The organism is Peptoniphilus olsenii, assembly GCF_040545475.1.
GTDB lineage: Bacteria > Bacillota > Clostridia > Tissierellales > Peptoniphilaceae > Peptoniphilus_A > Peptoniphilus_A olsenii.
This window is the reverse complement of sequence record NZ_JBEPMA010000002.1, coordinates 171,966-274,407: the sequence shown is the minus strand read 5'-3', so window position 1 is coordinate 274,407 and position 102,442 is coordinate 171,966. Positions and strand designations below refer to the sequence as shown.

Here is a 102,442-nt window from a genome sequence, read left to right as displayed (position 1 = left end):
TCCTCCTGGTTGTTTTATTTTTTGCTTAAAAACATTGTACCAGTTTTGGTTTCAAATGACCTATTCTTTTTACACAATTATATGGACTTTATCAAATTTTTAGTGATATTATTAATAAACAAATTTGTCTTTATTTAGAAAAGGTGAATATTATTGGAAGAAAAAAATATTTTAGGAACAGAAAACATATCAAAACTTTTGATGAAATTTGCAGTGCCAAGTATTTTGGCAATGATTATTTCAGCATTTTATAATATAGTAGATCAAATCTTTATAGGAAATTCTGTTGGAATTCTTGGAAATGCTGCTACAAATGTAGCTTTCCCACTTACTACGATATGTATCGCCATTGCTCTTACTTGTGGAATAGGTGCAGCAGCAAATTTTAATATATCACTAGGTGAAGAGAACTATGAACGTGCCAAACATTATATTAGAAATGGAATTACTTTAGCCATAACACTTTCTGTACTACTGACAATTATCACAAGAATATTTATGAAACCACTTTTGATTTCTTTTGGAGCAACGGAAGAATTAATGGAGTATGCAATTGAATATATATCTATTACATCAATTGGATTTATATTTCTAATATTTGTAAATGTAGGCTCCACCCTTATTAGAGCAGATGGCTCACCTAAATATTCAATGTATGCAATGGTTGTAGGTGCAATTACGAATATAATTCTAGATCCAATTTTTATTTTTAAATTTGATATGGGAATGAGTGGTGCTGCACTTGCAACGGTTATTAGTCAGGTAATATCATCTCTAATGGTTATTTATTATTTTAAAAATAGATTCAAATCAGTAAACCTTAAAAATCAATTTTTTGAACTCAACACAGATTATGCTATAAATATTATAAAACTAGGTTCAGCAAGTGGTTTTAATCAAGTGGCAATACTTGTTGTGCAAGTAGTGATGAATAATTTTTATAGATATTATGGAAGTCTTTCAGAATATGGTGCAAATATTCCATTGGCGGCAGTGGGTATTGTGATGAAAGTCAATATGATATTTTTCTCAATTCATATTGGACTATCCCAAGGATTACAGCCAATTGCGTCATTTAACTATGGTGCAAAAAAATATAACAGAGTGATAGCTGTATATTTAGATGCAATAAAAAAAGCATTAATTGTATCAGTAATTTCATTCTTGATATTCCAAATATTTCCACGACAAATCTTGCAACTATTTGGAGGAGGAAGTGAACTGTATTATGATTTTGGAGTTAAATTTTTTAGAATATTCTTATTCTTCGTTTTCATAATTGGAATTCAGCCCGTGACTATGGGATTTTTGACATCAATAGGACTTGCTAAAAAAGGAATACTCATTGCACTTTTAAGACAAGTTATATTACTTATTCCTTTCGCATATATATTTTCACATTTTTTTGGATTAGAAGGGCTTTTATATTCCGCTCCGGCAGCAGATTTTATAACTGCAATAATCACAATTATCGTGGGGTATAGAGTTATAAAAAGTCTTAAAAAGAATATCAAGAATAGTTAAATAAATGTATCTGCATTATTTTATGATTTTATCAAAGATGGAGTCTTTGTAAAAGTAAATAGACTTTTCATGACTAAAAAATGTATCTAAAGTATTTAAAATGAATAATTGAAATACTTTAGATGGTATAAAACAAGACATTGGATAAAATGCTATTAATAGTACAGTACTATTAATAGATAATTTCCGTTTATTAGATAAATATTAAATTAATTAGGTGATGTTGCAGAATAGATGATTCTACTCTGTACATCACCTTTTTTATCAAGTGTTTACGTTTAGCTGTTTTGTTTTTTGGTTTTAAAATATTCTTTAGATAAATTTAGCCCTTTTCTCTTAAAAATGGGTGCACTTAATAAAGCTATACTTTTGAAAAAATTTTTCTTAAGCAGCTTTGTATTTTATGATTTCTAAATTATTTTTTATTATTTTTGTTTCTAATTTATTTAGGTTCAATGCTATGGCTAAAAGGTTTATTTCGATTTTCCTTTATGTTTAAATCTTTTATATGATAAAGCATCTTTAATTTTAGAGAATGCTCCTTCTGCTTAGATTGTCCTATTTATTCTTTCTTCTATCCCTTCTGGTGATGTTATATTTTTCAAGGATATTTCTCTATAGTATTGGACTGTTTCTGAAATATATATTCCTTCTTTTGATACTTCATTAAAAATGATGGTTACTGCTTCCAAGACTTCTTCTGAGGTCAAATTATCGTTAAGTCCTAATTGTTTTATGGCTTTTACTCTTAGCTTTTCTTGAAATTTTTCTATATTACCTCTCCATACAAAGCTATACCTATTAGCATAAGATTCTAGCTTTGTTCCATCTATGTAGATACTGGATAAATCTATTTGATTTTCTTCTATTAGAATCTGCACCATTTGATTAAGTATATTTGGTGTTAATTCTACGATTTTCTGACTAAACCTGTTTATTGTGCTATGGTCTGGTGGTTTTTGTGTATCGAGTAAGTACTTAATCCTTAAATCTTATACTAAATCTTTTTTTATTAAATAAATCAATATAAATATACTTACAAAGGCTAAAGCGTAGCCAAATAATATATATAAAATAAATAAATATCTGCTTTTATCATTTTCAAGATGAAGTATGGTCAACAGAGTAGGAACAAAACATAAAAAACTAATATAAGTATAAATAAGAAGTATAACCTTTATAAAAGTAATATTTAATTCAATATCAAAAAAAATATCCCCAACCTATTGTCAAAAAAATAATAAAGCTATGAATTAGAATTCTATAAAATATATTGGACTTTGAAGGATATTGCCACATAATCAAATTCAAAGACTTTTGCACATATTACACCTCCAGAAAATTAAATGAAAATTATGTAAAACTATTTATTAATAATTATAAAATATATAAATCAATAAAAGTTATGACTAATATTGTAAAAACAAATGTAATGTATTAACTTAAAGTAACTAAATAGTGTTTTTCAAGATGCTTTTGATTAAAATATCATTTTCATGTCAATTAGATGTAATATATCTTGAAAAACATTTTTTTATCTATTAAAATGTAATCGTAGAAGAAATACATAGAGGAGGATTTTATGAAAGCGTTAATTGTAGATTATATGTCAGAATTAATTGACAAAGGATTAGAAGAAAGAGGCATTGAATATGATAAAGTTATGCTTCCTACTTCAGAAAAGTTAGCTGAAATTATTGAACCTTATGATATTTTAATCATGAGAGTTGACCCATTCATCAACAAAGAAGTTCTTGATGCTGCTAAAAATTTAAAAGCAATTTTTGTTGGTTCAACTGGAACTAACCACATTGACCTTGAATATGCAAAAGAAAAAGGAATTCCTGTTAAAAACTCACCAGGACAAAACGCAAACGCAGTAGCTGAACTTGTTTTCGCTAAAATGCTTGACCTATACAGAAACTCTGTTCAAGCACAAAATGAAGTTAAAGGTGGAATCTGGAACAAATACAGATGGATTGGTAGAGAACTTAGAAATAAAACTCTAGGAATCTGTGGTTTTGGAGCAATTGGAAGAAGAGTTGCAGAAATAGCACATGTATTCCATATGGATGTTCTTGCTTATGACCCATTCCTTACACCAGCTGATATTAAAGTTGACTATGTAGAACTTGTTGACTTTGACAAAATTGTTAAAGAATCTGACATTATCACTCTACACATGCCACTAACACCAGATACTAAAGATCTTTTCTCTTCAAAAGAATTTGAAGAAATGAAAGACGGAGCTTGCATTATAAATGCTGCTCGTGGTGGAATTGTAAACGAAGAAGCTCTTTACGAATATATCAAAAATGGTAAATTAGGTGGAGCTAACCTTGATACACTTTCTAATGAACTAGGAAGCGGTGGATTAGATACTCAAGATGTTCCTGTAGATAACCCTCTATTCGAACTTGATAGAGTTTATGTAACTCCACACATTGGTGGTTCAACTCACGATGCTCAAGACGATATAGGAAATGTTGTTCTTAACAACTTAGATGAAATTTTTGGAAAATAATTTATTTTTCTTTGAGGCTGCCTTTTAGGTAGCCTTTTTTAATTTCTTTAATGTAATAATTATTTAGGGTATAATATATACTATATGTTTTACTTAGGAGGATTTAGATGGAAAAATATTACACTCCCATAATTTTATTTATTGTGTTCACGGCAATTGTTATTGGATACGATTACATTGAAAGAAAGAAAAGAGAAAGGGAAATTTATTTACATATAAAAGAAAATTTTGGCAAAGTTCACTCTGAAAAATTTAAGGGGCCAATTGATGGAATTTACAATAGACTTGGTGGTAATTTAACTGATATTACTTATAATGATTTAAATTTAGATGAGATAATTAAAGAGATGAACCACTGTGCATCTCAAATGGGTATAGAATATTTTTATTATAGAATTAGAAATTTAATTCTAAATTCTAGTATCTTACAAGAGATGCAAAATAAGCGAAATATGTATAAAGATAAAGAAAAAGACATTAGAAATATACAGTTTGCTCTTTCTAATGTGGGATATTTCAAAGAAAATGTATTAGGACTTATCGAAGAAGATGTAGAAATAGAAAAAGGACTAGAGATTGCTACTAAGATTTTCTCTTTTACTTTATTGTATATAATCGTGGCTATAATATTTCTTAAAAATAAGGCTGCAATAGTGTCACTTTTATTAATTGCAACTAATGTATATATCTATAAAGAATTTAATAAAAAAACTTTGGGGAAATTAAATGCGTTGATAAAGATAAAAAATATTATTTTTGTCGCTGACAAGTTGACCAAATCAAATGATGTAATTTTTGGAGAGGAATTATCTGAGCTAAGAAGTATTTTAAAAGAAATTAAACCCCTAAAAAGTACTCTAAGATCTTTTGGATATTTTACTGGGAATCCTCAGCTTGACTTTGCGGAAACTTATAAAAATATATTGTTCTTGTCTGAAGCTAGAAAATATTCAAATTCTCAAAAGTATTTTAAAATTTATAAAGAAGATATTAAAAAACTCTATTATCTATTAGGAAAGATTGATGCCGAAATTGCAATAATTTCTATTTCAAAAGCTTATGATACTAAAGATGCGATCTTTTCAGATAATATAAGGGGTATAGATTTATATAATCCACTTCTTAAAAGTGCAGTGCCAAATGATTTGAACTTAAATAAATCAATTCTTCTAACAGGTTCAAATGCTTCTGGTAAATCGACTTATTTAAGAACTTGTGGAATCAATGCAGTGTTTGCACTTAGTTTTGGTATTTTTTTTGGAGAAAGTCTCGAAATAGAACCTGTAATAATTACTTCAGCTATTGATATTTCTGATTCTATAACTAAGAACTTGTCATACTTTATGGCTGAATCGAAAGCTATTGGTGAAATGATTAAAAATGACGAGAAAAAACTTATACTATTAGATGAAATATTTAGAGGGACAAATACTATTGACAGAATTTCTGCAGCTACTGCTACATTGGAATTTCTTTCTAAAAATAATTATGTGATTGCTGCAACACATGATATTGAACTAACTGTACTTTTAGAAGATGATTTTAAAAATATGCATTTTGAAGAGCATATTATAGATGGAGATATAAACTTTGATTATATTTTAAAAGAGGGACCGGCAAGGACAAGAAATGCTATAGCTATATTAGAGAATTTAAGATATCCAAATACAATTACAAAAAAAGCACGAGATATCGCTATTACTATGGAGGAAAAATGAAAATTTACTTTACTAGGCATGGTGAAACTAAGTGGAATAAGCTAGGTATCATTCAAGGACAACTTGACTCTCCACTTACAGAAGATGGAATACAAATGGCAAAAGATTTACATGCGATGAGTAAAGATATTCACTTTGACAAAGTTTATTCATCTGATTTAGGTAGAGCCTATGATACTTGTAAATTAATTTGCCCAGACCAAGAAATAATAAAAACTAAACTCTTGCGTGAGATTGATGTGGGCAATTGGTCAGGTAAGACATTAGCACAAGTTCAAGAAGAATTTAGGGATTTGCACAAAATGTATTTTGAAACGCCCTCATCTTATAAAAGAGATGATGGAGAGTCTATTTATGATTTAGAAAATAGAGTTAAAAAATTTTTTGAGGAGGCAATTTATCCAGAAAAGAAAGATACCATCTTGGTGGTAACTCACGGAGTAACTATAGTTAGCATGTTTAATATTATGGAGAATGTATCTGTTGACAATTTTTGGACTAATAGAGTTAGGCGAAATGGATTTTTTAATATTGCTAGTTATAAAAATGGTAAGTTTACTATTTTACAAAAAGCACCAAAAAATCCTGTGGACAGTATTTGAGGTGATATTATGAATTATGATTTAATAATAGTGGGTGCAGGGCCTGCTGGTCTTTCAGCTGCAATTTATGCTGGTAGAGCTCTTTTAAAAACTCTTTTGATAGAAGAATTTACATTTGGAGGTAGAATTAACGATACAGCCGAAGTTATAAATTATCCTGGTTTTGTTGAAAGTTCTGGTAGAGAAATTGTGGATGAATTTAGAAAGCATGCTGCTTCATTTGATACCAATGATTTTACTTATGGCACTGTTAAAAGCATCAAAAAAGATGGAGATATCTTTAAAGTAACTACAAAAAGAAGAAAAGTGTATTATTCCAAAGCGATTATTATTGCAACAGGAACTTCGTCAAAAGTAATTGATGTACCAGGAGAACGTGAGTTAACAGGAAGTGGAGTTAGTTACTGTGCTACTTGCGATGCTGATTATTTTATAAATAAAGATATTCATATTTTGGGTTCGGGTGATTTAGCTCTAGAAGAGGCAGATTATCTATCTAATTTTACTAATTCTATCACCATGATAATAATGCATGATGTAGATGTATTTGACGGAAATGCTAGAGAAGTCCAAAAGATAAAATTAAACCCGAAAGTGTCTTTTATATGGAATTCCAAGCTAAGTAAAATTAATGGAGATGGCAAGGTAGAAAGTTTGGAATTATATAATTTAAAAGATAATACCTACAGCACACATTCATCTGATGGAGTTTTTATATTTGCAGGAATGAGTCCTAATACAGATTTGGTTAAAGATATCGTAGAATTAGATGAAGATGGATTTATAAAAACGGACGACACTATGCGCACATCTGTTGCGGGAATTTTTGCAGCAGGTGATGTTAGAAACAAAGCTCTTAGACAAATTGTTACTGCGGCAAATGATGGCGCTACTGCAACTGTATTTGCTGAAAGATATATTAGAAATAGAGGTAGTGTATGAGAGTTTATCCAAGAGGAACAGTAGTATACAAAAAAGATAAGTGCTACAATGGTATAAATGTAATTTCTACAGCCAAAGATGGGGCATTAATAACTAAAATGGATGGTACTGAAATTTATAGATATACTGTAAATCCCATGCCCGCAAAATTATTAAAAAATGGAAATATTATGAGTATTTCTTCTTTCAGATCTTCAGATTTTGGAGTAAGTGATGGTATAAACTTATTAGAATTTAATAAAAATGGGGAAGTTGTATTTGATTTTGATGGTTTTAAATACATGAGTGATAGAGGATATTCACCAAAGTGGATGGCGAAAGCTCATTCTGATTTCCAGAGAGAGGGAAATTCTGTAGGATATTTTTATCCAAACGAGAAAGATGTTGAAAATCCAAATACTCTTTTATTGGTTCATGATGAAATAGTTAAATCAGATATATCTGACAAAGACTTACTAGATGATGTAATTCTTGAAATTGATTACGAAGGCAATATATTGTGGAAATTTTCTTTTAGTGAGCATTTTGATGAACTTGGTTTTTCGGAAGAAGCAAAGAATGTAATATATAGAAATCCAAATCTTAGAATCACAGAAAAACCCAAGGGTAATTTTTTAGATGTAACTTCAATTTCTACTATTGGAGAAAATAAATGGTATGAACAAGGCGATACTAGATTTCACCCAGATAATATTTTATTTACTGCAAGAGCTGCAAATATTATAGGAATAATTGACAAGAAAAAATCTAGAATTTGCTACAAACTGGGGCCAAGTTTTTCAGATTTTCACAATATTGGTCCTGTTGTAGGCTCCACATTTGCAAGTATTATACCTAAAGGACTTTTAGGGGAGGGGAATTTATTAATTTTTGACAATGGTGGCAGCTGTGGATATGGACCACCAACGCTTACTTCACCAACGGGACTTTTGCCCTTTGTGAGAAACTATTCTAGAATTTTAGAAATAAATCCCATTACTTTAAGTGAAATATGGAGTGTCGATCCAAGAGATTTTGGTTATTCAATTCCATTAAATGGATATAAATTTTATTCGCCCTATGGAGGTAATTTGCAAAGACTTCCCAATGGAAACACTTTAATAACTCTTGCTACAGAAGGTATGGCAATTGAAATAACTAGAGAAAAAGAAGTGGTCTGGGAGTGGACTTGCCCTTATAGGACAGACACCGAGAATATGCTAAGGAATAATTTGATTTATAGAGTTTACAGATATCCATATCAATATATTGGAGTGGATGAGAAAGAAAATGATATAGAAGAGATAGAGGACATGTCTTATTATAGATTAAAAGGTGCAGGAGAGTTTAAAGCAATAGAACCAACAAATGTTAGAAACTCTGTTTTATCAAAAGACATTGACCCGCTTTCTCAAGAGTCAGAATCACCGACAGATTTAGCAGAAAACAAAGAGATGATTAGGAAAAATCAAAGTATCATTAAAAACATTTATAGTAAAAACTTCAAAGAAATTATTTCGCAAAAAGAATTATCAATATGTATTTTTGGAGCAGCAAGATGTACTCACTGTATGCCGCTGATGGAAGTAATTGAAGCGATGCTTAAAAATGAATTTAAAAATATTTCTGCATATTATATGGATGTCGATAAAAATAAAAAATTCGCAGAGGACAATAAAATTTATCAATTGCCTTTAACCGTATTTTTCAAAAATGGAGATGAGGTTTATTCTTTCTATGGAGAAAAGCCATATGATTGGATTGCGGAAAATATAGAAACATATCTATTGGAAATTTAAAAATAAAGCTATGATTATCTCCAAGTGAGATTTTCATAGCCTTTTTTTATAATATCTGAATTTATCAAGAATCTATTTTTCACAAGCTCTAACATATATCTGTCGTCCTTAAAAGAATCGGAATAAGCACGAGAATTTTCGTAATCAATCTCATATTTATTTAAGATTAGATATTCTTTAATATTATTTACTTTAACTTTTCTTTTATTATTTTCACTCTCTACTCTAAATTCATGGTCCAAGTTTGTGCCGATAATGTGGTCGAAATCATAAATTTCTCCAACATATTTTAGATAATTTGTAGCAGAGGCAGAGCATAAAATTTTAATTGCATTTTTATCATGTTTTGCGAATTCATTTTTTCCATCTACATAAAAGTGATTTGGATATAGATAATTCAAAACAAAGTCCCTCAAATCATTTTCTGATAAGTATTTTAAGACAGATACCATAGAATTTTTTACATATTTGAAATCTCTTTTAGTAAGATAATCAAAAGAACCACTTAAAGCTTTTATAGGAATTTGTAGATAACTTATTCTTCTTTTTTGAAGGGCATATTTCCACAATAGAATGATGGATTCGCTGTCAATTAAAGTTTTGTCAAAATCATAAAGTATAACTTGTTTTTTCATTTCATCTCTCCAGTAAATAATAGTTTCTTAGTGATTATATCAAAGATTGATGATATAAAAAAGGAAGAGGTTTGATTTTTATAATAGTATCAAATACTTTAGATATTAAAAATATAAAATTAAAACTAAAAAAGGAACTAGATAATTTAGTCCCTTTTAGAATTATTTGTTAATTTCTGCATCACCATTTGATTCAGTTTGAGGTTTTTCATAACCAACTGAATTTTCATTGTCGTCAATTGTTGCAATAAAAGTTTTGCCTGGGTTTAAGAAAAACTCGCCGCCATCTTTTAATGTAAATTTTGTTTTTGCAGTTTCATCTTCCTTGGTCCATTTAATTTCAACTAATTTTCCATGAGTCATTAAATATCCATTGCCTTCTCCAACATTATAAATTGTAAGTGTACCATTTGCCCCTGTAACTTTGGAATTAGCCAACAGAATTATTATATTGGAAGGATTATATTCAAGTTTAGTGTTTTCATCAATAATTTTTTCGCCATTTCTAAGTATTGTATAATCATCGGTTTCTGGTTGATAATTTATTTCTTCGATATAAGTTTTGAAAAAATTTAAAGTGAGCTTTGGACATTCAATAGATTCTATGGAATTTATTTTTTCTTTATCTTCACTTTGGTCAAACTGACAGAAAGAATTATTTGAATTTAGTGAAAAACCTCTTTTTTCAGCTCCATTTTTCAAATCATTAAAAGTAGTGTATCCATCATGAGGTCTTTTTTTATTGACATCTTTGTTTCTAAAATAATTTATGCCTTCTAGTGCAATTCCATCTAAATCATCTACGCCAATTTTTGGGATTTCTGCATACCCTTCAGGGCTGCCTCCCCAATGAGCATATATCGCATCATATTCTTTGGCGACTCTCACAAAATATGATCTAGCAGATCTAACGGGGCCTATGTTGGCATCTGGAAGTTTGGATTTAAATAGTCCTAAATATCTTGTAAATTCACCTTCTGCTTTAAATTCATATAGAATATCTGTGTCATTTATTCCTGCTTGTGGTTGGGCATCTGGGTGATTATCAAGCATTACAGCGAAAATTCTATTTTCATTTAACTCTTCTTTTGGTATTTCTTCTCCAGTCAAACTTGCATAGATTTTTTTCTCTTCTTTTTCTGATTTTTGCTCAGCTAAATTAGTATCATTTCCCTTCTGTGAGTCTATACAAGCTACTAAAAGTGAAGAGATTGTTATGAATATAATTGATATGTATAAAAAACTTTTTTTAAACTTCATAGTATCCTCCTTGTAAATTATTGTAAAGTTTAATTAACTACCACTATTTAGTTTAATATTTACAAAAATAAAAATCAATCATATTTAAATTTTTATATAAAAATTGTTTACATAAAACAAACTAGTGTTTTTTTATCCTCTGTGATAAAATTAGCTAATATAATACTATTAAATATTATTTATTTATATATGGTGATATAATGAGAACTATTTTACATGTTGATATAGATGCTTTTTATGCCTCTGTAGAAGAAATAGATGATCCTTCAATTAAAGGAAAACCTGTCGTAGTGGGCGGCAAGAGTGATCATGGTATAGTCACTACTGCAAATTATGAGGCAAGAAAATATAATATACATTCGGCTATGCCTATGTTTATGGCAAAAAATTTATGTGACAATTTAATTATAAAACCTATGAGAAGGCCAAGATATCTTGAAAAATCTAAAGAGGTTTTTGATATTTTAAAAACTTATTCTTCAAAAATAGAGAAAGTTTCTATAGATGAAAGTTATCTTGATATCACTGGTTTGGGTTATAATAATGATATTATTTATAAGCTTCAACAGGAAGTCTTCGATAAGACAAAACTTACTGTAAGTATAGGACTTAGTTATAATAAGTTTTTGGCAAAGCTTGCCAGCGATTGGAACAAACCTTGCGGAATAAAAATTATTACTAAAGACAATATTCCAGATATATTATTGCCCTTGGATATAAATAAAGTTCACGGCATTGGCAGAAAATCTGAAAATAAACTCAAGAGTTTAGGTATAAATAAGGTAAGTGATTTATATGAATTACCCGAAAGTTTTCTCACAGAACTTTTCAAAAAGAAGGGAGAGGAAATATACGACAGAATAAGGGGGATTGATAATAGAGAAGTAGAAACCAATGTGACTAGGAAAAGTTTAGGTACAGAGACCACTTTTGAAATTACAAGCTCTCGTGATATTTTGAAGAATTATTTAAAAGATTTTTCTGAAGAAATTTCTGAGGATTTGATTTATAAAGAAATATCAGGCTATACTTTAACTCTAAAATTAAAAAATGAAAATTTTAAGACAAAGACCAGATCAAAAACTTATTTAAGTCCAATTTACGATGCTTGTGATATATACAATAAGGGTATTGAGATATTTGATGAAACTTATACTGGTGAAAAAATTAGGTTAATAGGACTTACAGTTTCTAAGTTTGAAAATATAAATATCAGACAGCTTAATTTTTTAAAATAGGAGTAAATGTATGAATAGGGAAGAATTAATTGAAAGAATAGAAAAAGACGACTATGCAGTTGCAAATAATTTTAAAGTGCATAGCTATAATGGTGATAATTTAGTCATTGAAATGACACCAGCAGCTCAGCATATTAATGCTATAGGTGTTGTACATGGAGGGGCTCTATATTCGCTTATGGATAGTGCCAGTGGATTTTTGTTAGTACTAAAAGATAAAATATCAGTAACCCTGGACTCGAGTATTAATTTCATTTCTGCCTCAAAAGAAGGAGAAAAACTTTATACAAAAACAGAAATTTTGCATTCGGGAAGGACTACGAATATTATAGATGTGAAAGTCTATAATGAAGATGAAAAATTTATTGCTCATGGAACTTTTACTATGTTTAACAAAGGCGATAAATTGAGAAAATTGAAAGATTAATTTTAAATAAATTATTATTATAAATTTATAATATAAAAAAATAAAAAACGAATTTGTGCCTTATATTTTCAAATAGAAGTACAGGACAAATTCGATTTTTTTTATTCTCTACCAATTGTGTAATATGTTAAGCTGACTAATAAGCCGCCTATAATATTTCCAATAGTGACAGGTATTAAATTATTTGAGATACTCATAATATTAATTGATGGATTAAAAATCTTTGCAAGAGTAAAGCAAGTCATGTTAGCTACACTATGTTCAAAGCCCAATGCAACAAAAGGAAAAATACACCAAAATATCATGATAAGTTTTGCAATATCTTGAATATTTCTGTTACAAATCAATACTGCTAAACAAACTAAAATATTGCACATAATACCTTTAAATAATAATGTTATAAAATCTTGATTTATTTTGGCTTCTGCCATTGATATTATAATAGATTGCAAGTCGCTATTGATGTTGGTACTAGAATAAAGAATTGAGATGACAAAAGCACCCAATAAATTTCCTACATAGGAAAAAATGAATACTTTAAGCAGCGAATTTACATCAATTCTTTTATTAAAGCCGGCCATGCTCATTACAAGGACATTACCAGTAAACAGCTCTCCTCCTGCAAATATCACATAAGATAATGCAAGGGAGAATACAAAACCATTTACAAATTTTACAATAGGAAAACTAATATCTTTAAAAATCAAAATTGACTGCGCCATGATAAGTATTCCCATTCCAATAAAAAAGCCGGCAAGAGCAGCAGCAACTAAATATCTAAAGATAGACTTTTCTAGCAAATTCTTTTTAGTTACACTCGCACATGTCAGCTTTTCAATAATTTCTTTATACATATAACACCTCTTTAATAATTCCTCCTCAATTATACATGAGAAAGCATATTATTAAAAGTCAAAAAGCGGTGTCAGGGTCATTTTCTATATTTAACTTATCGCTATCAATTGCAGTAATTATAATTTGTATCACTGGCATCAAAAGATTAAAATATAAGAAAGGGAGGTATGCTGTTGTGCTAACACCAAGAACTTGTGTCATGTAAGCACCACATGTATTCCAAGGAATCATTGCAGAAGTAACTGTCCCTCCAGATTCCAAAGAAGAAGAAAGAAGCTTTGGATGTATTCCTCTACTTTTATATTCTTGTTTAAACATTCTACCTGGAACTACAATTGAGATATATTGTTCGGGCATTGTTGCATTTGATACAAAACAAGTTACGATGGTAGTGGCAACAATACCGACTTTTGATTTTATTTTGTGGACAATTTTTTCTACAATGGCTTCTAGTATTCCAGTGCTTTCTGCTATTCCTCCAAACATCATGGCAATAAGCGTAAGTGAAATAGAAGACATCATGTTGTTTAAACCGCCAGTAGTTAGAAGCTCATCAATTGCAGAAATACCGGTGTTGGAATCATAACCTTCTAAAGCAGCGTGTAGAATTTCACCAAAATTTGACTGTTGAAAAATAGGAGACAAAATAGCTGCTGCAATAATCCCAAGACTTATACCTGGAATTGCAGGAGTTCTTTTAGCAATTGATAATATAACTATTAACGGTGGCAATAAAAGTAATGGGGAAATATAAAAATTATCTTGCAAACCTGTCATAATTTCAGCTACTTTAGTTAAATCGCTAGACTGTGCTTTAAATTTATAAGAATAATAGCCAAAAATTACAAGTGTAATAGCATAAGCAATAATTGTAGGTTTTGCCATAGATTTTACATGAGTAAATACATCAGTGCCCGCCATAGCAGGTGCTAGATTTGTCGTATCAGAAAGAGGGCTCATTTTGTCACCAAAGTATGCACCAGATAATACTGCTCCAGCAGTTATAGGGGCTGGTATACCAAGCCCTTTTGCAATACCCATAAGTGCAATACCCATTGTTCCTGCTGTTCCCCAAGATGTTCCAGTAGCAATAGATGTTATTGATGTTATAATTACAGTCGCCACTAAAAATATAGAAGGTTTAATAATCATAAGGCCATAATAAATCATTGTAGGTACTACTCCGGAAAGTATCCATACACCAACAAGTACACCTATAATTGCAAGAATTATTATAGATTGCATGGCTTGTGATATACCTCCAATCATGGACTTTTCTATAAAACTCCATGAATACCCAATTTTAAGAGCCATAAGTGCAGCGGCAACAACGCCAATTAACATAGGAATATGTGGATCTTGTTCAAAAACTATTATCGAAATAAACATTACAGCAATTAAGACAATAAATACAATTAATGCCTCAATAAAATTTGCTTTTCTAACTTTTTTTTGTTCAACTTTTTTCTTCTCATTAACATTCATCTTCATCATCTCTTTAAAAATATAATTAACCAATTATACCATTAAAATAAAAAATATAAAAGAGTACAATAAATTACTATGTCAGTATGATATAATAAAAAAAGCTGGAGGTTGTATATGAATTTAGAAAAAAGTATTAGAAGTATTTACGATTATCCCCAAGAGGGAATAGTATTTAGAGATATCACAACTTTATTAAAAGATTCGGATGCATTTAGTGAAGCAATTGATGAGATGGCTGCAGAAATAAATGAGAATGTAGATAAAATAATTGGTGTGGAGGCACGTGGTTTTATATTTGGTTCTGCTCTTGCGTATAAATTAAATAAAGGATTTGTTCCAGTGAGAAAGCCTGGGAAACTACCATCTGATAAAATTTCAGAAAGCTATGATTTAGAGTATGGCAGTGACTCTGTCGAAATGCACACTGACGCAATAAACAAAGGTGAAAGAGTAGTAATAGTTGATGATTTGCTCGCCACAGGTGGAACTGCAAAAGCGTGTGTTGGACTAATTGAAAAACTAGGTGGAAAAGTAGATTCACTTGTGTTTTTAATAGAACTTGTTGACTTAAAAGGTCGAAAAATGCTCGATGGAATTGATGTGAAAAGTATAATAAAATATTAAAAACTCTTTAGAGGCCTAAAGAGTTTTTAAATCTTATATAAGTTAAATTATGAACGGAATATTTTTAATTATAATATAAATATAATTTTAAATAGATTTAAGCATTAGCTATTTATGTGAAATTTTTCACCACATTTTTTGCAAGTAATCAATAATTTGCCCTTGCCACGAGGTGCTTTCATAGCGAGATTGCATTTTGGGCAAGTGAAGTATTTATATTCCTTCCTGTTCTTGAAAGCATTTTTAGAAAAATTAAACTTTTTTAATAAAGGATTTATAGTGTCTAGAAACTTTTTATTCTCAGCACTGCGACTCACTATATCTTTTGATAATAATCTATAATAACTATATATTAAAAGAATAATAGCTACAGTTGACAAAATACTATTTTTGACAAAAATATTGACAATAAGTAGCACTAGAATAAGTGCATATATGAAAGTATTCAAGGAATCGTGACCATTTCTGCCAATCATAAAATTCCTAATTTTATCTTTAAAATTCAAGATATCATCCCATTTCTAAAATATATTACTATTATAACAGAAATAAAAAAAATGAGAAGAAATTATGGATTATAAAAATTAAATTAAATTATTTTGGTATGACTGTATTTGTGAAATAAATGATTAAATTTAATTAAAGCAATTAGTAGCATTTAAAAAATAATTGGGTATAATATACTATACTTGTTTTATATTATTTAAAATTTGTAAAAAAATAAAGCCCTAAATGGACTTTATAAATGGTGCGGGAAAGAGGACTTGAACCCCCACTCCAATGGAACTAGATCCTAAGTCTAGCGCGTCTGCCAATTCCGCCACTCCCGCATGAAGTTTAACAACAAGATATATTATATAGTTTTATTTATTTATTGTCAATAGATTTTTTACAATTTTTTTAAAATATATATATTTTGTAAAGAGAGTTTAAATTCAGTTATCTCTTTTTACAACTTTTAAAGTATAACAAATATTTTTAAATTGTTCAAGTATTTTTTTATAAAAATGCTATAATATTTATCTATTTGGAGTATAATATACTTTCGGAGGAAATATGAAAAAGAGCTTTAAAATATTTATTTTTATGATTTTATTTTTTATACTATCAGTATATATTGCAGGGGTATATCTATTTAGTGATAGATTTATGCCAAAAACCTATATCAATGGCATTGATTTTGGTTTGACAAAAATTTCGGAACTTGAAAAAAATTATGAGGAACTTTCTAAGGACTTAAAAGTTTTTATTAAAGCTAAAGATGTAAAAGAGGACGAATATATTTCTTCAACAGATATTAAATATGATGATAGGCTCATTGATGTTGATGATATTCATCAAATACCTTTTTATTGGCCTATTGCATCTTTAATAGAAAAAGATTTTGATTTAAAACATTCTGTTGATTTAGATGATAATCTATTAGATCTTAAAATTCAAAATTTAAAAGCCGTTAAAAATGGCAATGTCTATCCAGAGGATGCAAAAGTAGTTTTTGAAAATGGCAACTTCAAAATAGTAGATGAAATTGAAGGCAATATTGTAAGAGTTGATTTATTAAAAAAAGCTATTATCGATACATTCTCTAAAGGTGAGGATACTGTTGATTTAGCAGAACAGGAATTATATTTGAGCCCCAATATAACTTCTGATAGTGACTATTTAAAAAATCAGTTAAAATCTTATGAAGATGTTTATGACAGAAAAATTGTTTATAATTTTGAAGATAGAAAAGAAGAAATTACTGGTCAAAAAATGATTGCTTTATTTTCTAAATCAGAAAATGGAACTTTGGTGCCAGATGATGAAAAAATAGATAGTTTTGTAAAAACACTTGCTGGCAAATATGACACATTTAAGGGTACTCGTGAGTTTAATGCTACTGATATAGGAAAAGTTCGTGTAAATGGTGGTATATATGGCTGGTTAACTGATATTGAAAAGACTAAGGAAGAGCTTGCAAATATTTTAGCAACAGGTGAGGATAAAGAACTCACTCCCGTCTACAAGTTGACAGCAAATAGCAGAGCAGAAAATGATTTGGGAAATTCTTATATTGAAGTAGATTTAGCTAGACAAATGCTTTGGTTTTATAAAGATGGCCAGATGATTTTAAAAACAAATATTGTCACTGGAAATCCCAACAGAGGTAATTCTACGCCAACAGGAACTGACAAAATATGGTCTCGTGAGAAAGATAGATATTTAACAGGTGAGAATTATCGTTCAAAGGTTAGCTATTGGCTTCCAATAAACTGGCGAGGAATTGGTCTTCATGATGCTACATGGAGGAGTAGTTTTGGTGGATCTAATTATAGAACCAATGGTTCTCATGGTTGTATAAATATTCCGCCAAAAGATATGCCACGACTTTTTGAAAATACTTTTAATGGAATGCCAGTAGTTGTATATGATTCTAGTACTCAAAAAATTAGTTAGACTTGTAATATTTTTGACAAATGGTATAATTAAATTAAGTTAATAAAATATTTATTAAATCTTCAGGGTAGGGTGCAATTCCCAACCGGCGGTAAAGTCCGCGAGCGCAAGCTGAATTGGTGAAACTCCAATACCGACAGTAAAGTCTGGATGATAGAATGATTTAATCTTTGACCCCGAAGATTCGGGGTTTTTTATTGCCCCAATTGGAGGTAAAATGAATAAAGTAAATACAAAATCTTTTTGTAGTTCGAGAGAAATCACTAAAGTATCAATGCTTGCGGTAATAGCATTTATACTTATGTATTTTCAAGTGCCACTTACTTTTGTAGCGCCGAGTTTTATGGAGCTTGACATATCTGATTTGCCAGTTCTTGTCGGGGCATTCACATTGGGGCCAGTTTATGGAATTTTGATTGCTGGTCTAAAAAATGTATTGGCTTTAATTTTTAAGGGAACAATGACAGCAGGTATAGGAGAGCTTTCTAATTTTATTATTTCTGCAACCTTTGCATCTACTTCTAGTTTAATTTATAAGAGACATAGAACTTATAAAGGGGCTATATATGCACTGACTGTAGGGGTAATATCTATGACAACTGTAGCAATGCTTTCAAATTATTTTGTTGTATTTCCACTATACTCAAAAGTTATGCCTATGCAAGTAATCATTGATATGGGAAATGCTATTACACCTAGGATTCATGATTTATTATCAATGATGTTATATTCTGTATTGCCTTTTAATTTGATTAAAGGTTTTACAACATCGGCTGTTATGATGTTAGTATATAAAAAAGTAAGTCCGCTTTTTAAAAATTAATTAAAATATTATTATTTTAGGTGAATTGTCTACGGATAATTCACCTTTTTTAAATTTCAAAAGGAGCAAATTATGAAATTATTATGTGCAGGTCCAACTTCAATTGATAAAAGAGTTTTAAGTAGAATGGGAGAGTCACTCACTAATCCCGACTTAGATATACAATATGAAATTTTTCATAGAAATATGGAAAAAAAGATTTCAACATTATTAAATACAGAAGCTACTTCATTCGCTATGCTCGGAGAAGCTATGCTTGGGCTTGAAGCTGCTGTTTTAAATCTAGTAGAAAAGGGAGATAGAGTGCTTGTTATTTATAATGGAATATTTGGTGAAGGTTTTGCAGATTTTGTAAAATATTGTGGTGGGGAAGTTGTCATGTATAAAGATGACTTTAGAAGAGGAATTGACGTAAAGAAACTAGAAAATTTTCTAAAAAATGATAATGAATTTAAAGTAGCTACTATGGTTCATTGTGAAACACCTTCTGGAATAACAAATGATATAAAAGGTATATGTAATTTGTTAAAAAAATATAATATACTCACTATTGTGGATACAGTATCAGGCATGGGTGGTGAAGAATTTAACTTTGATGAATACAATGTAGATATTGCACTTGGTGGTTCGCAAAAATGTATTTCAGCACCAACTGGCTTGACACTTATAACAATTTCAAAAGAAGCTAAGATAGCTATTGCAGATAGGAAAACTCCCGTTTCTAGTTACTATATGAATTTTGAAAATTATTATAAATATGATACGAGTTCGGGTTTTGCATTTCCATATACTATGAACGAAAATTTGGTTTATGCATTAGATGAAGCATTGGATATATTATTATCAAAAGATTTTGTAAGAGAGCACAGTCAATATGCACATGCAACTCGTAATGCCTTTGTTAGTGCGGGGTTTTCTTTGTATCCCAAAGATTCGTATTCAAATACAGTTACCGCTGTGATTTGTCCTGAAAATCACACAAGTAGCGAAATATTTGACGCTCTTAAAAACAAAGGAATAATTATATCCAAAGGAGCAGGTGAACTGACAAATAAAATTTTCAGAATAGGGCATATGGGAAATAATATTTCATATGATAATTTTATAGAACTATTTGAAAAGCTTGATGAAGTTTTTGATGAGCTTGGTATAGTGACTAAAAAATCTCTTTTGGAAGAGTTTAAAAAATACTTAAAAGAATTTTAGTTTAATAATAAGAATTATATATTTATTTTTGTAAGAGGGAATTAGAATGAAGCATTATTTAGAGCAATTATTCTAAACCCTCTTTTTTTATTAAAAACATTAATTTTAAGGAAAGAAATTTATTTTTTAAAATTAAAAAAGGTCTTGATAATTATAAAAAGTTAATATATAATATGATTGTACTAAGGAAGTAATACAACAACACAATGTTACAACATTATAAATTGGAGGTGCTATATGGATTTTGACAATAGTAGGCCTATTTACATTCAATTATTAGAAGATTTTAAAATTAAAATTTCAGGTAATGAGTGGAAGGCGGGACAAAAAATAGACACAGTTAGAAATCTAGCCCAGTCTTATGGTGTAAATCCCAATACTGTCCAAAGGGCCTTGCAGGAACTTGAGCGTGAAGGATTGGCACGATCAAATAGAACGGCAGGCAGATTTGTTACTGATGATGAAGTTTTAATAAAAAAACTTGCTAATTCAGCTTTTTATAAAGCTTGTGATGGCTTGATTGATGTGGCAAATCAACTTGAAATTAAAAAGGAAGATTCTATTAATATGTTAAAAAATTATTGGAAAGAGGGGGAGACTAATGAATAGATTAGAAATAAATAATCTCAATATGAGTTACAAACATAAAGTATTAGACAATTTAAACTTGAGTCTTGAATCTGGTCAAATTGTCGGATTGGTAGGAGAAAATGGTACAGGGGACAGTGATATAATGATGACAGATACAATAAATCCATTAAAATCAAAGTTTAAAGGCTTCCACAAAACTTTTAAACAAGACGATTTAGGATTAAGTCTGTCATCTTTTTTATTAAATTAACAAAAAAGAAAAGAAAACATAAGTAATAAGGATTGAAGAGAATATGATAATATTTAGAGTTTTTTTTAAAATCATATTGTTTCCTATTAGTATAGCGTTAAGTATCATCACTCTATTTTTAACGTTTGTATTAGGACTCAGCACAATATTTTTTAAACTGATTTCATTTATTGCTATTATGGGATTTTTGGGATCTGTTTATCATGGAGAAAAAGCACTTGCTATAGAGGCAATTATACTAGCATATCTTTTCAGTCCTTATGGTTTACCAGTGCTAGGATATTTTATTATAGAAGTGATAGAAGGAGTGAATGAAAGAATAAAAGCAATTTAAATATAAAAATAAATAGATTAAAACGATGAAAAAGAGATAGCAAAATCAAAGCTATCTCTTTTTATATGAAAAGAAAGGGGGCTATGATGAAAGAAATAGTTAAATTTGAATACTATTATGGCAATGAAGCAGAACAATATTCATTTTTTAGGATTCCCAAAACTTTATTTACCGACTTAAATTTTAAAAAACTATCTGTAGAAGCAAAAATTCTTTATGGAATTCTACTCGATAGAATGAGCTTGTCAATTAAGAATAAATGGTTAGATGAAGAAAACAAGGTATACATCATCTATACCATAGAAGAAATTATGGAAGTATTAAACTGGGGGAGAAATAAGTCGGTTAAAGTAATGAAAGAAATTGAAGAAATAGGATTATTAGAAAAAAAGAGGTTAGGACTTGGAAAACCAAATTTACTCTATGTAAAGAACTTTATTTACACAGAAAATAATAAAACTACAGAAGTTTCAAAAGCAAACCTCAAGAAGTTTAAAAAACAAACTTCAGGAAGTTTAGAAAACAAACCTCAAGAAGTTTCAAAAGAGGACTCTAATAATACTAATATTAATAATACTGAAACTAATAATACTGATTTTAATAATACCACCCCCATATCCCCCTTAGAAAAGCTAGGAGAAAAATCAAAAAAAACTTTGGAGGAGGAAGAATTAAAAGAAACTATAAAAAAGAATATATCTTATGAAACCTTTGAAAAAGTAAGAATAGAAGAAAAGAAGCAAGTAGATGTAATGATAAATGTACTTGTAAAAGCCTTAACTAGCTTTACAAACATTAAAATAGGAGGGAGGCATATATCCAATGAAAATTTTAAAGAAAGATTTCTAAGTCTTAACTATAAACACATAGACTATGTTTTGAAATACCTAAGAGAAAATGCTCCAAAGGATATTAGAAACATTAATGCTTATCTACTGACTCTCTTATACAATGCAGATGAAAATATTAGAAACATAGAAGTCATAAAGAGAGAAGATCAGAAAAGAGAAAATTATGACTATAGTAATGATGAGGATATCTGGAGAGAAATTTTAAATACTTGATAGGAGATGAGTATATGGAATTAATAAAAGAAATCCTAGAACAGAAAATAAAAAATGCAGAAACAAATAGTCCATCAAATGATGAAGAAAATAGGAGTTATATAGATCAAGAAACAGGATTAAAATATTGTGCAAAATGTAAAACACCAATTGAAAAAGAAATAGACTTCTTTGGAGAAATAAAAAAAGTTGGTATTTTATGTCAATGTAAAAAAGAAAGACAAAAATTAGAGGAAGAAAAAAGAAAAGAAAATAAAAGGCTTTTAAAAATTGAACACTTAAAAAAAGAGTGTTTTTCTGATCCTATCTTATTAAATTGGAATTTTAAAAATATGGACAAAGATAGTGAGCATGAAAAAGTAGCAAAAAACTATGTGGAAAAATTTGATGAAATATATGAAAATAATATAGGATTAATTCTCACAGGGAATGTGGGATGTGGAAAAACATATCTTGCAAGTGCTATAGCAAATGCTTTACTAGAAAAAGAAATATCAGTCAAAATGACAAATTTTTCAGTAATTTTAAATGATATGACTAACTTTGAGATTGATAAGAGTAAGTATATAGATAACCTAAATCATAAGAAACTATTAATTATTGATGATTTTGGAATGGAAAGAGATACTGATTTTGCAGCTGAGCATATCTTTAACATAATAGATAGTAGATATAGAAGTTGGAAACCTCTAATTATAACAACAAACTTAAATATATCAGCTTTAACTAATCCTGAAACTATAAAAGATAAAAGAATTTACTCAAGGATACTTGAAATATGCAGTCCCATTATATTTACAGGAGAAAATAGAAGAATAGAAAAAATGAAGGAGAAATCAAAATTAGCCTATGAAATATTAAAAAAAGAATGAAAGTAGGTGAGTGAATGCAAAATGATGATATAAATAGCAGAACAATAGCCATAGTAAAAAAAGCGGGGATAGTTACAGCCAAGCAAGTTATAAATTTGATGAAGAAAATATTAGAAATAAATAAACATAAAGCGCAGACAGAACATTCAAGACCCTTAGAAAAATTTAAAAAAGTAAAAGTAAAAGACCTTGTAAAAAAAGGTAAAGTAGAAACCTTAGAATTAAATGACATAGACTTAAAAGCATTGAAAAAAGAATTAAAAAGATATGGGGTTAAATTTTCCATAAAGAAAGATTTAGAAAATGGAAACAACATTATCTTTTTTCAAGCAAAAGATATAAAAGTAATGGAACAAGCTTTTAAAAAGACAGTCCAGAAATTTACTAAAGATAAGTCAAGAAAAAGAAAATCTTTAATAGAAAGGCTTAATAACTTCAAGGATAAAGTCAAAGATACTATTGACAGAGATAAGGTTAAACATAAACATCAGGAACAAAGTTTATAATAAAAGCACTTGGATATATAATATATATGATGAGAAGGTATGAATAGTTTTATTGTTGAATACTATGAAAAAGAAGATGGGATTCATCCAGTAGAAGAATTTCTCTTATCTATAGATAAAAAATGAGAGCAGAAGCATTAGGAAAGAAACTAAAAAAATACCTTTGAAAGTAAAATATAAGTATAATGGTGGTTTAAAATGACACATAAAAGAATATGTCCCATATGTAACTCAAAGATGAAGCAACAGTTTATAGGTCTATTACATTGCAAGTGTGGTATAAGCTATCATAAAGATCTAGGATATTTTAAAAGAAATGAAAATATGATGTTTGTCTTGGAAAGAAAAAAGATAGGTAAAAAAATAAAACAAGTTCCAGTAATAAGATATAAAAAAGATAAATAAAATACTAATGGGTAGAGAAATCTACTCTTTTTTATGGAGAGGAAGTGATTAATTCGAAAATACTAAATGAAATAATAAAAGATATAAAAAATGTTTTTAAGATAAGAGATAAGAAGAAATTTGTATTAGAAAATCTTCCTTACCTCTTATTTTTTTATATAGGAAATATCTTTGCAAGCCATGTCAACTCTTATATAGGAGGAGATATAATAGATAGAATTATAGTAGCTTTTAGTCAAATAGATACTTTAAACTATATTCCATCATTAAAAATAAAAAACCTGATACCTGGTCTAATTCTATCAGTAGTTATTAAGTTAATCCTTATACAGAAAAAGAAAAAAGCAAAAAAGTTTAGAGAGGGCAGAGAATATGGATCGGCAAGATGGGGAAATGAAAAAGATATTGAGCCATACATTGACAAGAAGTTTGAAAACAATGTGCTACTAACTCAAACTGAAAGACTTACCATGAACAATAGACCTAAAAATCCAAAATATGCTAGGAATAAAAATGTATTGGTAATTGGAGGTTCTGGTAGTGGTAAAACAAGGTTCTTTGTAAAGCCAAATCTCATGCAAATGCACTCTTCATATGTAGTGACCGATCCAAAAGGAACATTAGTCCTAGAATGTGGGAAAATGTTGGAAAGAAATGGATATGAGATAAAAATACTAAACACAATAAACTTTAAAAAATCCATGAGATATAATCCATTTGCATACTTGAAAAGTGAAAAAGATATTTTGAAATTAGTACAAACAATAATCGCAAATACCAAGGGAGAAGGAGAAAAATCAACTGAGGATTTTTGGGTGAAAGCTGAAAAACTCTATTACACAGCACTTATAGGATATATCTGGTATGAAGCTCCTAAAGAAGAACAGAACTTTACAACTCTACTTGCTATGATAGATGCAAGTGAAGTAAGAGAAGAAGATGAAAATTTTAAAAATGCAGTAGACTATATGTTTGAAGCATTAGAAAAAGAAAAGCCAAACCATTTCGCAGTAAAACAATATAAGAAATACAAACTTGCAGCAGGAAAAACTGCCAAATCAATCCTTATATCCTGTGGAGCAAGGCTTGCTCCATTTGATATTCAGGAACTTAGGGACTTAATGAAAGAAGATGAACTGGAACTTGATACACTTGGAGAAAAGAAAACAGCTTTATTCGTAATAATATCGGATACAGATGATACATTTAACTTTGTAGTATCAATAATGTACTCACAATTATTTAATCTATTATGTGATAAAGCAGATGATGAATATGGCGGAAGACTTCCTGTTCATGTGAGATGCCTACTTGATGAATTCGCAAATATCGGCTTAATTCCTAAATTTGAAAAGCTGATAGCAACTATTAGAAGTAGAGAAATATCAGCTTGTATAATATTACAAGCACAATCACAACTAAAAAGTATCTATAAAGATAATGCAGATACCATAGTTGGCAATTGTGATTCTACATTATTTTTAGGAGGCAAAGAAAGAACAACATTAAAAGAATTATCTGAAAGCCTAGGCAAAGAAACCATAGACCTATATAACACATCAGAAACAAGATCAAATCAAAAGAGCTTTGGTTTAAATTATCAAAAAACCGGTAAGGAACTTATGAGTCAAGATGAAATAACTGTAATGGATGGTGGTAAGTGTATATACCAACTAAGAGGAGTAAGACCTTTCTTATCTTATAAATTTGATATTACAAAGCATAAGAATTACAAGTTATTGGAAGATTATGATAAGAGAAATATATTTGACATAGAGAAATACCTACAGAGAAAAGATGAGGTTAAGTTAAAAGAGAGTATGGTAGTTGAAATATTAGATGAATAAATTTAAAATTAAATAAGAAGTAAGATAGCTATTTAGGAAAGATTAAAAGAAAATACTTGACAAAAAATATTTTATAACATATAATAATGCCAACAGTACCCGACACGCCTCTTAACAATGCGGACCAAGTCGGGTCATTTGATTTTAGGAGAAAAAATGAAAAAAATTCATCAAGAACCGATTAGTATAGAAAATCAAGTAAAAAACTTAATAGACTTAGGACTTTTAGTAGAAGATAAAACTTATGCTGAGAAAATTCTTGGAAGAATATCCTATTACAGGCTGATTAAAGCTTATAGTATCACATTAAAAAAAGATGGAAGATATATATCAGGAATGAGTTTTGAAGATATTGTAAGTTTATATAAATTTGATAGAGAACTTAGACAACTCATATTTGGAACAATAGAACATATTGAAGTTTCTTTAAGAGCAGTTATCACAAACTATTTTTCTTTAAAATATGGGAACTTTTCATATAAAGATATGAATAATTTTGAGAAACAAAAGGAACAAGAAAGGGTACTAGAAGAATTAACAAGGGAAGTTAAAAGAAATAGACGCTCACCATTTATAAAAAACTTTAAAGACAATTATGAAGGTGGAGAAATTCCGCTATATGCAGTGATAGAAGTAGCAAGTTTTGGAACTTTATCTAAAATGTATAAAAATATGAAAAATGAAGATAAAAGTAAAATTGCAAAAGTCTTTCATACAGACTACCATTACTTTGAATCTTGGATAGAAAATTTTGCCTATATAAGAAATATATGTGCCCATTATGGCAGGCTATATGGAGCAAAGCTTACAAAATCACCAAAGCTATATAAAGAATATTTAAAAAAGAATATTTCAAACAACACAATATTTGCTACATTAGTAAATCTTAAAATAGTTTCTGAAGAAGAAAATTACAAAAAATTTTATCATGATTTAACGGAACTAATAGCAAGATATGAAAATATTGAACTAAGGCATGTTGGCTTTATAGAAAACTGGAAAGAATTACTAAAACCATAAAATTAAATAGAGAAATTTACACCGAAAAAAAACATTTCGGTGTTTTTTTATGCCCAAAGGAGGAAGAATGAAATATATACGAGATGAGCCGAAAAAATAAGATACAGAGAAAAATGAAATATTAATGAATTAGAAGTAGAAGCGATAGAGAAAACTATCGCTTTTTTTATGGAATAAAGGAGATAGAACAAATGGAAAGAGAAATGCTAAATATTAATGGAAATCTAGTAGGAGAAATAAAAACAACTGCAATAGATACAAAGGAAGGAGAAAAAGAAGTAGCTAACTTCACAATAGTTAGAAAGAACAAAGAAGAAGGAAAGGTTAAAAAAGAATATATCTACTGTAATCTCTACGGAGAAAAGGCAAAAAGTGTGAAGGAATTTAAAAGTGGAGAATACATCCATATTTTTGGATATTTTAAGGAAACAAAAAAAGAAGACAAGACATTTAAAAATTTTATAGTAAAGCACATAAATAAAATTGAAAAAGAAGAAAAAGAGGAGGAAATATAAATGGAATTTTTTACACAAGCAGTAAATGTATTAAAAATATTAGTTACAGCAATTGGTGCAGGGCTTGGAGCATGGGGTGTTATCAACCTGATGGAAGGTTATGGGAATGACAACCCTGGTGCTAAATCTCAAGGTATTAAGCAGCTTATGGCTGGAGGGGGAATTGTACTCATAGGTTTAAAACTAATACCGCTATTAGCAAACGTGTTAAAATAAAATGTTTAATATAGTAGATAAGATCAAAGAGTTTTTTTCGGAGATACTTATTGATATGATCAAGGAAAATTTAAGCGGAATGCTCCTTGATATAAATGACAAAGTATCAACGATAGCAAATGAGGTAGGAAAGACTCCGAGTGGATGGAACTCGGAGGTTTTTCACTTCATAAAGTCTATTTCAGAAAATGTAATACTTCCCATAGCAGGTCTTATCATAACGGCTGTACTATGTATTGAATTAATTCAAATGGTAATGAACAAAAATAATATGCATGACACAGATACCTTTGATTTTTTTAAATATATGATAAAAATGTGGATAGCAGTATGGCTTGTATCTCATGCTTTTGACTTTTCTATGGCAGTATTTGATGTGGCACAGAATTTAATAGGAAAGGCAGCAGGTGTGGCAAATGCTAGTGCAAAAGTTTCTCCAGGTGATATAGCTAATATGGTAGATAGCCTAAAAGGAGAGTCAATAGGAAAATTAATGACTATAGTACTAGAGACATCAATTGTAAAGATGATAATTCAAGGGATATCAATACTCATTACAGTTATTCTATACGGCAGGATGATAGAAATATATATTTATACTTCAGTTTGCGCCATACCTTTTGCCACAATGGGCAATAAAGAATGGGGAAGTATTGGAACAAACTATATAAGAGGGCTCTTCGCACTTGGCTTGCAAGGTTTATTCCTACTTATATGCGTAGGAATTTATGCCGTACTTGTTAAGACTTTAAATATATCAGACATACACAAAAGTATTTTTGAATTACTAGGATACACCTTAATACTTGGTATAACTATGATGAAATCAGGAAGTATTGCAAAATCAATTTTAAATGCTCATTAATAAAAAAGGAGAAGATGATGAAAATTAGAAGAAAAAAGGACAAAAAAATCAATCTAAAAACACTTGGAACAATAGGACTCCCAATACTTTTAATAGGGGGATATATTACAAGAGAAATACAAAATAGAATGATTATAAGAAAAATATCGGAAGTTTTAGATAATAGAGAAGAAACGAATGAAAAAGTCTTAGAAATAGCAGTGAATATGGGAAAATCATTAGAAGATCTGAACAGAGAAGACATATATGGCTTTTACTTAGAGGGTTTAGAATAATGGCTTATGTAAATGTCCCAAAGGACTTAACGAAAGTAAAAACAAAGGTAGCTCTAAATCTAACAAAAAGACAATTAATTGGATTTACAATTGCAGGTCTAATAGGCTTTCCAGTATATTTAATGGTAAAAAAAGTGCTGCCTAATGACCTATCTATGTTAATTATGATAGGTGTGTCTTTTCCTATAATATTTGCAACTCTTTATGAAAAGGACGGGATCTATTTTGAAAAATATTTAAAGTATATTATAGATAAGAAAAGACAGACAAGTATAAGGATATACAAGACAGAATGTATTTATGATATAAAGAAACAAAGAAAGGAAAGGAGTAAATGAATCAAATACAGAAAAAACAACAGAAAAAATTAAATCAAGAAAAAAGAAATTTAAAAAAACAAAAAGAAGATTTAAAAAGCATTAGTATAAGTCAAAAAAAGATGAAAAAAGCAAATATTTCTAAAGAAAAAGGAAAGCCCAAAAAGAAGCTTTCCTTTTTTGGTGGGAAGAAGAAAAAGAGCGTTCAGGAAACAATCCCTTATTTAAGAATGTTGAGAAATGGGATTTGCCAAGTTGAGAAGAACAAATTTAATAAAATGATACGTTTTTTAGATATTAACTACCAGCTTTCAACAGAAGAAGATAAGGAAAGTATATTTAATGAATTTTCAAGTTTTTTAAACTATTTTGATCCAAGTGTTGATATAGAACTTTCATATATTAATCGCATAGGAAAAAATGAAGAAGTAGAAAAAAACATCAATGTTCCGGATAGAAACGATTCATATAATGAAATACGAAAAGAGTACAGGGAAATGCTAAAAAATCAGAGTCAAAAAGGAAATAATGGACTTACTAAATATATGTATATCACCTTTAGCTTACAAGCACAAGATTTAAAAGAGGCAACTACAAGACTTGAAAGAATGGAAATGGATATATTAAATAACTTTAAGCAGATGGGAGTAAAAGCTTATGTATTAAGTGGATATGAAAGGTTAAAGGTTATTCACGATATCTTAAATCCAAATAAGAATTTTGTTTTTTCATTTGAAGACCTAAAATATAGTGGACTATCTACTAAGGATTATATAGTACCAGCATCATTTAACTTTTCATCTCACAATCAATTTAAAATTGGAGAATACTTTGGAGAAGTAAACTTTCTACAAATTCTAGCACCTGAATTATCAGATAGATTATTATCAGAATTTTTAGGGGTTGAAGAAAATATGATTGTAACATTTCATATAAATTCCATTGATCAAACAGAAGCTATAAAGATGATTAAAAGAAAAATAACGGACTTGGATAAAATGAAAATTGAAGAAAATAAGAAGGCTATAAGATCAGGATATGATATTGATATTCTTCCAAGCGATTTAATTACCTATGGTAATGATGCTAAGAAACTATTGGTAGAACTTCAAAATCATAATGAGAGAATGTTTGTAATAACTATTTTGTTTACAAATATGGAAAAAAGTAGAAAGAAATTGAGTAATATAATCTTTCAACTAAATTCAATAGCAGGTAGGCATAATTGTGTATTGAAAAACCTTAACTATAGACAGGAACAAGGACTAATTTCCTCCCTGCCACTTGGAAAAAATGAAATCGAAATAAAAAGAGGACTTACAACTAGCTCTACAGCAGTCTTTATTCCTTTTACAACAGAAGAGTTGTGCTTAGAAGGAGAGAGCTTATACTACGGATTAAATGCTTTAAGTCGTAACATCATTATGACGGATAGAAAGCTTTTAAAGAATCCAAACGGTTTAATACTTGGAACGCCTGGTAGCGGTAAATCTTTTTCAGCTAAAAGAGAAATTACCAATGCTTTTTTAATCACACAAGATGACATCATTATCTGTGATCCTGAAGGTGAGTATGGAAATTTAACTAAGGCATTAGGTGGAGAAGTTATAAAAATATCGCCAACAAGTAAGGATTATATAAACCCGTTGGATATAAATGTAGACTATGCCGATGAAGACAATCCCTTATCTTTAAAGTCTGACTTTATTCTTTCACTGTTTGAACTTGTAGTAGGAAAGGAAGGATTAAGTGCAGAAGAAACTTCAGTAATTGATAGATGTCTTCCAATATTATATAAGGATTACTTCGACAATCCCATTCCTGAAAATATGCCAATTTTAGAAGATTTATATAATTTACTTTTAAAACAAGAAGAAAATGTAGGGAAAAAATTAGCGGTAGAAATGGAAATTTATGTCAAAGGTAGTCTTAATGTATTTAACCATAGGACTAATGTAGATACAGGAAATAGAATTCTTTGTTATGACATTAAGGAATTAGGAAAGCAACTTAGAAAAATAGGTATGTTAATTGTTCAAGATCAAGTGTGGAATAGAGTAACTATTAATAGAAATAAGAAGGAAACCAGATATTACTGTGACGAATTCCATTTGCTTTTAAGAGAAGAACAAACAGCCTCATATTCCATAGAAATTTGGAAGAGATTTAGAAAATGGGGAGGTATTCCAACAGGTTTAACTCAAAATGTAAAGGACCTTTTAGCCAGTCCTGAAATAGAAAATATATTTGATAACACAGATTTTATCTTAATGCTTAATCAAGCTAGTGGTGATAGGGAAATTTTAGCTAACAAGTTAAATATATCTCTTTATCAGTTATCCTACGTAACAAATTCCAATGAGGGAGAGGGATTACTATTCTACGGAAACACAATAGTACCTTTTGTAGATAGATTCCCTAAAGATACAAAATTGTATAAGTTAATGACAACTAAACCAGAAGAATTAAAGGAAGGGATAGAAATTGATAGACAGAGAGAAGTTAAAAACTAACTATATTATTAATTTAGATGCAATTTCTGCTCTAAAGGAATTTCCAGATAAAATATTTGATTGCTGTATTACATCTCCTCCATATTATGGACTTAGAGATTATAAAGCAGAAGGACAAATTGGAAGAGAAGAAAGTCCGGAGGAATATTTAAATAAATTAATTGAAGTCTTTAGAGAAGTAAAAAGAGTATTAAAAAAAGAAGGAACACTTTGGGTAGTTATTGGAGATTCTTATGCAGGTACAAGAAGCAAAAAAGAATATAAAGATCCTAAAAACATAGAAGGAAGAAGTGGTCAAAAAGAGTCTATTACAGAAAAACTCAGTGGCTACAAGGCAAAAGACTTAATGGGGATACCTTGGCAACTAGCTTTAAAATTAAGAGAGGACGGTTGGTATTTACGAAGCGATATTATTTGGCATAAGGAAAATGCCATGCCTGAGTCTTGTAGAGATAGACCATCAAGGTCCTATGAACATATCTTTCTACTATCAAAAGCAAGAAAGTATTTCTATGACTTTGACGCTATGAAAGAACCAATAAAAGAAATAAGCAAGAAAAGATATATGAGGGCAAGAGGAAAGAATAATAAGTATTTACAAGAAGGCACAGGAGCTAAAAGACAGAGCATAAATGAAGCAAGAGAGTATGGAGAATATATAGGAGATAATGTCCCTAAGTTTAGAAACAATAGAGATATTTGGACTATTAACACCAGTGCGTTTAAAGGAAAACACTATGCGGTATTTCCACCAAAACTGGTAGAACTTTGTATAAAAGCAGGATGTCCTAAAAAAGGCTTAATTCTTGATCCTTTTATGGGTTCAGGAACTGTTGGAATGGTAGCTATTAGGATGGACAGAGAATATATTGGAATTGACATAAACAAAGACTACTGTCAAATAGCTAAAGAAAGGATAGAGAAAAATATGAAATAGGAGGTATATATGAAAAAGAAAGGGAAAGTAAACCCAAGAGATGTACCAAAGACCAAACTTATATCAGAAAAGAAAGAAGAAAGCAATGAAAAATTCAGTAGTACAGAGAGAACATCAGATTTTTCAAAAAAAGAAATTAATAAAGTAAAAAGCAGGAATAACATAGACAATAATGATGAAAACTCTAAGTATTATTCATCTCATTTGCAAGAAAATAGTCAGGATTTACTCAGCGAAAAAGATAAGTCAAATAGAGGAAGAAGACAAAGAAAAAACCATGAGGAAAAATTTTCAGAAACTTTCTATCATAATGAATATCAGCCAGAATATTCGCAACAGCAGCATAGAAAAATGGAAGAAAATGAGGAAAGTAGATATGGTGAATATCACGGGCAAGAAACAGAATACAGGCTAAGTAACTTTAAAGGAGATTTTAATGATAGACCAAATTCAACTAGCTCTAATATAAAAAGTAGCACTTCTCCCCAAAAAAATTACAAGAGGAATAGTAATTTAAAATGGAAGAAAAACGTTGAGAGTGAAAGTTTTAATGGCGTGCAAGAGAAAAAAATAAGGAGATTTAGAAAAGAAGATAAGAATTTTAATAGAGAGGTAAGTTCAACATATGATCCATTATCACAGGACTCAGATAATGATGGTGTCATAGATCGCTATGACATTAACTTTAGTGATAGCAATGTATCCTATAGGGATACAAGAGATGACTATAAGTATTCACCATCTTCTGATGTGCAAAGAAAAAAATGGGATGGTTATTCTATTCTTGGTAAGAAAGGGAAAGAAAGCTTTCAAAAAAACACCTTTAAAAAACTTTACCAATCTCAAAGTCAGTTTAAGGACAAAGGAGAAAAAGCAGAATTAAAATCTTTAAATGGGAAGTTTAAAAGAAAAGACCTATCATATAAGGCAAATGAAGAAGATAAAAAAATAATTCAAGACCTGAATACTAATAAAAAACAAAATAGCAAATATTTCAAAGGCAAAGTTAGAAATTTAGAAGAAAAAAATATGCTAATGGGTAGGGTTTCTAGTGGGAAATTTAGACAGGATAGCCTATCTGAAGGATTTAAAAGTGAATCTGAAAAAAATAAAGATAAATATAATATAAATAAAAAGAATCAAGAAAAAATAGGCACGAAAAAAGAAATCTTCAAACAGGAAAAAAACGTAATAAAAAATGAGAATCTTGAAGCAGATGAACTTGATTTAAATCATAGTGGAATTTCTAATAAAAACAAGGGAAAGAAAAGACAAATAAAAGACGCTTTTGATAATACTATAAAGAAAAGCAACTTTGATCCAAAGAAAGAATACACCAGGACAAAAAAAGAAGTACAGGATTCTAAAAATGTATCTGAAAAAAATAAGGTAGATACAAAAAATAAAACTAAATTCCATTCTAAAAAAGATAACAAAAGTGAAAAAGATAAGTTTTATAAAAAGGAAGATAAAATATCAAAACTATATGAGAAAAAGAATAAAAAGGAAAAAGAGTTAATTAAGGATAAGAAAAAGTCAAAAAAAGCGGGTTTAGAAAAACCTATTACTTTTGCGAGTGCTATGACGGCAAACTATCTATATAGTGGGAAAGATGATAATGCAGGCGTTAACGCTGCTTATAAGCTTAGTAGAACTACCGAAGTTGTAGGTAGAGAAATTAGCCATTTTAGAAGAAAAAAACCTTTAAAAACTCAAAGAAAAATAAAATCTTTAGAAGGAAAAATTTATAAGAAAGAAAGTAAACTCCTCTTTCAAAGAAATTTTGAAGAATTGAAGAAGACTAAAGCTTATCAAAACTCTAATAAATTGAATCGATTTTTTATGAAAAAGAAGTTTCAGAGAGATTTTAGGAAGAAACACGGGGAAGGTTTAGTAAATAGAATAAAGAAATCTTTCGCTAATATTGGAAAGAAAACATTGGAAGTTTTAAAAAACAAAGGATATAAGCAAATTTTAATTGCCCTTTGTATTTTAGGACTTTTTTTTATGCTATTTCAAGGAATTAGCAATGTTGGCAGTCTTACTTCAGGATTAACAAGTAATGTTATAGCTACAAGCTATCTATCAAAAGAAGAAGTTTTAATGGATATTAATAATGAATTTACAAGTTATGAATATGCCTTACAAGATGAAATAGATAGTATTAAAGAAAACTATCCAAATTATGATGAATATCATATAAAAGGAGATTCTGTTGGTCATGATCTACACGAGCTTTTTAGCTATTTAACAGCAAGATATGGAGAGATTAAGTCGGTTGAAGAGATACAAAAGGAATTAAAAAAACTATTTAATCAAATGTATGAGAAAAAATATACTTCAAAGTCTATTACAAAATATGACAGTGAAGGAAATCCATATACCTATAGAATTCTAACATTAACTATAAAAAAGAAAAGTATTGATGAAATAGCAAGAGAAGAATTTGCAAACTATGAAACAAATATGGCTCATTATTTAGCTTTACTTGATAGTCAGGGAAATATGAGTGGATATTTTGGATCAAGCTATGGGAACTTGGGAGAGATTATAGACAATCCAAACTTTGGAAATCCCGGTCTTGCTTTTGATTCTGAAACTGCCAAAGCCTTATTTAATGAAGCAGAAAAACATATAGGCAAAAGATATGTGTTTGGAGCAAGTGGACCATCTAACTTTGACTGTTCAGGTTTTGTATGTTGGTCATTTACCAAGTCTGGTGTAAAGAGAATGCCAAGAACTACAGCTTGGCTTATTTATAAAAATTATTGTAATCCAATATCTCCAAGCGAGGCAAAACCTGGGGATATTATTTTCTTTAAAGGCACATATAATTCTGGTACGCCAATTTCTCACGTAGGAATATATGCCGGAAATGGAATGATGCTCCATGCAGGAGATCCTATCCAATATACCAGTATAAACTCAAGGTATTGGAAAAATCACTTCTATTCCTTTGGTAGACCAAAATAAGGGGGGAGTAAAAATCTATGAATAAAAAATTAATCAGAAACATAGAAAAACAGAAGAATTTAAGAAAGAAAAAAGAAGAAATTGAAATAGAACTTCAGTTATTAGCAGAGGAACAAGAAGAAATAGAAAATTTAGAGGTCATCAAGGAATTTCGAAGTAGAAAAATATCTCTTGATGAATTTTTATTTATTGTTAGAAAAAATAAGGAAGAAGAAAATAGAGAAAGACAAGAACTTAAAAGAAAAGATACAAATGAAAGTGAGGAAAATTTATGAAAAAAATAACCAGTGGGATTTTAGCTGTAATGATGCTACTTGTAAGTCTAGTGAATATAGTTGCTGTAAGTCCTGTATATGCAAAAACAGATGATAAGGTGGAGTGGACGGAAGATGATTTTATGTATTCCTCTGAGGGAAATATAATTGCCTTTAGTGATAAAGGCTTAGAAAAGAAAGAGAAGACAAATATTCTAGTATTTCCTGAAGGAACGAAATATATAAATGGAAATTATTCTTTAAGTCATTCAAACGATGAACTTAGATATAAAAGAGAATTTGGACGTGGCAAACATTGGGATAAAGTAATTATTCCTGATTCTGTTAAGCATTTAGGTTATGCTGCCTTTTACGAAGCAAGTATAGACGAGGTAAAACTATCAAATAGTCTAACTTATCTTGGTGGTTTAGCATTTTTCAATTGTGGACTTAGAGAAGTGACTTTACCTGATACTTTGGTAAATATTGAACATAATGCTTTTGAAAGAAATAACCTCCAAGAAATAACTATACCGAAGTCTGTGAAGACAATTGAACAGTATGCTTTTTCAAGAAATAAATTGCATACTATAAAAGTTTTAGGCAATCCAAATATTAACAGTAAGGGAGTATTCCATAATCAAGAAGTTGAATATAGACCAAAACAAAATCCGTTTTACGAAAATCATTTTGGTTTCAACGGAAATCAAGGATTTAAATCTATTCCTAATGGATTAAGTTATGAAAATGGAGAGTTTGTCTTTGATAAGAATGTAGATAGTGTTGAACTTGAATTTGATTATAATAATGATATGTATCAAGGAAAGATGACAATTTACAATCCAAATAAGTATTCCATTGATACTCAAACAGATCTAACAGGACAAGATATTGATGAAAAGGACAGTAAGATTGATGATTTAACTAAAAACATTAAGGATTTAGAAAATCAGATCAAAGATTTAAATGATAAGAAACAAGAAGACCAATCAAAGATAGATGAATTAAAAGAAAAATTAGAATCTTGCAAAGATAATGGAGAGAAACTAAAACAAGAAAAGGCTAAGTTAGAAGAAGAGCTTAGAGATAAAGACAATAAGATTGCTCAATTGAATAAAGAAATTGAGGAACTTAAAAATTCTAACAATGATGAACTAATAGCAGAAATTACTCAGCTTAAAGATGAATTAAAAAGATTACAAGATGAAAATGCAAAACTAAAAGAAGATTATTCATCTACAAAATGGGAGTTAGAATCTGAAAAAGAAAAGACCGACAAAAACGATAATAAAATCAAAGAAATGCAAGAAAAGCTTGAGTCTTTAGAAGGGAAACTTGCAAAGAAGACTAAAGAAATTGAAGATAAAGATAATAGAATTAAGGACTTAGAAAAAGCTCTTGATGAAAAAGATACTAAGATAAAAGACCTCGAGTCTAAAAAGAAAGAAACAGAAAATTCTAAGTCAGAATGTTGTAAGAAAATTGAAGAGCTTCAAAAGGCTATTGATAGTTTAAAAGAATCTTCTGAAAATACGAAAAAAGAATTAGAAGAGAAGATTAAAGGGTTAGAAGAAAAACAAAAAGCTTCTGAAGAAGAAATTAAAAAGCTAAAAGAAGAATTAGATAAGAAAATTGAAGAAGCAAAGAAGTTAATCGAGGAAGCAAATAAAAAATCGAAAGAAGAACTTGAAAAACAAAATAAAGATGAAAAAGATAAAAATCTAAATCAAGACTTATCTAAAAAATTAGATGAACTTCTAAAACTCCAAAAAGAAAACAAAGAAAAGAAAGAAGATAAGAAATCTCAAGATAAGAAGTGGGATGAACTTTTGAAAGCTGATGACAAGAACATTCTAAATCAATTTGATCTTAACAAGATGAAAGAGCAAGATAAACAATTGGACAAAAAACAAGTTAAAGATGAAAAAGAATTTGCAGTTTTTCAAGTAGACAAAAACTTTTATAATATTATAAAAGATGGAAAGAAAACTACTGTGTATATGGATGTAAAAGCATATATTAAGGATAATCGCATTATGCTACCTGTTAGATATGCATCCTATACTCTTGGGTTTAATGTAGAATATGATGATAGTAAGAGAGAGGCAATCTTTTCAAATAAAGAAAATACAGCCTTACCTAAAAAAACTCTAAGATTAAATATAGATACTGGTGTTATGAAAGATAGTCAAGGAAACATTTATCATTCTGACACTAAACCTGTAATTATAAATGGAAGAATTCACGCATCTATTTCCAATATAGCTAAAGCTTTTAATGCAAGCTGTGGGGATATAAGAGATGAAAAAGATCAAAGTATAGAATGGGATAATAGCAGAAAGGCAGTTTATGTCTTTAAGAATATAAAGTAAGAAAAGGAGATAACTATGAAGAAAAAAAGATTAGGGGTAGCCTTAGTGCTACTCCTTTTACTATTAAGTATGCCAAGCATATCCATAGCTAAGAGCAATGATAATGAAATAAAAAATCAGTCAAATGATATTTATTTGCCAGAAAAAAGTAAAGAATTAGAAAGCTTATTTGATGAAGATGTATATGAACCATCTAATGAGAGTCAAAAAATTCCTTATCAGGAAGTGCCGAAAATACAAGAAAATAACATAAAAAATGAGCAAGTAGATAAAAAAGAAAAGCCATCTAAACTTGTTAAAGGTGGCAATACTAAAGCAATTAATCCATTAGCTACAAAAGAAAATAAGGCAAGAGGAACAGTTATAGAAAATGTAGATAAAAATGGACAGGATATTACACCGAAAGTAGAAAATCAAACATCAAGAGATGAAAAAAAGGAAAATCCAATAGATGTTAGACAATTTTTAACCTTTCAAACAAAGAGTGGAAAAACTATGCACCTCATTGTAGATCATTCGGAAAATCAAGAAAATGTACAATTACTAACAGAAGTTGGAGAACAAGATCTACTAAATATGATTGAAGGAGAAAGTGAAGTAAAGCCAAAAGAAGAAGTAGTGAAAAAAGAAGAACCGGTGGAGGAAAAACCGAAGAAAGAGGAGAAAGAAGAAAAGAAATCAGGGGTAGGACTTTATTTATTTATGGGTTTAATTATTGTTGGTGTAATGGGTGCAGGATATTACTTCAAAATCTATAAAAAAAATGAAGAGGAAAGTTTTGAAGAGGAGCAAGATTATAATGAATTAGAAGATGATTATGAATCTGAAGGGGAGGATTATGATCTTGAAGATAAGGAAGATACAGAAATTATTCCAGATGAAGATGAATTTTAATCTTCTCAATGATTTAAGCAGTAGATTAAGGACAACAATAAACTTAATTATCGTGTAAATTTATAAAAAAAGTACAATTAGAATTCTGGAACTTTAATAAAAAACGATGAACAAAACGACAGCACAAACTTAATATATAAGTAAAGCTAAGTTGAAATGATTGATTGTATAATTAAGAATTTGATATAGATAAAATCATAAGTTTAATGAGAATGCTAAAAACGGATCAAGCTTTTTTATACAGATGGAATTCTTATTCGAAGAAAAATCTTTATGTTAGAGACATAAAGTTTGAAGATGTAATATATAATGGAATAAATATTATAGAAAAAATAAAAAATCAGTAGAGCTATAAAAAGATGAGGGATTGAAAATTTAATCTCTCATTTTTTTATTAAAAAATTAAAGGAGGAAAAATGAAATTAGTAATCGCAGAAAAACCAAGTGTTGCAGCATCAATAGCAAAAGTTATAGGAGCAAAAAATAGAAATAATGGATATTATGAGGGGAATGAATACATTGTTTCATGGTGTGTTGGGCATTTAGTACAAATGGCAAATCCTGATGTGTATGATGAAAGATATAAGAAGTGGAGAATTGAAGATTTACCTATTATCCCAAAAGAATACAAGTATGAGGTAACGAAGACAACTAAAAAACAGTTTAATATTCTTAAAAGACTAATGAATAGTAATGAAGTTGACACCATTATTAATGCTTGTGATGCTGGTAGAGAAGGAGAAGCTATCTTTAGACTTGTATATATGATGGCAAATTGTAAGAAGAAAATGAAACGTCTTTGGATTTCCTCAATGGAAGACTCTTCCATAAAAGAAGGATTTAGCAACTTAAAAGATGGAAGTAATTATGATAATCTTTTTGATTCAGCTAAGGCTCGTGCCATAGCTGATTGGCTTGTTGGAATGAACATAAGTAGACTTTACTCCTGTCTATATAATGAAAATTATAGTGTAGGCAGAGTACAAACACCAACTTTATCAATGATTGTGAATAGAGATGATGAGATAAATAGTTTTAAAAAAGAAAAATATTATACAGTGGAGATTTCCATGAATGGATTTACACTGTCGACAGATAGAATTGATGACAAGATAGTGGCAGAGCAGCTTAAAAATTTAATCGGAGAAAAAATTGAAATAACCGATGTAATTAAAAAAGAGAAGATTACAAAGCCTAATCTGCCCTTTGATCTAACAACACTTCAAAGAGAATGTAATAAGTATTTTGGATACAGTGCAAAACAAACCCTAGATTATGCCCAAAGCCTGTATGAAAAGAAGTATATTACCTATCCACGAACAGATTCAAGATATTTGACAGTAGACATGATAGAAAGCACTGTAAATAATATTATAGGGAAAAATGATTTTGACACAGAAAGAATTAAGGTAGTTTTTAATTCTGAAAAAGTTACAGATCATCATGCAATAATTCCAACGATAAGTTCATTAAATAAGGATATTTCAAATCTCCCGGAAAGTGAAGCCAAAGTATATAGACTTATAACAAATAAACTCTATGCAAGTTTTGGATATCCTCTTGTAGAAAATACAACAAAGATAGTGGCTGAATTTGACGGGTTTGAATTTATAAACACTTATAAAATAATTGCTGAAGAAGGATTTACAAAATATTTAGAAGAATATAAATCAAAGAAGAAAGAAGATATACAACTTCCTGATGTAAAAATAGGAGATTTTTTATATATTGAAAATAAAGATATAAAAGAGAAGTATACAAATCCACCTAAACACTTCACTGAAGACACACTCTTAAAAGCAATGGAAATAGCTGGGAATGATGAATTAGTTAAGGATGTTGAAGTTGAGAGAAAAGGACTTGGTACTCCTGCTACAAGAGCGGGAATAATAGAAAATTTGATATACAAAGGTTATATAAAAAGAGAAAAGAAAAATCTAATATCAACTAGAAAGGGATTAAACCTAGTTACTATAGTTATAGATGAGTTTAAATCTCCAAAGACAACAGCAAAATGGGAAATGAGATTAAGTGATATAGCAAAGGGTAAGGAAAATAAAGAGAATTTTTTAAAAGAAATTGAAGAAGAAATAAAAAATACTATAGGTAAATATTATAAGTAAATTAATTATAAAAAATTGAATACGGTTATAGGAATGAAGAAAAGAGTGATTTATGAAAGAAATAGGGTATAATATAAGTGATAAAAGAGTAGGCATTAGGAAATTTACTGATTTGACATAACTATAAATATATGTTATACTCTTATCAGATAAAGATGGTGTCCCGCTACCGTTAAAGGTGGAACATTAAAGAAGGTGTCTCACTACCTATATCCCAAAGGTGAAGCATTAAAGCAAACAGAGAGGATAAAACCTCTCTGTTTTTTTAGGAGAAAACAATGGTAGAAGTTATAAAATATGGATTTTATACTGTAAACTCTGATTACCTTGAATATCTAAATAAAGTAGATTCAGAAGTATATTATAATCCATCGTATAGAAACAGTATAAAACCATTTGTTGGAATTATTGTTGGTATAGAAAATTATAATTATTTTATTCCAATTTCTTCTGCAAAGGAAAAACACAAAAAATGGAAGAATGTTTCTGATGAGCATTTTTTAATTTATGAAGTGATCGATAATAGTATTACTATAGATGGAGATATTTACAAATATTATTCTGATAAAGAAAAATGCACATAATATCTATATTGGATATTAAGAAAATGATTCCTGTACCGGCTGATTGTTATGAAAGAATTGAATTTAATGAGCTTGAGGATATCAGATATAAAGACTTATTTCAAAAAGAATATGCTTTTTGTTTAAAGGTAAAAACAAAGGTCTTGATAAAGGTAGAAAAAATATACCAAAAGCAAAAGAAAACAGGAATTATAAGAAGAGCAAATTGTAATTTTTCAGAGATAGAAAAAGCAATGTTGGACTGGAAGCAATAGGATAAAGGCAGTTAAAGCGATTAGAAAAGAAAAAAATTCTAATCGTTTTTTTAATGCAATAAAAAGATAGCGTAAATGACATTTTAAAGTTATCTTTTGCTTACAGAAATTAAAAAAATAGAAAGAAATAAAGTTTAATAAATAAAGGTATAAAATATAGTACATTTTTATCACTATAAAGAGGAGGGATAAAATGCCAAGATATGATATAGTAGATTTAAGCAGATCAATCTATCTTGTAAAAGAAGAATTTAAGAAAGATATAAAAAAATATGAGGAATATTTAAAAGTATCAGGCAATAACTATAAGTATCCATATATACATCAAATATCTATATACAATATGGATCCAAAAGCAACAGCCTGTGCAGAATTTGATTATTGGAAAAGTATAGGTAGAAGCGTTAAAAGAGGCGAAAAAGGAATACCACTTTTAGATATAGATAGTGGAAGGATAAAATATATCTTCGACATAAGGCAAACAGTAAGTATTAATCATAATATTTCTGAGGTAAAGTTATGGAAATATGATAGCAAAAAGCATTTAGACTTGCTAGATGAACTGATAGATAAGTTTAAAGAAAAAGATAGTAAGCTTCTATTAAGCCAAGAAGATAAAATTGATGCCTTAGTAGAAAGTAATGTTAGAGGAAAATTCAATAAAATTTTAGAAAGTCTATCTGATGAAAGTTTAAAAAGCATTCAAAAGGTAGACCTTTTTAATTTGTTAAAAGAATCCGTAAAAATTTCCATAAGCGAGAGAATGGAGGTCTCATATCAGCTAAAAGAAGAAAACTTATCTTTACTGTCTAAAATATCAAGTTCGGACATAGACAAAGTATTAAGTATAGGTGCTAATATAAGTAAAAATATCTTACTTGATTTGGGAAGTGAAATAAAAAGATTAGAAATTTTAGAGAAAATTCAAGAAAGAAAAGATTTGGAGCAGACAAAAGAGCTTAAGGAGCGTTATAATAAATTAAGTTCTGATATAAACGGTGAAATAAATTTTAAAGGAGGCTTGGAAGATGAAAGAGAAATTAACATTGGCAGGCAAGGAATACCTCATGGAGGAGGGGATTTACACACCAATCGTCAAGGAGAATTCCTTCGAGAGACAGGGAGGGACATACAAGATGGAAGAATTGGAGGAAGGCATGGAAGTCCTAATACCCAATATGGCAATTCCCAAGGAAATAGATTTAAAGAAACTCAACAGATGGGGAAGGATGAGATTGAACTTTCTCAAGGAGAACAAAGAAGAGGATTATCAGATAATGTATTTGCAAGGGACATTGATGGATCATCTTCTATCAAAGGAAAAAGAGATAGAGGACTTTATCACGAGGGAAGAAGTCAAAATGATGGAAACTTGGGGTCTGACAGAAGAACTGAAAGAAGAGGACTATCTGAAATATCTGAGATTGAAGAAGAACATGGATATGACCCTGCAAGAAATAGGGGAAAGGGAGATAATCTTAATCTAAAAAATGAGGAAGTAGAGTCTACTTCCTTTTTTTCTGCTAAAAATCAGGGAGAGCAAATATCCTTCTCAAATCCAATAAGTCAAAGAGAAATAGATACATTTTTAATTCATGGAGGAAATCATGAAGATGGAAGATTAGCAGTAATAGCAGAATTTTCTAAGGGTAAATCTTTAGAAGAACAGGCAAACTTTTTGAAAGAAATATATAGGGGAGCCAATGGTCTTGAAATTGAAGGAAGAAAGATATCTGCATGGTTTGGAAAGGAAGGAGCAATTTTTAAAGATGGAGATGAGGCAAGATATAGAAAAGGGCAAATAGTTTCTTGGAAACATTTAGCTAATAATATTAATGATTTATTAAATAGAGGAGAATTTGCTAGCAACGTGGAGGTTATAGAAAGTGCCACATATGAAAGAGAAAAAATAGCAGAAAAATTATTGTATTTAAAGAGAGATCTTTCTGATGAAACTGAGGACAGATATTTAGCGATTCTTAATGATATAAAAGGAAGAGGCTTCCCAGATGAAAAAGAAAATCTCGGGAAAAAACTTGAAGATAAAAATTTTATAAATAAACTCAGAAAAGAATACGAGGTATTTTTAGAAGAATATAAGATTAATCCTGATATTTTAAGATTTCATCATTATAAATTATCTAGAATCTATAATGATATCAATGATTTAGAAATAGAAAGAAAATTATATAGGTCAAATTTAAAGGATATTGCACCTATTCAGAGTTTTATAACACAAGATGAAATAGATGAAAGCCTAAAAAGAGGAAGCGGGTTTTCTGATGGAAAGAAAAGAATATATGAATTTTTTACTGAAAAGCATGATTTAAAAGAACAAGCAGATTTCTTGAAAAATGAATATGGCGTAGGTGGAAGTTCTCATGCACTATCTGCTGCAAGAGAAAGTGGTGAGTGGCACGATGCGAAGGGAATAAAATATAATAAAGGTAATGCAAAAGAAATACTACTATCTTGGTCTAATGTTGCAAGAAGAATTAATGACCTTATTAAAAAGAATAGATATATAGATGAGGAAAGTTTTGAAGAAAATAGGGAGAAAAAAACAGATCAGGAAATAAATAAAACAGAAAAAGAAAGCCAGGAGTATATAAATTATCAAGATGATTTGCCTCCAACTGATAATGATGTATATATAGAAAGAACAAATAATAGTTCTATATATTATTATCAAGGACAGTCCGTAGCAAGTATAGGTGATGATGGAAAACTTATCATTTATGATGAATTTATACCAAACTTTTTAAAAGAAGAAATATATTCCATAGCCTTTGAAAAACAATTAGATATACCCTTAGACCAGTTAGACGATGGAATTATTCTTGAGGGAATATATGACACTTTTTATATTAAAGAAAAGGAAGAAATAGAAGGAAGAGAATATTACCTTTTAGAAAGTCAAAGTCGATATGATGATATTCCAAATATTATAATTAATTCTAACAAAGAAGTTATAGATGATGATATAGTAAATGGTTTTGAAGAATTTAAGGAATTTTATACTAATAAAAATAAAGAGAATATAGGTTTTGATTTAGATAGCCATATAAAAGATGATTATTGGATAATTGAGTTTAATGAGGGTTCAAGTCTAATAGAAAAAGATTATGCAGGACAAAGGCTGACTAAAGAATTATTAGATGAAATAAGGGAAATAGATGAAAAGATAAGACTTCATAATAAGACCTTAGGAGAAGATGAATATGGGCAGATGACTGATAAGTGGGAGGGGTATTCCAAATTCTATTTTAACCATATAGTAGATGGGAAAATAGTTGATCACTATAAGATAGACATAGGTGATGGAAATGAGATCAACCAAAGAGACTTTGAATTTCTTTATGAACAAATAGGAAAAAGTCAGATAGAACTTAATCAAACTATAGAAGAAAATAAGATAGATGAAAAAATAATTTCAATAAATCAAATTGAAGATAGAATTTTTGATGTATTAGTTAAGGATAAAGTTTTAGAAAATGAAATTATCAAGGCAAGAGAAAACTTAGGAAATAATACCTTAGCAAGTTTTAACTCTGTATTCCAAAGAGAATATGCAAAAATCATGAGAGAAGTTGCCGATAAGCAAGGAAATCTTCCAGATGATATGAAGTCAATAGATAAGGTTAAAGAATTAAGTCTTAGAACCCAAAATAGATATAGACAGTATTTATATAATTCACTTGAAAACAATATAGAAGATGATAAGGAGATACTCTCTATAAAAGTGGGAGATATAGTTAGAACAGAGGATAATAAATATTTAAAAATAAAAGATATTTCCAGTGGATATGATAATAACCATAATCCAATAACATATTATTCATATGATGCCTATTTTGATAAGGACTTAAAACTATTTTCACATTCCTTTAAAGGAAGCGATTTAAAAGCTTTAGAAGTATTAAGAAATGAAGTAGAAGAAAAATTAACAAAAGAGATTGTAGAAGATAAATTAGCAGTAAAAGTAGGATATTATTATGCTTTAGTAGATAAAGAGAAAACAAAGGATATAGAACTAGAAGAAACAGGAATTAGAGTTTATCCAAGAAAGGAAAACTCACAAGGAAAGATCTACAATTTATATAAAGGGAAATCTTTTGAGGATAGCAGAAAAATAGACAGTTTGTTTGATGAAATTACTGTCAAAATGAAAGAAGTAAACCTTACAAATTTAAATGATGTATTAGAATTGGAAAGAGAAGGATTATTTGAAATTGCTGATGATAAAGTTACAAAATTTGAGAAAGGCTATGATATAGATGTTCAAAGTTTTAATCAGCAATTTCCGGATTATTATAATGATATATATGTTTTTAATAAAAATCTTGAAATCAGTGGTGCATATCAAAATTTAGCACATATAAATGAAGAAAATAAAATTACTTTTAATATAAATTTATCGCAAGAAGAAAAATCAAAAATTGAAGAAATAAGAGATAAAAAAGAAGTTCTTTCCAAGTTAATAGATAAGGATATCAAAGAAAAAAGAGAATACTATTTTGATCCTCAAAATGAAGAATACTTACTACTATCAAAGAAAATAGAAGAAGGACTATTAAAAATCCCAGATAGTATTAAGGAGACAATCGATGGAAAAGAAGGCTTTGATGTAGAGCTAATCTTAGATATAAAAGAAAAAACTCTAAGACAAAATTTACGATACAATGGATATATTTTAAATTCTAATCAAGCTATAAAATATAAAAGTTATAAGGACATATTAAGTAACTTACCTTATTTACTTGATGACAAACATAGAGAAGTACTTTTAAATGGATATTTAAATCAGCAAATAGAAAATGATAGAACAAGGCAAGAAGAAAATCCATTTAAAGAAGGTATGAGTATTAGATACAAAGGAAAAGAATACACTATAATCGCCATTAACGATGCTACAAGTCCTAAAACTATAGAATTAGAAGATAGCACAGGACTAATGAATGGTTTTATTACCGGAAACGAAATAATTCTTTTTAATGACTACAAAGATCTTGATTTGGAAGTTATAAAAAAAGAGGAATTAATTCCGTTAGAAATAGAAGATTATAGTCTTTTAGGATTACCAGTTCAATTTAGAAATAAGGAATATTTAATTAAAGAAAATGAATTTAATGAAGCTGGAATGGGTAGATTAGCTTTAAGTACAATAGATAAGAGTGGTATTACTGAAGTAATATATAGTAGAGAAAGACCAGTTTCTAATATTTTTGTAAGAAAGGAAGATTTAGAAGAATATAAATCTAGTGAAAAAGATATATTAAGTAAAAAACAATCTATCGATAAAGAGGAACTAGTAGAACAAATTAGATTTGAAGATATTGACAATAATAACGAAGAAAAAGTTAAAAAAGACAATTCAGGGCTTTTACATAAAAGCCTTGATGTAATAAATAATAAATCTTCTCTTGTTGCTGATCAGTTTATAGTAAGAGTTGATAATGAAAAGGAAGAATTTTTAGTATATAGTTCGTCTAATCCAAAAAATTATAGGGAATTTACTCTACCTTTTTCTTACCTCAAAGGAATCGACAAAATTGACGGAGATGGTAATTCATTGAAATTAACCACTCATAGAAAAGAAACTATTGATAAGAAGTTAGAAGAATATAAGGAATGGAAAGAAAATAATAATTTAATAAGGACTGATAGAGAAAATATAGAAGGGATTTCTGAAGTTTCTTTAGAAAACTATAAAATTATTAATGAAGAAGAAAACCTACCACCTTCACAGAGATTAAAAAACAACATTGAAGCTATAAATGTCTTAAAGGCTTTAGAAAAAGAAAATAGAAGTGCAAGAAAAGATGAACAGGAAATTTTGGCAAAATATATTGGCTGGGGAGGACTTTCCGATGTATTTGATGAAGAAAAGGAAGGTCAATGGCTTGATGCAAGAAATTTTTTAAAAGAAAATCTAACTGGGGAAGAATATAATAGGGCAAGAGGATCAACCCTAACAGCTTTTTATACGCCGAAAGTAGTTATAGACGCTATCTATGAAAATCTTTCTAATCTTGGCTTTGAAAAAGGAAATATATTAGAACCAAGTGCTGGGACAGGGAGATTTATAGGAAATCTACCTGAAGAAATGAAAGAGTCAAACTTTTATGGAGTTGAATTAGATAGCATTAGTGGACAAATTGCCAAAGAACTTTACCCTAATTCCAATATACAAATAAAAGGATTTGAAGAAACCAATTTTTCTAATAACCTATTTGATGTAGCCATAGGAAATATTCCTTTTGGAGAATTTAAAGTAGCAGATCGTGAGTATGAAAGAAATAACTTTCTAATTCACGATTATTTTTTTGCTAAAACTTTAGATAAGGTTAGGGATGGAGGCATAATTGCTTTTATAACATCTTCAGGAACAATGGATAAAAAAAGTGAAGATGTTAGAAGATATATATCGGAAAGAGCAGAGTTCTTAGGAGCAATAAGACTACCAAATACTACATTTAAAGGGGTAGCTGGAACAGAAGTAACTTCAGATATAATCTTTTTAAAAAAGAGAGATAGACTATTAAAGATAGATGAAGACTGGATAAAGCTAGACAAAGATGCAAAAGGATTAATATATAATAGATACTTTGTAGATAATCCTCAGATGGTAATAGGGACTATGGAAGAAATACCGTCAAGATTTGGGACAAGCCTTGCATGTATTGAAAATAAAGATATTTCTTTAGAAGAAGGACTAAAAAAAGCCATTAAAAATATCCAAGGTAGGTATGAAGAAGCTCAAATAAATGATGATTTAGGAGAAGAAACAATACCAGCTGATGATAGTGTTAAAAACTATTCTTTTGCTTTAGTGGATGATGAAATATATTTTAGAGAAAATTCAATTATGCAAAGAATATCCTTAAACCAAAAGGATAAAGATAAGGTAAAAGAATATTTAAGATTAAATGAAAGTCTAAGGAAAGTTATAACCTATCAAAAAGAAGACTATTCAGATGAAGAGATAAAAAAAGAACAAGAAAATCTAAATAAGTTCTACGATGATTTCAATAGCAAACATGGAAGACTAAATTCAAAAACCAATAAAAAGTTATTTAGAGAAGATGCCAATTTTTCTTTAATTTCAACTTTGGAGAAATTAGATAAAGAAGGCAACTTTATAGGAAAATCTGATATCTTTAACAAGAGAACTATAAAAAAAGCTGTAATAATAGATCATACAGATAGGGCAATAGATGCTCTGGTACTCTCTATTAGTCAAAAAGGTAAAATAAATTTTGATTATATGGAAGAATTGACAGGAAAAACAAGAGATAAATTAATAGAAGAATTAAAGGGAGAAATATTTTTAAATTTAGATTCCTTTGAACCTAATGATATAAATCCATTTAAGTCTGCTAAGGATCTAGGAGATTTTTCAAGACCTTACGTAAGTGCTGATGAATACTTGTCAGGAAATATAAGAGATAAAATTGAAGTTGTAGACTCTTATATTAAAAACATCGAAAAAGAGTTAGGAAAGGAAGAAAATCTAGAGGATAGTAAACTCTTAAAAAAAGAATTAGAAGAGTTACATTTTCAAAAAGCAAAGCTAGTGGAAGTAATGCCTAAAGCACTAGATGCAAGTGAGATTACAGTTAGAATGGGTGCAACATGGATACCGGAACAAGATTACAAAAAATTTATGTTTGATTTGTTGAAAACACCAGTTTCATCAAGGTGGAATATAGATATTAAGTATTCTGACTTTACAGGAGAATATAGAGTTGAAGGAAAAAGCTCTGATAGGGACAATGACCTTGCTTCTTTTACCTATGGTACAAATAGGGTAAATGCCTACAAATTGATAGAAGATACTTTAAATTTAAGAGATACTAAGGTATTTGACCAAGTAGAAGACAGTGATGGAAAGAAAAAATCTGTGCTTAATCAAAAAGAAACAATGCTTGCAAGAAGTAAGCAAGAGATGATAAAAGAAGAATTTAAAAGCTGGATATTTGATGATGTGGAAAGAAGAAATAGATTAGTAGAAGATTATAACGAAAGATTCAATTCCATAAGACAAAGGGAATATGATGGATCTAATCTTACTTTTGAAGGAATGAATCCTGAAATAGAATTAAGAGCACATCAAAAAGATGCCATAGCAAGAGGTTTGTTTGGTGGAAATACTTTACTTGCCCATGAAGTAGGAGCAGGAAAAACCTTTGAAATGATAGGTATAGCCATGGAGTCAAAAAGACTTGGAATGAGTAATAAGTCAATGTTTGTTGTTCCTAACCACATCGTAGAGCAATTTGGAAGAGAATTTAATGAACTCTATCCAGGAGCTAATGTATTATGTGCCACAGAAAAAGACTTCACACCCGATAGACGAAAAAGATTTTGTAGTCGTATTGCTACAGGAAGTTTTGATGCTGTTATTATAGGGCACAGTCAATTTGAAAAAATTCCTATATCAAAAGAAAGACAAGAATATGAATTGCAAGGTCAAATTGATGAAATAATTGACTATATAGATGAATATAAAAGAGAAAGGGATCAAAGATTTACTGTAAAGCAATTAGAAAAAACAAAGAAAAAATTAGAGACAAAGTTAGAAAAACTAAATGCTGATTATAAGAAAGATGACGTTGTAACCTTTGAGGAACTGGGAGTAGATAAGTTATTTATAGATGAAGCCCATGCCTACAAAAACCTCTATCTATTTTCTAAAATGAGGAATGTAGCAGGAATTACTTCTACAGATTCACAAAAATCATCAGATATGCTTATGAAATGTCGCTATATGGATGAAATAACTAATAATAAAGGATTAGTATTTGCCACAGGTACACCAGTAAGCAACAGTATGGCTGAACTTTATACCATGCAGAGATATTTACAGTATGATGAATTAAAAAAGATGAAATTGCAACATTTCGATTCTTGGGCGTCTACTTTTGGAGAAACAATAACGGCAATAGAATTAAATCCTGAGGGTAATGGTTATAGGAGTAAAACCAGATTTGCAAAATTTTATAATCTTCCTGAACTTATGAATACTGTAAAAGGATTTATGGATATTAAAACAGCTGATGTTTTAAATCTTCCTACACCAATTGCCCATTATGAAACTATAAAAACAAAGCCTACCGAAGAACAAAAAGAAATTCTTGAAACTTTTTCCGAGAGAGCAGATAAGGTTCGTGATAAGCAGGTAGATTCAAGTGTTGATAATATGCTATTAATAACAAATGATGGGAAGAAGATGGCGTTAGATCAAAGATTAATCAATCCTTTACTTCCTGATGATCCTAATAGTAAGGTAAATACCTGTATAAAAAATGTATTTAGCATTTGGGATAAATATAAAGATAAAAAATCTGCTCAATTAATATTTTGTGATATGTCTACACCAAGTAGTGATTTTAATATCTATGATGATATTAAAACAAAACTTATAGAAATGGGAGTACCTGAAAATGAAATAGAATTTATTCATAAGGCAAAAAACAATATGGAAAAAGACGCTATCTTTGATAAGGTAAGAAAGGGAGAAATAAGAGTCTTACTTGGTTCAACACAGAAAATGGGAGCAGGTACTAATGCCCAAGACAAACTAATTGCAATTCACGATCTTGATATACCATGGAGACCTGCTGATCTTTCTCAAAGAGCAGGCAGGATTGTGAGGCAGGGAAATGAGAATAAGGAAGTCCATATATTTAGATATGTAACAGAAAATACTTTTGATGCCTACCTATTCCAAACCTTAGAGAATAAACAAAAATATATTTCCCAAATTATGACTTCAAAGACTCCTGTAAGAGTTGCAGAAGATGTAGACGAAGCCACATTAAACTATGCCGAAATCAAAGCTCTTGCAACAGGAAATCCATTAATAAAGGAGAAGATGGACCTTGATGTTGAAGTTTCTAAACTTAAAATGCTAGAGTCCAATTTTAAATCAAATCTTTACAAGCTGGAAGATAAAGTAGTTAAATTTTATCCAAAGGAAATAGAAAGATTAAAAGAAAGGATAGAGAACTTAAAGGAAGATATTAAAAATGTTGAGCCCTATAGAGAAGTAGATAAAAATTTAAAAGAAGATAATAAATTTACCTCTCTAATTATTGACGGAAAGAAGTATATAGATAAGAAAATAGCTGGAGAGTTTTTGTTGAACAAAATTAAGGGAGTTAAAATATATAGGGAAATGGATAAAGATGGAGAAAAAATAGGTGAATATAGAAATTTTGATTTATCCATAAAATATGATTCTTTTTTCAATAAATATAACTTTATATTAAAAGGTAAGGGAGAATATAGAGGAGAGTTTGGAACAGATGAAATAGGTAATATAACAAGAATGGATAATGTATTAGATAAATTACCAGAAAGATTAGAAAATACAATTTCAAAACTAAAAGATACAGAAGAGCAATTTCAAACAGCCAAAATTGAAATACAAAAGACATTTCCACAAGCTGAACTTTTAAAGGATAAGACACTAAGACTTGCAGAAGTAAATAATTTACTAGATATGGGAAAAAGTGAAGATATAAGCCAAGATAATCCATTACTAGAAGAAGTAAAGGAAGAATTGATAGACTTCCTTAACAGAGAATATGATGAAGAAAACAGGTTAGAGGACTTTGATACTATATTTCCTGACTTAACAGATATAGGAATAGCTTATACAACTACACCAGATGAAAAACATGAAATACAAGTAAGTTTAGATTTAATAAATTACAAGATGAACACCTATGTAGATAAGAACCTAATTGACAGCTTTCAATACACCTATGATCCCTTAGATGCAAGTGATTTAAAAGAGCTAGTACAGCTAAAGACATCTATTGGCTTTTGGAATTTTAGTGAGCTTGTATCAGTAAATGAAGAAAAACTGAGAGAAGTAATGGGACTTGAAATAGATGATGATGGAAACTTCTATGATCCATTATCTAAAGATATGGATTTAGATGGAATAATAGATAGAAATGATGCTGACTTTAGAGATAGTAAAGTGCAGGAAATAGGAGATTTTGAAAGGAAAGAAAAAACATCTATTATGGATAAATTAAAGGAATATAAGGGGAATTTAGCAGTAAATAATAATATAAAAGAAATAAATAATAGTGAACCATGTGGCAGATAAAGCTTTAAATGAGATTATTAGAGGAAAAAGAATATGGAATTTGATAGAGATAGATTTAATGAATTTATTCGAGAAAATTTTTCTTTTGATGGTAATACTCAGAGAATAATCAACAATATAGTTGAATATGGAATTAAAAATTTTGCCACTTCAGAAGATAAATTAGTTGAATTTATTCAGACTACAATCGATGATCCAACAGTTGAAGAAATAAAACAATTTATTATTAGTGATGGAAAGGAAGAAGAAATAAAAGATTTAACAGATAAGAAAGAAAAAAATAGAAATGGAGGAATAAAAATGAATATAAAAAAGGGAAATGTAATTGAAACTGAATTTGGAGACACTATGGTATTGGATGTGAAAGATAATCAAGCTACCTTATTTGACGGAAATCAATTTATTTTAGCCACAGGAGTAGAGTTTAATAAAGAAAGTGGAAAGTATGAATGGGATTCTGTTAGATACGCAAGTGATATAAGAACAATAGCAAATATGGAAAATACAAATTTTGAAAGCATGAAAAATACAATAGATTTTTTAGCAGAATATAATCATAAAGAATTTGTAAAAGGTATTATATCCCTTGAAACAGGAGTAGAAAATGAAAATGTTCTTAATAATGCCTATGATAATTATATGAATGATTCAGTTATGGGCCTTATTGATGAAAAGTTTATTGAATATATAGACGAAGAAGAGTTAAAAGAAAACTTAGAAGTTAATCAAGAACGAGGAGATAAAGCAATGAAAGATATAGATAATAAAGAAAAGGATACATTAAATATAGATGGAAATATAGCAACTGATATAGAAATTAAAGATTTAAAATCAAAAGATGGGAGGGACTTTAAAGTAGCCTCCTTTTCTATTGCTGAAAATGACAAGGAAGGAAATGCAAAATTCATCAACTGCTACGCCTATAATGACAAAATCAATCAAGTAAAAAATTTGAAAAAAGGAGATTTTGTACACCTATTTGGCAAAGAAAAGAAAAGTATAGGAAAGGATAATAAGGAATACACAAGTCTAAAAGTTTACTCTGCAAAGTTATTAAAAGCTAAAGAGCATACTAAAGCAAAAGCATCAACAATAGGGAAATTAAAGGAATTTAAGACTAAAGGGGATATGAAAGTGGATGAAAAGAAGAAAAAGGATAATAGCATAGAAAGGTAAAAGATTATAGGGGGCAGGTTTTAGGATTGCCTTTATTTTTTTGATAAGTTTGCAATATCGGTTATACATTAATATTCTTAATATAATAATGTATAAACATAACAACAAGTTTAAATCAAAAAACTATTAGTAGATAATTAAAATTAATCAGCAATGATCATTAATTTTCATATATGTAATTTTATTTTTGCAATTGATATTAATATATATGATAAAATTTCAAAGTTTTGCGAAATTACGTAAACTTAACAGAATTAGAAAATTGTCCTTGAAATAAACTTTTAGAAGAATCAATTATTCAATATCGTAAATATAGAAAAATAAGACAAAAGTAAGCTGACAAAAATAAGATTAAATAATATTATAAAGACAGTACAACAAAAGTTGTATTTGCGTTGTTTACTAAGATTTAGAAAGGAGAACTTTTATGAAATCAGTTAATGAAGTGAAACTTTGGACGGAAGTTGAAATTGAAGAGCTTGAAGAAAGAGAAGAATATATTTCTTGTTTGTGTTGTTGGAGAATTTAGTATAATTTAACGTTTTTAGCTTTAAAGTTGTGAAACTTAATTAGTGAACAACGCAAAAAAATATGGCGGTGTTGTTATTATTAATGGCATCGCCATAATACTACACATTAGGAGGACTAAACATGGCTATATTAACAAAATATATTTCGTTTTATAATATTAACGAAGAAAATGAATTGATGGTGAATGCACTTTCTGGTGCTATTGATATTATAGATTTGGAAACGAAATCTATAATTCATAAGTTTAGTGAACAAGATAACATTAAAGCTTTGAATGCTAGAGAAAAAAATATATATGATTCTTTGAAGAAAAGAGGATATATATTTGAAGATAGAAATCATGAGTTAAATGAGATGAAACGACAAATGAAAATTCATGAATATTTATGTGATATATCTGTGATTCATGTTATTTGTCCTACTATGTTTTGTAATATGAATTGTGTATATTGTTTTGAACCTTCTAAGGTTAGAAATCAACAAAAAGTTATTAGTGATAATCAATGTCAGTCTATTTGTGATTTTATATATAAAGTAAAAGAGAATAAACCAAATATAAAGCATCGAATTCAATTATTCGGGGGAGAACCTATTCTTCCTATTACCAAAGATATAAATATTAAAATTTTGTCGTTTGCTGAAAAAAATAATATTCCGGTCAGTATAATAACAAATGGAAGTCATGTGGAAAACTACATAAATATTTTTAAAAGATTTGAAAATACGATAGATTCCGTACAGATAACTATTGACGGAATTAAATTAATTCATGATTCTAGAAGAGTTTATAAAAATGGGAAAGGAACATTTGACGATATAGTTAATGGATTGGATTTATTAGTAAATACTAAAATAAGGCAAATAAATTTAAGAGTTAATATAAATCAGTATAATATTAACTACTTAAAAGAGCTTGAAGATTTTTTAAAATCAAAAAAATGGATAGATAGCCCTAATTTTAGATTCGATTTAGCACCTGTGACAGATCATACTGCAGATAATGCTGTGGACACAATATCGGAAGATGAGATTATAAAAAAATTAAATGAAAAGTTTCCAAATTATATGGAAAATAGATTATCAATGTTTAGAGTAATATCTCATATAATGAGAGGAACTTCTGAGAATGCAAAAAAAGATTTTGCAAAATACACGTATTGTGAAGCTAATAGAGGACAATATTATGTGTATGATCCAGAGGGTAACATATATGCGTGTCCTGAAGCAATAGGAAATCCCCAATATGCTATAGGATTTTATAACGATGAAAGAGTTAGTCTTAATAAAGAGGCATATTCAATATGGAGTAATAGATGTATATTGAACATTGATAGATGTTTGGATTGTGAAATTGCTCCGTTCTGTGGCGGTGGGTGTGCCTACGCAGCTATAAAAAATAATGGTGATATTAATGACCCTTATTGTAATAATGCTAAAGAAGTTTTAAGAGAATATATAAATTCGATTAAGTATAAATTTTTAGAGATGTAAATATGGTAGAAAATTTAAAGACTAATCATTACGTTAAAGAATATCTAGATGATGGAAGACTACTACTTAGTTTTGATAACGGGAAAAGGGTAAGAGTTACGCCAATTGTAGAAGAAATAATTAAAAAATTTGATGGTACAAAAAGCATAAATAAAGTAAAAAATGAATTAAATAATGAAGGATTTGAGATATCAGAATCAGAATTAGAAGATTTAATAAATAATAGATTAATAATGACTGGGGTATTTAGCGAATATAATGAAAGTAGTCAATATAAATTTTGGTTTCATTTACCAATAATAGATGGTGATAAACTAAAAATGATATTACCTGGATTTATATTTAAACCAACACTTATAATAATTTTGAGTATAATTTATTGTGTAATATCTCTAAAATATATAAAGGAATTTAATTGGATATATTTTATTAACGGAATAAACAGTATTAATTATTTTCTATTTTTTATATCATTTGGTTTAATCTTCGTAGTTCATGAACTAGGACATATATATTCATCTAAGTCACTTGATTGTAAAGTTGGTAATATTGGTATAGGAGTATATATGTTTAGACCTGTTATGTATGTTAACCTAAGTGATTCATGGAAATTAAGTAATAAAAAAAGGTTAATCATAGATTTTGCTGGGATTTATTTACAAATGCTTGTTGGATTATTTATGTATTTTTTTTCGGCAGTAATGATCCGAAATAACACTATGGATGCTCTAATTATATTTAACTTAATTCTTATAATATTTAATTTGAATCCATTTTTAAGATTAGATGGATATTGGATTTTGTCAGATTTTATTGATGAACCGAATATTCATGGTAGATCCATGAAATTATTAAATTATATTTATAATGAAAAAATATATAATAAAAGGAAAGCATATACAATGGAAAGTAGCAAGTGTGTGAAAGTTTATTCTTTGATGTATGCATTAGTGAATTTGACATTAATAATTTTTGGGATTATTAGAGTATTAGAAGTGGTTTTTGGAAAGAGAAATTTACTGGAATCAATTCGTTTACTTTTTTATGGAGAATTGTTTCTATTTCAAAGAATCAAAATTGGAGCAAATTTAATTATAGATATAATATCTTTAGTTTACATATCTTTATTGTTTGTTAAAATCATAAAAAAATATAAAAAATAGTTAGAACATGGGGGGGCTATATGAATGTAAATAAAAATAAGCAAGTTATTATATATTACTTTACTGCTTTAATATCAGGGTTTTGTATAATGGGAATTGAAACAAGTGCGACAAGAATATTATCTCCTTATTTTGGCTCAACAACTCTAATTTGGTTAATTGAAATTAGCTTAATAATGATTTGTATAGGAATTGGGAATTATTTTGGGGGTAAACGTGCAGATAAATTAGTAAAAACAAGAACTTGTGAGGAAAGGATTGTTAAAAATTTATTAATATCTTTTTTGTTCATATGTACGGTACCACTAACGTCTAAAATAGTTATAATGGGGTCAATAATATTGGCTTCTGAAGTGCAATTAGGGAATATAATTATGATATCTTCTATTATTTGCAGCATAGTATTATTTAGTGTTCCATTAATTTTTATGGGGACAATCTCTCCACTGCTAGCAAAAATAAGTATAACTTCTTTAGATGAAACTGGAAATGTAATGGGAAATTTATATTTATTCAACATATTTGGATCTGTGTTAGGAACAATGATACCAATTATATTAGTAATCCCCAAAATAGGCGTAAAAAGATCTTTTCTATTATTTGGAGCGGTACTAGCCATTATTCTGATATTATATAGCAAAAAAATAAAAAGGAACTTTTTATTAAATTCAATTATTTGTGTTTTATGGCTTTGTATGTCGTTATATTTATCAACAACAAGTCTAGCTTTTGATAAGCCTGTGCACGAAGAAGAGTCAGAATATAATTATATTAATGTATCACAAAATGATGATGGAAAATTAGCTTTAAAAACAAATGTATTTTTTGGCGCACAGTCAATAAAAGTTGATAAGAATAAAAAGAAATCAGGATATTATTATGACGAATTTGTTAAGATTAATAATTTACTTGATGATAAAGTCAAGCATAAAATCTTAATTATTGGTTATGGAACGGGAACTATGTCTACTTTGTTGCATAAAAATTTTGATAATTTTGAAGTTACAGGGATAGAAATAGATAGAAATATTGTCAACTTAAGAGAGCTTTATTTTAATAAAAGTGATGATAAAATTATAATTTCTGACGGAAGGAATTATTTAAATAGTACAGATGAAATGTATGATTTAATAATACTTGATGTTTATCAGAATATATCTATGCCAATAAACCTAACTACTAGAGAATTTTTTGAGGATTGTAAAGCGCATCTTAATAGAAATGGAATTATTGCATTGAATATAGGTTTAGGAAATAGCCTGAATTCTAATCTTGTGCTTGCCTTAAGTGGTACTTTGAAATGTGTTTGCCCTAATGTTTATAAATATAAAACCAAAAGTGACAATAATGTTATTGTATATGGTTCAGAAAAGAATTTAGAATTATCGTTAAAAGAGCAAAACAATAACCATCTTAAAGATGAGACTAAAAAGTTGTTTAAAGATTCTCAAAAAGTTGAAGATGTAAATAATATTTTATCTGATGATATTAATAATATTGAGAAACTTCAAGATGAAGAATTTAATAAAATAGTGAAAAATCAAATGAAGATTAGAAAGGATTGAGCGTAAATGGATGTAATTCAATTAGAAAATATTTCTAAAAAGTATAAAGAGACTATCGCTCTAGAGAATATAGATTTAAAAATAGAAAGCAATAGAATTTATGGTTTGATAGGAGTAAATGGAGCTGGGAAATCTACTTTAGTTAAAATAATTACTGGAAATATTTTTCCTACAAAAGGTTCTATAAAATTATTTAATAAATCTTTTTCAAAAGAACTGATAAAGAGTAGAGAACATATCAGTGCAACGATTGAAACTCCAAGTTTTTACTCCGGATTGACTGCAGAAGAAAATATAAGATTAGCTTGTATTGAACTTGGGATTGAATTTGGAATGGAGCAAAAGGAAATATTCCAACAACTAGAAATAATGGATAGCTTAAAAAAGAAAGCTAAAAATTTATCGCTAGGAACGAAGCAAAAACTTGGATTAGGAATAGCTTTTTTGAAAAATCCTGATTTATTGATTTTAGATGAGCCAACAAACGGAATCGATCCAATATCCGTATCAAAGCTAAGAAGAATTTTTAGAGATTTCATAGAAAAAGAAAATAAGACAATATTAATATCTAGCCACATATTAACAGAATTGTATGAGATAGCCACAGATTTCATATTTATAGATAAGGGGAAAATAATACAGGTGGTTTCAAAAACAGAATTAACGAAAGATTTAGACACATCTGTTATAGGATATAGAGATAATATCGAGGAAGTTTATAATCTATTGAAAATAGCATGCCCTGAAAGAGAATATAGATTAAAAAATAATACTTTAGAGGTTCGAGGCATATATTCAAAAGATGAAGAGCTAGAAATTATAAAAAAATTAAGACTAAATAACTGTAAAATAGAAATAAAAAGAGATAATTTAGAAACATATATGATAAAATTAGTGGAGGGAGACAATGAAGAACTTAATTAAATTTAATGCAGAAAGATTGAAGAAAGATAAGTTTTTTTATGTGCTAATTTTAAGTGTAACATTGTTATCAATATTAAGTGGATTTCAAGATACCGTACAGGGAAATATAAGCAGTGGGTATGAAGGTTTTATAAAATCTTATTCAGATATATTTATGTCATTTTTCATTGCGGTTTATTGTGGATATTTTATAGGTAGTGATTTTTCTTCAAAGATTATACAAAGACAGATTTCTTCAGGAATTAGTCGAAAAGACATTGTAATATCAAAATTGATTGTATTGATGATTGCTTCTTTTATAATTGTTAACTTGTATCCAATTATAGTAGGAATAATGGGGAGCTTAAAGTATGGATTTTTACCAATCAAAGACTATAATAATATTCTTGAAATTGTAAGAATAATAATTATTTCTAATTTATGCTTTATGTCTTTAACGAGTATTTATTCTTTATTAGGATTTGCAACCCAAAGTATCGGGGAAACAATAGGGATCTCTTTAGCAATTCCAGTAGTAATATCAATGTTACAGGGAATAATACCTATAGAATTTATAAAAAAAAGTATTACATTTTTTCCGCTATCTCAAATAAAAAATGTAATTATAAATAAAAACTTTATAGACGGAACTCTTAGACCTACAACTATATCCCTAATAGTCTTTTTTATTATGATTACAATAACAATATTAATATTTAGAAAGTCAGATATTAATTAAAAATAACATGATAAATGGAAGGTACTGTATATGATAAATAGAAAAAGTGTATTATTAGTTTTATGTATAATAGTTCAAGGTGTGATTAGTTATTTCGTCCTTAGTCATTTGGGAAATAATAGCATTTATAATATACAACTATTCTCTTTGTGTTTATTTACAGTATACGGATACATAAGCTATAAAATTTTGGTATTAGATAGAGTTAAGGAGACGATTAAAAATTTTATAATAGCTACTTTATGTATTAATATTTTTGTAGTAGTTGACGTTTTTGATTTTTTAAAAAGTAATATGTACACAACATTTAAGCTAATAACGGTGTTTGTAATTACAGCAAATTTACTCAAAGTCGTTAGTGCATATTTAATAGATATAAAAATACTTAATAAGATTATTATATTTTTTACAATTTTAGCTATATTGTTTGAGTCACTTGATTTAGGGTATGCAGAGATAATAAATTATATTTTGTATGTAATTATAACATTTGGTCCTTTTGTTATGGCATACAAGAAACGAAAGATATTATTTGAGTTTGGTGCAAAAATATATGGGGTAACATTTTTATTTATTGCCTCAATATTTATATATATATTTAGCGGAATATTTATAAATAACGCTAAGTTAGAAAAGCTGGAAATATACTTTTTGTTGAATTCAATATATTTGACTACATTATATTTCATACTACTAAAAAAACAAAATTCATCTAAAGTGATAAACAAAAATGAAATGCTCTTGATGATTATAGACTGTATGTTTTTATGTATATTTATAGTATTTGTAAATTTATTTGGACAAGGTCTAAGGAGAGTTATTTATATGGGGATAAGTCTAATAACAATATACAAAGAGAGTATGTTAATGTTTTACTTTTATTTTGAAAAACAGAAAGATCCAAATGGAGTGATAAGAAATAAAATACAGCAATACAATATAGAAAAGAATTATAACAAAAGAATTTCAAACTTTTTACATGATGATATATTACAAGATATAATAGCTATAAAAATGAATATTCTTTTAGGAGAAAAAGAATTTTTAGATGAGTCAATTAAAACAATAGATAAATTAATTGGAATTACAAGGTCCGAGATTGAATTATATAATCCTACAATTATTTATGATTTACCATTAGCAGACAATTACTATAATTTAATAGAATCTTTAAGGAACAGGTTTAACAAAAATGATATATTAATAGACTTAAATTGTGATAAAGAGTTTTTTGTAAATTATCCATACGATATGGTTATTTATAAGATTTTGCATGAATTATGTATAAATATATACAAACATTCAAAAGGAAATTATTCTGAGATTAATATAAAAACGGATAATAGAGAATTATATATTAGCGTAATCAATCATGAAGATGTATTTGATTATGAAAATATAAAGATAGGGAATGGAAGAGGATTAGAGATTATAAAAGATGAAATTGAAAAATTAGATGGGAAAATATTAATTGATCAGTTTTATGACAAAGTTGAACCATTCATTAAAATTAATGTAACTATACCTATAGAGGAGGAAGTGATCTGTGAAAATATTATTAATAGATGACCATACCATGTTTTCTAATAGTTTAAAATATAGTTTAGAGCGTGAAGAAGAAATAGATATTGTTGATTTGATTGATGATATTTTTAATTTGGGATCAATATTAGAAAAAAAAGAATATGATATTATTTTAATGGATATTAATTTGAGTAAAATGAAGGGCAATAAGGATGGATTAGAAGTTTCTAATGAGATATTAATAAAATATCCAAAACAAAAAATCGTTATGCTAACTGGATATGATTTAATAGGCTTTGAAGAGAAAGCGAAGGAAATAGGTACTAAAGGGTTCATATGCAAAGATGAGAATATCAAAGTTTTAGTAAAGAAATTAAATGATGTAGTAAATGGAGAGTTAATATTTAATGTAAACACTAACTTGAATTATGATTTGACAGAAAGAGAAATTGAAATTATTAATTTGTATTGTTCAGGGCTTACAAGAATGGAAGTCGCAAAGGAATGTAATATTTGTAAAAGTTCATTAGCGACAGCGTTAAATCGCATATACGAAAAATTGGGTGTTAGAAATTATCAAGAGATGGTTCATATTGCAATGAAATATGGATATGTAAAACCTGTATATTTTAAATAATAGAATTAAAAAGTTCTTTATTTAATAGAACTAATATTAAGGCACTCTTAGGAGTGACTGGGTAATATTTTATGTATATAAAAGATTAGAAATAAGATTAAATAAAATATCTAAAGTGTTAAATCGAATAATATCGTTCAGAGAAAGTGCAAGACTCACAAGAAACAATAGAAGATATTTTAGGTGAGACAGTGGAACAAATGTTAAAAGCAGAATTAGACGAGTACTTAGACTATGAATATGGTGAAAAATATTATCTTTAAGTATTAGAAATGGATCAAGCAAGAAATAGTAAAATCGTCCTGTGAAAACATAGATCTAAACATTTCAAAATGAAAGACTTAAAAATAATAGGAATGGAAAACTTTAATAGACAATTATTTAATAGACAATTAAGAGAAGTAACAAAAAACAAAATGATGTTTTTAAATGACCATGTTTTATAAAAAAAGTTTGTATTTAGAAGTGGTGGATGCTTCAAGTAAATGGACAAGCAGAATAAGCGGATTGGGTCAAATACTATCACAATTGATTTTATTTTTTGAAGATATAATCTAAAATTTATCCTTATTGGTTAATTGTGCCAAATTAGGTTACAAATATTTGAACCACAGAATTTAGTGATAAAAGTGCATTTTTTTTGATTAAGAAAAATAGCAGCTTACAGTCTATTGGGAAGAGCAGGTTTTACAGAACCAATTGAGAGAAAGTCATGATTACAGTACTTCGTAACCTATTTTCTAAATATCTTAAAAATATATTACTTATATTAACTCATTATTAATATACTTATCTGTATTTTTTCTTAATTGAGTAAGCTCGTAAATCAAGATGTTCTTATTGGAATATTCTACCATAAGGATATCTTTTTTACTTTTATATTCATCGTAAATATTTGATAGTTCTTTTATGCTTAAATTTTTATACTTGTTTTTGTCTAAAGTAGTTAATGACTTTTCGTATGTGATAATTTGAGTTCTATATTCTGCATAAAATTCTTTATCTTTAGAGTTTGATTTATAGATTTCATAAATAGATTTATTTATTTGTAAAGTGTTTAAAGCTTCAATTGCAGTATAGATTTCGTTCAAATCTTTTTCTATATTCTTAATTTCATTTAAAGTTTTTTGCCTATTAATGGCTTCTTGTTGAAGTTTATTTTCTAGATCTATATTAGATGTCAGCCCATACTTTCTGAGTTGATTTAAAGTATCAGCCATAGTATTCATATTGTGTTTCTTTGCCCATATTTCATAAGCTTCAGAAGATTGTATCTTTTTATTATTTTTTAAGTCTATTATATTGTCGACTTTTTTATATGTTTTCGTAGAAGAATCAAAATCAATTTTTACTGACTTTTTATTCATATTATTCTCGATTCTTTCCTTGATCTTTTCATTGGTATAATCTTTTCCAAGAGTAGTTTCTTTAGCACGAATAAATCGTCCTTTTTCTCCTTGCTCTTTATGACGAAAAGATATGTACTTGCCTAATTTGATTTCGTATCCATATTCTTCCATAGTTTTTAAAAAATTATCATAGCTATTAGACTTTTGAATAGCATGATCAATAGATATTTGAAGTCTATATTTCCAAGATGTCCCTTTTTTAAATTCCATATATTCCTTATATGATTTCCCATTAGTTTTATATTTATTTTTAAACTTCATATAGTCTTCATCTATAACAGATAACTTATATTTTCTACACAAGTCATCACTATAATTTCTAATTTGATGGTAAGATTTTTTATTGCTTTGATAGGCTTTACCTGTATCAAAAGAAACATTATTAAATAGAATATGGTTATGAATATGCTCCTTATCTACATGGGTTGTTATTACGTATTCATATTTTCCTTGTAGTACCTTCTCACATAATTCAATTCCAATTTTGTGTGCTTCTTCAGGTGTAGTTTCTCCAGGTGCAAAAGCTTGAATTAAATGTCTAGCTAAAACTTTTGCCTTAGAATTACATTCTATTTTTGTTTGTTCAAACTCTAAATGAGCAGTTATAGGGTTACAATTTAAAGATGAGATTAGAATTCTTTCGTCTGTTTTATTGCTATCCATAATATAATCAAGGGCGGCTTTTAAGGTAGATTTAATAGGATGAATTTTAGTAACAGCCATTATTTTTTCTCCGTATTAAAACTATTGGAATAGGTAAGAGAGTATATTTTTTTACGCATGGATAAAATATCCTTTGCTTGTTTTTCTAATAAGCTTTTTAAATCTTCTAAATCATCTTTATATATAATTGATGTAGTATTTATCCTTTTAGCAATTTGATTTATATTATTTGAAGTACGACTTATATTTGTTGACATTTCACGAAAGACATCCATATCTAGTACATAAATATCTTTTTCTAAAATACATTTCATAATAAATTGTCTAAGAGTTTTACACTTAGATGCTTTATATTTTTCATTTAGCAATTCTAACTCCTCATCAGATAACATTAAATAGATTCCGTTATGCCTAAATCTACTTGTCATAATTTAACCTCCTTGTCTATTATAGTTGTAGTAATAAAATACTACATTTTGTTCTCAATCCCTCTTTCTTATGGGATAATAATTGTATATATAGAGCTCGTAGTAAACCTCATTGAAGTTCGTCTACCTAATAAATTTATTAATAGAAATAAAAAAGAAAAACCTGTAAATTCAAGTAGGATTACTTGACTTACAGGTTTAATTTATTCTATATATTTCGTCTGGAAATCTCCTGATTTAATTTTTTTATTATTTATATTTTATCATTTTTTGAGATAATATTCAAGTTTACGTTGAAGCTATTATAAGCGTTTGTTGCTGAATTTAATTATTATAAATTTAGGGGTTTGGGGATATTCCCCAACAAGTAAAATGGAAAAAATAAGCGATATGATCGTAGTATTCTTATTCCATTTTTAGTAAGTGCATATGCACTTACTGTGCTTGCTATTTTTGCTATTTTTGCTATTTTTGTTATTTTTGCTATTTTTGTTTAATAAAAATACACTATTTTATGATAACTTGAATTTTAAAAAATTAAAAAATTTACTTTGAAATAGATACTTTTACAACTATAATAATATGTATGATGTTAAAAAATATTTTAAATTATCATATTTAAAAATATTTAATTAAATTCTTAGTTACTAACAATTTAAGAGGGGGAGAAATTTATTTTACACAGGGAATTTGCTGAAGAAAATTATTTAGAAGCCATATATATTTTATCTTTGGAAAATGAAGAGGTTAGAAATATAGACATTGCTAACTATTTGGATTACAAAAGACCGACGGTTACAAGAATGCTAAAAAAACTTGACAATAAAGGCAGGATAATTTATGGAGATGATAAAATAGTTCGTTTAACAGACGAATCAAAAATATTTTGTGAAAAGATGTATAAAAAACATATGTATCTTACTAGCGTATTCATTAAACTTGGAGTTAATCCTAAACAAGCAGAAAGTGAAGCTTGTCTTATAGAACACGTTATATCAGATGAAACGTTTAAAAAATTAAAAAAACATTTTAATGAAACCTTATAATGAATAGCATAGATAACTTTTAAATAAGTTTTTTATGCTGTTTTTTTTAATTATTTAACAAAAAAGTTCAAAATACCATTGATAAATATTATCAAATAGTATATAATGAATTAAGGTTAGCTGTTGCTAACAAAAAATATTTTAAAAGGTGAATTTATGTCAAAAAATTTTGAAATGCTAAATAAAGAATTAGACGAAAATAATATTAAAGCTAGTCTTGTTATATTTCCGTTTGCAGGAGGTGGAGTATCTGCATTTAGAAATTGGAAATATGAATTTGAAGATGTAAGGGTATTTGTTGCTCAATATCCAGGAAGAGAAAATAGATTTTCTGAAAAGGCTACAAGTGATATTAATATTTTAGTTGAAACATTATTCAATGATATGAAAGAAAATTTTGATTTTGGAAAACCTTACTATTTATTTGGACACAGTATGGGAACAAAAATTGTTTATGAAATAGCCTTAAAGATCAAAAATTCAAGTTATGAAAATCCAAGAGGAATAATAATTTCAGGTGGACGTGCTCCAGTGTATAAAGAACCAAATCCAATCTATCACCTTGATGACGAAGGTTTTATAGAAGGGCTAAGAAGATATGAGGGAACCCCGAAAGAGATATTAGATAATAAAGAATTGATTTCAATTTTTTTACCGACACTTAGAGCAGATTTTGTAATAGACGAAGACTATCAAGATACAAAACATGAAAAATTAGAAAGTCCCATACTTGGCCTTATGGGAGATAAAGATCAAGAAATGAAATTAGAAGAACTTAAAAAATGGCAAGATTATACAACAAAAGAATTCGTCTATAAATATATAGATGGCAAGCATATGTTTGTAAATACATCAACTGATATGGTTATAAGGGAAATAAAAAGCTATATTAATGAAAACGTTAAAAATAATTAAAATTACAGAACTAACAAAATTTGACATTAATGAGGTAGTTCAATTTATACATGATGATTGTATAGCAGTAGTTGCTGTAGAAACAAATAGTTATGGAATTATAAGTGAATGTATTCCATATTTAAGTAAAGATCAAATTGAAATTATGTGGAAGTATAGAAAAGAAAGTGACAGAATTAATTATGCTGTAACAAAAGCAATAGTAAACTTGCTATTTTCTAAAATTGAGAAACTAAAATTCGAAGAGATTAGATGGCGTTACGGTAAATATAATAAACCATATATTAGAAATCATTTGAATTTACATTTTAATATATCACATACCACAGGATTTTCAATAGTAGCTTTCTCAAGAAATGATATAGGAGTTGATATTGAAAATATAGAAAGAAATATAGATTATAGTGAAATTAAGAATAATTTTTTTATTAACAATGAAAAAATATTAGGTTTGAAAGACTTTTACAAATATTGGGTTTCTAAAGAAGCTTATTTAAAATATAAAGGAGTCGGTTTAATTCAAAATTTGGAAACAGTTGATGTTATTAATAAAAATAATAATGTAATGAAAGTTATAGATAAAGAAAATAATATTCAAAAGGAGATTTTGATTTTTGAAAAAGAAAAATTTGTTTTTGCGTTATGCTATTAAAAAGGTAGGGCAAATATTATGAATTTAGAGATTAAGAGACAATTAATCAACTTTTATGATAAAGATGTTTGGGAGCATCTAACTGTTGGCGAACATTTGAAAATGTGGTCAAATACATACGCCGATAGAGTAGCAGTTGTAGATGAAAATGAAGAATTGACATATAGACAACTTAAAGATGAAGTGGATTGTTATGCTAATGGACTTTTAAATCAAGGCTTCTGTAAGGGAGATAAAGTATTATTTCAACTTCCTAATAGCAAAGAATTCATTATAATTTTATTTGCAATGATGAGTATAGGAGTGATTCCTGTAATTATCTTGATGGGTCATAGATATTCAGAAGTTAAGGGAATTTTAAATAAAACAAATGCAAAAGCATATATTGGAATTAACAGGTACTTAGGATTTTCATATGAAGATATGGTGTCTAATATTATAGAAGATACGAAAGAAGATTTACAAGTTTATTTGATTGGCGAAACAGAGAAATATGAGAAGTTATGTACCTTAAGACAAAATAGAAAAAATAAATTTGTTGAAGAATTAGAGTATAAGGAAACGGCTATATTTTTATTGTCAGGAGGTACAACCGGATTTCCGAAACTAATACCTAATAGGCATTGTGAATTTATATATTTAGCAAAAGAACTGGCAAATGCAACAGATATGAATGAAGATACAGTGTATTTGGCAGCTTTACCTATGAGCCATAAATTTGCACTTTGTTGTCCGGGAATGATTGGGACATTGTCAAAAGGTGGTAAGGTGGTTACTTGTAGAGTATCCAGTCCTGATGAAATAATACCTTTGATTGAGGAACAGGAAGTTAGCATTATGGCATTGGTACCTACTTTAGCTAATATGTGTATAGAATATCTTAAAAATGATGATGCTGATATCAGCAGTTTGAAGTATATACAGATAGGTGGATCTGTTCTTGATTCTAACTTAGCAAAAAAGATTCAGGAAGAATTTAATTGTAAATTATTGCAATTGTATGGCATGAGTGAGTCGTTGATTACTTGCTCTAGGGTTTTGGACGATGATTATGACAGATTACATACTCAAGGGAAGAAGTTAAGTGAGTTTGACGAAGCTCGTATTGTTGATGAAAACGGGAAAGAGGTTCCTGATGGAGATTTTGGAGAGCTAATAGTTAGGGGACCATATACTATTTTGGAATATTATGATTCATCAAAACTAAATGATACTCAGTTTACAGAAGAATGTTTTTTAAGAACAGGAGATAGAGCCGCTAAGTTATATGGAGACAATTATAAAATTGTTGGTCGTGTGTTGGAGATTATAAATCGTGCTGGAGAAAAAATAGTTCCTTCTGAGTTGGAAAATATTTTGCTTACAAATAAGAATATTAGAGAAGTGCAAATTGTTGGCATACCCGATGAGACTCTCGGAGAAAAAATAGGTGTATTTATTTTGAAGGGGAGTACCGTTCTTACACTTAGAGATATAAGGAATTATTTGGTAGAAAGAGGACTTGCTTCTTTTAAGTTACCGGATGAAGTACAGTATGTTGATCAATGGCCATTAACAAGCGTTGGAAAGGTAGATAAAAGTAAATTAAAACAACAAATGATTAAATAGATAAGGAGGCTACAATATGGAAACATATCAAACTAGACAACAGGCAGTACGACTTCTTGATGAAGTGTTACAAGCAAACTTAGATGGATTTAAACCTTCAGGAAAAGACAATTTGATTGAAAAGGGTTTAGGCTCTATCCAAATCATGCAAATAGTTTCAGAGCTTAAAAAATTAGGGTTAAAATTATCGTTTGCAAAACTAATGGAAAATCCTACACTTGAAGATTGGATTAGACTTATTGAAAAAGCAAATATTAAAAATATTGATAAAAAGACTGAATCAAGAGAAAAGAATATTTCGGAAGAGTTCCCTTTAACGGATGTACAGTATGCTTATTTTGTAGGGAGAGAAGAAGATCAGGTTCTAGGTGGTGTTGGGTGTCACGCATACTTAGAAATTGATGGACAAGAGATTGTAACAGATAAATTAACTGCTGCTTGGAACTGTTTACAAATGGAAAATCCAATGCTTAGAGCAAAATTTAACCGTAATGGTACTCAGCAAATTATGGAAGAACCATACTCAAAAGAAGTTAAAATTTTTAATTATACTTCACTATCTGAAGAAGATGCAGACATAAAACTATTGGAAATGAGAAAAGAAATGTCTCATAGAAAATTTGATATAGAAGTTGGAGAAGTAGCTAGCCTTAGCATTGCGTTACTAAAGGATAAAAAACATAGAATATTTTTAGATATTGATATTCTAGTTGCAGATATAATGAGCATAGGCATTATAATGAGTAGACTTGTAGAGCTGTACTGCGGAGAAGATAAAGTTTCAATAGATAGCAATTATACTTTTAAAAATTATCTGGAGGAACGAAAAATAGATGACGAAATATACAAAAAAGATAAGGAATTCTGGAAGAAAAAAATTGAATCCAGTTTTCCTTTAGAGGCATCTAACTTACCCATTAACAAAAAACCAGAAATGATTGAAAAAGTGGTTTTTTCAAGAAGAAAGAAAATTATTAGCAAAGAAAACTGGATTAAGATTAAAGAAAATGCATATAAAAATAAAGTTACCCCATCAATGGTTCTGTTATCAGCATATTCAATGATTATTGAAAGATGGACAAATCAAGAAAAATTTGTGATCAATGTGCCATTATTCAATAGAGATGTAAATGATAATAGTGTTAAAAGAATGGTTGCAGATTTTACTAATCTTCTATTAGTTGAGTGTGAAAGAAAGAATGAAAAATTTTTAGATAGAGTGAAAACTATATCTGGCACATTTTTAGAAAATGCCTCTCACAGCTCATACTCTGGAGTGCAGGTACTAAGAGATGTTTATAAAGAAGTTGGAAAAACTATCAATATTGCACCTGTGGTGTTTGCTTGTAATATAGATTATCCTTTAGAGACTCAGGAAACAAGAAAAATATTCGGGAAAATAAACTATATGGTATCACAAACTCCACAAGTTTGGCTCGATTTTCAAACTTATTTAGTAGATGATGAGATTGTATTATGCTGGGATGTGGTTGATGAATTATATCCAGATGGAATGATTGATGATATGTTCGACTCTTTATACACTTTATTACAATCATTAAGTGATAATGAAAATTGGTATAGATTGCCTGAAATTCTTCCGTTGAATCAGATTGAAGATAGAGAAAAAGAATTAAATAATATTTTGCCTTTGAGTTACCCTAAACAAACTCTCTATACAGAATTTCTTGATAGGATTAAAGTAAACCCGGAAAAAGTTGCTATCGTGGATGCACAATCCGGTATTGAATTAACTTATGGAGATTTATACAAAAAGGCGTTAATTATTGCAACAAATTTAATTTCTTTTGGAGTAAAAAAGAATGACTACGTGGGAATAACATTGCCAAGGGGATATAGTCAAATAGTTGGTATTTTAGGAATTTTATTTGCTGGCGCAGCATATGTTCCTATCGGTATTAATCAACCCAACGAAAGAAGAAGAAAAATATATGAACAGATAGGAATAAAACATGTCTTATCCAATAAAAATACAATAAGGGATTTTAATTTAGATGATACAGATATCACATTTGTTGATATGGATCAATCAACTATTCAAAGTATAATTGAAAAACCTGTCAATATTAGTCCGTTTGATACAGCCTATGTAATTATGACATCAGGAACGACGGGAATTCCTAAAGGTGTGGAAATTGCACACAATAGTGCTGTTAATACAATCAATGACTTAAATGAAAGATATGAAGTAAATGCCAATGATAGCGTAATAATGGTATCAGCAATTGATTTTGATTTATCAGTTTATGATATTTTTGGAATATTATCGGCTGGAGGAACCATCATTACTTTAGATGATAATAATTTCAAAGATCCGGAACTTTGGTTAAAACTTATTGAAAAATATGAAGTAACAATGTGGGATTCGGTGCCAATTCTTTTTGATATGCTAGTAACTATGGCAGAGGGTAAAGATGTTTCTATTCCATTGAGATTAGTTTTTCTTTCTGGAGACTGGATTGCAACAACATTACCTAAAAGATTTTATAACAGAAGCAAAAATTCTCTTGTAGTTGGAATGGGAGGAGGAACAGAGGCTTCCATTTGGTCAAATTATATCAATATTCCAAAGGAAATACCTAAAAATTGGATTTCTATTCCATATGGAAAAGCGTTAAAGAACCAAGTCTATAGAGTAGTTGATGGTTTAGGAAGAATATGTCCTAACTATGTTAAAGGAGAATTGTTAATTGGTGGGGTTGGTGTTGCAAAGGGATATAGGGGAGATAAGGAATTAACAGAAAAGAAATTTGTAGAATCGGATGGAGTTAAATGGTATAGAACTGGAGATGCTGGAAGAACATGGAATGATGGAACTATTGAATTTTTAGGAAGGCTTGATAATCAGGTAAAAGTTAAAGGGCATCGAATAGAACTTGGAGAAATTGAAGATGCTTTAATTGGAAATCCTAAAATTAATAAAGCTGTTGTTGATGTTATTAAGATAGGCACTAATAATCAATTGGTCGCATTTATTGAAAGTAATGAGAGTAAGGATCATACATTAACTAGATTAAGTAGTAATGAAAAAATAAATAAACTGAAATCTGAATACATTGATTATGATGAGTATCTAAATAGTGAAAATAATATGGTTTTAGGTTTGATATTTTCTATTTTCATGGATTTGGGTATTAGTCAAGGAAAAAGGTATTCTTTTGATGAAATAATGAAATTTGGAGAAATAGATATAGGATACGAATTGCTCGTAAAAAGATGGCTATTATTATTGCAAGAGCATAGTATGATAAGTTTAGAAGACGGTATTTACTTATTTAAAAAAATAGATATAGCATTAGACACAACAGTCAACCTAGATAATTTCAAAAATAATGTGGTAGATATTATACAGGGTAAGAAACAAGCTATTGATGTGTTTTATGCTTCTGAATCTAAACTTAGTCCTTCCAGACTTTTGAGAAAACTGAAAAATTATAGAGAAAATATAAATGAACTTATTGAAACTATAAAGATGGTATTTGATGGCAAAAATAAAAAGCTTAAGATTTTAGAAATAGGTGGAAGAAATAGCGAATTAACAGAAGAGGTAATTACAAACTTTGAAGATAAAATCGAAAAATATGTTTATACGGACAATTCACTATATTTTGCAAATGAGTTTGAAGACATAAAAAATAAATATACTTGTTTCGAGTTTATAAAAATAAATTCTTCAAGTAAGTATTTGGAAAATTTTAAAACGGAAAATTTTGATATTGTCATATTATATAATTCACTACATCGTTCTCATAATATTTCAGATATGTTGCGTAATATAAAAACCATATTATCTCCTATGGGCGTTGTGATTGGAACTGAAATAAATGATGAATTATTATTACCAGAAATTAGTGCATCTGTATTAGAACGTGGTTTTATTGATTTTGATTTGTTAGAGCGTAATGGAAAAATTATTCCAAATATTAAAAACATTAAAAATGCAAGTGAAAATTGTAAATATAAAATTGAGTATTTATCTAATGAGACTGAAATTAACAAAATGGGAAGTATGATATATGTTCTTAAAAATAACAAAATAGATGTTGAACAAGATGAATTAATTAAATTTTTAAAGAACAAGCTTCCTGAATACATGATTCCATTTGAATTTGTAATAGTAGGAGAAATGCCTTTAAATAAAAATGGTAAAATTGATAGAAAAGAATTAAGGAAATTGATAGAAGGACATGATAATCAAGATTCTGGTTATGATAGCAAAAGTATTGAAGGTAAAAATGAAACAGAAAAGTATGATGAAATTACAAGGAAATTAGTCAATATTTATAAAGAAATTTTAAATGATATGAATGTATTATCGACTTCTAATTATTTTCAATTAGGAGGAGATTCTCTTACAGCGACGAAAATTGTTTCCGAAGTACAGAAAGAATTGTGTGTACAAATATCAATTGGAGACATCTTCAAATATCCTGTTTTGAGAGAACTTTCAGAGTATATTAAAAAAATTGACAAAAAGAGAAATTTATCATTTCAAAAAATTATACCTGATGTTGAAAATATAAATGAGCCATTTCCATTAACGGATGTGCAATTTGCATATTGGATAGGAAGAAACAAAATGTATTCTTTAGGTTCAGTAGCAACACATTGTTACTTCGAATTAGATTGTTTGAATATTGAGCCTAATAAACTTCAAAAGATAATAAATGATATGATTAAGTATCATTCTATGTTAAGGGCGATAATTTTAAACAATGGAACACAACAGATATTGGAAAAAGTTCCACCATTTATGTTAGATATTAATAACTTATCATGTCTTAATAAGGTTGAACAAGAGGAAGCTTTAAAATTGACTAGAGATATTATGTCTCACGAAATATTAAAGATAGATAAATGGCCTATATTTAATTTCAAACTTAGCATTTTAGATGAAATTAAATCCAGACTCCACATTAGTTTAGATAATATTATTTTAGACGGTTGGAGTATGTTCTATATTCTAGATGAATTGAAATTAAGATATAATGATGAAAATTTTTATAAGGAATTACCAGATGTTTCATTTAGAGATTATGTTTTAGAAATTAGAAAAGTAAAAAACACATCTAAATATCAGGTTGATAAAAAATATTGGCTGAATAGATTGAATGGATTTTTGGAAGCCCCTAAATTTGAAATAGCAAAGTTAGAAAGTGATATAGAAGAACAAACTTTTAATAGAAGAGAAAAAATCATTGATTCTTATGGATTGAATAAATTAAAAGGAATCGCAAGAGAAAATAACATAACATTGACAATTTTATTAATAACATTATTTTCTGAAATAATTAGGAAATATTCATTAAATGATGAATTTGTATTAAATATTACACAGTTTAACAAGGAACAAATTCATCCGGATATAAATAAAATCATAGGAGATTTTACTAACCTAACATTTCTTGAAGTAAAAAATTGTACTAGCGATTCATTGCTAGAAAAATCCAAAATGTTGCAAAAACAATTATTAGAAGATACAAAACACAATTCATATAGTGCTGTAGAATTTGGAAGAGAATTAAGGAATAAATACTCTAACAATAGATATTCTTTAATGCCTATAGTATTTACAAGTGGATTAGGTTTGTCTGAAGGCAGGAAAGATACTTGGCTAGGAGAACTTGTATATAATATTTCTCAAACACCACAAGTTTGGCTTGATCATCAAGTTATGGAAATGGACGGCAAATTAAAAATAATTTGGGATTCCATTGATGAAATATTTACGGCACAGTTGCTAGATAGGATGTTTGAGTCTTATGGAAACTTATTGGATACTATAATAAATAATACCAATACGTTTTCCACTAAAATTAATTATAAGGAAAATAAAGATACTGAAAATAATGTATGTATTAGAGAAGACTTATCAGTTTATCAAAATAATGAACCTGATGAAGATATTCATAAATCAAACAAGAAAACAGAAGATAAACTGAACACTGAGTTACTTTATTCTATATCAGAAATTTGGAAAGAAATTTTAAAAATTGAAGAAATAAAAAAAGAAGATAACTTCTTTAAACTAGGAGGGAATTCTTTAAATATGATACAACTATCTAATACATTAATGGAACGATATGGCTTTCATTTAGAATTAGGAGAATTTATGGAAACTCCATATATTGAAAATTTGGTAATAAAGTTGATGGATTTTTTGAAATGATGTATTTGGAGAGAGGAACATTATGATGAAAGCGATAGTTTGTGGAACAACTTTTGGTCAATCCTATATAAATGCGATAAAAAAAATAAATAATATTGAATTGGTAGGTATATTAGCTTTTGGAAGTAGTCGTTCTAAGAGGTGTGCAGAAGAACATAATGTTCCACTATATGTTGATGTAGATTCTATTCCAGGAAATATAGATATTGCATTTGTTATAATTAAATCTTCTGTATTGGGAGGTAAGGGAACTGAATTGTCAGAGAGTCTCTTAAAAAAAGGAATTCATGTGATACAGGAACATCCAATTCATTATAGAGAGATAGAGAACTGCTTAAAGTTGGCTCATGAATTCAACTCATATTATATAGTAGGGAATTTATATAATTCATTGGAAACTATTGAAAAATTTATTGAAGCTGCAAAATATTTAAATAAAAAAGATGTTCTTGAACATGTAGATATCATGACATCTTCGCAACTTCTTTATTCTTTGATAGGTATTCTGAACGAAGCATTACCTCTTCTTAGAAGTTTTAATATAATTCCAACGTTAACAGAGAAAAGATACCCTTTTAATCGTGTTGTTTTGTCAAATGGGCAATTGGATGTAAACTTACAAATTCATAATGAGGTTTCTGATGTGGATGGGAATAACCATATGCATCTTCTTCATAAAATTACTTTTTTTTATAAAAGTGGAAGATTAGATCTTGAAGATACCTTTGGATCTGTAATATGGAGGGATAGAATGAATATATCTGATAATATTGTGTTAGATTCAAAACAAATTGATGTTAATTATTTAAATAAGCCAATAAAATTTAGCTTGGCAAATTACAGTAACTTGACATATGAAACTATACTTTATGATGTTTTTCCGAATGCCATAAGGAAAGAAATTGAAAAATTTATTGAAAATGTTAAACAAAGAAAAAATAATATTACAAGAACGCAAAAGGAAATAATAGTTTCGAAAAAATGGGGAGAAATAATGAAAGAAATAGGGTTTCCTAAAAATGTTAAATTTGGTGAAGAACATCTTAACCATTTACAAGCTTTAAAAAATTTAGGGATGAAAAAATGAAACTAAAAAATGATAGTACAGACTTAGAATTATTTGATTATGTAAATGAGCTGAGAAAACAGGGAATGTTTTTGTTTGTGGAAGATAAAAAATTAAAATATAGAATCAAAAAAGAATTATACAATGAAGAGGTAATCAACGAAATTAAAGTTAACAAAGAGGATTTACTCAGATATTTATCAAAAGCACAAGAAAACACTTTGGAATTGAGTTCACTTCAGTTGGCATATATGGCTGGACAAGTAGATGGGGAATTTTTAAATAAAGTTAATGCTCATTATTATATTGAATTTGAAAAGCAAAATTTAAATATTGCTAATCTTGAAAAAAACATTAATTTGATGATTAGAAAAAATGATATTTTAAGATTGATTTTATTATCGGATGGTAGAGGGATTATACTGGAAAAAGTTCCTGAATATAAAGTTTTTAAATATCAATATAATTCTAAAGAGGATAGGTATAAAATGCGAAAGATTTTATCGCATATGAAGTATAATATCGAAACATGGCCTATGTTTAAATTCGTAGTTGGAAAGAAAATTAATGGCGGGAATAAAAATGATGTACTCCACATAAGTTTTGATTGTTCTATATTAGATGCGTGGAGTGCAGGTAATATGATATATAAGCTTTTTGCGTTATACGAAGGAGAAAAAATAAGTTTTTCCGATGTATCTTATAAAGATTATGTAATGAATTTAAGAATATATAAGGAACTTGCGTTTAATAAGAGACTTTTAGATGAGGCTGAAAAATATTGGAATAAAATGATAAAAACACTACCAAAAGCACCGAATTTAAGAACAAAAATGCCGATTAATGACTTAGAAGAATACAATTTTAAAAGAAAAGAATATCGTTTTAGTAAAGAACAAACTGACAATTTAATACATTATTCAAAACTAAGAGGTGTAACGTTGTCTGCTATATTAATCACTATTTATATGAAAGTATTGTCTGACTTAATTGAGACTGACGAATTAACAATAACAACAACATTATTTGGGAAATTACCAGTAGTTAAAAATGCAGATGAATTGTTGGGAGAATTTACAAATATAGGATTAATTAGCTATAAAGATGAATATAAATCTATATTAGAGTCCATCAAAAAAACCCAAAAACAAATATTTAAGTTATTAGAATATAGATGTTTTGATGGGATTAATGTTATAAATAAAGCTAGGCAAGAGAATGGAATAAATAAATTGTTTCCAATAGTAGTTACCTGTATGATTGGAGAGAGTTATAACAATTGCAAAAATGGATTCCATGAAATATGTTCATTAAGTCAAACACCTCAAGTTTATCTAGATCATCATATAAGAATGATTGATGATAGTATTGTGATTACTTTTGATTATATAGATGAATTATTATATGAAGAGGATATTATTTGGATGATAGGTAAGTATATTGATGTTTCAAATGAAATATGCTCTAATTTTTGATAAATCAACTATGGAGGGAATAATATGAAAAGAAAAAAGTTTAATATTGAGTATCAAAAAAGAATTTATAGTGGTAAATATAAAACAATAATCTCACAAGAAAATGTTAAAACGCTCCTGGTTGAACCAGAATTAGAGGAAGATAAATCGGAATTTAAGATAAATTATATTGATAATATTAATACAGACAATGAAGTAAAAAAGAGAAAGTATTTTGTCCAAAAATTTTTATTAGATTTATTAACTGAAATTAATGTTAAAAAAATAAAAATAGACAACAAGAATGAAAATATAATTAAATACTGGTTGAAATATGTGAAAGATTTTAAAGCAGATGAGATGAATGAAGTAAAAATCGCAGAGGATTCTTTATATAGAAAACTACAACTAAAAAAGAATTTATTTGTAGATATACTTGAGAATAATAATAAAAAAGAGCTTTTGCTTTTAGATAATGAAATATCCCCAGCAAAACTAGGCATTAGAAGTGAGTTTACTGAGAGTTTATTAGATAAATTAATTAAAAACATCAATAATGAAAGTAAAGATATTAAAAGGTTAACAATAGGCATTGTTAATGATGTAGATTGCACAATAAAAGATAACTTAGTCAGCAGAATTAAATATTTAAACAATGTAATTTTATTAAATGATTGCAATGATAAGAAATTTTTAAAAGATAATTACTTAAGTAGATTTGATCACATTATTTCTGTTAATTTTTTACATCAAATTGAAGATGTTGAATCTTTTTTCAAAACCTCAAAACTAATGTTAAAAAGAAACGGAAAAATTCATGTAATTGATTTTGGTAAAATGGATCCAATATCTATACTTACAGCCATATTTTTTCAAGAAAAAAATCTTAATGTAGAAACTGAAAAACGTACGCAGTTTTTTTATAAAGTTGATTACATTAAGGAAATAGCCAAAAAATATTTTTTAAAAAATACTATGTTTTCGATAGAAAATAATATTGCTTATTATCTCGAATCAGAAAACTATACAGATCATCTTGAGTTGATAAATAACTTAGAAAATGAAATTGGGTTAGATTTCGATAAGAAGATTGTTTTGCTGTCATTGGACTCTTTTGATGTGGATGTCTCTGATAAAGCAACAATAAAAGAACAATTAAAAAATCATAATGAAAATTTAGAAGAAATCTTAAAAATAATATGGATGCAAAATTTGGATATAGATGATGTAGATAGAAATTCTAATTATTTTAAGCTTGGAGGAAATAGCTTATCTGCAACAAAGCTTCTAGTTGAGATAGAAAGAAGATTAAAATGCAACCTAAAATTAAATGAAATTTTTTCAAATCCTGAATTTGAAAAAATGTTAAATTTGATAAATTCAAAACAGTTAGGTATGGAGGTAGTAGAAGGTGAAATATGATAGGAATAATTGGAGCTACTGGAGATATTGGTTCAGAATGTACTAAAATTTTGAATGATTATGGCATCAAAGATATAAAGTTGGGATATAGAAAAAAAGAAAAAGTTTATAAGAGTAAGAATACTTTTGCGTTTATAGATTTGGATGATATAAATACTTGTATTGAGTTTGTTGATGGATGTGACTGTATTATAAACTGTTCAGGGTATTCAGATTCATCAATATTTAATTTAATAGATACAGTTAATAAAAACAAATGTATTCTCATTGACTTAAGTTATTATAATTTCTATGAGAAATCTGTTTTTGAAGGAGGAACAATATATCATGGAGTTGGTTCATCGCCAGGATTAATAGAAGCATTGCCAGTTATTATTTCTAGAGTTTTTGATAAAACCCTTAGTTTTCAAATGTATTACGCCTCTAATGGAGAATTTACTTATAATGCAGCCAAAGAATACTTGAGATATTTAAGTGAAGATGGGTTTTATGCAAGATCAATCTTAAATTCAGGGAAGATAGAACCATATTTGGCAGAAAATAAAACAATAACATTGCCAATAAGCAGCGAAAGATGGGTGCCATTTCCGTATATTGATAAAAGAACTATTAAAGTTTGTAGGCAAATAGGTGTGGAAAATGCCATATTTTATATGTGCATAAAGAACGGATATGTTTGCAATTTTTTAAAGAATATTCGTTCCGATAACATTGAAAATATAAATGTAATGGCACAAAAATTAGTGGATTTATCCAATTTGGATAATATTGAAAAAAAAGATTTTGGAGGATTTATCTTAGAGGCAACAGGAATAAAAAATAAAAATACTATAGATGCTAATATGATTTTAAAAAGCATTTCACCAACTAGATTAACGGCTCTAACAGTAGCAGCTGTTTCCATTTTAGCTCTAGAACATGGTAATAAAACTGAAATCAAAGATATGAGTGAGTTTCCTTTATTAAATAGTTTACTTGATAAGATGATGGAAATGGATACAACATTTTATTACAAATTGATGAAAGGAACAAATTTGAAATTGAATAATATCTTTGAAGGAGAAATATAAAATGAAAAAAAGATTGAAAGCCATAGTTTGTGGCACGAATTTTGGGGAATTTTATTTAAAAGCATTAAAGAGAGCCGAATCAGATTTTCAAATTGTTGGTATTATCGGAAGAGGTAGTGAAAGGTCAAAGACATTTTCAAAGAAATATAATATACCACTGTATTTTAATGTTGAAGAATTGCCATCAGATATAGATTTAGCTTGCGTTATTGTTAGAAGTGAGGGAACAGGTGGGGATGGAACAGGATTGTGCATAGATTTACTAAATAAAGGAATAAACGTAATTCAAGAGCAACCTGTTTATCAAGAACATTTATATAAATGTTATAAGCTAGCAAGAGAGAAAAACCTTATTTACATGACTGCAAATCTATATTCAAATTTATCAAATATGCAGAGCTTTGCAGTGTATGCAAAAAAATTAAATATATATTCTAAGTTAGAATATATAAGTGTTTCTTTTTCTACACAATTATCATATGTAGCTTTGGATTTATTAGCTATTTCTGGTATTTTAGGTGATTTAGAGTTGGATAATAATATAATAAAGGGATTAGGCCCATTTGATATATTATATGGAAATATAGGGAAATTACCTATTTTAATAGAATTCAATAATCAATTAAATCCCAAAACACCTGATTACAATATGCAATTAATGTATAGTTTTAAACTTTATTATGAAGATGGAGTATTATCGCTAAATGATGCTTATGGAGATGTTGCTTGGCGTCCAAGAACATATTTAAAAGGAGCTAAAGACGATTTAAATATAGGTAAAGAGTCAATCTACAAGGTTTTGAATTCTTTAAAAGAAACGAGTACTTCAAAATTTTTTCAAACATACTGGATTGATTCAATAACAGCAGAATTGATTAAAATGAAGAAATATATGAATTCAGGCAAACTTGATATTCGTCGAGTAAACAGGGAACTATCAACATCTAAAAAATGGGAAATTTTGCAGAAAAAAGCGGGATATGCAAAGTTTATGGAGACTAGTAAAGAGAAGCTGCTTTTGCTGAGTGATATAAAAATTCTTGATGAATAATTTAATAAGGAGGTAAATAATGGAGAACGGTTATAAAGAAATAATTGAAAAATATTCTAAGCAAGGTATTGAGTTGTATGTTGATGGTGAAAAGTTAAAATATAAATCCATAAATGGTCAGTTAGATGAAGATATTTTAATGGAATTAAAATTAAATAAAGAGGGACTTAAAGAATACATTAAAAAACTTGAGAATAAATATGATGTTAAAGATGATTATGCACCATTTCCATTATCTCCAGTTCAGACATCATATCTTTATGGAAGAGATGACTTACATTCATATGGAAATGTATCTTGTCACATTTATCAAGAATTTTTATATGATAATTTAGACGTTTCAAAAGTACAAGATACATGGAATTACTTGATAAATAAACATGAAATGCTGAGGGCAGTTATATTTAAAGAAGGATATCAAAAAATACTACAAAAAGTTCCAGAATATGAGGTTGTTACTGGAGATAGGATATCTATTAGAGAACAGTTAGAGGATAAAGTTTATCAATTAGAAAAATGGCCGATGTTTGATATTGGAGTATCAAATTATGGAGAAAAATCAATTTTACACTTTTCGATGGATTTTATGATATGTGATTGGTCAAGTATATGGCAACTTTTATTAGAGTTTGAGATGAAGTATTTTAAAGGAATAGAGAATGATAGACAATCTAAGATATCATTTAGGAATTATATAATAAGTGAAGAAAAGACAAAAGAAAACTCGGAATACAAGAATGCGAAAGCATATTGGAGTCAAAAGACTAGAAAATTAAAGACATCTCCAGTAATACCTTTAAAAACGCTAAAAGAAACGGACGTTTGTAAGTTTAAAAGATTGTCTTTAACATTAGATAAGGATATGTGGGATAAATTTAAAATTTTAGCTCAAAACCATGCTTTAACACCGACAGCATCAGTATTGACTGTATATAGTGAAGTACTAAAAAAATGGAGTACAGAAAAAGAATTTCTTATAAATTTAACTTTATTTAACAAGAAAAATTTAGGGGAAAATATAGAATATTTAGTAGGAGATTTTACAAATACATCGGTAATTTCGATAAAAAACATAAAAGAATCTTTTTCAGAGTTAGCAAGAGAAGTTAATAAAGAATTATTCAGCTCAATAGATAATAGTGCATATCCTGGAGTTAATATATTAAGAGATATTGCTAAACTGCATAATTCCAAAGAATTTTTAGCGCCGTATGTATTTACAAGTGCAATAGGGTTAATTAAAAAGAGGTTGATAGGAAGATATGTGTATGGAATATCTCAAACACCGCAAGTATTTATTGATTGTCAAGCTATGGATACTGAATTAGGTTTACAGGTTAATTGGGATGTTCGTGAAGGAATATTTGAAGATGATATGTTGGAGGATATGTTTAGTGAGTTTAAGAAGATTTTAATAAATTTATCGAACAATGAAGAATTTTGGGAGAAACGTCTTGAAATTGATCTACCTAAGTGGCAACGTGAAATTAGAGAAAAAGTTAATGCTACAAATAAAAAAATTAATAATAAGACATTATTAGAAGATTTTATAGAAAAAGTAAAATCTTATCCAGATAAGGCGGCTATTATAGACTCCAGAGGCTCAATTTCTTATAAAGAATTATATAATAAGTCTGTATCTATAGCTTTAGCATTGAAAGAAAAAAATGTAAAAAAAGGTGAGCATATAATTGTAAAACTACCACATAATAAAAGTCAAGTTTATACTATTCTTGGAATACTTATGGTAGGAGCTATATATGTTCCAGTAGATTTTAATATAGAAGAAAAAAGATTAGAAAATATTTTAAAACAATGTAATTGTAAAGTTATTTTGACGAATGGCAGTTGTTATGATAGCAGACAAAGAAATTTTGTGAACATTGATGATGTAAATTATAGGTTAGATTTGATAAATATGTTTAATATAGAACATATCAATTCGACTGATGCAGCTTATATCATGTTTACGTCAGAGACTACTGAAAATCCAAAAGGTGCTGTAATAAATCATGGTGCAGTATTTAATACTATATATGATATAAATCAAAAATTTGAAATATCTGAGAGAGATTGCATATTAAGAATATCAAAATTAGATTTTGACTTATCTGTTTATGATATTTTTGGAATGCTATCAGTTGGAGGAACTATTGTATATCCTGATGAAAGTGAGTATTTAAATCCTGCTCATTGGGATAAATTGATTGAAGAAAATTCTGTGTCTATATTAAATATGGTACCAGAATTAATGAAACTATATTTAAATTATTTAGAAAATTTATCAAAAAAACAAAATTTTATTAAACTAATATTGCTATCAAGAGATTGGATTCCTTTAAATATGCCTAATGCGGTGCAAAAAACTTTTGTAGAATCTAAAATAATAGTATTGGGAGGTGCTACAGAAGCCTCTATATGGTCTAACTATCATGAATATAAAGGTATTAAAAAGGGATGGAAAAGCATTCCGTATGGGAAACCGCTCACTAATCAACAAATTTATGTATTAGATAAAAATTTTGAAGATTGTCCAGTTTATTGCGAAGGTAATTTATATATAGCTGGTAGTGGCTTGGCGGAAGGGTATTTAGGAGATAAAAAGTTAACAGAAGAAAAGTTCTTTATTCATCCTCTAAAGCAGATCAGACTTTATTCTACTGGAGATTTGGGTCGCTATTTATCAAGTGGAGAAATAGAATTTTTAGGTACGGAAGATACTCAGGTAAAAATAAGAGGCAATAGAATAGAACTTGAGGAGATAAAAAATGCTTTAATTAAGCAAAAAGTAATTTCAAATGCTATTGTAATGGTAAATGAAAATAAAAAAGAATTTCCTATTGAATCAGTAGTAACAATTGCTAGAGAAGACAGAGATGATAAATTAGATTCGCATTATGAAACTTTATTTAATAATAATGAGGGTATAGATATTAAAAATAAGGAATACTTATTTAGTAAGAAATATAGGGAATTATGCGATATAAGAGATAAAATATGTTTAAATGCTATACTAAATGCAATGATAGATACAGACATATTAAAAAAAGAACCAAATTCTGACTTATATAAAAGAAAAAGGAAATTAAATGATAATAAATATAATTGGATAATTGACAGATGGTTATATCAATTGATAGAAAAAAATATAATATATGCTGAAAATGGAGATTATAAAATTCAGTCTATTTTGACATATGATGATATTGCTAATTTATGGACAAAAGTTTTTTTAAAATGGGATGTTAAAAATGATAATAGTTTGAAGTACTTAAAGTATGTCAAAGACAGCACGGATAATTTAGTAGAAATTTTAAATGGGAAGATTGATCCAGTAAATATATTATATCCTGAGGGTTCTGATATTTACACTGATGCAATGTATAATACAAGTATAAATTCTATTGTTATTAATAATTTTTACTGTAATTTTATTAATGAGTATATTAAAAATAATAATCATAGGAAAATAAGAATTTTAGAAATAGGTGCCGGAACTGGGGCAACATCTGAAAAAATAATAGATTTATTAAATGGTGTAGATTATGAATATCATTTTACAGATGGAAAGAAATATTTTTTATCTAAAGCTAAAAAGAAGTTTGAAGATAATAAAAATGTTAAGATCTATCAATTGGACATTAATGAAGATCCTATAAAAATAGGAATAGAATACAATTATTTTGATATAATAATTGGCGCTTATGTTTTAGAAAATGCTAAAGATGTTGTAAGTAGTTTAAATTATATAAGAAATATATGTGCGCCTAAGGGATACTTACTATTTTCTGAGCCTATACGTAATGAACCGTGGATAATTGCATCTCAAGTATTTATGATGGAAAAACCATTAGATTCATTAAGGAAAAACAAATTTTTCTTATCAATAGAAGAATGGAAAAATATATTATATGAAAATAATGAAAAAATCTTTACTTTACCAAGAGAAGAATCTGTTATAGAGAAATTAGGAATGGTTTTGTTTATAAAACAGTTTAAAAGTGATTATTCTTTTATCAATAGAGAGAAAATATATAATAATCTTAAGATATGTTTGCCTATTGATTTGATGCCTGACAAAATAACTTTTTTAGAAAAATTCAAATTGACTTCAAATGGTATAGTTGACATAAAGAAAAATTTTTCATATGAAACGGATTATTTGAGATGTGCAGAAAATGAATCTATTAATTTTAATTCAAAAAAAACATCTATACCAAAAGAAGTATTGAATATTTGTGCTAAATTTTTAGATGAAGAAGAATTAAATTTAAATAAGAATTTATATGAATGTGGAGCTGATTCATTGATTTTAGCTCAAATAGCAGCTGAAATTATAAAAAGCATTGAATCAAGTAGCACATTTGAATCTATACTTAGAGAATTAATAGATGAACCAACTTTTTATAGGATTTCTGAGTTATTGAAAGGCGGAAACGCTACAGAGCATAATATTTCTAATGATGAATTTATATACTCAAAAAAATATAGTGCAGCCATCGAGGATAAAAGATTAAGAGTTATATTACATGGAGCTTTTGGAAATCTTGAAAATTTAAAAAATTTAGCAATGGAATTATGTTCTCAAAATAAAGGAGATATATTATTGATGGGTGTATCAGATATAGGTAAGTATCTAGATATAAATTCAGATGAATTAGTTGAAAAATTGGCAAATGAGTATTATAAAGAAATACAAAAATTTTCTCCAACAAATGTTCAAATAATAGGATATAGCTTTAGCGGGGTAGTTGCAATAGAAGTTTCTAGGAGATTATTAGAAGCGGGAATTTTAGTAGATAATTTAGCAGTTATAGAAGGTGGAAGCTTGTTAAATTATAATTATGATGAATTATTATTGGAATTTAATTTCTTACAAGCATTTAATATTGAAATTTCAGATATAGGATTTAAAGAAACAAATATATTAGATATAGCATTTTCTAATATGGATAATAATTATGAGAATGCAATGACGGTTAATAATATATTGAGTAAAATGCGATTCGAAGAAGATATACTTTATGTAAAAAAATTAAATTCTTTATCTCAACAAGAAAGATTTGAATTATATTATAATTTAGTAAAAAATAAGGGAAATTCAATTACAAAAAAATCTTTTTTAGATATGTATAAAATTTTCATAAAGTCATTTAATGCTCAAAAATTTATGCCTGAAATATATTTTGGGGATATAGATTACTATATAGCAAAAGATAATGTTGGGGCATATAAGCACTTTAATATCCTAGCTGAAAATTGGAAGAATATAATTATTGGCGATATTAGAAAATTTTATATACCAGGCAATCATTATAGTTCAGTACAAGAAAAGTCAAACTCAAAAGTTTTAGCAAATATGTTAAATGAAAATATGTCGAGCGAAATATAGAGAATAAAGTATATATTATAATAAATATTTAAAAAAGAAAGTATATCGTTTTGTGGGGGGTGAAAAAATGATAGAAACAATTATTTGTGGAAAAGTATCAGGAAATTTTATTGTAGAATCTTTATTTAAATTAAAAGATATAATTGAAATATCAGGAATTTTTGAAGTTAATTCTAAGACAACAATTAGAGATGCATATTTTAATAATTTGCCACTTTTTACAAATATAAAAAATATCCCTAATAATACTAAACTTGCATATGTTCCATTTAATTCTGAAATTAATAGAGATGTAGATATTGTTCGCTATCTATTAAATAGAGGAATAAACGTAATTGAAGAAATTCCTAAAAGTAAAAAAGATACAATAAAATATTTAAAGGAAATAAAAAGTAAAAACTGTTACTATCTTATTAGAAATTTATATGAAGAAACAGAAATTTCAAAAATGTTCATAAGAAAAGCGAAACAAATAATGCAAGAACAAAAAATAATATATATTGATTCGTTTATATCTAAAGATATGTTATTTTCTATTTTTAAAATTATTAAGTCAAGCCTTAATGAGAATTTTTGTTTTGAAATAAAAACATTTAGTCATGATGAATTTATTACCATTAGTGGGAAAATATCGGAAATAACATTTTGCTTTAAAGTATATGATCCTATAAATATTAATAACAGATGCAAATACTATGAAAATAAATTGGAGTTTGTATTTGAAGATGGTAGTTTGATTTTAGAAATTTTTAAAAATATAATTATCTGGGAAAATAGAAGAAATTTATTTTTTGATAAAGATAACATAAATATAAATTTATACAATGCAGAACAACTACTAAATTTAAAAACATCTTTTACAGTCGAAAATAAAACAGATTTAAATGATGAATTATTACTTTTGGTAAAAAAACAGATCACTTTTTTAAATAATATGAAGAATGATGGAAGAAAATATTTGCCAAAGGTACACGAGATTATTAAAGATGTTCAATTATTTGATGAATTTGAATATTTAGTAAGAAAGTTTGATTTAAAAGATGACCTTACAATAAAACAAAACTCATATTTATCCTCAAATTTAGAAAAAAATGAGTGGTTGTATGAAACACCTAATTTAATGAATATTCATTGTATACAAGATGTTGAAAGAAGGTACTCATTTATAGATCATGTTCATGTAAATAAATTTTTAGAATCGATAAATATGTATATATGTTTGTCCATGATATTGTTTTTTCAAAATAATGGTGTTTTTATTGATTGTAATCGCAAATATAATATAAATGAGATTATTGAAAAAAACTTTAATAGTAGAAATAAAAATATTATATTAAGATGGTTAAATATATTATTCGAAAATGAATTTATACATCTAGAAAATAATAATTGTTATTTGCGTAAAGTCGTGAATAAAAATAACATTGATAGATATTATGAAGATGCAAAGAACTTATGGGATTGGAAATTAGGAGATCCGTTGTCTATAGATTATATAAATCAAAATATAAAATATTTACAAGAATTATTTGATGGAAAGAAAAAATGTAATTCTATATTATTTCCTGGGGGAGACCTGAAATATGCAAAGGCATTATATAAGAACAACATGGTATATAGATATATTAATGACTTAGTAGCAATAACTATATCTGATTATGTAAAAAAATATTCTAGTGGAATTAATAAGATAAAAATTTTAGAAATAGGAGCTGGAATAGGAGCTACTACAGATAGCGTATTAAAAAGATTAATAGATGAAAATTTGATTGATGAAGTATTATATAAATATACAGATATATCGAATTTTTTTATCCAGTGTGCAAAAAGCAAATATGAAAATGTAGTTAGTAACATCGAATATGAAAAGATTGATATAGATAAAGATATGGAAAAGTTAGGAAAGGAAACTTTTGATATAGTGATAGCTGTAGGTGTATTAAATAATTCTGGAAAATTAAATACAGTATTGAGAGAGATATATAATACTGTAAAAAAAGATAGTCTTATATTAATTGCAGAACCAGTTAAAGAACCTCCTGAAATGCTTGTTTCACAAGTTTTTATGATGACAAAACCAACAGATATTAGGCTAGAGAAAAATAGAACATTTTTAAATAGATTAGAATGGCTTGATTTATTAAAGGATACATTTGATAAAAAACAAATTCTTACTTATCCTAAAAATACACACGCCTTGTATGAATTTGGGCAACAATTATTTGTTGTTAAAATATAAAAAGAGGAGATAAATAAGTAGTCATGAAAGAAACAATTATTTTAGTATGTGGAGCTTTTCATTATGAATGGTGCTGGAATGAACATTTTATACCATACTTTAAGGAAAAAGGATACAATTTACATGTGCATGCATTATCAAAAGAAGCTAAAAATTTAAAAGATTCTATGAAAATATTAAGGGAAAATATTAAAAAAATTGATACAGAGTTTATTTTTATAACACATTCTATGGGTAATTTGTTTATAAATGAATTTTTAAAAACTTATAAAGATTGTGTGCCGAAATCAATGGTTTTTTTAATGCCATTTCCAATTGAAAACAGGATTAAAAATTTATTCTTTACTAATAAGAATTATATTAAGTTGACAAGGGAAGAATTCTTTTTTTCTGGAAGAGTTAATAACGCTAAAAAGTATATTGATAAAATGAATAAGGAACCTCTAAGCATAAGAATGTTGCCTGTTATTTATTCCTCAATTAAAAAAATAGAATTTAATGTTCCAATATTAACCATATATTCTAAAAATGACAATTGTTTACTCGGAGAATCAGTAATGGAATCAGCTAAGTTGTATAAATCAAAAATCGTTGTTTTAGACGATGTGTGTCATGATTGTATGCTTGATCCAGAATGGAAACTAGTAGCGGACCTAACAATAGAATTTATAGATAATTAAATAATATGTTATCATAAAAAAATGTAATTGATAGTGATTGTTGACTTCATTAGCTTCTTTATGCTAAAATATAGTAAACGGTGTTATCTTAATTTGGGAGGTGAAACTTACTGAGAGACAAAGATGTTACAATAGAGAAAATATTAAAAAGTGCAAAAAGCGAGTTTACAGAACATGGATTCGAAGAGGCTTCTATTCGTACTATTGCTAGAAACGCAGGAATTACACCTGGTGCAATATATAAACATTTTAAGTCTAAAGAAGAAATTTTTAAGGTACTTGTAAGTCCTACACTTAATCACTTATACAGAAGAAGTAAAGAATTGACAAATCAAGCGATTGAAGAAATTAAAGTAAATGGTTTACAAGCTTTTGGAGAAAAATCTGATGATAATAATAGGGAATTATTGGAATTTATTTACCAAAACGATCCTATAGTTAATCTTCTGTTTAACTGTTCTCAGGGTACGGAATTTGAATCAATTCGTCATGATTTAGTGAATCTCGAAGTGCAGGGTGCTAAGAAATTAATTGAGGTTCTTAAAGAAAAAAAAATAGAAGTAAATGATTTGAATGATGATGAACTTCATGTTCTTTATACAATGGCATGTACGCCTTTATTTGAGGTAATCACACATAGGTATCCATATAATGAAGCCTTAAATTTTATCGATATGATGGAGGCAGCAATGAATTTTGGTTGGAGGAGGATTATTAAATGAAAACATAATATAAAATTAAAAAATAATAAATTTTGAAATCGGGTTAATCCCGATTTTCTGCGTTTTATGGAAAGTAAACAAAAATAAGAAAAATTTACCAGTAAAGATTATTTTGAATCAATCATATTGTAACTGGTAAATAAATATAAAAATTTAAATGGAGGTATTCAAATGAATGAATCAAAATTAAAAACAAAAGATTTAGTTAACATCGGCATTTTTTCAGTGATTTATATGGCGTTATCCATGGCGGTAATGTTTATTCCTGTGTTTTCTCCGATACTTTGGTTATTATGGCCAGCAATGACAGGCATAATATGTAATTTTATTTACATGTTGTTGGTCTCTAAGGTGCCAAAACCAGGAACGGCTTTACTTTTGATAGCAATTACAGGGATTATATATTTTGCTATAGGAGAATGCACTTTTACAATTGTCATAACTTGCGTTATTGCAGGGGTTTTAGCAGAAATTACTAGAAAAATTTTGGGATATAAAAGTCAAAAAAGCGTAATAGTATCTTCAGGATTGATTTGCATTGGGTTGATTGGCTCACCATTGCCTATGTGGTTGTTCCAAGAATCTTATATGAAGTCTATTATTAAAATGGGAATGAGTCCAGAATATGTAAATAAATTACAAACTTTAATTTCAATTCCAACACTTATCGGGATGATCATTACTGCATTTATTGGAGGAGTCATTGGTGCATATATAGGTAAAACAATGTTCAAAAAACGTTTTGAGAAAGCTGGAATTATGTAAATGGAGGGTATTGTAAGAGGCATTATAAAGCTAAATCCACTAACTGAAATCATTTTTTTGATTTCAGTTAGTATTATTAGCTTTGCAAATAATAGCTTAAAATTAGATTTTTTTATTCTTTTAATTGTTGCTATTATAGCCTTATTTATGGGACTTGTTAAAATATCTTTAAAGGCATTATCTATGTTTGTATTATTACAGGGATTGAAATATTTTGTTTTGCCGATTCTACCAGATGTCATATCAGCACATTTTGGATTATTGGTGATTCATGCTCCTAAGTTAATACCGATTTTTTTAGTTGGTCAAATTCTTGTAAAAACTAATCCTATACGAAATATTATGTATGCCTTAAAAATGATGCATTTTCCAAAAAGCCTAATTATTTCTCTAGCAATAGGCATCAGATATTTTCCATCTTTAAGAGAAGAAAAAATATTAATCTCAGATGCAATAAAAATAAGAGGCGTGACTGGATTTAAAAAGATACAATTAGGACTAATATCATTAATAGTTACAGCTTCTAATACCGCAGATGAATTAGCTCAGGCTATTACAGTAAGAGGGATAGAAAATCCTGCAAGAAAGACTTTTATGGATGATGCAGGATTTAACATTTGGGATCTAATAATTATTCTATTATGCATTCTGATGTTCTTTAATTTAAAGTTCAAGTTATTTTTATAAGAGGTACGAAACATGATTAATATAAATGAAGCTTCATATTCCTATAAGAGAAGCTTAGAAGAACAGTTAAAGAAAATTTCAATAAAGATTAATCAAGGAGAAGTTATCTTATTATGCGGAAAATCTGGTTCTGGGAAAACAACTATAACAAAATTAATCAATGGATTGATTCCTCATTTTTTAGAGGGAAATTTATTAGGAAATATTTTTATAAATGGGATAAACACAAAACAAATGAAGATATATGAAATTTCTGAAAAAGTGGGAACAATTTTTCAAAACCCCAAAACACAGTTTTTTAATTTAGATTCAGATAGTGAACTAACATTTGGATTAGAAAATTTAGGTGAAAACCCTGATAAAATAAAAAGACAAGTTTTTAAAGTGGTACGTGATTTGGGAATTGAAAGATTAAAAAACAGAAATGTTTTTATGATGTCAGGTGGAGAAAAACAATTACTTGCTATTGCATCTATTTATGTTACCAATCCAGATGTATATGTGTTTGATGAACCTTCTGCAAATATTGATGAGTATGGCATTGAAAGAATAAGAGAGATGCTTATAAATCTTAAAGCTCAGGGCAAGACAATTATTATTTCTGAACATAGACTCTATTATTTAATGGATTTAATTGATAGAGCTATTTATTTACAAGACGGAAAAATAAAATATGTTTTTTCAAATGTGGAATTTTCTTCAATTACTGACGAATCACGAAAGAAACTGGGACTTAGAACTTTTGTAAGAAAGAAAAATGATGATTTTACAAATCCTGTCACATTTTGTGAATCTGATGACTTTGTAGTTTCAAATTTAGAATATGAAAATAAGAAACAAAAAATTTTAGATAAGATAAATATTTCCGGAAACAAGGGAGATATTATTGCAATAACTGGTAAAAATGGTCAAGGAAAAACAACATTAATGAGAATTTTATGTGGACTGTTGAAAGAAAACGAAGGAAAAATAAACTATAAAGGAAGTCCCATAAAATATAAAAAACGAAGAGAACTTTGTTATATGGTTATGCAAGATGTAATTCACCAGTTTTTTTCTGAATCTGTAAGAGATGAATTTAGTTTATTTGATTCTAAAATAGATGAAAAGCAAATAGATAATATTCTAGAAAAATTAGATCTTAAAAAATTAGATAATCGTCATCCTATGTGCTTATCAGGAGGTCAAATGCAGAGACTTTCTGTAGCATTGGGGATGTTAATGGATAGAGAAATTATTATTTTGGACGAACCAACGAGTGGACTTGATTATACAAATATGCTCGAAATAAGCAAAGTCATTAAAGAATTTTCAAATAATAAAATTATATTTATTGTTACGCATGATAATGAATTGATTGATAGTACATGTAATAAATTATTGGAGATTTGCGATGGCAGAATAAAAAGATTTTATGAAAGAAGGTAAAAGATGGATATTTTAAAGGGACATAAAAGCAAGATTTTCGCAGCTGTATTCATTGCGATAATAGGAGTAGGATTTGGTGTAATACCTTATTTTTCTGTAGCAGCCATTATTAATAACTTGGTTGCAAAAAATACAAATTTAAATAATTATTATCCATATATTTTTGCTATATTTCTGGGATTTATGGCAAGTATATTATTTCATGAAATATCTACTATTATTTCTCATAATCTTGCCTACAGGATTATTGAAGATAAAAGAAAGTTATTAGCTGACAAATTAAGTAAAATTTCTATGGGAGAAGTTGAAAGAAAAAGCAGCGGACAGTGGTCTCAATTTATGGTGGAAACACTTGATAAAATGGAAAAACCGATTGCTCATGTGATTCCAGAAGTTATTGCTAATATATTCATTCCTATAGTATTGATCATAACAATTTTTATAATGGACTGGAGAATAGGAATTGCAAATTTACTTACAATTCCATTGGGATTATTGTTCTCAATGTTAATGATGCGAGGTTATGAAGAAAAATCTAAAAGATACCAAGAAGCAGCTAAAGCTATGAATACGACAATGGTTGAATATGTAAATGGTATTAAAGTTATAAAAGCATTTAATAAATCAGCATCATCATTTGGGAAATTTAGAAAGACTGTTGAAGAGAATAAGAACGCAATGCTTGATTGGTATTTGAGTGTTTGTTTTTCAATGACAGCAACTATGGAAACTATCCCGTCAACTATGGTATTCGTTTTACCAGCTTCCTTGTATTTCTTTATGAAGGGTAGTGTTGAAGTAGGGACTCTTATCATGTGTATATTGCTATCATATGCTTCATATAAACCATTAATAAAAGCTATGAGTCATATGGAAACAATAGCAAATATAAAAGTTGTATTTGAAGAAATAAAAAAAATAATGGAAATTCCTAACTTAAAAAGAGGAGAAGAAGTAAGAGATATAAAATCTTATGATGTAGAGTTTAAAGATGTTACATTTGCATATGAAGAGTCAAAGAATGTATTAAATAATATTTCGTTTAAAGCAAATGAAAATGAGTTAACTGCAATCGTTGGAAATTCAGGTAGTGGAAAGTCTACTATTACAAAACTAATCGCAGGATTTTGGAATGTTTCTAATGGAGAAATTTTAATTGGAAAAACAAATTTGAACGAATTGCCTTTAAAACAGAATATGGAGCTTGTTAGCTATGTGTCGCAAGAAAACTTTCTTTTTAATAAAACAATATTAGAAAATTTAAAGATGGCGAAGGAAGATGCGAGTATGGATGAAATTAAAGAGGCTTGTGAAAAAGCGAGTTGCTATAATTTTATAAAGGGTCTACCAAATGGATATCAAACTATTGTAGGGAAGGGAGGAGCAAATCTTTCTGGAGGAGAAAAGCAAAGAATTGCAATAGCTAGGTGTTTTTTAAAGAATAGTCCTATTGTACTACTTGATGAAGCAACAGCATATTCTGATCCTGACAATGAATCAGTTATTCAACAGTCTATTGATAAGTTAATTAAAGATAAAACAGTGATTATGGTAGCTCACAGGTTATCTACAATTGTAAATGCAAATAAAATAATTGTGGTGGATAATGGAGAAGTAATTGAAGAAGGTACTCATAAACAATTACTCGAGTTAAATGGGAGATACAAAAAAATGTGGGATGTATATACAGAATCTAAAGAAATCGAGGTGATATAAAGTGAGAGAATTGATAAAAACTTTATATGAGGTGTCAGGGTCATATTCAAATAAAATAACAAAAATGCTCATTTTTGATGTATTTAAGGGAGTATTTGAAGGAGTTTCTTTAGGCGCAATTCTATTATGTTTGACCAAAATTTGTGAAAATATATTTACGAACCAAAGCATTTTAATGAAAGATGTGTATATTGTTTTTATTATTGCAGCTATAAGTTTGGTGGGGAAAATTATATTTGGATATCTGGCTGATAAAAACAAATATATTGCTTCGTACAATTTAGGAGCAGAAAATAGATTATATATTGGTGATCGTTTAAAAAATGTAAACATGGGATATTTCAGCACAAATTCTTTAGGGAATATAGCAGGAGCATTGTCAACTGTTATAGGTGAACTTGAAACAATAGGAGTTTTTATTATTGAGCAAATGCTTGTAGGTACAATACAGACACTAATTATGGTTATTTTCATACTACCTTATGATTTTGCAACAGCTATAATTATATTGTTGACTTTGATTGTTGGAACCTTAGTAAACTTATTCACACAAAAAAGCACAGATCAACTAACAGAGAGATTGTTAGGACTTAAATTGGATTTAAGTGAAAAAATGCTTGAGTATGTAAATGGGATAGGAATAACTAAAGCATTTGGAAAAGATCAAAATACAGTTAAGGAACTAAACGAAAGTATTACAAAAAGTCGCAAAGGTTTCCTTGCTGTAGAAAAAATTTTAGTTCCAACACAGTTTTTATTCTTGTTAGTATTTAAACTTGGTATTTGTGTGATAATTTTTAGTTCTATAATAAGATATTTATCAGGGGATATTGAAGTTACTAAAGCTATTATATTAATTGTTATGAGTTTTGTTGTTTTTTCTGGATTTGAATTAGCAGGAAGTATGCAGAGTATTAAGGGTGTTGCCGTACGAAATCTTAATACTGTTATAAATTTAAGAAATTTGCCTGTAATTGAAGAAGGTGAAATGACAGAAGTAGATAAAGCAGAAATATCAATGAACAATATTTCATTTTCTTATGGAAAAGAAAATCTTTTCAATAATATAAGTATGCTTGTTCCAGATGGGAAAACTACTGCTCTTGTTGGATTTTCAGGAAGTGGTAAAACAACACTTTGCAATTTAATGGCGAGGTTTTGGGATGTAAATTCTGGCGAAGTAAAAGTTGGAAATCTAAATATTAAACAGTACAAGTATGATGAATTGCTTTCAAATTTTAGCTTTGTTTTTCAAGACGTGTATCTTTTTGATGATACCATAAAAAACAATATTAAGTTTGGTAATCCAAATGCAACAGATGAAGAAATGATAGATATTGCCAAAAAAGCTCAGTGCCATGATTTTATTATGAAATTGCCACAAGCTTATGAAACTGTTTTGCAAGAAGGGGGTTCAAATCTATCGGGTGGTGAGCGTCAACGAATTTCTATTGCAAGAGCCATGTTAAAACAGAGTAGGTTTGTAGTTCTTGATGAGGCAACTTCGAGCGTAGATCCAGAAAATGAAAAAGAATTATTGATTGCTTTGAAAAACTTATTAAAAGGCAAAACCGTTATTGTAATTGCACACAAGCTTTCTACTGTAAAAAATGCAGATCAGATAGTTGTTTTAAAAGATGGTGTTATAAAACAAGTAGGAACACATAGTGAACTTGCATCTAAACATGGAATATATAAGGATTTTATTGAAATCAGAAAACAATCTGATAAGTGGAAGATTTAAATTTGAGTAATAGATCAATCTTAATTTTTGACGAACCTACAAGTGGTTTGGATTTTAAGAATATGAAAAAAGGAGGATGATTTTATGAAACAAGATATGAAAGAACAATTATTAACAAAAAGACCCATAGATTTACTTTTTCAATTATCTGTCCCTGCTGTAATAGGAATGATAGTAATAGGTCTTTATCCACTAATGGATGGAATTTTTGCAGGAAATATTATAGGACAAACTGCAATGACAGCTTGTGGTGTAGCTATGCCACTTACCTTTTTTAATAGTGGAGTATCTACACTCATAGGTGTAGGTTCAGCATCGGTTTTATCAAGAGCTATAGGAAAGGGCGACCAAAAAACAGTTGATAAAATTATGGGGAATTTAATCTTTTGGGTTATTCTATTCTCATCAATTATTACAATAGGCGGAATTTTACTTGCACCACATTTTTTAGATATGGTTGGAGCAAGTGGAGAAATTAAAGAATATGGTATCAGATATTTACGAGTAATTTTTATTGGTTCTTTATTTGTAAACTTTACTCAATCAGCAAACATGGTTATGCGTGGAGAAGGATTAATGAAAAAAGCAATGCTAATTATGGGGCTAGGGGCTTTTTTAAACATAATTCTTGATCCAATTCTAATGAAATTAATGGGAAAATACGCAATAGAAGGGGCTGCACTTGCAACTATTACAGCACAATTCGTTCAAGCGATAATAACACTCCATTACTTCAAATATAAAAGTAAAGCAGTAAAAATAAATAAAATCAAACCTGATCAGGAAATAAAAAAAGAAATGTTTGGCGTAGGGTCATCTGCTATGATGATGCAAATTTTATTTATGATTCAACAAACAATGCTATATAAAATGTCATTTAAATATGGCGGAGATACAAATGCTATCTTGATGGCAGCAACACTTAGAATATATGCCTTTTCATTCATTCCACTTTGGGGAATGAGTCAAGGATTGCAGCCTGTTGTCGGAACAAACTTCGGAGCAAAGCAATATGACAGAGTAAGGCAAGCAATGAAGGTATTTTCTATCGGAGGATTAGTTCTTGCATCAATATTTTGGATACCAGCATTAGCATTTTCAAAGAATATACTTTCCTTATTTGGAGTAGAAGAAAGTATTATAACTCAAGGGATAGGGAACTTTAGATTATTTTATTCTATCTTTATCCTATATGGAGTAATGGTAATGACTATAACATTCTTCCAATCAATAGGAAACGCAAAAAAAGCCGGCATAATAGTAATGCTAAGACAGTTATTTTTATTCGTACCTGCCATGATTATTTTACCAATGATATTTGGAGTTAAAGCAGTATGGTTTGCAGAACCCCTTGTAGATTTAATTATGATAATAGCTGGTGTAGTAATGATGTTTGGGGAATTAAATAGGATGGATAAAATTAGTTTGAAAAATTCAAGTAATGAATAATAAGTAGGTTTATTTAAAAGAATGGAGGGAAATATGCAAATAAATATAATTAAATTACATTTACCTTTTTTCTTTGGTTTACGCTGTTTACAAGTTAGATAACTCAGTTAAAAAATTAAATAAAATTACTATTAGAAATAGTTTCTTTCATTCTAGAGGACTAACCATGCCCAAGAGCAGGAGTCCTCCTTTTTTTGTCTGAAAACATAAAGACAAAAAAAGAATGGAGGAAATATAAATGACAAAAGAATATTACCTTTATGTCGGTGGACAAAAAATCAAAGTAAGTGAGCAGATATACAAAGTCTATTGGCAAGAAAGAGAACACGAAAAATATTTAGAGCAGGTGGACAAGAAAAACCACTTGCTATTTTTTTCGTCCCTAAATCACGATGGGAATTTTGAAGATAATCTAGAAGATAAAAATGTTGATGTTGAAAAAGTTGTAGCTACACAAATGATGATTGAAGCACTAAGAAATGCAATGTCAAAGTTAAATAAGGATGAACGGGAAATCATAGAAAGATTATATTTCAATGATGAAACACTTCGTGCAGTAGCAAAGACTAAAAATATCTCACATCCAACTTTAATTAAAAGACGAGATAAAATTTTAGAAAAACTAAAGAAATTTATAGAAGAACTATAAATTATGGTTACCAAAGAGGGCAAATTTTCCTTTATAAAGTGAAGGGGAATTTTGTCCTCTTTTATATAAAAAAGAAATTAATAGAAATTTGAACCTTGACAACTGAATAGACCAAGACAGGACATTAACCATTTGTGGAGCTTTATAATTTCTTCGCCATAACTTTTCTGCTGATAAGGATTTCGGTTTAAATAAATACTCTAGTTAAAAGAAGGATAAAAGAAAACGAGCGACAAAAAGAAATTATATATTCAGCCTAGGAAACTGATGCATTGAAGCAAATGGGGATAATGATACTTCTACAGTTGTTGCCGGCTCATCTTGAAAAGGGGCGGTGGTGAAATTCCAATGTCGTGACCTACACGCCTGTTAATGTCAAAAAACTAAAAAATTTAAATATAAGGAGAAGATATTATGTGTGATGAACATAATATAAATACAGAAATGAAAACAGATAAAAAAGATAAACAGATGATAAATCAAATTGATGGTTGGAACATAGAAGTTAAATTTAATGAAAATGGATTTAGCTTAGAAAATTTAGTAGAGGAATACATCAAAGAAAAATTTTCTGTCTATTAGGGGCTGACAAAAAATATAAGGAGCGTTATAATATTTTTGTGGAAGCCTAACCTTGGTTTGATTTATTGTATGTAAATTGAACTAAAGGAGGCTTTTTTATGTTTAAAAACAATTTAGCAAAAGAAAATTTGGCAGTTATGTATTTAAGATTATCAAAAGAAGATGGCGAAAAAACAGAAAGTAACTCTATATCCAATCAAAGAGAAATTATAGACTCTTATGCAAGAAAAAATCAAATTACAATTGTCAAAGAGTATGTGGATGATGGGTATTCAGGTGCAAATTTTGATCGTCCCAATTTTAAAGAAATGATAAAGGCTGCCTATGATAGAAAGTTCAATACAATTATTGTAAAGGACTTATCAAGATTCGGAAGAGATTATATAGAAGCTGGAAAATATATTCAAAGAATATTTCCGGAAAATGGTATAAGATTTATATCAGTAAATGACAATTACGATAGTAAAAGTGCAGATATAAACGATACACATCTTATACTTCCTATAAAAAATTTCATTAATGACAGTTATTGCCGAGATATTTCCAATAAGGTAAAAAGCTCTCAGAAGATAAAAAGAGAAAAAGGAGACTTTATCAGTGCTTTTGCACCTTATGGTTATAAAAAGTCTGAGGAGAATAAGAACAAGTTAGTGATTGATAAAGAGATATCGGATATTGTCAAAAATATATTTGATATGAAACTCTTGGGATATTCCTCAAAGGCAATTGCAGATGAACTAAATCATTTAGGAGTTTTAACTCCAAGAAAATATAAAGAAAGTCAAGGATTTAAGTGTAATGGATTTCAAAATACAAAAGGTGGAAATTGGTCAGCAAAGACAGTAAATAGAATTATAGAAAATGAAGTATATATTGGAAATACCTTACAAGGAAAGAGTGTTACTTTAAGTTACAAAAATAAAAAGCAGATAGAAAAAGAGAAAGAAGAATGGATAAGAGTAGAAAATACCCATGAATCAATTATAAGTAAAGAAGTTTTTACTATTGCAAATACTATGTTAAAAAGAGATTTGAATAACTCTCGTGGAAAGGACAAAATTGATATTTTTACAGGAATGCTTTTTTGTAAAGAATGTGGAAGTTCTTTGATTAGAAGGACTGTAAAGTATAAAAAAAGAGAAGAGATATTCTATATCTGTTCAAAGTACAACAAGGAAAAATCTTGCACAAGACACAGCATAAAAGAAGAAACCTTGATAAAAGCAGTATCTAAAGTAATGAAGTCCTACATTGAATTTAATGAAAACCTATATTCTAAAGTTCAGCGTATAGATATAAATAAAAATTTGAAAGACAATCAAATTCCTATACTAAAACGAGAAAAAGCAATGACAGAAGAACTCTTATCTTCCCTATACCTTGACCTAAAAGAAGATGTTATTAGTAAAGAAGAATATCAACTTTTTAGAAAAAACTATACAGAGAAACTGACTAAATTAGATGAAAGTATCGAGTATAGATTGAAAAAACAGGAATATACTAAGGAGAAGATTGACAAAAATAAGAGTTGGATTATAGACATTAACAAGTATAAAAATTTATCTGAAATAGATAGATTGTCTGTTGTGATGCTTATTGATAAAATTTTTATTTCTGAAGATAAGACGATAGATGTTAGGTTTAATCATACCGAAGAATTGTCTTTACTTGAAGAAATGACAAAAACGGATAAGCCTGATATTAAATCTAACACCATAAAAAAGAAAAGTATCGATAAAAGCAGGAAGTCAAAAACTATACCCACTGTTATGAATAAAAGTCTTGTAAGCGCTGAAAGTGAGGTATGCTATGGCTAGAACAAAAAATAGGCATATATCACAATCAGAAACAGAAGTTGTAAAAGTGATTGAAAAAATATACATTGCCGGTATTTATGTTAGATTATCACAGGAAAGAAAGGAAGCTTACAGGGATAAAAGTAATTCACTTGAAATGCAGGAAGAACTTTGCATAAAAGCTGCAAACGAAAAAGATATAAAGATTTTAAGAGTGTACAAGGACTATGAGTATTCTGGAACAAATTTTAAAAGACCTGCATTTATTGAAATGATGGAAGATATTCGAACAGGCAGGATAAATTGTATCATAGTAAAAGATATGTCAAGGTTTGGTAGAGAGTATTTAGAAATCGCAAACTATATCGAAAAAGTATTTCCATTTTTGGGAGTTCGATTTATTTCCGTAAATGATAATCTGGATACTAAAGACGGTATAAAATCAGATCAGAGTTATGAAATAGCAATAAAAAATATCTTCAATGATTTATACGCAAAAGATATTTCAAAGAAAATAAAAGCCTCTAAAGAAATAAAAATGAAACAAGGGTCTTTTATAGGAGCGATGGCTCCGTATGGCTATAAGGTTGATAAAATTGATGGAAAAAGAGTTCTGGTGATGGACGAAAAGGCAGCAGATGTAGTAAGACTTATCTTTTATATGGCAAGTCAAGGTAAATCCAATATGCAAATAGCAAGAG

General features: G+C 28.3%; 77 protein-coding genes, 1 tRNA gene, 1 pseudogene and 1 riboswitch (1 of these 80 running past the window's edge). Of the genes and pseudogenes, 70 read left to right on the top strand and 9 right to left on the bottom strand.

What is annotated here, in order from left to right; translation table 11 throughout:
* The first annotated feature begins 153 nt into the window (after positions 1-153).
* Positions 154-1,524: an MATE family efflux transporter gene (locus tag ABID14_RS03335; RefSeq protein ID WP_354367119.1), complete on the top strand. Its 1,371-nt coding sequence runs from the start codon at positions 154-156 to the stop codon at positions 1,522-1,524.
* A 548-nt stretch (positions 1,525-2,072) separates the two neighbouring features.
* Here the strand turns inward: ABID14_RS03335 and ABID14_RS03330 are convergent.
* Positions 2,073-2,408: a hypothetical protein gene (locus ABID14_RS03330; RefSeq protein WP_354367117.1), complete on the bottom strand. Its 336-nt coding sequence runs from the start codon at positions 2,406-2,408 to the stop codon at positions 2,073-2,075.
* 698 nt (positions 2,409-3,106) lie between these two features.
* Here ABID14_RS03330 and ABID14_RS03325 point away from each other — a divergent pair.
* From ABID14_RS03325 to ABID14_RS03305, 5 genes are all read left to right on the top strand, one after another.
* Positions 3,107-4,048: a D-2-hydroxyacid dehydrogenase gene (locus tag ABID14_RS03325; RefSeq protein WP_354367116.1), complete on the top strand. Its 942-nt coding sequence runs from the start codon at positions 3,107-3,109 to the stop codon at positions 4,046-4,048.
* Between the two features lie 107 nt (positions 4,049-4,155).
* On the top strand, positions 4,156-5,766 hold the full coding sequence (locus ABID14_RS03320) for a MutS-related protein (RefSeq protein ID WP_354367114.1): 1,611 nt from the start codon (positions 4,156-4,158) through the stop codon (positions 5,764-5,766).
* Positions 5,763-6,368 (top strand): histidine phosphatase family protein, encoded by a 606-nt coding sequence (locus ABID14_RS03315; protein WP_354367112.1) that lies wholly within the window; start codon positions 5,763-5,765, stop codon positions 6,366-6,368. Before ABID14_RS03320 ends, ABID14_RS03315 begins: the two co-directional genes overlap by 4 nt.
* Before the next feature lie 9 nt (positions 6,369-6,377).
* Positions 6,378-7,310: an NAD(P)/FAD-dependent oxidoreductase gene (locus tag ABID14_RS03310; protein WP_354367110.1), complete on the top strand. Its 933-nt coding sequence runs from the start codon at positions 6,378-6,380 to the stop codon at positions 7,308-7,310.
* A complete protein-coding gene (locus ABID14_RS03305) occupies positions 7,307-9,088 on the top strand; it encodes a thioredoxin domain-containing protein (RefSeq protein WP_354367108.1) in 1,782 nt (593 codons plus the stop codon). Before ABID14_RS03310 ends, ABID14_RS03305 begins: the two co-directional genes overlap by 4 nt.
* 14 nt (positions 9,089-9,102) lie before the next feature.
* Here ABID14_RS03305 and ABID14_RS03300 read toward each other — a convergent pair whose 3' ends face one another.
* Positions 9,103-9,723, bottom strand: a complete 621-nt coding sequence (locus ABID14_RS03300) for an HAD family hydrolase (protein WP_354367106.1) — start codon at positions 9,721-9,723, stop codon at positions 9,103-9,105.
* 162 nt (positions 9,724-9,885) lie between these two features.
* Positions 9,886-10,983, bottom strand: coding sequence for a DUF3048 domain-containing protein (locus tag ABID14_RS03295; RefSeq protein ID WP_354367104.1), 1,098 nt, complete (start codon positions 10,981-10,983; stop codon positions 9,886-9,888).
* A gap of 200 nt (positions 10,984-11,183) precedes the next feature.
* Between ABID14_RS03295 and ABID14_RS03290 the strand changes: the two genes are divergently transcribed.
* Both ABID14_RS03290 and ABID14_RS03285 read left to right on the top strand, forming a co-directional pair.
* Positions 11,184-12,221 carry a DNA polymerase IV gene (locus ABID14_RS03290; RefSeq protein WP_354367102.1) on the top strand — a complete coding sequence of 346 codons (1,038 nt, stop codon included), beginning with the start codon at positions 11,184-11,186 and terminating at the stop codon, positions 12,219-12,221.
* A 10-nt stretch (positions 12,222-12,231) separates the two neighbouring features.
* The gene (locus ABID14_RS03285; RefSeq protein ID WP_354367100.1) at positions 12,232-12,648 is read left to right on the top strand and encodes a PaaI family thioesterase; all 417 of its coding nucleotides are present in this window, start codon (positions 12,232-12,234) and stop codon (positions 12,646-12,648) included.
* A gap of 101 nt (positions 12,649-12,749) precedes the next feature.
* Here the strand turns inward: ABID14_RS03285 and ABID14_RS03280 are convergent, their stop codons facing one another.
* Both ABID14_RS03280 and nhaC read right to left on the bottom strand, forming a co-directional pair.
* Entirely contained in the window at positions 12,750-13,502 is a 753-nt protein-coding gene (locus ABID14_RS03280) for a formate/nitrite transporter family protein (protein WP_354367098.1), read from the bottom strand.
* A gap of 58 nt (positions 13,503-13,560) precedes the next feature.
* Positions 13,561-14,997 (bottom strand): Na+/H+ antiporter NhaC, encoded by a 1,437-nt coding sequence (gene nhaC / locus ABID14_RS03275; protein ID WP_354367096.1) that lies wholly within the window; start codon positions 14,995-14,997, stop codon positions 13,561-13,563.
* Between the two features lie 108 nt (positions 14,998-15,105).
* On the opposite strand from nhaC, the gene ABID14_RS03270 reads away from it, so the two are divergent.
* Positions 15,106-15,615 carry an adenine phosphoribosyltransferase gene (locus tag ABID14_RS03270; protein WP_354367094.1) on the top strand — a complete coding sequence of 170 codons (510 nt, stop codon included), beginning with the start codon at positions 15,106-15,108 and terminating at the stop codon, positions 15,613-15,615.
* Between the two features lie 104 nt (positions 15,616-15,719).
* Here ABID14_RS03270 and ABID14_RS03265 read toward each other — a convergent pair whose 3' ends face one another.
* The gene (locus ABID14_RS03265; protein WP_354367092.1) at positions 15,720-16,121 is read right to left on the bottom strand and encodes a hypothetical protein; all 402 of its coding nucleotides are present in this window, start codon (positions 16,119-16,121) and stop codon (positions 15,720-15,722) included.
* A 240-nt stretch (positions 16,122-16,361) separates the two neighbouring features.
* Positions 16,362-16,445 (bottom strand) — tRNA-Leu (locus ABID14_RS03260).
* A 226-nt stretch (positions 16,446-16,671) separates the two neighbouring features.
* Here ABID14_RS03260 and ABID14_RS03255 point away from each other — a divergent pair.
* From ABID14_RS03255 to ABID14_RS03085, 36 genes are all read left to right on the top strand, one after another.
* Positions 16,672-18,054 carry a L,D-transpeptidase family protein gene (locus tag ABID14_RS03255; RefSeq protein ID WP_354367090.1) on the top strand — a complete coding sequence of 461 codons (1,383 nt, stop codon included), beginning with the start codon at positions 16,672-16,674 and terminating at the stop codon, positions 18,052-18,054.
* Between the two features lie 54 nt (positions 18,055-18,108).
* Positions 18,109-18,221: riboswitch (FMN riboswitch) on the top strand.
* Between the two features lie 50 nt (positions 18,222-18,271).
* Positions 18,272-18,877: an ECF transporter S component gene (locus tag ABID14_RS03250; RefSeq protein ID WP_354367087.1), complete on the top strand. Its 606-nt coding sequence runs from the start codon at positions 18,272-18,274 to the stop codon at positions 18,875-18,877.
* Between the two features lie 72 nt (positions 18,878-18,949).
* Positions 18,950-20,083, top strand: a complete 1,134-nt coding sequence (locus ABID14_RS03245; RefSeq protein WP_354367085.1) for a pyridoxal-phosphate-dependent aminotransferase family protein — start codon at positions 18,950-18,952, stop codon at positions 20,081-20,083.
* A 237-nt stretch (positions 20,084-20,320) separates the two neighbouring features.
* Positions 20,321-20,692 (top strand): GntR family transcriptional regulator, encoded by a 372-nt coding sequence (locus ABID14_RS03240; protein ID WP_354367083.1) that lies wholly within the window; start codon positions 20,321-20,323, stop codon positions 20,690-20,692.
* A complete protein-coding gene (locus tag ABID14_RS03235) occupies positions 20,685-20,924 on the top strand; it encodes a P-loop NTPase family protein (protein ID WP_354367081.1) in 240 nt (79 codons plus the stop codon). Before ABID14_RS03240 ends, ABID14_RS03235 begins: the two co-directional genes overlap by 8 nt.
* Positions 20,925-20,967: 43 nt before the next feature.
* The gene (locus ABID14_RS03230; protein ID WP_008901366.1) at positions 20,968-21,258 is read left to right on the top strand and encodes a CD1845 family protein; all 291 of its coding nucleotides are present in this window, start codon (positions 20,968-20,970) and stop codon (positions 21,256-21,258) included.
* A gap of 86 nt (positions 21,259-21,344) precedes the next feature.
* The gene (locus ABID14_RS03225; RefSeq protein ID WP_040551282.1) at positions 21,345-22,322 is read left to right on the top strand and encodes a replication initiator protein A; all 978 of its coding nucleotides are present in this window, start codon (positions 21,345-21,347) and stop codon (positions 22,320-22,322) included.
* A 14-nt stretch (positions 22,323-22,336) separates the two neighbouring features.
* The gene (locus tag ABID14_RS03220) at positions 22,337-23,194 is read left to right on the top strand and encodes an ATP-binding protein (protein ID WP_195444330.1); all 858 of its coding nucleotides are present in this window, start codon (positions 22,337-22,339) and stop codon (positions 23,192-23,194) included.
* Positions 23,195-23,208: 14 nt separating this feature from the next.
* Positions 23,209-23,700 (top strand): PcfB family protein, encoded by a 492-nt coding sequence (locus ABID14_RS03215; RefSeq protein ID WP_004837287.1) that lies wholly within the window; start codon positions 23,209-23,211, stop codon positions 23,698-23,700.
* Positions 23,701-23,898: 198 nt separating this feature from the next.
* Entirely contained in the window at positions 23,899-24,105 is a 207-nt protein-coding gene (locus tag ABID14_RS03210) for a hypothetical protein (RefSeq protein WP_004829710.1), read from the top strand.
* Between the two features lie 44 nt (positions 24,106-24,149).
* On the top strand, positions 24,150-25,952 hold the full coding sequence (locus ABID14_RS03205) for a VirD4-like conjugal transfer protein, CD1115 family (RefSeq protein WP_195444329.1): 1,803 nt from the start codon (positions 24,150-24,152) through the stop codon (positions 25,950-25,952).
* A 156-nt stretch (positions 25,953-26,108) separates the two neighbouring features.
* Positions 26,109-26,972, top strand: coding sequence for an Abi family protein (locus ABID14_RS03200; protein ID WP_285073018.1), 864 nt, complete (start codon positions 26,109-26,111; stop codon positions 26,970-26,972).
* 191 nt (positions 26,973-27,163) lie between these two features.
* The gene (locus ABID14_RS03195; RefSeq protein ID WP_002838912.1) at positions 27,164-27,487 is read left to right on the top strand and encodes a hypothetical protein; all 324 of its coding nucleotides are present in this window, start codon (positions 27,164-27,166) and stop codon (positions 27,485-27,487) included.
* A complete protein-coding gene (locus tag ABID14_RS03190) occupies positions 27,488-27,703 on the top strand; it encodes a Maff2 family mobile element protein (protein WP_002838961.1) in 216 nt (71 codons plus the stop codon).
* A gap of 1 nt (position 27,704) precedes the next feature.
* Complete coding sequence (locus ABID14_RS03185; protein WP_004838430.1) at positions 27,705-28,568, top strand: VirB6/TrbL-like conjugal transfer protein, CD1112 family; 864 nt, start codon at positions 27,705-27,707, stop codon at positions 28,566-28,568.
* 17 nt (positions 28,569-28,585) lie between these two features.
* Positions 28,586-28,843 (top strand): hypothetical protein, encoded by a 258-nt coding sequence (locus tag ABID14_RS03180; protein ID WP_040551284.1) that lies wholly within the window; start codon positions 28,586-28,588, stop codon positions 28,841-28,843.
* Positions 28,843-29,181, top strand: coding sequence for a PrgI family protein (locus ABID14_RS03175; RefSeq protein ID WP_002838958.1), 339 nt, complete (start codon positions 28,843-28,845; stop codon positions 29,179-29,181). The genes ABID14_RS03180 and ABID14_RS03175 overlap by 1 nt, the downstream gene beginning before the upstream one ends.
* Entirely contained in the window at positions 29,178-31,673 is a 2,496-nt protein-coding gene (locus ABID14_RS03170; RefSeq protein WP_019132982.1) for a VirB4-like conjugal transfer ATPase, CD1110 family, read from the top strand. Before ABID14_RS03175 ends, ABID14_RS03170 begins: the two co-directional genes overlap by 4 nt.
* Positions 31,645-32,610, top strand: a complete 966-nt coding sequence (locus ABID14_RS03165) for a DNA-methyltransferase (RefSeq protein ID WP_094202837.1) — start codon at positions 31,645-31,647, stop codon at positions 32,608-32,610. The genes ABID14_RS03170 and ABID14_RS03165 overlap by 29 nt, the downstream gene beginning before the upstream one ends.
* Before the next feature lie 9 nt (positions 32,611-32,619).
* Positions 32,620-35,583: a C40 family peptidase gene (locus ABID14_RS03160; protein ID WP_354367075.1), complete on the top strand. Its 2,964-nt coding sequence runs from the start codon at positions 32,620-32,622 to the stop codon at positions 35,581-35,583.
* Positions 35,584-35,600: 17 nt separating this feature from the next.
* On the top strand, positions 35,601-35,858 hold the full coding sequence (locus ABID14_RS03155; RefSeq protein WP_002838952.1) for a hypothetical protein: 258 nt from the start codon (positions 35,601-35,603) through the stop codon (positions 35,856-35,858).
* A gap of 29 nt (positions 35,859-35,887) precedes the next feature.
* On the top strand, positions 35,888-38,209 hold the full coding sequence (locus tag ABID14_RS03150; protein ID WP_435529943.1) for a leucine-rich repeat domain-containing protein: 2,322 nt from the start codon (positions 35,888-35,890) through the stop codon (positions 38,207-38,209).
* Positions 38,210-38,224: 15 nt separating this feature from the next.
* Positions 38,225-39,103: a CD1107 family mobile element protein gene (locus ABID14_RS03145; RefSeq protein WP_230251099.1), complete on the top strand. Its 879-nt coding sequence runs from the start codon at positions 38,225-38,227 to the stop codon at positions 39,101-39,103.
* Between the two features lie 416 nt (positions 39,104-39,519).
* Positions 39,520-41,226, top strand: a complete 1,707-nt coding sequence (locus ABID14_RS03140) for a DNA topoisomerase 3 (protein ID WP_354367070.1) — start codon at positions 39,520-39,522, stop codon at positions 41,224-41,226.
* Between the two features lie 278 nt (positions 41,227-41,504).
* On the top strand, positions 41,505-41,810 hold the full coding sequence (locus tag ABID14_RS10125) for a type III toxin-antitoxin system ToxN/AbiQ family toxin (RefSeq protein WP_285084061.1): 306 nt from the start codon (positions 41,505-41,507) through the stop codon (positions 41,808-41,810).
* An 8-nt stretch (positions 41,811-41,818) separates the two neighbouring features.
* Positions 41,819-42,064, top strand: a complete 246-nt coding sequence (locus tag ABID14_RS10120) for a type III toxin-antitoxin system ToxN/AbiQ family toxin (RefSeq protein WP_285073005.1) — start codon at positions 41,819-41,821, stop codon at positions 42,062-42,064.
* Positions 42,065-43,092: 1,028 nt separating this feature from the next.
* Complete coding sequence (locus ABID14_RS03130) at positions 43,093-43,551, top strand: TnpV protein (protein ID WP_079392108.1); 459 nt, start codon at positions 43,093-43,095, stop codon at positions 43,549-43,551.
* Positions 43,552-43,934: 383 nt separating this feature from the next.
* The gene (locus ABID14_RS03125) at positions 43,935-53,189 is read left to right on the top strand and encodes a helicase-like domain-containing protein (protein WP_354367123.1); all 9,255 of its coding nucleotides are present in this window, start codon (positions 43,935-43,937) and stop codon (positions 53,187-53,189) included.
* A 33-nt stretch (positions 53,190-53,222) separates the two neighbouring features.
* Positions 53,223-54,365, top strand: coding sequence for a single-stranded DNA-binding protein (locus ABID14_RS03120; protein WP_354367068.1), 1,143 nt, complete (start codon positions 53,223-53,225; stop codon positions 54,363-54,365).
* Positions 54,366-55,016: 651 nt separating this feature from the next.
* Positions 55,017-56,387 carry a radical SAM/SPASM domain-containing protein gene (locus ABID14_RS03115; RefSeq protein WP_004837843.1) on the top strand — a complete coding sequence of 457 codons (1,371 nt, stop codon included), beginning with the start codon at positions 55,017-55,019 and terminating at the stop codon, positions 56,385-56,387.
* A gap of 2 nt (positions 56,388-56,389) precedes the next feature.
* Entirely contained in the window at positions 56,390-57,550 is a 1,161-nt protein-coding gene (locus ABID14_RS03110) for a site-2 protease family protein (RefSeq protein WP_008901386.1), read from the top strand.
* Between the two features lie 20 nt (positions 57,551-57,570).
* Positions 57,571-59,115, top strand: coding sequence for a spermidine synthase (locus tag ABID14_RS03105; RefSeq protein ID WP_008901387.1), 1,545 nt, complete (start codon positions 57,571-57,573; stop codon positions 59,113-59,115).
* Between the two features lie 6 nt (positions 59,116-59,121).
* Positions 59,122-60,039, top strand: coding sequence for an ABC transporter ATP-binding protein (locus ABID14_RS03100; protein ID WP_008901388.1), 918 nt, complete (start codon positions 59,122-59,124; stop codon positions 60,037-60,039).
* The gene (locus ABID14_RS03095) at positions 60,023-60,757 is read left to right on the top strand and encodes an ABC transporter permease (RefSeq protein ID WP_033647424.1); all 735 of its coding nucleotides are present in this window, start codon (positions 60,023-60,025) and stop codon (positions 60,755-60,757) included. The genes ABID14_RS03100 and ABID14_RS03095 overlap by 17 nt, the downstream gene beginning before the upstream one ends.
* Before the next feature lie 147 nt (positions 60,758-60,904).
* Positions 60,905-62,326 carry a sensor histidine kinase gene (locus ABID14_RS03090; protein WP_354367064.1) on the top strand — a complete coding sequence of 474 codons (1,422 nt, stop codon included), beginning with the start codon at positions 60,905-60,907 and terminating at the stop codon, positions 62,324-62,326.
* Positions 62,304-62,918, top strand: coding sequence for a response regulator transcription factor (locus ABID14_RS03085; protein ID WP_008902753.1), 615 nt, complete (start codon positions 62,304-62,306; stop codon positions 62,916-62,918). The genes ABID14_RS03090 and ABID14_RS03085 overlap by 23 nt, the downstream gene beginning before the upstream one ends.
* Before the next feature lie 764 nt (positions 62,919-63,682).
* Here the strand turns inward: ABID14_RS03085 and ABID14_RS03080 are convergent.
* Both ABID14_RS03080 and mobC read right to left on the bottom strand, forming a co-directional pair.
* Complete coding sequence (locus ABID14_RS03080) at positions 63,683-65,050, bottom strand: relaxase/mobilization nuclease domain-containing protein (RefSeq protein WP_354367061.1); 1,368 nt, start codon at positions 65,048-65,050, stop codon at positions 63,683-63,685.
* Positions 65,050-65,418 carry a plasmid mobilization relaxosome protein MobC gene (gene mobC, locus ABID14_RS03075; RefSeq protein WP_040349748.1) on the bottom strand — a complete coding sequence of 123 codons (369 nt, stop codon included), beginning with the start codon at positions 65,416-65,418 and terminating at the stop codon, positions 65,050-65,052. The genes ABID14_RS03080 and mobC overlap by 1 nt, the downstream gene beginning before the upstream one ends.
* A 674-nt stretch (positions 65,419-66,092) precedes the next feature.
* On the opposite strand from mobC, the gene ABID14_RS03070 reads away from it, so the two are divergent.
* From ABID14_RS03070 to ABID14_RS02950, 25 genes and pseudogenes are all read left to right on the top strand, one after another.
* Entirely contained in the window at positions 66,093-66,464 is a 372-nt protein-coding gene (locus ABID14_RS03070) for a metal-dependent transcriptional regulator (protein WP_209772480.1), read from the top strand.
* Between the two features lie 156 nt (positions 66,465-66,620).
* A complete protein-coding gene (locus ABID14_RS03065) occupies positions 66,621-67,379 on the top strand; it encodes a thioesterase II family protein (RefSeq protein WP_099320402.1) in 759 nt (252 codons plus the stop codon).
* A complete protein-coding gene (locus ABID14_RS03060; RefSeq protein WP_022620595.1) occupies positions 67,357-68,031 on the top strand; it encodes a 4'-phosphopantetheinyl transferase family protein in 675 nt (224 codons plus the stop codon). Before ABID14_RS03065 ends, ABID14_RS03060 begins: the two co-directional genes overlap by 23 nt.
* 18 nt (positions 68,032-68,049) lie before the next feature.
* Positions 68,050-69,639, top strand: a complete 1,590-nt coding sequence (locus ABID14_RS03055; protein WP_209772413.1) for an AMP-binding protein — start codon at positions 68,050-68,052, stop codon at positions 69,637-69,639.
* Between the two features lie 16 nt (positions 69,640-69,655).
* Positions 69,656-75,829, top strand: a complete 6,174-nt coding sequence (locus ABID14_RS03050) for a non-ribosomal peptide synthetase (RefSeq protein WP_354367058.1) — start codon at positions 69,656-69,658, stop codon at positions 75,827-75,829.
* A 22-nt stretch (positions 75,830-75,851) separates the two neighbouring features.
* Positions 75,852-76,916 carry a Gfo/Idh/MocA family oxidoreductase gene (locus tag ABID14_RS03045; protein ID WP_154541799.1) on the top strand — a complete coding sequence of 355 codons (1,065 nt, stop codon included), beginning with the start codon at positions 75,852-75,854 and terminating at the stop codon, positions 76,914-76,916.
* Positions 76,913-78,370 (top strand): condensation domain-containing protein, encoded by a 1,458-nt coding sequence (locus ABID14_RS03040; protein WP_209772407.1) that lies wholly within the window; start codon positions 76,913-76,915, stop codon positions 78,368-78,370. Before ABID14_RS03045 ends, ABID14_RS03040 begins: the two co-directional genes overlap by 4 nt.
* 24 nt (positions 78,371-78,394) lie before the next feature.
* Entirely contained in the window at positions 78,395-79,771 is a 1,377-nt protein-coding gene (locus ABID14_RS03035) for a phosphopantetheine-binding protein (RefSeq protein ID WP_099320406.1), read from the top strand.
* Entirely contained in the window at positions 79,768-80,841 is a 1,074-nt protein-coding gene (locus tag ABID14_RS03030; RefSeq protein ID WP_099320407.1) for an SDR family oxidoreductase, read from the top strand. Before ABID14_RS03035 ends, ABID14_RS03030 begins: the two co-directional genes overlap by 4 nt.
* A 1-nt stretch (position 80,842) precedes the next feature.
* Complete coding sequence (locus ABID14_RS03025) at positions 80,843-81,892, top strand: Gfo/Idh/MocA family oxidoreductase (protein ID WP_354367054.1); 1,050 nt, start codon at positions 80,843-80,845, stop codon at positions 81,890-81,892.
* Positions 81,893-81,911: 19 nt separating this feature from the next.
* Positions 81,912-87,284: an AMP-binding protein gene (locus ABID14_RS03020; RefSeq protein WP_354367052.1), complete on the top strand. Its 5,373-nt coding sequence runs from the start codon at positions 81,912-81,914 to the stop codon at positions 87,282-87,284.
* Between the two features lie 67 nt (positions 87,285-87,351).
* Positions 87,352-89,523 carry a class I SAM-dependent methyltransferase gene (locus ABID14_RS03015; protein ID WP_354367050.1) on the top strand — a complete coding sequence of 724 codons (2,172 nt, stop codon included), beginning with the start codon at positions 87,352-87,354 and terminating at the stop codon, positions 89,521-89,523.
* Between the two features lie 23 nt (positions 89,524-89,546).
* Positions 89,547-90,203 carry a hypothetical protein gene (locus ABID14_RS03010; protein ID WP_354367049.1) on the top strand — a complete coding sequence of 219 codons (657 nt, stop codon included), beginning with the start codon at positions 89,547-89,549 and terminating at the stop codon, positions 90,201-90,203.
* A 110-nt stretch (positions 90,204-90,313) separates the two neighbouring features.
* Positions 90,314-90,466 (top strand): annotated as a pseudogene (locus ABID14_RS03005) (TetR/AcrR family transcriptional regulator); the annotation flags it as partial.
* A gap of 60 nt (positions 90,467-90,526) precedes the next feature.
* Positions 90,527-90,925 carry a hypothetical protein gene (locus ABID14_RS03000; protein WP_354367047.1) on the top strand — a complete coding sequence of 133 codons (399 nt, stop codon included), beginning with the start codon at positions 90,527-90,529 and terminating at the stop codon, positions 90,923-90,925.
* Between the two features lie 171 nt (positions 90,926-91,096).
* Positions 91,097-91,690, top strand: coding sequence for an MptD family putative ECF transporter S component (locus tag ABID14_RS02995; protein ID WP_049690786.1), 594 nt, complete (start codon positions 91,097-91,099; stop codon positions 91,688-91,690).
* Positions 91,691-92,377, top strand: a complete 687-nt coding sequence (locus ABID14_RS02990) for an energy-coupling factor transporter transmembrane component T family protein (RefSeq protein WP_000398547.1) — start codon at positions 91,691-91,693, stop codon at positions 92,375-92,377.
* Positions 92,378-92,389: 12 nt separating this feature from the next.
* The gene (locus tag ABID14_RS02985; RefSeq protein WP_049690787.1) at positions 92,390-93,805 is read left to right on the top strand and encodes an ABC transporter ATP-binding protein; all 1,416 of its coding nucleotides are present in this window, start codon (positions 92,390-92,392) and stop codon (positions 93,803-93,805) included.
* A gap of 3 nt (positions 93,806-93,808) precedes the next feature.
* Complete coding sequence (locus ABID14_RS02980) at positions 93,809-95,521, top strand: ABC transporter ATP-binding protein (RefSeq protein WP_049690788.1); 1,713 nt, start codon at positions 93,809-93,811, stop codon at positions 95,519-95,521.
* 1 nt (position 95,522) lies between these two features.
* Positions 95,523-97,265, top strand: a complete 1,743-nt coding sequence (locus ABID14_RS02975; RefSeq protein WP_049690789.1) for an ABC transporter ATP-binding protein — start codon at positions 95,523-95,525, stop codon at positions 97,263-97,265.
* 84 nt (positions 97,266-97,349) lie between these two features.
* Positions 97,350-98,714: an MATE family efflux transporter gene (locus ABID14_RS02970; RefSeq protein WP_101603786.1), complete on the top strand. Its 1,365-nt coding sequence runs from the start codon at positions 97,350-97,352 to the stop codon at positions 98,712-98,714.
* Between the two features lie 238 nt (positions 98,715-98,952).
* On the top strand, positions 98,953-99,363 hold the full coding sequence (locus ABID14_RS02965) for an RNA polymerase sigma factor (RefSeq protein ID WP_005956601.1): 411 nt from the start codon (positions 98,953-98,955) through the stop codon (positions 99,361-99,363).
* A gap of 414 nt (positions 99,364-99,777) precedes the next feature.
* Complete coding sequence (locus ABID14_RS02960) at positions 99,778-99,945, top strand: hypothetical protein (protein WP_000332792.1); 168 nt, start codon at positions 99,778-99,780, stop codon at positions 99,943-99,945.
* 98 nt (positions 99,946-100,043) lie between these two features.
* Positions 100,044-101,762 (top strand): recombinase family protein, encoded by a 1,719-nt coding sequence (locus ABID14_RS02955; RefSeq protein WP_354367041.1) that lies wholly within the window; start codon positions 100,044-100,046, stop codon positions 101,760-101,762.
* A protein-coding gene (locus ABID14_RS02950; RefSeq protein ID WP_354367039.1) for a recombinase family protein crosses the window boundary here: on the top strand, positions 101,755-102,442 show its beginning. The gene runs 1,055 nt beyond the window's last position; the window shows 688 of its 1,743 coding nt (coding positions 1-688); its start codon is at positions 101,755-101,757; the stop codon falls past the right edge of the window. Before ABID14_RS02955 ends, ABID14_RS02950 begins: the two co-directional genes overlap by 8 nt.

Bases quoted from the DNA above. Each gene is read 5' to 3' on its own strand.
- ABID14_RS03330 (WP_354367117.1), bottom strand. From the start codon at position 2,408: ATGGTGCAGATTCTAATAGAAGAAAATCAAATAGATTTATCCAGTATC.
- ABID14_RS03325 (WP_354367116.1), top strand. From the start codon at position 3,107: ATGAAAGCGTTAATTGTAGATTATATGTCAGAATTAATTGACAAAGGA.
- ABID14_RS03320 (WP_354367114.1), top strand. From the start codon at position 4,156: ATGGAAAAATATTACACTCCCATAATTTTATTTATTGTGTTCACGGCA.
- ABID14_RS03315 (WP_354367112.1), top strand. From the start codon at position 5,763: ATGAAAATTTACTTTACTAGGCATGGTGAAACTAAGTGGAATAAGCTA.
- ABID14_RS03310 (WP_354367110.1), top strand. From the start codon at position 6,378: ATGAATTATGATTTAATAATAGTGGGTGCAGGGCCTGCTGGTCTTTCA.
- ABID14_RS03305 (WP_354367108.1), top strand. From the start codon at position 7,307: ATGAGAGTTTATCCAAGAGGAACAGTAGTATACAAAAAAGATAAGTGC.
- ABID14_RS03300 (WP_354367106.1), bottom strand. From the start codon at position 9,723: ATGAAAAAACAAGTTATACTTTATGATTTTGACAAAACTTTAATTGAC.
- ABID14_RS03295 (WP_354367104.1), bottom strand. From the start codon at position 10,983: ATGAAGTTTAAAAAAAGTTTTTTATACATATCAATTATATTCATAACA.
- ABID14_RS03290 (WP_354367102.1), top strand. From the start codon at position 11,184: ATGAGAACTATTTTACATGTTGATATAGATGCTTTTTATGCCTCTGTA.
- ABID14_RS03285 (WP_354367100.1), top strand. From the start codon at position 12,232: ATGAATAGGGAAGAATTAATTGAAAGAATAGAAAAAGACGACTATGCA.
- ABID14_RS03280 (WP_354367098.1), bottom strand. From the start codon at position 13,502: ATGTATAAAGAAATTATTGAAAAGCTGACATGTGCGAGTGTAACTAAA.
- nhaC (WP_354367096.1), bottom strand. From the start codon at position 14,997: ATGATGAAGATGAATGTTAATGAGAAGAAAAAAGTTGAACAAAAAAAA.
- ABID14_RS03270 (WP_354367094.1), top strand. From the start codon at position 15,106: ATGAATTTAGAAAAAAGTATTAGAAGTATTTACGATTATCCCCAAGAG.
- ABID14_RS03255 (WP_354367090.1), top strand. From the start codon at position 16,672: ATGAAAAAGAGCTTTAAAATATTTATTTTTATGATTTTATTTTTTATA.
- ABID14_RS03250 (WP_354367087.1), top strand. From the start codon at position 18,272: ATGAATAAAGTAAATACAAAATCTTTTTGTAGTTCGAGAGAAATCACT.
- ABID14_RS03245 (WP_354367085.1), top strand. From the start codon at position 18,950: ATGAAATTATTATGTGCAGGTCCAACTTCAATTGATAAAAGAGTTTTA.
- ABID14_RS03240 (WP_354367083.1), top strand. From the start codon at position 20,321: ATGGATTTTGACAATAGTAGGCCTATTTACATTCAATTATTAGAAGAT.
- ABID14_RS03235 (WP_354367081.1), top strand. From the start codon at position 20,685: ATGAATAGATTAGAAATAAATAATCTCAATATGAGTTACAAACATAAA.
- ABID14_RS03230 (WP_008901366.1), top strand. From the start codon at position 20,968: ATGATAATATTTAGAGTTTTTTTTAAAATCATATTGTTTCCTATTAGT.
- ABID14_RS03225 (WP_040551282.1), top strand. From the start codon at position 21,345: ATGAAAGAAATAGTTAAATTTGAATACTATTATGGCAATGAAGCAGAA.
- ABID14_RS03220 (WP_195444330.1), top strand. From the start codon at position 22,337: ATGGAATTAATAAAAGAAATCCTAGAACAGAAAATAAAAAATGCAGAA.
- ABID14_RS03215 (WP_004837287.1), top strand. From the start codon at position 23,209: ATGCAAAATGATGATATAAATAGCAGAACAATAGCCATAGTAAAAAAA.
- ABID14_RS03210 (WP_004829710.1), top strand. From the start codon at position 23,899: ATGACACATAAAAGAATATGTCCCATATGTAACTCAAAGATGAAGCAA.
- ABID14_RS03200 (WP_285073018.1), top strand. From the start codon at position 26,109: ATGAAAAAAATTCATCAAGAACCGATTAGTATAGAAAATCAAGTAAAA.
- ABID14_RS03195 (WP_002838912.1), top strand. From the start codon at position 27,164: ATGGAAAGAGAAATGCTAAATATTAATGGAAATCTAGTAGGAGAAATA.
- ABID14_RS03190 (WP_002838961.1), top strand. From the start codon at position 27,488: ATGGAATTTTTTACACAAGCAGTAAATGTATTAAAAATATTAGTTACA.
- ABID14_RS03185 (WP_004838430.1), top strand. From the start codon at position 27,705: ATGTTTAATATAGTAGATAAGATCAAAGAGTTTTTTTCGGAGATACTT.
- ABID14_RS03180 (WP_040551284.1), top strand. From the start codon at position 28,586: ATGAAAATTAGAAGAAAAAAGGACAAAAAAATCAATCTAAAAACACTT.
- ABID14_RS03175 (WP_002838958.1), top strand. From the start codon at position 28,843: ATGGCTTATGTAAATGTCCCAAAGGACTTAACGAAAGTAAAAACAAAG.
- ABID14_RS03170 (WP_019132982.1), top strand. From the start codon at position 29,178: ATGAATCAAATACAGAAAAAACAACAGAAAAAATTAAATCAAGAAAAA.
- ABID14_RS03160 (WP_354367075.1), top strand. From the start codon at position 32,620: ATGAAAAAGAAAGGGAAAGTAAACCCAAGAGATGTACCAAAGACCAAA.
- ABID14_RS03155 (WP_002838952.1), top strand. From the start codon at position 35,601: ATGAATAAAAAATTAATCAGAAACATAGAAAAACAGAAGAATTTAAGA.
- ABID14_RS03150 (WP_435529943.1), top strand. From the start codon at position 35,888: ATGATGCTACTTGTAAGTCTAGTGAATATAGTTGCTGTAAGTCCTGTA.
- ABID14_RS03145 (WP_230251099.1), top strand. From the start codon at position 38,225: ATGAAGAAAAAAAGATTAGGGGTAGCCTTAGTGCTACTCCTTTTACTA.
- ABID14_RS03140 (WP_354367070.1), top strand. From the start codon at position 39,520: ATGAAATTAGTAATCGCAGAAAAACCAAGTGTTGCAGCATCAATAGCA.
- ABID14_RS10125 (WP_285084061.1), top strand. From the start codon at position 41,505: ATGGTAGAAGTTATAAAATATGGATTTTATACTGTAAACTCTGATTAC.
- ABID14_RS03130 (WP_079392108.1), top strand. From the start codon at position 43,093: ATGAAAGAGAAATTAACATTGGCAGGCAAGGAATACCTCATGGAGGAG.
- ABID14_RS03120 (WP_354367068.1), top strand. From the start codon at position 53,223: ATGGAATTTGATAGAGATAGATTTAATGAATTTATTCGAGAAAATTTT.
- ABID14_RS03115 (WP_004837843.1), top strand. From the start codon at position 55,017: ATGGCTATATTAACAAAATATATTTCGTTTTATAATATTAACGAAGAA.
- ABID14_RS03110 (WP_008901386.1), top strand. From the start codon at position 56,390: ATGGTAGAAAATTTAAAGACTAATCATTACGTTAAAGAATATCTAGAT.
- ABID14_RS03105 (WP_008901387.1), top strand. From the start codon at position 57,571: ATGAATGTAAATAAAAATAAGCAAGTTATTATATATTACTTTACTGCT.
- ABID14_RS03100 (WP_008901388.1), top strand. From the start codon at position 59,122: ATGGATGTAATTCAATTAGAAAATATTTCTAAAAAGTATAAAGAGACT.
- ABID14_RS03095 (WP_033647424.1), top strand. From the start codon at position 60,023: ATGAAGAACTTAATTAAATTTAATGCAGAAAGATTGAAGAAAGATAAG.
- ABID14_RS03080 (WP_354367061.1), bottom strand. From the start codon at position 65,050: ATGGCTGTTACTAAAATTCATCCTATTAAATCTACCTTAAAAGCCGCC.
- mobC (WP_040349748.1), bottom strand. From the start codon at position 65,418: ATGACAAGTAGATTTAGGCATAACGGAATCTATTTAATGTTATCTGAT.
- ABID14_RS03065 (WP_099320402.1), top strand. From the start codon at position 66,621: ATGTCAAAAAATTTTGAAATGCTAAATAAAGAATTAGACGAAAATAAT.
- ABID14_RS03060 (WP_022620595.1), top strand. From the start codon at position 67,357: ATGAAAACGTTAAAAATAATTAAAATTACAGAACTAACAAAATTTGAC.
- ABID14_RS03055 (WP_209772413.1), top strand. From the start codon at position 68,050: ATGAATTTAGAGATTAAGAGACAATTAATCAACTTTTATGATAAAGAT.
- ABID14_RS03050 (WP_354367058.1), top strand. From the start codon at position 69,656: ATGGAAACATATCAAACTAGACAACAGGCAGTACGACTTCTTGATGAA.
- ABID14_RS03045 (WP_154541799.1), top strand. From the start codon at position 75,852: ATGATGAAAGCGATAGTTTGTGGAACAACTTTTGGTCAATCCTATATA.
- ABID14_RS03040 (WP_209772407.1), top strand. From the start codon at position 76,913: ATGAAACTAAAAAATGATAGTACAGACTTAGAATTATTTGATTATGTA.
- ABID14_RS03035 (WP_099320406.1), top strand. From the start codon at position 78,395: ATGAAAAGAAAAAAGTTTAATATTGAGTATCAAAAAAGAATTTATAGT.
- ABID14_RS03030 (WP_099320407.1), top strand. From the start codon at position 79,768: ATGATAGGAATAATTGGAGCTACTGGAGATATTGGTTCAGAATGTACT.
- ABID14_RS03025 (WP_354367054.1), top strand. From the start codon at position 80,843: ATGAAAAAAAGATTGAAAGCCATAGTTTGTGGCACGAATTTTGGGGAA.
- ABID14_RS03020 (WP_354367052.1), top strand. From the start codon at position 81,912: ATGGAGAACGGTTATAAAGAAATAATTGAAAAATATTCTAAGCAAGGT.
- ABID14_RS03015 (WP_354367050.1), top strand. From the start codon at position 87,352: ATGATAGAAACAATTATTTGTGGAAAAGTATCAGGAAATTTTATTGTA.
- ABID14_RS03010 (WP_354367049.1), top strand. From the start codon at position 89,547: ATGAAAGAAACAATTATTTTAGTATGTGGAGCTTTTCATTATGAATGG.
- ABID14_RS02995 (WP_049690786.1), top strand. From the start codon at position 91,097: ATGAATGAATCAAAATTAAAAACAAAAGATTTAGTTAACATCGGCATT.
- ABID14_RS02990 (WP_000398547.1), top strand. From the start codon at position 91,691: ATGGAGGGTATTGTAAGAGGCATTATAAAGCTAAATCCACTAACTGAA.
- ABID14_RS02985 (WP_049690787.1), top strand. From the start codon at position 92,390: ATGATTAATATAAATGAAGCTTCATATTCCTATAAGAGAAGCTTAGAA.
- ABID14_RS02980 (WP_049690788.1), top strand. From the start codon at position 93,809: ATGGATATTTTAAAGGGACATAAAAGCAAGATTTTCGCAGCTGTATTC.
- ABID14_RS02970 (WP_101603786.1), top strand. From the start codon at position 97,350: ATGAAACAAGATATGAAAGAACAATTATTAACAAAAAGACCCATAGAT.
- ABID14_RS02965 (WP_005956601.1), top strand. From the start codon at position 98,953: ATGACAAAAGAATATTACCTTTATGTCGGTGGACAAAAAATCAAAGTA.
- ABID14_RS02960 (WP_000332792.1), top strand. From the start codon at position 99,778: ATGTGTGATGAACATAATATAAATACAGAAATGAAAACAGATAAAAAA.
- ABID14_RS02955 (WP_354367041.1), top strand. From the start codon at position 100,044: ATGTTTAAAAACAATTTAGCAAAAGAAAATTTGGCAGTTATGTATTTA.